We start from the raw sequence: 111,549 nt of genomic DNA on the forward strand, positions 1-111,549 counted from the left end.
CCGGATGAGTGCAAGATCATGTTCTTGATCGATCCGATTCTGGGGGACAGTGATGCTGCGGCTCGTCTGCGGTTGGAGGAAATGAACACCGCCGCGAAGTCACAGGCGGCGATCGAGGACCAGCTGTGGGCGATCACCTACTCGACCGGTGGCGAATACGACTTCTCCGAGGCCGATCTGGACGCTCCGGTCGCCGACATCGTCGGCAACGGCGAAACGAGCAGTTTGCGTTCCTTCGTCGAGCGAGCCAAGGGAAAGACGCTACGCGAAGCCATCACAGGAGGCTTCCGTTTGCACGGCGCGCTCGATTTCTGTGGCTCGCCGGACACGGTCGCGGCCAAGATGGGTGAAGTCATGGACGAGGTCGGTGGCGACGGATTCCTGCTCTCACCACCGGTCACCCGTCGGCACATCGCCGAGATCGCCGACGGGCTCGCCCCGGCACTGCGCAGGCGCGGACTCATTCGCGACGGCTACAACTATTCCACGTTCCGCGAGAACCTTCTCGAATTCTGAGCTGCCGGTCCGGGCCGCGGCACCATGGTGTCGCGGCCCGGACCGTGCGCGTGCTACGCCAGCACGCCGTCGGTGACCGCGATCCGGCCGCCGGCCACAACAGTCCGGCATTGAGGCACGCGGACCAGGACGTCGCCGAGGTTCTCCGCCTCGATCAGGACCAGGTCGGCACGAGCCCCTGGCACCAGATCATGCACCGGGCCGCCGACGAAAGGCGCCGCCTGCGTCGTCGCCAACTCGATCACCAGGGCCAGGTCCTCGTCGGTGCGCAGGTTGTGCAGATGCGCGAACGTCCACGCCGCCCGCAGCAGGTCGCCGTCCCCGAACGGAGACCACAGATCGCGCACCCCGTCGGTGCCGAATCCGAGTCCGATTCCCCGGCGCAGCATCGCGCGCCACGGCAGCAACGCTTTCGCGCTGGTGACCCACATCATCCCGGCATCGGCGCACCGATCGAGTAGGCGCTCCCGAGGGTCGGGGCCGATCTCGGCGATCGCGTAGCCGTGGGAGATCGTCACCTGGCCCTGCATACCGCAGGCGCGGGTCCGTTCGGCGATCAGTTCGAGCTGGAACGCTCCGAGCTCGCCCGCATCGTGCAGGTGGATGTCGATCCCCACGCCGCGGCGGTCAGCGATGTCGAAGATACCGTCGAGCTGGCCCACCGGATCACGATCCAGCGTCGCCGGATCGATCCCACCGATGCAATCGGCGCCGGCCGCCGCGGCGGCGTCCAGCAGGGCGAGGACGCCATCGCGACGAATCACACCGTCCTGAGGAAACGCAACCAGCTCGACGTCGACCAAGCCGTCGAGGGCGGCCACCGCCGCACGCACCGTGTGGATTCCGTCGAGCCCGACGCCGAGATCGACATCGACGTGACTGCGCACCCGAGTAGTACCGTGCCGCAAGAATTCTCGAAGGACACCGACAGTGGCGTCGACACTCGGAATCGGCACGGCCGAGCGCTGTGCGCGTTCGTAGGCGATCCGATCGATGGTGTCGTCCCCGCCGCCGGACGGGATCCACGGCAGACCCCACCACGACTTGTCCACGTGCGCATGGGCGTTGACGAATGTGGGCAGCGCCAGCCGTCCCTCGCCCTCCAGCACCACGTCGTCGGTGCCGAGCCCGGTTCGACTCGTACGTATCTCGGAGATCGTGTCGCCGCGCACCACGATGTCGACAGGTGAACGCCCCCACGGCCGGACATCGGTGATCAACAATCTAACTCCTTGTTTGTATACAAACGATGGTTGTGGATGGCGAATCAGCGCGCGGCGACGCCGTGGAAGCCGCTGCGGTGAAAGACCATCGGCTCGATATCGGGGCGCATGGCCAGCGCGACGATCCGCAGGATCACGATGGTGTGGTCACCGGCGGGCACCGCCGCGTACGGCGCACATTCGAGCCACAGAGTCGCCCCGTGGACGAAGACGGCGCCGCGTTCGGTGGCGATCCAGTCGATATCGCCGAACCGGTCGGACGAGCGCGCCGACAGTGCCCGCGCGACCGGGCCGTGGGCACTCGACAGCACACTCAGACCCAGGGTGTCGCGATTGGCCAGATGTGGCCACGTCGTCGACGATTCGCCGACACACACCGATACCAGCGCCGGGTCCAGGGAGACGCTCGTGAACGAACTCGCGGCCATGCCGATCGGCCTACCGTCGACCATCGCGCAGAACGCGGTGACCCCACTGGGGAAACACCCGAATGCCTCGCGCAGCACGCCCACGTCGAAGCCGTCCTTCTGGGCCGTGATCAATGTCGCGTCGGCGCTGGTCATGATCGTCCTCCGGACAGATGCGGGCGCGCGAGGGTGAGCCAGCGGGCCAGTTCCGGTGAGTCGACGTAGTCGGATTCGAGTAGGTAGAGCCCGGGTGCCGGACAACTCGCACCGATCTCGACGAGCACCGGCCGCAGCACCAATTCCGGGGCGAGCGCGTGTTCGGGGCCCGCGCCGAGCATGACCGCGAAGGTCGGCTTCTGGTCGAGTTCGCCGCGCCCGAACTGGTCGAGGAACATCTTGAGCAGTCCGGTGTACGCGCCCTTGTAGGTGGGTGAGGCGACGATCAGCGAGTTGGCCGCGCACACGATCGCTTTGGCGCGTGCGACGGCCTCGTCACCCCACCGCAACAGTCCGGGTCCGAGATCGATGACATCGATCACCGCCGTGGGCTCGGTGCCGGTGAGCCGGTGTGCGATCAGCTCGGCCGCGGCGCGGGTCCGCGACATCGGCTTGGGGTTTCCGACGACGACGACAGTCATGAAGCCTCCTGGGGATCGGTCAGGGTATCGCTACTCTGTATACAAAGTGCGCGGTATTACTGCGATCCCGTCGGCACGTAAATCCTTCATTACGCGCACCGAGAACCGCGATGCGGCCGGGCTACGGTGCTGCGGTGTCCGCCGACGGCGGAGACGTCGAGGAAGGATTCGGCACCGCGACATGACCACCGACGACCTGACCGTTGCCGCCACCGGCGCACCGCGGCGCCTCGGCCGTTGGGGTGCGCTCTACCGAACGCCCGGATTCGCCGCATTGCAGTGGCGATGCTGGCTCTGGCATGTCTTTCGCTGGGGCGGGTTCTTCGCGATGAACTACCTGATCCTCGCGAGGACCGGATCACCACTGGTCAACCAGCTCGCGGGCGCGGTGTTCTTTCTGCCGATGCTGGTCGGCGGCTTCCTTGCGGGTGCGGTCAGCGACAAGTTCGATCGCCGCAGGCTGCTGCTGATCACGTGGGCCTGCCTGATCCCGGCCACGATCGGGATGGCCGGCCTGGAATGGACTGTCGGCGTCGGCCTGTGGGCGTCGTTCGGCTATATGACGTTGCTCGGTGTGGGTGCGCTCATCGAAGGAGTGGCCCAGCGACCACTCATCTATGAACTGGTGGGGCCGGGATTGTCCGGCCCGGCGCTCGTCAGTGATTCGATCGCGCAGGCCGCGGCGGGCATTGTGGGTGGAGTGCTGGGTGGCGTGCTGATCGACACGATCGGAATCTCGGCCTTCTTCGCTTGTCTCGCCGTGATACTCAGCCTCGCCACGGTCGCCTGGTGGCGGGTGCCCGCCGACTACGGCCGGACCACGGCGGTACCGGACTCCGTGACGCTCGCCGAGCAGATCGGCGCCAGTTACGCTCTGCTGCGACATAATTCGCTGATCGTTGGGCTGCTTGCCGTCACCGTGGTGATGAACGTCTGTTACTTCACCTTCCTGCCGCTGATTCCCGCGATCGCGCACCGCTTCGGGTCAGGGGCGTTGATCGCGGGCCTACTCGGCGCGGCTGCCGGGATCGGTCAGGTCGGCGCCGGGATCGTACTCGGGGCGCGGCCGATCGGGCGAGCGCAGGTGTTCTTCACACTGGGGTCTGTGGTCGCGCTGCTCGGACTGGTGATCTCGGCCGCTGCCCCCTGGCTCGCCCTCGCCTTACTCGGCCTGCTGTTCGCCGGCGTCGGTCAGGCCGGATTCGGCGCGATGCAGAGTCTGCTCGCCATCGAAGCGGTTCCGGCCGCCGAACGGGGTATCGCGCTGGGCCTGGTCAGCATGGCAGTGGGTTCGATGCCGGTCGGACTGGTCCTCGTCGGTCTGGCCTCGGCGTCGCTGGGGCCGAACGCGGCGGTATTCTGTTCCGCTGCACTGGGTTTGGCTGCAGTAGCGGTTGTCGTGGGGTGCTGCCCGAGCTTGATCCGGGTGTCTGCCGCACGAACCGTGGACTAGTCGGTGGTCGTCGTGCGGCCGGCCTCGTCGAGTCGCGCGAGGAAAAGTGCTTCGTCCTTGGCGATGTGCTCGCCCATCAGGTAGCCCGCAGAGGCGGCGGATCCATGGATTATCGCGGCGGCGATCGCGCTGTGGTCGGCCCAGGACACGTCGTCGCCGTGATCGACGGCCATCGAAAACCCCCAGGAAATCCGCTGCAGCATCGTGTCGATCATCTGTTGCAGTGTCGCGTTGCCCGAAGCCTCGGCTACCAGCTGGTGGAACTCGATGGTGAGATCGGCGCTGTCGCCGAGGCGATGCTCACGCGTTGCCTGGTGGCCGAACCGGACCACCGTGGTGAGCCGGTCGCGTACGGAGCCACCGCGTGCGTCGGCGGCCAGCTGTGCCGCGAGTACTTCCAGCCCACGTCGCACCTGGATCAGTTCGAGGACGTCCTGCTTCGACGAATCGGATACCGCCGCGCCGCGGAACGGCGTGATCGTCACGAACCCCTCGGATTCGAGCCGGCTCAGGGCCTCCCGGATCGGCACCCGGGATACGCCGAACTGTTCGGCCAGGAGCTCTTCGCGCAGGCGATCGCCCGGCTTGAGCTCGCCGGACATGATGCTGGTGCGCAAGGCCTCTGCGACGGCATCGCGACGAGGATCCCGGTTGTTCTTCTTCACAGCTGACATGCCGCCTCACGATTGTCGAGCACCCGCCGGAGCTTCGCATACGCTCCGATCTCCAGCAACGGAACCTCTATTTGTATACAGAATGTTACTAGATCCCTCGGTTGCCACAAAATGGGGTGCACGAGTGTCGAGAAGTTATGATTTCTGTATACAATAAAGAGCCTTGAATACGGTCTCGTCCTCCTAGGGGTTTCCATGCCCGTTCATCCGATCGCCGCTCCGCCCCATCTGCGCGCTCGCGAATTCGAGAAGCTGCGGCCCCGGCCCGACACCAGCAACAATTCGGTGAGCCGCACCTACGATCTGGTGCTCTCCCAAGTCCTCTCCGGGCTGCCGCCGGGGTCTCGGCTGGTCGAAGCCGACCTGGTCCGGCAGCTGTCGGCGAGCCGGACCACTGTCCGGAAAGTGCTCGCGCGTATGACGATCGAAGGTCTGCTCGTACGCGCGCCCAGGTCCGGTACGTTCATCCGGCCACCGAAGATCCAGCTCGGCCCCGATCTTCGCGCGCTGTGGTGGCCTCGCCCACGTGGCGACAACGCGCACATCGACGCGGTGGTGGCCGAACTCATCCCGGCGCCGCCGATCATTCGCAGCAGGCTGTTCGCCGATGCCGATCGGGTACTCCTCCTCGAGGGCCGGTTGTGCGCAGGCCCGCGTCAGGTCGGGCTCGTCGTCGCCTATCTCGGCATCGCCCCGGGTCAGCCTCTGTCGACGGTCGACGCTGTCGGCCACAGTGGTGGTCTCAGTTCATGGTTGTCTCGCAGCGGGTTGGACATCGTCGATACCCGGGTGCGGATGACCATCTTGCCCGCCGCCGATGAGTCCGCCCGTGATCTGGGGCTCGACCACGCGGCCCCAGTCCTCTGGCTCGAGAACGACCTACTTGACGCCAGTGGTCGGTGTCGGGCGGTGATGACGGTTCGCTGTGATGGATCGCAGGTGACCGTCGGCCCCGTCGAGTTCGGGCTGGAGATGGATGCACGTTCGGTCGGTCGGCGTTCCGCTCTGGTGGAGGCATGACTATGAGCCGCACTGCGCCGGCCGGGTTTGCTCCTGTGCTGGAATTCGGGTCCGCGCCGACCACGCTCGCGGTGGAGCGCGCACTGCTCGACATAGCTCGTGGTCGGCCGGTCGTCGTCCTGGATGACGACAAGGGTCACCTCATGGCGGCGGCGGAGTTCATCACCACCGGAATCATGTCGTTCGTAGTCCGGCACACGTCGGGATTCGTCTGCGTGGCCAGGCCTGGGCGCGAGCTGGAGCGCCTTGCTATTCCGCCGGCGATCGGCGCACATCCGAATCAGCCCAGGTCGGCGTACGCGGTCAGTGTGGATGCCGCGGCAGGAATCACCACGGGCATCTCGGCAGCCGATCGAGCCACCACAGCGCGTGTGCTTGCGAACCCGCACAGCCAGGCAACCGATCTGACCCGTCCCGGTCACGTCGTGCCGGTACCGGCACGCACAGGCGGAGTATTGGAACTCGCCGCACCCGCCGAGGCCGGGATCGACCTGGCCAGGTTGGCGGGGCGCGCACCGGCGGCAGTGTTGGCGCACCTCGTCGACGACGACGGCCTACTTCGCTGCACGGATGCGAGCAGACGCTTCGCCGAACGGCACCAGTTGGCTGTCGTAACGGTGGGCGATCTAGTCGACTATCGCCACCGTACCGAGAACCCGATTCGACGTACCTTCGCGACTCGTATCGCCTCTTCCGACGATGTGGCGCTGGTCGGCTACGCGCAGAGCCACAGTGGCCGAACCTATCTCGCCATCACGTCCGGGTCGGCCGGTAGCGGCTTGGGCGATGCCCCGCACGACGTCTTTCTTGTGAGACAGCATGTGAGGGACTCCGGCGACGTGGGTGTCAGCCTCGACATCGACCCATCGCGGGATACCGGGCACGTCATCGTGATCAGTCTGGACTCGGGGCTGGTGGTTGACGAGTCCACGGACAGGGACGCCACCATGATCGAGCAAATTCTCGCGGACCTCGGCATCGATCGGTACCGGATCGCCTAGCACGTTGACCACCGGACCCGGCGCATCCACCGATGACCATTCCGGAGCGGAGCATCGGCTTGCCGGGGACCCCGAGGGGCCGTGGTGGTCTACCCCGCCTCATCGTCGGGCTCCTCTGTCTGGTCGGCCAGGTTCGTCAGGGCGGTGTCGAGTGCGTCGATGTCCCAACGGAATTCCTTTCCGACCCGGATGGGCTTGGGTAGCCACGGGTGGTTGCTTGGTTTGCGCGCCCAACGGCGCAGCACCTCGGGATGGACGCCGACGTGCGAGGCGGCGATCTTGGTGTTGACCCACCGGCGCAGCGGCGGCGTGGGGCCGGGTGGAGGTTCAGCAGACACGGCTGCCGCCGGGGTCGTCGGGCTGGATCCCGCGGGCGCGGTGGAGGAGGCACCGGGAAGGCCGGTTGATCCCGAGATTCGCCGCGTCTCGGCAATATTTCTGGGTTCGCCGGAGACTGGTCTTCAGCTGGGCTGCTGCGTTGGAACTGAATTCGGCAAGACTGAACCTGTTACACCGCGCTGGGAGCCGACGTGCTGTAGCGCTGTGGCGAGACAGCGGCGCGCGATCGGACCGAGAATTTTCGCGCGCCAGGTGTGTCGTGGTGTTGTCGTGAATTTGCATCGGGCACCGTGTTTCTGCCCGATCAATGGCTCTTCCTTATCCAGGAAACCTGAGATTTGCCGAGTTCGCCACCGGTATTTCGTGGGCGGTGTCGAATTCGAGGTTGTTCGCGTTCACGGTCAGCGGTTGATGCTGCTGTGAACGGTCATGGAAACACCTCCGGCGCAGTGGATGGACTCCACTGCGCCGGTCGGGATCGCTTCCTGACTAGGTGATTTCGGGTCCGGAGTATGGCTCGGGGGTGGCGGTGAAGAGCTGGATGTGGTGGGCCAGGATGCTCTCGGTCAGGGTGAGCTGGTAGGAGACCGGGACGCCGCCGGGGCTGTGGGCGTGGAGCAGGAACCGGGAGTCGCGCCCGAAGGAGATGTCGGAGCCGGCCGCCCAGAAGCGCTGAGCTTCTTCGTTCGGGGTCAGTGCGGTGACGAGTTCCCGGGCCTGCTCGGAGTCGCGGTACTTGCCCATGATGCCCTTGAGCATCGACACCGACCAGGCGCCTTCGGCCTCGGGATCGACCACGGCGGCCTTGCCTGTGTCGGTGAACATCCACACCGGCAACGACCGGCTTTCGCCGATCCCGGGCAGGACCTCGGCGAACAGATCGTTGTGTGCCAACACATTCCACAGCGGATCGACATATGCGGCCGGGATGTTCCGAGTCTGGAATCGGTCGAGGTTCGACAGCAGGGAAGGATCGCGTTGAACCCAGGTGCGAAGGTACGGGGCCGGCGACAGCTGAATCGCCGGGATGGCGAGGTCGCGCAGATGGGCGGCCATCGCCGGACCCAGCCGGTACCCGGAGATGATCAGTTCCATGAACTTGGCCGACGGCAGCGATTCACCGCGTTCGAATCGACCGAGGTGAACGGCACTGAACTCGAGGACTATCGCTGCTTCTTCCCGCGAGAGCCCGCGGCTCTCGCGTAGCCACCGGAGGGTGGTGCTGAACTCGGGAATCGAGATGGGTGGCGGATCGGGGTCAGGTCGGCGACGGCCGGGACTGCTGCGCGGAGACTTCTGCGTCATGTGGCTCCCCCCCAGGAGCTCGTGTTGGACATCACGGATTGTGAGGTTTGATCTGAGCATCACCACGCGGTGATGGCTTTGGTTGTACCAGAACACCTTTCGTGCGGCAAGGTTTGCCCTCGCGTCTCGCCATGGTGAACGTGGGCGTTCGCCGAAACCGTAGAATTTGTGTGGTCCGGGTCACTCCGGGGCGGTCCGCTGGGTGCCTCTTCGAAAACTTCTTTTCCGCCCAAATTTGGCGAATCACCTGCGCAGGAGGCAATTCTCGACTTGTCATTTTTGACGTATCAAAACTGATAAGCCAACGAGGTAGCGGCGCACCAGGTTTCGTGGATTGAATGGATATCGCAAGACGAAATCCATTCGAGAAAGGAAATCCTGTGGACCCCATCGTGATCGTCAGCTACCTCAACGCGGGGCTGTCGCTGGCGTCGAACGTGCTGGCTCTGGCCGGCAACGCGCTGAACCTGGTGCTGCACTTCCTCTGACCCGTCGAGAGGCACCGCCGAGCTCGGTGCATCACTGACCGGCGGTGCCCCGCAGGCTCCGTACAGAACATTCTCGCCGCGCACGACGTCCAATCCGGCTGCGGCACAACCCCTCAGCTTCACCTTTCGACGAGAGAGGTCTACCTGTCATGCCCGAAAACTCCCCGACCACCCACGAAAGCGCGGTGCGAGGTCGCCACAGAACTCCCGCCACCCGTCGAGCCAGCACGCTGCTCATCGCCGCAGCGATACCGGTCGCCATCGCCATCGGAGCAGCCGCACCCGCCCACGCCGCCCCGCCCCTGAGTGCAATCGCCGACCAGGGCGGCCTGGACGGCTCCGCGCAGCCTGGCACCGAAACCCCCACGCCACCAACGGCTCCCGAGCTGAAACCTCAGCCGGAACCGGCTCCGGTGCCGCAGTACTACGAGCAGCCCGCCGAGGTCCGCAAGGGGCCGTCGCGGCCCGCGCCGAGTGTGGAGGAACCGGTCGAGCCGGTGCGGATCGAGGAACTGCACCTGCCCGAACCGGTGGAGCCGGTCGCGCCGATCACCCCGCCGGAGAACACGATCCGGATCGGAGAGTTCCAGACCCCGAGCCCGGACTGGCTCCCGGTCGAGGTCCGCGACACGATCAACAACACCGCCGCCGGAGCCGAAGCTCAAGTCGCCACAGCCCTGGATTCGATCGGCATCCCGGCCGGACGCTCCGACCGTGTCTCCGGTGCGGTCCTGGGCGGCGCCGGACTCGGCGGCGCGGCCGGGGCGACCGTGCTCGGCGCCCCCGCCGCCGCGGCCGGGGCCACCGTCGGCGCGCTGATCGGCGGCACCGTCGGCGGGATCGCCGGGGCCGCGCTGGGCATCATGGTGCCGGTCCCGATCGTCGGCCAGGTCACCAGCGGCGTCGCCGGAACCGCCCTGGGCGGCGCGGCCGGTGCGGCGGCCGGTGCGGCGATCGCCGGAGTCCCGGTCGCCGTCGTCGGCGCGGTCGTCGGCGGCACTATCGGCGCCGGGTTCGGCGCCGGTGTCGGAGTCGGCCAATGACCGGTCGGGTCGTCGCGGCCGCGGTGGCCGCGGTGGTGGGCGCCGCAGCGGTGACCGCCACAACCTCGGTCGGTCCTGCGAGCGCGGTGCCGATCCACGGCTGCCCAGCCCTATACCTCCTCGGGGTGCAGGGCACCGGTCAGTCCTCACCGACCGCAGACCCGCTCGCCGATACCGGGGTGGTCGGGTCGCTGATCGGGCCGGTCGTGTCCACCGTCCCGGCGTTGGTGCAGCGCGCCTACATCGGCTACGAGGCCGGGTTCGGTGGCATCGTCCCGGGCGGCGGCGCCGACCCCTACGTGTCGTCGGTCTCGGGTGCGCGAGCCAACCTCGACGCCGCCGCAGCGCAGATCATCGAGGCCTGCCCGAACACGATGCTCGCCGGAGTCGGCTACTCCCAAGGCGCCCAAGCGATGGCGAGCTTCGCCCGCGACGTCGGCTCCGGCAACGGACCTGTCTCCGCGGATCGGGTGGCCGGGATCGCGCTGTATGCCAACCCCGACCGCGGTCAGCTCGAGCCGGTCTTCCCCGGACGGCCGGGCCAGACCGTGCCCGACGCGGCACCGGGCACGACCGGTGCGGCGGTGTCGACGGTGCAGGTGCTGGCCGCACCGGCCGGGGGAGCGGGGATCGCCACGACGGCCGACGGGTACGGCGAGCTGACCGGCCGGGTCGCCGACATCTGCAGCGACGGCGACCTCGCCTGCTCGGCACCCGGGCAAGCCGCGGTCCTTCGCCTCGGCGCGGAACTGTTCGCCCAAGCCGACCTGACCAACCCGATCGGCGCCGTCTCGACCCTGAGCTCGGCGTTGTCGAGCGCGCTCGGGGACGCCTGGAACACCGTTGTCCTCAACGACTTCCAGGTCGGTCCGGGCAACGTCGACTACACGCCGCAGGCCAGTCTCGGGGATCGGCTCGTCGATGCCGGTGACCCCCGCACGCCCAGCCCCGACGCTGCGGCAGCGGGCGCGCGGTGGAACGAGATCCTCGCGGCAGTTACGGCAAATCCGCTGGTCGTGGGGAAGTTGATCGCGCAGCTCGGTGCGGCGTGGGGACAGTTGGCGGCGGAGAACGCCGAGTTGGTCAACCCGGTCACGTGGTGGCGGTTCGCCGACACGGTCGGGCGCCACAACGGATACGCCCTGACCGGGCAGATGAATTCGGGTATCGCGTGGATGGTCGCGCTGGCCCACGACATCGCCGGAGCCCGGTGATGACCGGCACCGAACCCATCGACCCCTTCTACAACAACACCGCGCTGAGCGCTCGCGCCGAGCACGGCGTCGTCCTGCGCACTCGTAACGTCACCGTCCCGCACCTGGCGGGTGTGGGTCGGGCCTGGCAGGTGGTCTACACGACCCGCGCGGGTCGCGGGGTCCCGATGCCGGCCTCGGGCATCGTCCTGGAACCGAAGACCCGGACCGGGAACGGCACCGCGCGCCCTCCCGTGGTGGTCTACGTTCCGACCTTCCACGGTCTCGGCGGCCGGTGCGCCCCCTCGCAACTGCTCGTCGCCGGCACCGAACCCGACACCAGCAGCATCGCCGCGGCGCTGGCCCAGGAATGGACCGTCGCCGTCCCCGACGGCATCGGCCTGGGCATCACCGGCCTGGCACCGCACCACTTCCTCGCCGAAGAAGCGGGCGCGCACGCGGTCCTGGACCTGGCCATCGCCCTGACCAAACCCGCCGCCGCGGGCCGCCGTCCGCGGCCGGTCGCGTTCTGGGGCTACGCCGACGGCGGTAGGGCCGCTGTGGCGGCGGCCGAACGCCAGCCGGGCTACGCCCCCGATCTGGATCTGCGGGCGGTCGCGGCCGGTGCGGTGATCCGAGATCCACGCGCGTTGATCACCGCTCTCGACGGCGGCGCGTGGGCGGGGTTGGCGTTCGCGGGAATGGTCGGGCTGATGCGGGCCTACTCCTACCTGCCCGTGGACCACCTGCTCACCGACGACGGCCTGCGCGCGGTACACCACGCGTCCCAGCTCGACCAGTCGCGGCTGATGGTGGAGTACCTGCAACCCCTGTCGGTGTGGTGCGAACGCCCCGACCCGTGGAACGACCCGGTCTGGCGCTACGTGTTGACCAACGAGGTCATCGGCACCGATACCCCGCTGGTCCCGGTGCACCTCTACCACGGGCTGGCCGACGGCCTCGTTCCCGTGGAGTCCGGGCGGGAACTGTTCGCCGAGTACACCTCCCGCGAGGTGGCGGTGTCGTGGTCGGAATACGACACCGGCCACCTCGGCGCCGCCGACCTCGGCGTCCCCGACGTCTTCACCACCCTGCGCGCGGGATTCACCCGCCGGTCCTCCGGTCGCGAAGGACCCCTGCAAGCCACCTGACACGCCTGCCCGCGCCCGCCCCTGCACGGGCGCGGGCAGGCCGACCACCGACGAAACCGCGAGAGGAAGCCGAAGCCGATGAACCGCACCGTAACCCATCACGTGACACGAATCATCGCGACAGTCGCCCTGGCCGTGACAGTCACGATCAGCGGGTCGGCGATCACCGTCGCCGATCCCTCCAGCACCGCGCCGAGCACCTCGGGCACGGCGAAGTTGACTTGCCCGCTGCTCTACGTCCTCGGCGTCCAGAGCAGCGAGGAAGGCGCGGCCACGACCGTGGACACCGGCGACACCGGCGTCCTGGGACAGGCCTTCGGCCGGATCGCCAGCAACGCCGGTGCGGGAATCGAGCGCTCCTACATCGTGTTCGGCGCCGACATCGGGGGCGCGAACTACGCCACCGCGATGAGCACCGCGGCCGACCAGATCGAAGAACTCGCCGCCGGAGTGATCGAACGGTGCCCCTCGGCCCAGATCGCTGTCGCGGGGTACGCCGAAGGTGCCGCAGCGGCGGCAACTTTCGCAGAAGAGGCAGGTGCAGGACGGTCCCGTGTTCCAGCGGAGAAGGTTGCCGCGGTCGCGCTGCTGGCCAATCCCTCGCGGCGCGCCGCGACCGGGGTGCTGCCGGGCACCGACAACGCCAGCACCCCGACCGCGGCGCCGGGCACCGACGGCGCCACTGTCGCCGAGATCAGCCTGACCAACACCGGCCTGTCCGGCGCGGGGATCGACGCGGCGGCGGGCCCGGTCAGCTACGGCGCACTCGCCGGGCGGGTCGCTGACCTGTGCGTGGCCGGGGACGCGACCTGCGACGTCCAATCGGGCAGTCCGTTGCTGAGCGCGGTCGCCAACATCTCCGGCCAGACCGAAGGCAAAGACCCGGTCGCCGCGATCGCGACAGTCGCGCAAGCCCTGGTCAGCACGGCATTCACCACCGCGGTCGGAGTCGTCAACGACGACCTCAGCGGCACCAGCCTCGACCAGCTGACCTACTCGCCCTCGAAGACCCTCGGCCAACGCGTGGCCGAAGCCTCGTCACCGACAGCGAGCGTGCCGACCGAATCCGACGCGCTCTCGGCGTTGTTCAAGATCGGCACGATCGGCCTCAACGCGGTCGTGTCGGTCGCGCAGAAGGTGTTCACCGCGACCACGATCGCCGAACTCGCCGCCGTCGGGTTGTCGAACCCGGCCGCCGCCCTCGGGGTGCTGGGCACGAAAGTCGCTGACGCGGTCGTGGATCTGATCCCGCCGCAGTCGATCAGTACCTGGGTCAACGACGCGTTCGAAGCGATCACTTCCACGATCACCGACACCCAAGACCTGTACACGACCTCGGCGACCGCCCAGTACAGCGATTCCTCCGGTCGGCGCAGCAGTTACAGCACGGTCGCGGCGACCACCGCGGGCGACAGCCCGTTGGCCGCGACCGCGGCCTGGTTCACCGCCGTCGCCACCGACCTCGCCAGCGCTTTCCCGCCCTCGTCCTCGGCAACCGTGACCTCGACGACCAGTGTCCCCGTGGCCACGAGTCCGCCGTCGACGTCGCCGAATCCAACCACCACCACGCCGCCGATTCCACCGTCGACCACGACCGGTCCGGCGACATCGGTCGCGCGTCCCTAGACCCCTTCGGAGCACAAGGGCTGCCACTCGGTTCCCCCTCCGATCAGTGGTTCTTCCAGCGGTGTGCTCCGAAGGGCCCCAGCCACCCATCCCACCCCACCCAGTTCGAGGAGGTGAATCCCATGCCCCGCGACGACCTACTTCCCGGCCACGGCGCCGGATGGCTGAACGAGCCCCACGGCCATAGCGAACAGCCCGCCCACACCCAACTCGAAGACCTGCCGACAGAGCCGATCTCGTCGACCGCAGCACCAGACCCAGTGAGCAACCGAACCGGTGCGCCGGGCAACGGATTCAGAATCCGCACTCGGACAGCCCTGTTCGCGCTCGCCGCGGTGGGAATCCTCGCCGGCACGGTCGGGGCCTTCGGGGTCGCCATCATGCCGAACAGATCCCCATCGAGCGGTCCCACACTGGCGAGTGCTTCCACGACCGCACCGAGCTCGACGACACCGCACCGGGTGAGGGCCTGCACCGCGCTCAAGGCGGCGACAGTGACCGACGGCGCGGGCGACACCACGACCGTCGCCGGGGTGATCGCGAAGTTCCAGCACGCCTACTACGTGCAACGCAACGTCGACGCCGCACTGGCGTTGGTCGGGCCGCAGTCCGGCGTGACCCGGGAAGGCCTCACCCCCGTGATCGCGGCCTTGCCCGCTGGGGTCGCTCACTGCGTCGGGGTCGACGTGGTCGCCGAGAACACCGCCGAGGTGCACGTGGTCGAGCTCCGGACCGACGGGACTCGTTCGGACTACCTGCAGCTGGTCAACGTCGCTACCGGTCCCTCGGGCTTGGTCATCACCAACGTCCAGAGACGAGGCAATTGACATGGTCGCCCTGACCCCTCGTGATCACCGGCTCCACGCGATCGGCGGCGGACGGTTGGACCCGGCCACCGTGCACCCACCGGCCAGCCGCGCCCCACATCGCATCGAACCGTTGCCGATCACTGGTGCGCACCCGCCGCTGGTCGCGATCGTCGGCGCCCACGGTGGTGCCGGAACCTCGACGCTGGCCCGGTGGTGGGCGCCCGCCGCCGATTGCGGGCAACGCTGGCCTGCCTCGCCGGAGACCACGCAGCGGGTCGTGATCGCGGCACGGCTGTGCCTTCCCGGGCTGGTCGCATGCGCGGACCGGCTCCGCGAATGGATGGTCGGCGCGGCCCCCGACGGTGTCGAGGTCATCGGTGTCGTCCTCACCGCGGCCCGGCCGGGAGCAGTCCCGGCGGCGGTGCGCCGCTACCGCGCCAATATCGCCGAGCTGACCGAGCTGGTGTGGGAGATCGGCTGGCACAACGAACTCGTCGAACGCGAACTGGGCGAGCTCGCCCGGTTCACCCCCTTCACCCCGGCCCCGCCGCGCCGGTCCGGCCTGACCGAGGCCGTGCCCGCCGATGTCCACCGCGTCGGCAGCGAGCTCGTCGCCGTGCTCGCCGCCTCCTTGAAAACCGCTACAGAAGAACAGGATTCGGAGAGATGAGAATGTCCACGCTATCGATTGTGGGAGACAGCCTCTCGGTGCTGTCGCAGCAGATCACGGTCAACCCGACCCGGCCACCGGGCGGGGAGAAACTGACCAACCTCGTCGGCTACCTGAGCTGGTTGGTGATGCTGGCCGGGATCGCGGCCCTGATCTACGCCGGCGGGAAATTCGGGTGGGAACGCTGGCACGGCGGCGCCGTGGAGTCCCCCAAGATCGTGTTCGCGGCCCTGGTCGGCGGCATCATCGCCACCTCCGCCGGCGCGATCATGAACGCCGCCGTGGCGGGAGGCAACTGAGATGACCGAATCCCACACCACCGCAACACCGTTCACCCGCACCGGCGACCGCGCCCGCGACCGACGCAGGTTCACCGTCACCACCGACGACGACACCCCACTGGTCCTCACCCGCTACGGGCGCCGCGACGCCGCAGCGACCGTGATCTACCTGCACGGCCCACTCGCCGACGCCACCTCCATGGCGCCGTTGATCAGCGAAATCCACCAGCACTTCGGTGGCGAGATCGCCCAGCTGGTCTACGACCAGCGCGGACACCGTCACGGAGTCCCGTTCCACCCCGGCCTGCCCGGCATGGCGCAGCTGGTCGCCGACCTGGACACGGTGATCGCCCACGCCAGCGGCCGGGTGATCCTGGTCGCGGAGTCCTTCGCCGCGATCCTGTTGCAGGAGTGGCTGTTCCGTCACCGCCGCGGGGTTCTGCGCCTGGACGCGGTCGTCGCGATCTGCCCGGCGCCCGCGCTGCCCGGCGACCGACGGTCCGTCCGATCCGGACTCGCTGACCTGGTACGCCAGCCCGGCAACTGCCTGGAACGCGAACTCGGGATCGCCTTCGGCATTCTCGACTGCGACAACGATCTACCGATCCTCGAGTCCATCGGCGCGCTGATGGACGCGCTGCGGGCAGGGGTGTCGGATGTGGCGGTCGTCGAAGACATGCTGCGCGCCACCCCGACCTGGATCGTGGCAGGCAAACAGGACCGGCTCGTCGGCCACCGGCTGGTCGCGGAACTGGCCGACACCGTGTGGGCCGAATGGGTCCTCGTCGACGACGCCGGACACGACCTGATCGCCACCCACACCCGTATCGCCGCCGACGCGGTGGTCGCCGCGCTGGAAGCAGCGCACGACCAGACCCTGTTCCGGGGCGCTTGATGCTCGCCACACCCCTGCCCGCCCAAGTCCTTTCACCGCTGACGCAGTTGGTGAATTGGCTGGCCTGGTTCGTGCTGCTGGTCTGCATCGCCCGCGCAACCTGGGTCGGCGGCCAGCTCGCGATCCGGATCTACCGCGAGGAAGCCATCGAAGGCTTCCTCGGCTCCCTGGCCGCCGCCGCGCTACTCGGCTCGGCCAGCGTGCTGGCGATCGCCATCCTGCCCACCTGACCAAGGACACCCTGATGACCCAGAATCCACCGCAACCCGACAGTCACGGCGCGGTCGCTGTGATGATGCTGGCAGCACTGCTGTCCGTCGCTACCGGGTGCACCGGCACCGACACCGACCGCACGGCAACCGCCACGACGAGCTCGGTGCCACTGGTTCCGAGCGGCGTGAGCTGGCGGTCCTGGCAGGGCATCGAGCTGCCCGTGGCAGAGCAAGGCCCGCGCTTGATCGAGGGCGCGGTCGCGTCGGACTTCGACCGCACCCCGGCCGGGGCCGCACTGGCCGCGATCCACGCGACCGTGCGGATGTCGCTGGCCCCGGACGGGCAATGGCCGCAGGTCGGGCAGCGCATGCTCGCCCCCGGGCCCGGCCGCGACAAATGGGCGACCGCACGCGCCCAGATCTCGATCACCGGCCCCGCGTCGGACTCGCGGCCCACCCTCCTCGGCTACACGCTCGCGGCGTACACCCTCACCGAGGCGCGCGTCGACATCTACTGCTCGTATGCCGACCACTCGATGACCCGCAGCACCGCCAGGGTCGTCTGGGTGGTCGACGGATGGCGGCTGCACTTGGCCGACCCGGTGACCGAAAGCCCTGTCACCGCTGTCGATTCGGCGCCGGCCGACTTGATCCCCCTGACTCGCTCGTAAGGACCTCCTGATGCGTCCACTTCGTCTGCTCCTGACCCTGCTCACCATCATCGCCTCGATCGTCGTCGTCGCTTTCGTCGTGACCGTGGCCGACGACGACCCCGAGAACCCCCAGCCCCCACGCGCACACACCGAAACGACCACCGACCGCGGACCGTCGACGACGGCGTCGCAATCCCGGCCGCCGACGGTCGACATGTTCGGCAACCGACTCGAAGTCCCTGCCGACGACGCGGGGGTGCCACTGCCACAGACTCTCGACGGCCGCATCGACCCCGCGCGACCGGACTACCTGACCGCCGCACCGGCACGGTTGCAGTGGCAGCGGATCTGGGGCGGTGCCGCCGTGCCGGTCTCGGGCAGCGACGGCCCGGCCCGCATCGACAGCGGCGTGGCCGCGGAGTTCGCGCGGACTCCGCAGGGCGCGGCGCTGGCGGCGATGGACGCGATCGGACGGGCCTACGCCGCACCGGAGACGGTCTGGCAACAGGTAGTCCGTGACCGCTTCTACGGCGGTGACGACGCATTGGTCGATCGGTTCGCGCGTTCGAGAGCAGATACCCCGGGTGTGGCGCGCTACGTCACCGTTCCGGAAGGCGTGCGTGTCCAGCCTTGGTACCGCGAGGACTTGGCCGTGGTACAGCTCGCGGTCCGCTCCAAGACCGGCTATGCGATCGCGACCTGGCCGATGGTGTGGGTCGAGGGCGATTGGCGAGTCCGTGTGCCCGATGACCTCGACACTATGTGGGGCCCGTCGACACCTGCCGCTTCGACGGTCGGGTTCGGTGACTGGAAGGCTCGGTCATGAGCGGCCTGCTTCACGCTGCCGGAGCGCCGATGGGCGGGCCGGTTCGGACGCAGGTCCCCGAGATCGCGTGCAGTGTGGTGCCCGGCGTCCGTGATGCCTGCCTGCTCGCCGACGTGGCTTCCGAGGCCGGCAACTCGGTGATCGACGGTCTGGTCGCCACCTTGCTCTCAGGCCTGGCGACGCTTTTGCGGATGGGAATGACATGGTGGACTGCCTTCCCGTCGCCGCAACTGTCATCCTCGGCAGGGCAGCCTGTACCCGTCCTTACTCAAATCCGCGAGTACACCTCCGGGCTACAGGTTGTGCTGTTGACCGCTGGAATCATGTTCGCGGCAGCACGATTGGCCCTGGCCAAACGAAGTGGCGTAGCCGGGGAAGCCCAGGAAACCTTTCTCATGTTCGCCCGGGCGATTTTTGCCGCGATGACGTTTGCGACGCTGATCACGGTCGGCACTCACGCCGGCGATGAGTTCTCCAACTGGGTGATCTTCGATGCCACCCGAGGTGACCTCGAGAATTCTGTCGCACGTCTCCTCGACCCCGAGATCATGGCCAACCTCGGGCCCGGAATTCTTCTGGTCGTCGGTGTGTTCGGGGTGATCAGCATGATCATCCAACTGGTCATGTTGGTGGTGCGCCAGGCCCTGCTGGTGGTGGTTGTCGCGGTGATCCCGTTGGCCGCCTCGGCATCGGGGACTGCGCCGGGGTCGCAGGCATACAAGCGCTTGTTGGGCTGGTCGCTTGCATTCGTGTTGTGGAAACCGGTCGGGGCGCTGGTCTATGCGATCGCGTTCACTGTCGTAGGGTCCGAGGACCAGACCGATCCGCAGTTGATGCTGCTCGGGCTGATCTTGATGTTGATGAGCGTGATCGTGCTCCCGGCACTGATCCGCTTGATAGCTCCCGCCGTGGCAACCCTTGGTGGTGGCGGCGGTGCGACGTCGGTTCTGGCTGGCGCTGGTGTCGGTATCGGTATGTCGGCCGTGGGGAGCCGACCCACGGCACGGCGAATGACCGAAGGCGAAAACTCCGCGACGCCCGCTGGCTCAACACCAGGAGGCAATCGGCCACCAAGCGGCGGTGGCTCTACCGCACGGCCCATGGCACCCATTTCCGCGTCTGGAGGTTCAGCGTCGCCGCCGGGCAGTGCCGGACAAGCGTCGTCGACTCCGGTAGGCGCGGGTGCGGGAGGAGCATCCGCACCCGCTGGAACCGCAGGCAGAGCAAGTGCCCGAAAGGCAAGCGGTGCTATGGCGGCGGGACCGGCAGGCGCGGCGATGCTAGGTGCTCAGTTGGCAGTCGGAGCGCTGCAAGGCATCGTGTCCACCGCACAAACCGCTATCCCGGACTCATCCTCGGCCCAGATCGACCCGGATGCCCTGGGCCCCGGGGAGGTGCGGCGATGACCACACGCATGTACGGGCGGTGGGAACAGCCTCGCTCGGCTGGGTTCTTCGGATTGACGTGGGGTGTTTCCCTGCTGGGGCTCGGGTTGATCATCGCGGTGATGGTGTCGTTCATGATCACCCGCTCCCTCGAGTTCACCGGGATCATCCTGCTCGCCGCCGCAGTCGTGTTCGTCCCACTGGCGGTGACGCGGAACGGGCGTACCGGCTGGGAGCTGCTGCTGCTGCGCGTCCAGTTCGCGCGCTCGCGTTCCCAGGGCGAACTCACCTACCGGTCCGGTCGGTTCTCCAGGCTGCCCGGCATCGCGAAACTTCCCGGGTTGCTGGCGGATTCGCGGCTGACGGAGTACGAAACCCCGGGTGGGAAGCGGTTCGCGATGCTGCATATCCGGCGCAGCGACCACTACACGGTGATCGTGCGGGTGATCCCGCGCGGCAAGGAGCTCGTCGACCAACCCCAGATCGATTCCTGGGTCGACGGGTTCGGCCAGTTTCTGGCTGCGCAAAGCCGGGGTGGGGAGGTCGTCGCGGTCACCGCGGTCCTGGACAACACCGTCGAAACCAGGTTGAAGCAGACCCGCGAAGTCACCCGCCTCGTCCGCGCCAATGCCCCCGGTTTCGCGAAAGCGGTCATGCGGGAAGCGGCCGCCGACAGTGGCGGGGTCGGGGTGCGGATCGAAGCCCGCATCGCGATCACCTACCGGGCGATCGGCAAGGGCCGGATCCGCCGTGACCAGGCCGAGCAGGCCCGTGAGATCGGGCAGCGTCTGCAATCGGTGTTGTCCCAGCTTGCCCGCGCTGGCCTACCGGCCACGCCCTTGCATGCGTGGGAAGTGCTGGGGTTGGTGCGCAGCCGCTACGACCTCGCTTCCCAGCGTGATGTCGAGGCTGCGGGTGCGCAGATCGTCGAGTCGCAGTCCTGGGATTCGGTCGGTCCGCTCGCGCATCAGGATCGGTGGGATCATTACGTCCACGACGGTGCCCGGTCGGTCACCTGGGAGATGGACGGTGCTCCTCGCGGCGCGGTGATGGAAACCGTCCTGGAAGAACTGCTGCGGCCGCGTCCGGACGTGCCGCGTAAGCGGGTCGCGATCGTCTACCGCTTGCATTCGGCGGCTGAAGCGACCTCGCTGGTCGATTCCGATTTCCGCGACGCGGTCGCGGCCGAGCAGACCGAACGCGGGATCTCTTCGGCGTCGGCGCGGATCCGGGTCGGCAACACCCAAGCCGCCCGCGAGGAACAAGCCCGCGGCGCCGGGCTGACCCGGTTCGGGGTGTTGGTGACGGTGACCGACCACCTCGACGCCGATCTGCCCGGGATCGAAGCCTCGGTGAAGGGGATGGCGGCGGCATCGCGGTTGACGGTGCGCCGCTGCTACGGCTACCAAGCCGCCAGCTTCGCCGCATCCCTGGGTATCGGGCTGGTCCTGCCGGAACATACCTCGATTTCCAAGCGGGTCTCGGGATGAGCGCCGACCGCGAGCCACGTCGTGCACGAGGCCCGAAATCCGAAGTGGTCGAGGGCATCAGCGTACTCACCAGCAGCCGCCGCGCCCAGGTCGAGGCCATGGCCACCCGTGGCGGCGTCGTGGGCTGGCGGGCGCGGATGCTGCTCTCGAGCGACGACCATCGCCGCGCGACCGCGACCCGGCGCCGCGACGGCACCACTGGCGACGGGTTCGACCTGACCCCACCCGCGTTCACCGACCGCGGCTACGCGGGCCCCGGCGGCGGCCGAGCAGCGGTCGTGCCAAGGACACCGGAGTGGCGGGCCACGACCGTGCAGGTCGCTGGACTGTGGCCGTTCTGCGTCGGCGCGACCTCACCCACCGTCGGAGTCCCGGTCGGCAGCCACTACATCACCGGCGCCCCGGTGCATTTCGACCCGATGAGCTGGTTTCTGCGCGGGTTCATCACCGCGCCGATCGCGTTCGTGCTGGCGCTCAACGGGTTCGGCAAGTCCTCGCTGATCCGGCGCATCGTCGCCGGAGCGGTCGCGGCGGGAGAGACCGTGCTGTGCATGGGCGACACCAAGGGCGAATACCGCGACCTGGTCGAACGCCTCGGTGGGCAGGTCGTCGACATCGGCTATGGGCATGGGACTGTCAACCCTCTCGACGTCGGGGCGCTCGGCGCGATCATCGCCCAGCTGCCCGATCCTGATCAGCGTCGCCAGGTCGCCGCCCGGGTGGAAGCCGGCCAGATCAACATCGTCGCCGGCCTGATCGAGCTGGTGCGCGGGGCACGGGTCGCCGACTACGAAGAAGTCCTGCTCGCCGCCGGGTTGCGCGAGCTCTACAGTCCCGCAGGCGGATTCAGCCACCAGAACCCACCCCTGCTCGAGGACCTGCTCGCGGTGATCTCCGCTGGCGGTGACCGGCTGCGGGCGTTCGCCGAGGAAGACGACGAGCTCGCCTACCGGGCCGCGACGAAAACGCTGCGGCGGTCGATGCGGGCGCTGGTCGAGGGCCCGTTCGGAGCGATCTTCAACGGCCCCACTACCACCCGCATCGATCTGGCCAGCCCGGCGATCTGCGTCGACATCTCCCATATTCCCGAGGGCGACACCAAACTGCTCGCCGCGGTGCTGATGACGTGCTGGTCCGACGGTTTCGGTGCCGTCGCGGCCGCTCACGCGCTGTCTGATGCCGGGCTGGCGTCGGCGCGGACGTTCGAGGTCGTGATGGACGAGATCTGGCGGGTTCTGGGTGTCGGGGAGTTCATGGTCGACCGCGTCGACGCCCTGACCCGGCTCAACCGGCCGTTGGCGACCGGGTTGATCATGTGCTCGCACACCATCAAAGACCTCGCCGCGTTCGATTCACCCGCCGCCCAAGCCAAAGCGCTGGGGTTCTTCGAACGGGCACGGGCCAAGATCATCGGGCCGGTCGGCCCCGACGAGGCCACCCGGATCGGCGCGGTCGCGGGCATGACCGACACCGAGCGCCTGCTGGTCACCTCCTGGGCCGCACCACGACCACCCTCGGATGACGACCTCGATACCTCACGTCGTGAAACGCCGCCGGGGACTGGGTGTTTTCTGCTCAAGACCGGTGAGGCGAATGAGCCGGGGATCCCGTTCCGGATGGTGTTCACCCCGACCGAACGTACCTCGCAGGTGCACAACACCAACCGACGGTTCGACAACCTCGACACCGGCCCGGCGGCCAGGTGATCCGGGATGCGCGCAGTCGAGCTCCAGCCACCACGCCACCGTGAGGCGACCGCCCGCGCGGATCGTTCGGGGGTGAGACCGTGACCAGCACCGCGCGCGGAAGTGTCGCCGTTGCCTCGGTGGTGATGCTGCTGCTTACCCTCCTTCTGTTGGTGGCGGGGATCGACGACAACGCGTGCGCCGCGACGACCGGATCAGGGGCATCGGCCCGGTCCGCGCCCGGCGCCAGGACGATGCCCCTGGCAGCGGGGACCTACACGTTGACCTCGGGATTCGGCCCGCGGTGGGGCGAACAGCATCAGGGCCAGGACTTCGCCGCCGAACCCAAGACCCCGATCTATGCCGTGGCCGACGGTGTCGTGGTCCGGGCGGGTGAGGCCACCGGTTTCGGGTTCTGGGTGGTGATCGATCACAACATCGCCGGGCAGGTCGTGTCCTCGGTCTACGGGCACATGTTCCCCGCCGACGTCCTCGTCGATGAGGGCGACACCGTCGGCATCGGGCAACCGATCGCCGCCGTGGGCTACAACGGCCAGACCGTCCCCACCGGCCCTGAGGGCGCGCATCTGCACCTGGAGATCTGGACTGGCGGAGGCAAATTCGGCGGCACCGCCGTCGACCCGATGGCGTGGTTGCAGGCCAGCGATACCTCGCCCAGCACGACCGCCACACCGTCGACCACGCCAGGCCGCGCCGTGGCCGAGAGTACGGGCGAGGAGCTGCCCGCCCTGCCGGCCTCGATCGGCACCGAGGTCGGACTGCAGGTGGACACGATCCGGGTGGCCCGCAGCATCGCCGTCGAATTCCCGCAGATCCAGACGATGTACGGGCAGCGCGAGGACCCGTTGCCCGATCACCCGAGCGGTCGTGCGGTCGACATCATGATCCCGAACCCGACCTCCGGTGACGGGAAAGCCCTCGGTGACCGGATCGCCGACTACCTCATGACCAACGCCGCGCCGTTGCGGGTCGACTACATCATCTGGCGCCAGACCTACCGCTCCGCCAGCGGTGAATCCAATCTGATGGAGGACCGTGGTGGCGACACCGCCAACCACATGGATCACGTCCACGTCACCACCCTGGGCGGCGGCTACCCCGACGGTGCACCGATCGAATCCGCAGCCACCAACCCGACCTCGGCCGGCACCACCGGATGCGCAACCAGCGCAGGGGAATCGGACCTCGCGCCCGGCGCGGTCCCCGCGGATCTCGAGCCCTGGTATCGCCAAGGCGGCACGGTGTGCCCGCAGGTCAGTGCCTCGTTGTTGGCGGCGCAGGGTAAGCAGGAGAGCGGTTTCCAGCGCGGTCTGACTTCGCCGAGTGGTGCGCAGGGGTTGGCGCAGTTCCTGCCCGGCACCGCGTCCGCGCTCGCCGCCGATGGTCGCCCGTATGTGATCGATGCCGACGGCAACGGCACCGCATCGGTGTGGGATGACGGGGACTCGATCATCGGCCAAGCCCGCTACATGTGCGACATCGCCGCCAAGATCGAGGGCTGGATCGCCGACGGCACGGTCACCGGCGACCTGACCACGCTCACCTTGGCCGGATACAACGCCGGTGAGGGTGCGGTCCTGCGCTCGGGCGGATTCCCCACCGGCTCACCCGATTACGAAGTCCATACCCGGCCGTACGTCGCGAACATCCTCGCGATGGCCGCCCAGATGTCGACCTAGATGAGCTGAGGACACCCATGACGAAACGACTCCGAGATCGCCTAGCCGTCGCGGTGGTCCTGCTCGGGCTGCCGCTGGCCGGTTGCAGTGTCGACTCGCCCGCGACCGACACTCCTGCACCGACCGGATCACACAGCGAGGGGCCGACACCCGAGACCGCCGACGCGGCGACGGCGGCCCGAATGGCGCTTTCGGCGATGTTCTCCTGGCAGCCGAGCACCGACGCCGGTCCCGGCGCTGCCCTGGCGCGTGCCTTGCCGTGGCTGACCGGAGACCTCGCCGCCGCGGCGAGGACCGCCCCCGCGAGCGGGGTGCGGCCGTTGCCGGAGTGGGTGGGGTGGCGCGATAGCGGCGATATCGTTTCCGCCCTGGTCGAGGCACAACCACCCCGCACGGTCGGAGCTGAATCCTCGGTGGTGGCGGTGGTGACCCAGCTGGTGGTTCACCGCGACGGCTCGGCGACCCGCTATCAGCGCCTGCACGTCACCGCCACCGTCGTGAACACGGCGGCGGGATGGCGGATGACCGGCTACCGCGTCAACCCGGGGACCTGACATGCCTGACACCACCAGCACCGCCGCGACGCCGAGGACACCCACGGAGGAGCAGGTGCGCCTTCCCCGATCGGAGGGCGCGGGTGACCGGACGGGACCACCACCATGACCGAACCGACCCAAACCCACAGGACAACAGCCCATTCGGCCGTGCATCGGCGGTTGGCCGCCGCGATTCAGAACGTCGCCGCCGACCTGGCGATCCTGGCCGGTGAACCGCGTATCGAACCGCCGACACGGACGACGATCCGCGATCTGTCGGTCGCCAACCGTGTCTTGCGCGAGCAGGCCGCCGCGGTCGGCGTGCCATCGACCTGGATCCAGGCCGCCACCTCGGCGGGACGCCAGGGCCGACGAAGCACCGGCGAACACCTACTTCCCGCCGCGCACGCCGTACCGCGAGCGCTGCTGGTCGCCCAACTCCACCACCAGGTCGAGGCCCTCTACACCCTGCCCGCCCTGGCCGTCCTCCGCAGCGACCGCGGCCAGATCGAGCCCCGCAACGCCGCCCGTTTGAGCGAGCACTTGCGGTTGCAGTGGTTACGGGTCGCGATGACCGCAGTCGCCATCGACGCCACCGAAACCGAAACACACGGTTGGTTCGACATCGAACCGGCCGCGTGGCGACCGCGACTGGACGCGGTCGCGCAGCAGCTCGACCTCGAAGGCGGTCGGCCCTGGCGTGCGGTGACCCAACCCGCGATCGTGCGCGAAGCGCGATGCCGCGTCGCGGCGATGCGCCTGGTCGGTATCAGCCTCGATGAGAGCCGACCCCATCAGCTGCCACCGGCCCCGCACCTGCTCGAAGCCAGCGCCGAACACGCCTGGCAGACCCGCGAGGAGGTCGAACGACCCGCCGGGGAACTGATCGGCGCGGCCATCGACGCGACCGGCATCACCGCCACCGACCTCGATCACGCACAGGACGGTGCGCACGATTTGCCGCCCCCAGCGGTGCCGATGGCCCCTGCTTCAGAACTCGACCTGTGACCACAACGATTTGCGAAAGGAGCCCCGCTCATGACACCACCGCGTTCCCCGTTCGGTGCGTTCGCGCCGATCACTCCCGAGGACATGGTCCGTACCCGTGCCACCGAGTTGTTGACCTTCACCCGCACCGAGGAATTCGACCGGCTCGCCATCGAGTACGGGTTCATCACCCGCTACCTGGCCGACCGGTTCGTCACCGCGCTGCTCGATATCGGCGTCGACTACGACGGCTTGCTGCACATCGAGATCACCCACGCCACCACCGACGCCCCTCTCGTGCGCCAAGCCGCGACCGGCCCGAAGCTGCTCGTGTGGTCGGCAGCGACGGTGGAGGCATTCACGCTCTATGCGGCGACCGGCCGCCTGGTCTGGCACGAACCGTTCCCCGCACCCACCCTGCGCGACGGGGTCGTCGCGGCCACGACCTCGGCGGAGAAAGCGATCGAACTCGCCGGGCACGCCCTGCGGGATTGGGGTGCCCAAGCCGGAGTCCTGCGGTTGAACCTCGCGCGAAGCCGCGGCCTGGACCAGCCACGCCTGCATCGCCTCGCGAGCGCGACCGGGCTGGTGCTCGAGGTCGCGACCATCGGCGCCCACAACCCGGCCGCCGAGCAGTGCCTGCACCCGGAGCCCGTGCGGTGGCGTACCGCCGACCTGCTCGATCTGTGGCAGCGCGATCAGGCGATGTCATGAACCCGAGCCTGACCAGTCCATGGGTACTGCTCGCCGCCGTGGTCATCGCGGCCCTGGCGATCGGCTGCAGCACCAACCAGGCGCGGCCGGTCCTCGAACCCGCCTGCGGTGCAGCAGCATTCCCGCCACCGTACGACCGGATACGGCCCTGTTCGGCACCGGAGGTTCTCCAGGCCGCAGTGTCGACGCTGTTCGGACTGGACCCGCTCGCCGGGCGCGACGCCAGCGCGGGGCTGGCCGCCGCGCGGCCCCTGCTGCAGCCCGCGTTCGCAGCCGACGCTCGGCTGGAAATGACTGGGCGGGAGCCGATCTCGACAGAGCAGTGGCAGGACTGGGTCGCCCGCAAGATCGCAGTCAGCACCGAGGTGCGGGTGCTCGCTGATGACCTTCTCCCCGACACCGCGTCATCGACGAGTCGGGTCCTGTCGGTCACGATCACCCCGACCGCCCGGGCGCCGATCGTGTTCACCGTCTACGCTCGCGCGACCCGCCACCACTCCGAAAGTGCGTGGCTGCTGGCTGAATTGCGGGTGCTGTCGTGAGCGGGGATCCGGTCGAGGAAAGCGGCCAGGCTGTCCGGCAGGGGTTCGTGCAGGCCTTGCAGACCGCCCACACCACCACCGGCCTGATCCGGGGTTGGGGCGCGGACTCGCGATCGCGCACCGAGTCCGAGCAGCGCGTCGCCCTGGCCGGGGCGAAGGACCTCCGGTCTGCGGTCGAGCACGCGGCCCGCCTGGGCAACCTGGGCGCGGACTACACCTTGACCCAAGCACGCACCGATGAGGTCCGTACCCGTATCACCAACGCCGACAAGGTGACCGAGGTCGACGTCCGGCACAAGGAAGCTCAGATCACCCGCGCCGACACAGACCTGCAACGACGCGAAACCGACGGTGAGCTCGCGCGCACCCAGAGCACGGAAGTCCACGAGAAGCGGATCGCCAGCTACACCAACCGCGAAGAGCGTGAGATAGCGCTGCACGACCTCGACGTCGAATACAAGAAACTGCTCATCGAGATCCGGCGCCGCGCGGCCGGATTCACCGAAACCCTGTACCGATCCGACGAACCCACCGGCGCCGGTCAAGCGTCGGCGGCCCAGTTCGCTGCCGCCGACGCCACCCGTGACCTCTCCCCGGAGGCCGAGGCCGCCGCGCAGGCCTATCGGGAACGGCTGGTCGAGGACACCGGCCTCGATGTCGAGGACCTGTTCACCGGCAGCGACCGCGCCGAGATGGCCGATGGTTGGTCACACGGTCTCGAGGATGTGGCGGGGTTGGCTGAGGACCTCACGATCGCCGCGCACCTGCACCACGAATCCGGGCTCGGCGTCGACGACCTCGACCGCGGCCCGCAGCCCGATCTCGAGGTGATCGATGCCGAGGTTGTGGAGGCCGGTGAGTGGATCGAGTCCGCCGTCGCGGCGACCGCGGTCCACGACGTCGATCCCTCCGCGCCGGATCCCGGCCTGATCGACGGCGGCGGGCAGCCGTCGCCGCGTGCGCCGGGCACCGAGATCGAAGTGTGGCGTGGTGGTCCCGAGGTGGGACGGAGCCGGTGAGATGTTCGCCCCGACTCCGATCCAGGCCAAGCTGCTCATGGGCATCCAGAACCTGGCCGCCGACGACCAGCACCTGATCGCCACCTCCCAGACCCCGGGCGGGCCTGGGCTGTCACCGGTCGCGCTCGCGCACCTCGACGTCAGCCGTCGCACGCGTGCTGAGCTCGAGGTGGTGGCTGCGGCGGTGGGTGTGCCGGGGTCGGTGATCGCCTACACCCGTGCTGCCGGTGACCGCGGGCACCGGTGGCGGCCCGGGCAGCCGTTGCTGAGCAGCGAAGTCATCGACCGCGACACCCTGTTGGCCGGGCATCTCGGTTCGGTGTGGCAGTTGCAGCAGATGGCCGGTATCGGCGCCGCGATCGCGTTGCTAGGAACGGTGCCGCGCGACGGATTCGAGGCATTCCGGCAGGTGATGGGGGTGAGCTGGCAACGCGTCGGCGCCGTCGGCCACGCCCTGGACCTGGCACCGAGCGAACGCGAATACGTGTGGGAGCCTTCGGCGCGGCCGTGGACCGACCGTGTCGCTGAGACCGTCGGTGAACTCGAACCCGACGCGGTGACTCGGGCCTGGCGCGGAATCGTCGAGACCAACTTCGAGACGGTCGCGATCCCGGTCTCGGTCCTGACCGCCGCCGGAGTCACCGCCGAGGACATCAACGCGCAACTGCCGGTGCTGCCCGATCGGATGGTCGAGCTCGCCGCCGCGGCGATGCGGCCACGCCCCACACTCGACGCCGCTTTCGGCGCCGATATCAACGCCGCGATCGAAGCGACCGCGACCGCCGTCCACACCGAACCCGACCTCGACGACCACATCGGGCCGGTGCCGAAACGGCCGCGCACCCACGACTTGGGCCATGACCCATGACCGCGCGCGCCGCTCCCGCACCGCTGGCCCCGAAACATCCAGTCATTCACCTTGATCGGAGGAACCGATGAGCAGTCCGCTCTCGGGGGCCGAAGAGTTGCCGTCGTGGCAGCTTCGGCTACTCGAACGCATCCAGGCCACCAGCTACATCCACCACCGGACCCTGTTCCACGGCTACCCGCAGTACTCGCCCGCCGAGTCCGGCCCCAACATCGCTCTCGAACGGTGGCGCACCCACCTCGCGGCGCTGGAAGCCGAACGCGGCGAGATCGAACTACACGCCCACAGCCTCAACATCCCCCAACGCATGATCGACTACGCCATCGAGACCGGCAGCAGAGGAGTGCGGTGGGGCGAAACCCCCGACACCGCACGGCTCTCGCCGGCCCCCGAGGGCGAGAACTGGACGCGCCTGCATTTTCTGGAACAGATCTCCGGTGACGTGTGGAAGCTCGAGCACGCCGCGCTGGTGCGGGCGGAGTACCTGCATCGCGTGCACACCGGCGCGCTGCCGGACAACGAGGCCGGTGAGCGTCAGCTCCACGACAACATGGCCGCCCTGTGGCGGCGGATCAAAGGCACCGCCGCCTTGGCCGACCTCGACGCTGGGACTGCTCAGCAGTTGTGGGGTCGGGGGCCGGAGTCGTGGCAGCGGCTGGCCGAGCTGACCGCGGCCTCCTACACCGACGCCGAACTGCAGCAGCGCTTCGGGGAACTGTCGTGGAGGGGCATCGAAGCCGAGGTCTCGCGGGCGTTCGACAACCAAGCCGCCGGCAACGACACCGAACTCCGACCGCCGACACCGTGGCAGGTCGCCGAGAACGCGGAAAAGGCGTTGGAGGCGATCGGATTCGCCGACAGCGAGGCCGCACCGCAGCCCGGCCGCGACATCGGAACCGCGGTGGAGGCCACCGGCGCCGGGACCGAGACACAGTGGGAGCCCGACCCCGAACATCAACCCCGACCACCCGAGCGCGACGCCGGTGTGGGCCGGGATCAGGGGGTGTGGTCATGATCGGCGAATGGGATCCTGATGCCGCACCCGCGCGATGGACCTCCTGGTCGCATGCGGTGTCGGAGATGTTCGATGTCGCTCGGCAGGTGCGCGACGTCGGGCCCGAAAGCGAGAGTTCGCGCCAGCTGTGGATCGCGCGGGTGGCCGATTTCGACGCCCTCGCGGCAGAGATGCGAAGCGACGCGCTGGCCGATGGCGCCGATCCCGGCTTGGTCGAAGATGCCTGCTTGTTCGGTATTCAGGCGGCGCTCGACCCCGGTCCGCCGGATTGGCGCCCTCGGCCCGCACGCCAGCATCCGACCGAGGTGTCCTTCATCGACCTGCTGCATCTGGACCTGTGGCATCTCGAACGGGCCGCCGCGCTGCAACTGGCCTACGAGAAGCGAGTGAGGTGCCGGTCCGGCGATGCGCGGGCTGATCTGGACCGTGAACAAGCATTGTTCGACCGCATCGATCTGCGTCGGCGTCGCGTTTCGGGTGTGGTGGCTGGGGCCAGGATCACCGTCGGGGAGGGCGAGGAGCTGTGGGGCACAGGTGCTGAGTGGATGCGGTGTATGCACGCCGGCGCGGTGAACCGGATGAGCGAGGCCGAACTGGTCGAGATGTGGAATGCCTACGCTGATGCCCGCACGCCGCTGATCTGGCCGCCCTACCTGCTCACCGACCCCGACACCGGGAAACCACAGCGGCCCAACCTGACCGAGCCTCCCTCGACAGAGGAGATGCTCGCCCAGGCATCGGCGGCGTCGGCGGCCGTTGCGGCAGCCGCGGAGTCAGCGGCGGCTGGGGTGCGTGCTCGCCGTGGTGAGGACACCGATCAGCCCGGCGCCGATTCCACGATCGCCGCCGCGGTGCAGGCCACCAATCCCGGCTCGCACCGTGATCCCGAACGCCCGACCGGCCTCGACGGGAAGCCGGAGACCGAACCCGAGCCGGAACTGCCACGGGCCACCCCCGTACGCGATCTGGGTCTCGATCATCGAGGCCGTGATGAGTAGCGGACAGTGGGATGGCCATGACGAGGCCGCACGTTTGAGCACGCTGCTGCGCCGCGTGGAACACCTGGCCGGGCAAGCCCACCTGGCCGGCAAATCCGACACGGCGCAGGCCGGCGATACCGGAGCCCGACACGTGGTGTCGGCGGTGCCTCCGAGGTGGAGGATGCTCTCGGCCGAGGACCGGCTTGTCGTCGCCGAGCAAGCGGCGATTCGCGCCAACGCTGAGCGGGGCTGGGTCGAGGACGCCCGCACGGTCGGCAGGTTGCGGGCCGAGAACCCCAGCGATCGGGTGTTGCGGTATTGCCCGCCACGCAGTCTGGGACACGAAGTGTTCCTGGCGGACCTGCTCGAGCGAGACGTGTGGCTGATGGACCGGATGGCGGCATTGCACGTCGGCCGCACCGAACGCATCGCGGCCGGGAGTTGGCAGGCAGGCCACGACCCGGTCCGGGAGATGGCACTGATCGAGCACCTGCACGTCCGCTACTCCCGCGCGAGAAGGAATGTGCTGGGGGTGCAGATCACCCCGGCCGAGGGAGAGCTGTTGTGGGGCAGCGGCGCCGAAGAAGTCCGGCGAGACCATGCGCGTGTGGTCGCGGCGATGAGCGATCCGGAGCTGTCGGCCCAGTGGCGGGCCTTCGCCGATGATCCGGCTCGGCTGGCGTCGCGGGCGTACCTGCGCCTAGATCCCGTGACCGGACAACCGTTGCGGAGGGAGCTGACCGCGCCGCCGGACCCGGAGGCGCTGATCACCGCTGCCGTCGAAGCACACCACACCATCGGCACCACCGGTCAGCGGGTCGCCGGTGCCGAGAACCGGATCAGCGCGGCGATCCAGGCTACCGGCGCGGCCGCCGGTGGCGAGTGGCTCGAAGCCCCCACCTCGACATCGCCTGACCACCACCAGGGCCCAGCGGCCGGACGAGACCCAGGGGAGTGGTGATGACCAGTAGTGGAGAACCTGAATCCCTTGCCACACAGCAAGGTCGGTTGCTGCGCCGCATCCAAGCGTTGGCGGCCGAGCAACACCGCGTCGCCGAGGCCGGGCCGGCGATGTTCGCCGACAGTGGCGGCGTCGATCCGCCTGCGCTGGTGTGGCAGCAGCGCCTCGACCATCTCGGCAAGGACCGCGTTCAGGCTGAGCACGAGGCGCTGCTGGCCGGGGTCGACCGCGGCTGGATCGAGGACGCGCGCGAACTCGGCGCGCGGGCGACCGAGGCGCCGGAGCGGGCGGTGACCCGTCAGCATCCCGAGCGGGCGACCGGCGCGCAGGAGTTCTACCTCGGGATGCTCGAGATCGACCTGTGGCATCTGGAACGGATGGCCAGCCTCGATGCCGCCCGCACCGACCGGATCGCGACGGGGCGGTGGAGTTTCGACGCCCCACCCGAGGCCCAGCACCAGTTCTACGCGAACATGTTCACCTACCAGCAACGGGTCACCGTGCTGGCGGCAGCAGCCCAGCTCACCCGCGGGGAAGGCGAACTGATCTGGGGTGCGAGCGTGGAAGGCCTGCGCCGCGGCCACATCGCCGCGATCGGTCATCTCGACGAAACCGCGCTGGCTGCCGCGTGGAATGCCTACGCCGCACCGGATCCGATGCTGCGGGTGCCGCCGTATGTGCCCACCGTAGCGACCGGCACACCGTCGGCTGTTCCGCCGACGCCCCGGGAGATGCTGCTCAACGCCGACACCGCCTTGCGGTCGGAATTCGTCGCTGCCTCCCTCGCCGCAGCGGCGGCGGAGGAGGCCGAATCGTCCGGCACCGCGATCACCAGTGCGGTCGACGCTGCGCTGCGCGGTGACCACGAACTGGGCTGGGCCACCGACACCGACACACCACCACAGCGTGAGGCGGGCAGCGAGGTGAACCGGGCGCCAGAGATATAGCACGAGCCGAAAGTGTGTGTTCTGTCGGCGTATTCGGCTAGGGGGAACTGGACCGATACGACCGAACCTGACCCGCTGGGCCTCAACACACCCGCCTGAGGGTGTGGATGTTCTCTCGATTCGAGGAACCGCGATGCCCTTCCACAACCATCAGCCAATCCAGACCATCAGCGTGCTTGCGCTGCACGGCCGCGATCGCCTCGGCGGGGGATCGTGATGAGTTGGATCACCCAAGGAACCCGCTACACCGATCCCGCCTACTACCGCGACAGCGCCACCGCGCTCGAGGCGCAGCTGCGCGCCGACTTCGCCACCTATCACCAGCTCCGTGAGGTGGCCGCTTTCGGTGAAACCCCGTCCGTCATTGTCGAATACGCTGCCCGCGCCCACGATATCGCGCGTTCGTGGCAGCACGAATCTCCGCCGGAGCAGCGCGCGCTGTGGCAGCAACTCAGCGCTGCGGCCGAGTCTTGGAAGAACGATTCCGAAGCTGCGCGTATCGAGTTCTCGCGCCTGCAGCAGGCGTATATCGAGGGCAATTCCGGCATCGAGCCCGACACCATCCGGACTCAACGCCAAGCTGCGGAGATCACCGGTCACCTCGAGCCCGTCCACGATCACTCGGGCCAGGACGGTGCTCGGTGGCGACCTCCCCACCTCACCGTGGTCCGCGACCGCTCGACCGCCACCGGAGTCCTGCAGCCGGGCGCGGCGGACCGTGCACTCGGAGGCCGGGCTGCCGGGGAACTGAGTCTGGCCGAGATCGACGCGATCATCGACGCCACCGACGAACTACTCGGCGCCGAAGAAGCCGCCGGTGATCTCGATCGCGGCACCGACGAGCTCGACGCGTTGATCCCGCCCGGGCAGCGTTCGGCGCCCGTGCGCTACGACTACACCGCCGCACATGACCAGCACAAGGCTCACATCCAAGCCTTGCGCCGGGTCCAGGACCTCACCGCCGAACATCTGCGCCTGGCCGCCCAGTTCGACGGGACACCCGAAGGTGGGCAAGCGCTGATCGACCGCCTGGAAACACTGATCGACGCCACCCGCAGCGCCCGGCTGGAAGCCGTCGACGTCGGGGTCGACGAGCACGACATCACCGCGGCCTACCGCGCCGGCCTCGACGGGCACTACTGGTCACAACAACCCGGCGTCCCGCACTTGGGGCAGCTCGATCAGCTCCTCGGTGAGCGCGAGCCGGGCCTCGCCGAAATCAGCACGCTGCGTGCCGAACCCGGCGCCGAGGTCGGCCAGGCGCCTGAGCTCGCTCTGGCCGCTGGTGCCGAATTCGCGCACCCACCGAGCGCATCGACGTCGATCCATCGTGCCGGCGCGGTCATCTCGAGCGCGGTCGACGCCGCGCTGCCCGATGGCGGCGACACCGGATGGTCCAGCCCGGAGCTCACCGGGGTCATCGACGCGCCACACCGCGACCTCGGCGCCGACCCTCAACTCTGAAAGGACCAATCATGTTCTCTCCCCGAGAAACCCGACGCCGGGACAAGACCGGGATGGGTGAGGAAGCCGCCATGCTGGCGATCCTGCTCGCCGTGCTGATGTTCGTGCTCTTGGTCTGGGCGGCCCTGAAGATCGGCAGCTGGTGGACCGAACAGGCGATGTCGTGGAACCCGTTCACAGCGTTGCTGTCGGTGGCCTCCGGGCAGGCGCACTGGCCGTGGCAGTCCACCCCGATCGCGGTGCTGCTGCTGTGTACCGCCGGTGCGCTGGCCATCCGGGGGATGCAGGTCTTCGGCACCGACCGTGAGGTCGACGCTGCCGCGCGAACGATGCAGCGGCCCGGCAAGATCCGCATCGCCCGCGCCGCCGACAACCTCACCGACAACCAACGCCTGCTCAGCGACGCCCCCGAGCAGGTGCGAGCCAACCCTGGACCGCTGCTGGGGCGCACGGTGATCGGCGATGTCGCCCTGCACGTCCCCGCCGAGCTCGGTGTCACGATTGCGGCCGGACAGCGCACCGGCAAGACCGTCGCGTGGGCGATCCCGGCGGTGCTCTCAGCGTGGGGACCGTGCCTGGCGACGTCGAACAAGCCGGACCTGTACCGGCACACCGTCTACGGGCGCGAGCAGGTCGGCCGGGTGTGGGTGTGTGACCTGCAGGCGGTCACCGGCACGGCGGTGTGCGGGTTCTGGGTGAACCTGTTCACCCAGGTCACCAGCCTGCCCGCGGCACGCAAGCTCGCGGGGTTCTTCGTGTCCGGGTCGGCGGGGTCGGCCAGCGAGATCGCCAACGCGAAAACCGACGCCTACTTCGACGGCGGCGCCCAGGAACTGTTCGCGCTGTGCACCTTCGCCGCCGCCTGCGTCGACGGCGACCTGCACCACGTGGCCGAATGGCTCGGCCGCGACCAGGACCCGACCCCGGCATTGATCCTGCGCCACTACGGCCATGACCGGCCCGCCGCGCGGATCCTGGAATGTCAAAGTCTCTACGCGCGCCAGCGCGACGGCCTCTACGACATGGCCCGCCGTTTCCTCAACGTGCTCTCCGACGGCGGCTATGCCCAGATGGTCACACCCCCGGTTCGGAAGACGTTCCAGGTCAGCGAAACCACCGCTAAGGCGACGGATGGGCGGACGAGCAGTTCCGGCAAGAGCATCACGATCGCGAACGGGATCCGCGTCGAGGTCACCGAGCTACCTCGCACGCACGAGTTGCCGGAGTTCGTGCCGACGGAGTTCGTCACCTCGAACGACACCCTGTATCCGTTGTCGATGACCGGGCCAGACGGTGCGACCCCGCTGACCGCGGCCCTGGTCGGCCAAGTCCTGGAAGCCGCATTGACCACCGCCCGCGCTCGCGCGGACGGACGACTGCAGACCCCGCTGCTGTGCGTGCTCGACGAGGCCGCCAACTGCGCGCGCATCAGCGAACTGCCCAGCTACTACACCTATGCGGCGGGGTGCGGGATCATCTTGATGACGATCCTGCAGGTCCTCGAGCAAGCCGAGAACCTGTGGGGGGTCAACGGCTGGAAGACCATGCAAGCCCAGTCGATCGAGGTCTACGGCGGCTCCATCGCCGCGCGCGACTATCTCGAGCACTGGTCGGCGATGGCCGGACAACACGACGTGTCCGACCGCACCCGCACCTACACACCCCAAGGCATCCAACGCACCCTGGCCTGGCGGCCCGAACCCATCCTCGACGTCGCCATGCTCGCCGCGCTCCCGAAAGACCGCGCCCTGGTCCGGCTCCCCGGCCACGGCCCCGTCGTCGTCCGCAAAACCCCCTGGTGGGACAGCGACTACGCACCTCTGGTGAACGAGTCGATGCAACGCTTCGGCGGCGGACCGGTCTCGCTGCTCAAGACGACCTCGGCGGCAGGGGAGGCGCTGTCATGACCAGTCCGAACCCCGCACCGGCAGCACCGACGAACGCTCCGATCCCGCCGCAGTACCGCCATTTCACCGAGTTCGCGCACGAGTGGATGCTGCCCACGGTCAGCGTCCGGCTGGCCGAGGCGAACCGGGAGAACACCTACACCTGGTGCACCCACTGGTGGGCACACCGGCCGGTGGCGGTGCGGGTCGCGCACCTGCACACCGCATTCGAAGCGATGCGCCGCTCGAAGGCCGGATCCGCGGTGAGCACGTTCCTGCTCTCGCACTTCGACCCCCACGTCGCCCACATCCTCGATGCCGCCCACGGGCCACTGCACCGCTGCACCCGTACCCACCATCAATCAACACCGTCATTGCCGTTCGACCCGGTCCCACCCGGCTGGTTCGGCCCCCGACCCGAACCTCCGGAGGGCCAGCCGCCCAGAAAGTTTCGGCACTACAGCGAGTTCATCGAGCAGTGGCTGCTGCCGGTGATCTCGGTGAGGATCGCCGCGAACAACCGGGAAGGCCAGTACACGTGGTGTCGGCAGTGGTGGCGCCACCAATCGGTCGCGATCCGGTTCGCCGGCCTGCACGCCTGCTTCGAAGCCGCGGTCAAAGCCGAGGACAAGATGGCGATGAGCAGCCTGTTCGTCCGCCACATCGACCCCCAGATGCGCCATGTCCTCGACGCCGCCAACGGCCCCCTGCACCGCTGCACCCCCGAACACCACATCGACAGCCCCGGCCTGACCGGCGAAGCGATACCGGCGAACTGGTTCGGCCCACCCGGATCGACGATCCCGGTCGAGCACCGCGGGTTCGGCCCGGACTTCCGCGCCCTGACCAGCCTGGAAGGCGAGAACGAATGAACATGGCCAACGCCACGACCGTCCAGAAGCGAATCCTCAAGGCACTACAGAACTTCGCCGCAGACTCACACACACTGCTCCAACAGCAGCGAGCCGACGGTGCGGCCCCCACACCGGAGCAGGCGAGGAACTTCGAGGATCGAGCCAGACTGCAAGCCGACTTCGCCGATGCCGCTATCGCGGGCGGAGTCCCGATCGAGTGGGTGAACCAGGCCGGTGAGCGTGGCGCGAAAGGGATCGGCTGGAACACCAACCTGTTTCTGCGACCCGCTGCTCCGATCGACCGCGATGGCCTGTTGTCACGGCTGGGCGGTGACTGGGATCGACTGGCGCGGTTCTGCGGAATCCACGCCGCCCACACCCGATCCGCACCGGCCGAGGATCCGCGACAGCGCGACGCGGTGGAACACGTGATCTCGACACTGTGGCGCAGGTCGGCCCTGGTCGGCGCACTCCTAGGCGTCGACGCCGCCGACGCCGACCAGCACTGGCCGCTCCAAGACTGGATGGATACCGCAGCCTCGGCCGCAGCCGAGATAGGCCGCGATCAGCTCGCCCGCCAGTGGAGCGAGATCGCCGCCACCGACATCACCGGCTACGCGAACCAGTCGATCATGCTGGCACAAGCGGGAATCAGACCCGACCTGCAGCTCGCGCCACCGCAACCGCATACAGTGCTGTCGGAGCTGGAGCAACGGCCCACCTCGTCGGCGATGCAGCCACTGTTCTCCGACGGCACACGGATCGACGCGGCCGTGACCGCGACCGGAGCCGCCGACGCCCACACCGGTGACGACCCGCTGATGAACCCGCCCACCTTCAGCCACGGACCGACAGCTCCAGAGCCGGGGGTCGAGCCGTGACCCGCCGAACGAGCGGGACCGGTCCGTGACCAGCCCGCCACCGCATCCCCGACTCGTCGCCGACCTGCCCGCAGCCCAGGCTGAGGTCCTCGCCCAGATCCACGACCTCGCCCGCCGGGGCGCTGCGATGCGCCGCGAGCAGGACCACTCCCCAGAACTCGCACAGCTGGACTGGGACCGCAGCCTGGCCGAGGCCACCGCCTCTGCCCGCGGCGTTCCCGCCGTGTGGATCAACCAAGCCCGAGAAGCGGGAACCAGCAACCGGGCCTGGCGGCCCGGCACCATGTTGCGGGACCCGCCGAAGAACAACGTGGTCCGCCGGGGATACGGGCGCGTCGTCGACGACACCCGCAGGCTCGCCGACATGGCCGCGGTCGCGGTGGTCCGCGAGCACCACCTCCACAGCATCGGAGTCGACGCCGATCCCGAACCGGTAGTGGCACACCAGCTCCGGCGCAACATGGAGGGCCTGCGGACCAGGATCATCTACACCGCCGACGCGATCAACATGAGCCCGGCGCAACGGGCCCGCAGCTGGACGATCACCGACGCCGTCCTGGCCGAGCGAGTCCACGCCTACCGCCACCTCGCTGCCGAGGACCTGACGGCGTTGTGGCGTGACCTCGGCACACCCGCGGTCGCCGCGAGCGTGCGCTCGTCTCTGTCGAGTTTGCGGCGCACAGCCGCCGCAAGCAGTGAGTTGGACCTGGCACCAGCGACGACGCAGGATCTCGTTGCTCGCGCGCGCCAGCAACTTGGCACACAGGCGGCACCCCGAATGGCGTCCGAGGAAGGGGAAGCGATCGATGCCGCGGTCGATGCGGCCATGCCCATGTCGTCCTTCGAGCCGGGAGACCTTTACCACCAAGCACCCGGATCAACCGATGATCGACCAGGTCAATACCCCACACCCGAGTACGGAATCTGACAGGTATGCCAACCAGGATGGCTGCCGCAGCTCGTGGCCTCGGCGTGCACGTCGAATGCGCGAACGCGGCCGACCTGGGAATACGCACTGGCCAGCTGGTCGTCGAAGCTGAGTTCGCGTTGATCTGGCACAAGCTCGCATCCGGTCGGCAGCGCGTATTACTCGTACATTGCGAGATTGGACGTGTGATGGGACAGCGAACCTTCGGAAGGCGGTGTTCAGCAGGCCTTAATTGCGTACTACTCAATGCCATCTGGCTCGTCCTGACTGGAGACTCGATGCTGAACTGACGCGGTCGGAGCAAGGTGACCGACTAGAGACCGCCCGTGAGGCCATTGCGAAGCAATGGCGCGATCTGCGATACATACCGACACCACGAGTTCGTCGTTACCGAACGGGGCTGACGCGCCGTTGCCAGAATCGCTGTGTGACAAGGACCGTGATGTCATCCGGGACGTGGGAGCCCCTGATTCGCGGACAGGTCCAGCCGTCTAGACTGATTTCATGCAGCTACGGCGCCGCAGCGGCGTGCCTCTTTACCGGCAGATGGAGTCCGCCCTGCTCAAGCAGATTGACAGCGGGGACCTGGCACCCGGGGATCGACTGCCTACCGAGATCGAGCTCGCTCAACAGTGGCAGGTCAACCGGTTGACCGTGCGGCAGGCCATCGGCGAGCTGGTCCGTGCAGGCCGGGTCATCATCTTGCGGGGCAACGGCACCTACGTGGCAGACCCGCCCGTCCTCGTCGAGATCGATCTCCCGCCGTTGCCAACCACCGAGGCCGAGACCAGCAGCTCGGCCGCGTTGGCCAGGCAGGGTCATATGCTGCAGGAGAGGGTCACTTCCGTACAGGCGGACGACCTGCGCGCGGCAACTGAGGCGTTGAACAAGCCAGCCGAACTGCTGCGCATCGACTCCGTGCACACCGACCTGGGAACACCGTGCGTGGTCAGCAACTGCTGGGTCGATGGCGCACGGTTCCCCGGGATGGCCGAGATCGCTGTGGGTGAGACCCCTGTCTACCGCCTACTGCGCGACCACTACGGCGTCCGGCTGCGGTATGCGTGGCGGACCCTTGTCGCCACCTCGGCGTCGGCGGCCGACGCCGATGTCCTCGACATCCCCGCTGGCAGTCCGATGATGCTCCGAGAAGGACTCAACGTCGACGACGAAGGGGAGCCCACCCTCTATCTCTCTCGACGCGAGCGGGGCGACAGGGTCAAGTACGTTCTTCGCTACGACACCCGAAATGGCTGACATCGCTATCTGGAGTGCGCTGATCTCCCTCAGCGGTTGGCGATCCGGTCACTTGAGTCCCGACCGGACGAATGCGTCGATGACGTGACGCTGCAGGGCGATGTACAGCAGGAATATCGGGAGCGAGAGCGCACCGGCGGCGGCCATCAACGCGCCGTAGTCGTTGCCGGTCTCGCCGAGGAAACTCTGCAGACCGATCTGGACGACCGAGCTGGGTTCGGACAGCACCAGCAGCGGCCAGAAGTACTCGTTCCATGCGCTGACGAACAGCAGGATGGCCAGCGCCGCGAGGGGGGCGCGCATGTTCGGGACGACGACGATCCACAGGGTCGACCAGGAGTTGCGACCATCCATGCGGGCCGCGTCGAGCAGCTCACGGGGGAACGAGCGCATGTGCTGGCGTAGCAGCAGCACCGCGAAGGCGGCGGCCAGCTGGGGCACGATCACCCCGGTGAGCGTGTTCAGCCAGCCGAGATTGGACAGCAGGACGTAGTTGGGGATCATCGTGACCTGGAATGGCACCAGCCATGTCGCGATGAACAACAGAAACAGCACCTGGTCGCCCCGGAAGCGCCAGCAGCCGAAGGCGTAGGAAGCGAGCAGAGCGGTGAACAGCTGTCCGACCGCGACGCCGGTGGCCATCGCGGTGGTGTTGAGAGCGAGGGTGCCGATCGGTAGGTCCTCGGCGGCCTGTTGGAGGTTGTCCAGGCTGAGCGCACTGGGCAAGAGCGACTGGCTCAATGCCTCGTCACGGGGTCGCAGGGCAGTCAGGTACATCCACCCGATCGGGAGCAGGGCGAAGACGGCAACCATGCCCAGGCAGACGTGCCCGAGCACGGTGCCGAGCTCAATACGTCGGCGGTGCGATGCGGTGCGGTCAGTCATCGTGGAAGCTCCATCGGTCGAGCAGCCGTACGGCGCCGAGGGCGAAGATCCCGAAGGCGCAGAAGAACAGCACGCCAGCCGCGGATGCTCGTCCGACGTCGAAGCTCGTGAACGCGGTCTCGTATAGCAGGTAGTAGAGGTTGGTCGTTGCGTCTCCCGGCCCGCCCTGGGTCAGCGTGTTGATCAACGGGAAGACCAGCTGAGCCGTGGCAAGGACGGTGAGAAGCGTCATGAGCAGCAACGTCGGCGACAGCAGCGGCAGGGTGATCCGGCGGACGATCTGCCAACGGGTGGCGCCGTCGACCGCAGCGGTGTCGGCGTAATCGGCGCTGATGTTGGCCAGTCCCGCAGAGATGACGAGCACCGCGAAGCCGAGCAGCTGCCAGCCGACCATGACGATGATCGCGACGAGCGCCGGGACAGGTTCGCGCAGCCAATTCACCGACTCGATCCCTAACACCCCGAGGCTGCGGTTCACCAGCCCGCCCTGTGGTTCGAGCAGCCACCGCCACAGGACCGCGGTGGCCACCGGCGCCACCAGGAACGGCGCGAAGATCGCGGCCCGGTAGAACGCGCGGGCACGCCCGCCGATCTGCTGCGAGACCAGTGCGATCGCCAGTGGGAGCAGCAGGGTGAAGGGCAGCAATCCGACAATGTAGACAACGGTGTTCAGTGCTGCCTGCCCGAGCTCGGGCAGGGCGATCACCTCGCGGTAGTTCGACAGCCCAACGGGTCTCGCCGCTGTGGTGGGCAGTAGGTCCCAGTCGTAGAACGAAAGTTGGAAGGTCTGAACGAGTGGCCAGTAGATCCAAACGATCAGCCCGGTCAGCGCCGGCAGCACGTAGAGGTAGGGCGGAGCCGCGGCCGCGGCCCGCCTCAGCCAACTGCGCCGGACGGCAAGAGCGGCACCGGTGGACGGCGCGCTTGGTGGTGCGAGCTCGACGAAGCGTCCGGTGACGGCCTCGGGCGTGGTCTGCGAGTCCATCACCGCATCAGCTTCTCGGCGCGGTCCTGCGCAATCTGCAAAGTGACGGTGGGGTCGGCGCCGCGGAACACGACCTCGGACACCGCCGCCATGAGCAGCCTGCGAATCTGGTCGTAGTTGGGGCCCGAGAACGACGGCCACGGCTCCAGCCGATCGAGCTGGGCGACGTTGGGCTCGACCAGCCCGCCCTGCGCCTCGGTGAACGGCCGAAGATACTGCGGATCCTTGATCAGGGTGCTGCGCAATGGAACATAGCCGATGTTCTCGGTGAGGATCGTCTGTGCCTCGGGGCTGGTCAGGAACTTGATCAGTTCCCAGGATGCACGTTGCTTGGCTGGGTCCTTGGCCATGATGAACAGCGCGGCCCCCGAGTTGGTTGGCGACGAGGGCTTGTCGCCGAACCCGGGCATCCCGGTCAGGCCGAGCTCGAACGCGCCCTTGGATGCCTTCAGGAAGGTGAACTGCAGCGCGCTGCTGTTGAGCACCATTCCCAGGTTGCCGCGCGAGAACCGGTCCAAGGCGTCCTTGCTGGTGATGTTGGGGAAGACATCGGGCCCGGCCTGCACAAGCCCCTGCAGTGTGGCGACCGCCTCGACCGAGGACGGATCGGCCCAGGTGAGCTTGGTGCCGTCCTCGGAGAGCGCCTGCCCGCCGTTGGAGTTGAGGATTCCGTGGAGGCACCAGTCGTTGCCTACCTCCACGCAGCCGGCGTAGATCCCGCCGGCGTCTGTGGCCTTGCTGATCGCGACTGCGGCTTCGCGGACCTGCGCCCAGTTGGTCGGGGGATGCGCTGGATCGAGGCCCGCGGCGCGGAACAGATCAGCGTTGTAGAACAGCACCGGGGTGGACACCACATACGGGATGCCGTAAGTGATGCCGTCCAGGTCCCCGAGCACGGCGGCCCGGGGGTGATAGGGGTGCTCACCGCTGTTGAGGTGCTGCTTCACCGCGTCCTCGCCGAACAGCTCGGCAAGTGGCTGCGCCCCCAGGTCGCTGGCCACGAATCTCAGATCGCCGAAGACCAACTGTGCCACGTCGGGCGGATTTCCCGCGACGACCTGGCGGTGCACGCTCTGGGTGAACTCGGTGGGCCCGCCCCGCGGCGGCTGGACCGTGACGTCGATGTTCGGGTTCAGCTCCTCGAACCGTCGAACAAGCTTCTCGACAGTGGCGGAACCCTGGTCGGCGGCGTTGTAGGTCTCCCAGACGATTGAGACGTGCTGGTCGGGGGCGAGCTCTGGCACCGGGGCGCGCTTGCCGGCTCCGGACTCGGCGGGACCGCCGGGCAGCGCGCAACCGGCGGCGAAGGCGAGGAGCGCGACCAGTAGCAGCGGCCGCGACACGAGGCGTGACATGGGATTCTCCGTACGATGTTAGCGGCCCAAGAGAGCCGGACGTGGCTGATGGTTTGTTGCCTCCAGCGGCTTCCACGAAGCGGCCGGCCGACCTTCCGGGGTGCACTGGTTACTGATTGAGATAAGTGCGCGACATGCGGTCGCTGATCGCCGAGACGACTGGGGGCCCCTCGGACAACCTGCGTGGCGAGCGAGGAGTGCTGGGTGGCCACAACGCGGGTTCGAGTGTGCGCCGGTGTCGACGTTGGCAAAGCCCACCATGGGGCAGCAGTCGTCGAAGACACCGGAGCCACACTGTGGTCGCAGGAGGCCGACAACGACGAGACCACGATCCTGGCAGCGTCGAGCGAGATCCTTGTCCCGGCCAAGGAAGCCTTGTTCGAGGTCTACATCTCCGGCACGGTGTTCATCGCCGCTGCACTGGCCGCGCTCGCGGGGTGACAACTTCATCGAGACTTCTCGCAGGAAAAGGTCAGGTGTCACGGTCGGCACCGGCGAGGACCCGGTCGCGGTTCGCAGCGGCCGCGGACTCCGGTGCGGCCCAGACCAGTCGGCGGCCGGTCGTCCGGTCGAACAGGTGGAACCGTTCCGGTGCGGCCGAGACGGTGACCTCGGCGCCGGGGTGCAGGCCCAGCGGTCGGGAGCCGCGTACAGCCACCCGGCAATCGCCCACCAACAGGCCCGCGACCTCCTCGCTGCCCAGGTTCTCCACGAGGTCTACTCGGCCGTGCAGCACCGGCCCGTGATGGTCGGCGGCAACCGGACGCAGGTGCTCTGGCCGCACCCCGAGCACGACGTCCCGGGGCGGCTCACCACCGGGCCAGAGCGGCACCCGCACCCCATCGCCGTGCACGCTGAGAAGCCCGCCGTCGCTGCGCAGTTCGGCGTTGAGAAGGTTCATGGGCGGAGCGCCCATGAACCCGGCAACGAACACTGTGGCCGGCTCGTCGTAGATCTGCACCGGGGTACCGACCTGCTCGACGCGCCCGGCGTTCATCACCGCGACCCGGGTGGCCATCGTCATTGCGTCGATCTGATCGTGGGTGACATAGATGAACGTCGTGGCCAGCCGGGCGTGCAGCTTGATCAGCTCGGTACGGGTCGAGGCCCGCAGCTTGGCGTCGAGGTTGGACAGAGGTTCGTCCATGAGGAACGCCTTGGGCTCGCGCACAATCGCGCGCCCCAAGGCCACGCGCTGGCGCTGCCCACCCGATAGTTCCTTCGGCCGACGGTTCAGCAGCCCCTCCAGGTCGAGCAGGCCTGCCACCTCACGCACTCGGCGGCGGATATCGGCCCGCGGGATCCGACGAACGCTGAGCCCGAATCCGATGTTGCGCTCGACCGTGAGGTGCGGGTAGAGCGCGTAGCTCTGGAACACCATCGCCAGGTCGCGATCGCGTGGCGGGAGCAAGGTGATGTCGCGGTCGCCGACCATGATCTGTCCCTCGCTGGGCTCGACGAGTCCGGCGATCAGCCGCAGCAGGGTCGTCTTGCCACACCCGCTCGGCCCGAGCAGCACGAGAAAGTCGTCACCAGCGATGTCGAGGTCGACCCCGGAGACCGCAGCCACCTCGCCGAACCGCTTGGTGAGGTTGCGGAGTCGGATCATCGCCATCGGTACACCTCGAAAGGTCGGGTCGCGTTCATGCCGACTCCCGCTGAGTCCTGACGCGGGCGGGCACCCCGGCGCGGGCGTCGATCTCGGCCCTCGCATCGGCGAACTCGGGCACCTGCGCCAGCGTGACGTCGACCAGGCCGGGCAGGGCACGGAAGGCGACACGGACACCCTCGGCGTCACAGTCGTACTCGACGACGCCCAGTTGCTCCAGTGCGGCGGGCAGGTGCACACCGGCGGGTCCGGCGACGAAGGCCGTCGACGGCCCCCATACCTCCACGACCCCATCACGGTCCGTTCGGCGGTAACGGTGCAGGTGACCACTACCGACCCCCTTGAGCGTTACCCGCCCCAACAGGTCGAGCAGCCGCGCACGCGGAGCATCGCCGACGTCCAGCGCGTGGGCGGTGGGAACATCGACGGCGCTCCATATCGGCTTGTGCAGAAACACCAGCACCGGGCGTTCGTCGGCCACAGCGGCGACGGTCTCCTCCAACCACTGCCACTGCACAGACTCCCGCTCGAGCCCAGAGCCCAACAGCTCGCTGTTGAGCCCGAGCAAGGTCCAACCCTCCAAGTCGAGGCGCCAGTGGCCAGGTCCCCAGACCTTCTCGTACGCGGCCACCCGCTCGTCGGTGACGCCAATGCCCATCCCCGGGTTCTCGCCGGGTTCGCCCACGTCATGGTTACCGGGGACGACCCGAACGGGGGCGGTGAAGCGGCTCATCAGCTCGTGGGCTCGCTCGCGATCCGCGGCGGAATCGGGGTCCAGGATGACGATGTCGCCGGTGTGCACGACGAGATCGGGTCGCAGATGGTCGTTGACGAGCTCGACGATGTGGTCGAAGTTTTCGCGGATGATCCCATCGCGGTAGGTCAGGTGGGTGTCGGTGATCTGGACGATCTTCATGTTGGGCTCCTCAGAGCTGGTGCTGGTCGGACGAGTCGATGAGCGCGGCGCGCAGGGCGTCGAGCTCGGTGGTGGTCGCGCCGTGGCGCAGGAGGTAGTCGCGGACGGTGCCGTCCTGGTTGCGGACCTCGTCGAGCAGCCGGAGGATCGAAGCGGGCTCGCTACCGCGGAGGGCGGGCCGGTAGACCTCGCGTGGCCCGGCCGTGGTGCGGGCCTCTGCGGCGAAGAATTCGCTGGTGAGGTAGGTGGAGCTGAGCGCGAAGTCAGCGGCGATCTGCTCGTCGGGCACGCCGATGCTGCCCAGTGTCAGGGCGATGATGATCCCGGTGCGGTCCTTGCCGGCGGCGCAGTGCACCAGCGTGGGCAGGGCGCCGGGTCGGCCCAGCTCGGCAATCGCCGCAGCGATCTGCCGCCCCAGCTGCTGCGCTGCGGTGCAGAAGAGTGTGCCGAGTGGATCTGCGTCGTCGACGGGGAGGCCGTCAATCAGGGCGCGCAAACCCAGCGGGCGGCGCACCAGCTGTACCTCGACTCCACCGAACGATGAGGGCCGGGTGATGTACTCGTCATCATCGCGGAGGTCGAGCACCGTCCGCAGCCGCAACACCCGCAGGGCCTCTGCCTCCGAGGGAACCAGACGCGGCAGGTCGGAGCGGAACAACCGCCCCCACCTGGTCGTGCCTCCGCCGTCGACGGTGTAGCCGCCCACATCGCGCAGGTTGTAGGTGGTGCCGATCTCTAGCCGCCTGGTCGGCGTGCCTCTCGTCATGGTGTCGCCCTTTCGTCGTGCTTAGGTCTATTCATCTAGATGTCTGTTGCCGTCGACGATCGGAGAACCATCCGGCGAGTGAACGGCGAGCGAACTCATCACGATGGGGCTACGGCACGGCCAACTTGACTGGCTCGCGACTCCTGTCGGGTCTACGTCGCTAGCGACTCCACCGGCATGCCCAACATGAGGGCGACCTCGCAAAGGCTCGGCGATGCCGGCCAGGACGACTCGCTGTGCGCGGCAAAACCCGGGCGCGGAGGTGCTCCACCGTTGGCGACCCGGCGACCGTCACCCGGCATGGGCAATCATGTGCAATAGCAGGCTTCCGCCGCGCTTCGCGCTTCAACAGCGGGGACGCCGGGTGGCGTGCGCCAGCGATTTGTTCGAAGCGGCTATCGCGTCGACATCAGGTCTGACCGCGTTCTGCCCGACTTCTGCCCTCCCGCTGTTGCCGCGCCCGCCAGCGTTTGGCCAGGACACAGTGACACCAACGGGTTCGGGCCGGGGTAGGTGATCGATGCTCTCGTCGATGAGGCGTAGCCGCCCTCGATTGAGCCCGAGATCCGCGGCGACCATGGGCTCGGATCGTCGGCTGAGAAGCGAGGGCAACGTCTCTCGCTGGGTGGCTGCATCCGATCGGCTGTATGGCGGCTGCGGTCCGGTCGGTGCGGTACTGCGGCACCAACGTCGACCCGCGGCTCCGGTGGTCGCGGAGAACCCACCTGGTCGAGGAGCGTCGCGTTGAGCCAGCCCGAGCCGCCCGAAGTCGTTGAACTCGAAGCCGTCCTGATCCCGGAGACGACCACCTTCCACATCAGCGAGAGCCGACACATCGTGGTCGCGCTCGCACTGTTCGCCGAAACCGCCACCCTGCACACGGTCATCGTGATGGCCGATAACCTCACCGAGCCCTTGGCTGACTACGTCCTCTTCGGCCTTCGTGATGAACGCGGTATCGAGTACCGGCGGATGGGCGGCGGCCACGCTGGCGTCGGTATTTCCGTCGAAGCGCGTGCGGGATTCCGGCGGCCGGACCGACACAGGCCTCTCGCGTTGACCGTGTCCTGGAAGGGGAGTAAAGCCAACAGCGAGGGTGATCTGTTCACGGTCGCAGTGCCGTCACGCGCCTAGCCAACTTCTGATTCCCGGTTGATCGCAGGGGCCTGCGCCCGCGGCTAGGGCGTCGGTGTGCCGCCGAGTACTCGAGTGATCCTGTCTTCGACTGCGAGCGCGACGTAGCGGTTGATCGCCGCGTAGCGCCGGGAGAGGAACCGCCCGAACCGGTTGCTGGTCGAGAGCGCGGGGTCGTAGAGCCACAGGTACAAGAAGATGATCTCGAAGTTGAACGCCGACCCGGCCAGCAAGGACCCGCGCTCTGCCAGCAGCAGAACCGACACGGCGAACACGAGCGAGACGACAACCCCGCTGACTCGAATGAACTTGCGGATGACGGTGTGGCCTCCCGGCCAGGTTGACGCGCGGGACGAGATGATGCCGTAGCTGCGCAGGAAGGACCCGCCGATCAGGAGGACGGAGTTGATCACGAACAGGATGGTCAGCGTCACCAGATTCAGCCACACCAGTTGAAAGACGCCATCACCGATCGCTACACGGATCACTTTGATCAGCACGATCGTGGCAGCCGCCACCGCCAGCGCGTACAGCATGCTGGTGGTGACGATGCGCCACCGCAGAGTTCCCGAGCTGGTGGTGATCGGGTGTGTCACGCCGTGCTGCCTGCCGAGATCGCCGAGGAGGTCGTTCATCTTCTTCATGCCCGTTTGCTGGCGCAGTGTCGAGAAGTACCGCCCGGCGGACATGGACTGCACGCGCACGTTCGCGACACTGATGCTCGCGCACAGGTAGGCGAAGAACACCGAGATGGCCTTGGTCAGCACGTCCTCGTCGACGGGGATGACGAACCAGGTGACGATGCTCATGTACAGCGCGACGATGGACAAGCCACGCGAGACGGTATCGATGCGCAGCTGCCAGTATTCGAACACGGTTCCCGAGTCCGCGCGACGGCCCGCCCCGGCGGCGAGGACGACGGCGATGTTGATGGTGGCGTTCGTCGCGACGATCGCGATGACGGCGGCCAGGACGTCTTTGCTCGACAATCCGGAGCCGAAGAAGTTGCGTTTGTCGGCGGCGAACGTGTCGGGGCTTGCCCACCAGATGGCCCCGAACAGAGCCAGTGTCGCCACCGTCAACGCGGCCGTCGACACCGCGATGCGTATCGAGCGATCGGTGGTCTCGGTGTCGATCCAGTCGTTCATCTCGACGGAGCGATCGCGGTCCTGGCTCGACACCGGCGGGAGGTGCGGATCGTCATCAACGGCAGGGGCAGGTGGGAGCGGCGTGGCGTGCTGTTCTGCCCACCGGTGGGCACCGATGCCGACCAGAGCGGAAACTAGCGCCATCGCCCCGCCCAGGGCCAGGAGTTCGTTTCGCTGCCGGGAACGACTGGATTCGGTCGGGCTCGACTCCGCCGTGGCCTCGCCGTTGTCCGGGGTCATCAGAACGGTATCAAGTTGATCACCGGCAGCAGCGGCTTCAGTGGAACCAGATCGATAATGATTGATTCCACCTTTAGTCCACCGCCGTAATAGATGGCAACTGAGCCCTTCTCGATCCATTCCGCCAATCTGTGAAACATCTGGACCACCTCGCAAGATAGATGCCTGCATATTCAGGACAGGGATGTGCGATCGGAGCCCGCCGCTTCCACATGACCAGAGTTCGATTAGTTGTGCAAACGACCGAGAAATATTCTGGGACAGGAAGTTTCGGCTCCGGAGATCGACTTCGAGACTACGTCGCTGCCCGGTAGCCTGCCACCGTCCTGCCTGATTCTCAGGTGATTGCGAGGGTGCCCCTTTCGGAACGGCATACGGGCCGGAGCGGCACCGAGGAATGGCTATCCCACAACACATTCCAACCGGTCGGCTCGACTATTTCCGATGCAGTGCCCCGCAGCGCGACGGAGCTGAGACAGTGGGCGCCGACGCCCTGGTCACCGCCCTCGTTCCTGGCCTCGGCCGCGTTCTTGTCGTTCTGGTCCGGTCGTTCGGAATTGGGTGCCGCGCTCGCGTGCCTCGCGCTGCTTGTTCTCGACCTCGGCGCGGTCGCGTTCGAGTTTGTCGAGGGAGTCGGCGAGGTCGTGGCCGCGGCTGGACATCTTGAGCAGCTGGTTGGTTTCCACCACGCCCAGGTCTTGTCCGCGTTCGACTTCGCGGATCTGGTCGGCGTAGTAGGCCTCGAAGCTGTTAGGGCCGAAGTAGAGCTTCTCGTTGGGGCCGACTTCGAGGGTGTAAGCCTGGGTGCCACGATCCCATCGGGCCTGCCCCTGCAGCAGGCCCTGGATCGCGCGCGGGTCGACCTGCTTGGCCAGGGTCTGTTTGTCCAGGCTCAGCGCCGCCGCCGCGCGTTCGACCTGCCGGGTCGTTCGCGCCGCGGTGGCGGGGTCCTGGCTGCGCAGCTGCTGCGCTTGCTCGCGAGCGGCCTGTTCCACGCGTTTGTTGTGGTCGTCGACAATGCGGGTGAGTAGCTGGTCTTTCTGGAGGGCCTTGGCCTGGCGTGCCGCGCGGGCGCGTTCCTCGGCCCGGATTTGTTCGGGAGTCTTCGGCGGCGGCAGCGCGTTGGTGTGGTCGGCGGTGCGCGTCAGGTCCGCGACCAGATCGCGGTCGTGGGTGCTGCGTCGTTGTTCGAGGGCTTTGGTGGCGGCGTCACGGTATCGGGCGGGGACCAGCCGTGCGAGGGCTTGCTGCTCCTGCTCGCGTTCTTCCCGGTAGTGGGCACCCAGTTCCGCGGTGACCGTGACAAACTCGCGGATCCGGACGGCCAGGTTGCGCGAGCGGCCTTCACCGACGTCGCGGGCCCGGATCCACTGGAGTTGTTTTCGCAGGTTCCTGCGGTCGCGCAGGGGTACCTCGGCGGCGACCTTCCGGGTGGCGGTGCCGACGATTTCCTGGTCGACGCGCGAGAGCATTCTGGTCATCGCCTCGAGGCGCTGCTGGCGTTTGTGCGCTTGGGCGTGTTCGACGACGAGGCTGTCGCGTAACCCGAGTCCTGCTTGCTCGCGTGCGGTCTTGTCGATCTGCTGGGTTTGCTGCTGATCGAGCTCGATCAGGTTGGCCAGCTTGTCGCGGACACCGAGCAGCTTGTGCAGCCCGAGCGGCGTGCCTCGACGTTTGGCCTGGTCGATCGCGCGCCCGGCCCCGCGCAGCGCACGGAACGCGGCGGTGAGCTCAGGTGTGCGGCCGACCTGCTCGATGACCTTGCCGAGCCGTTCCACCGCCAGCGCCCGCACGATCGGCCGGCCGAGCTCGACGGCTTTGTCGAACTCCTTCTCCGACAACGCGATGATCTTGAACCTGGTCGGATAGGCCTGCGCCAGACGCTGGGCTTCACGCATCACGTCCGGGTGCGGCGGGCGGGCGGCGCGGATCACGTACTCGCTGACCTGCTGGGTTTGGCCCGTTCGGAGCAGGTGGTCTTCCTTGCGGAGTTGTTTGAGCCCGTCCTCGCGATTGACCGACCCTGCCTTGTATTCGGTGGTCGTGAGGACCCGCTGTTTGCCGAACACCTCGGCGATCAGGGCGACATCGTGGCGGCGGGTGCCGAACGGGGTCGGCCGGGCGTGCTCGGTGCGCCAGCCCTGCTCGGCGGTGCGGCCCATCATGATCTGGTGGCCGTACATCATCATGTCGTGCAGGGTCTTCTGGTCACCCCACTGCTCGACCTGACGCTGCCAGCTCTGCGGGTCGCGCACCGCGCCGATCGACGACGGAGAGGCGTTGTCGGGGATCTTGCCCAGCACGTAGTCGCGGTGAAAGGTGTCACCGGTCGGGGTCAGGCCCCGATCGGTACGCCCGACGACGTCATGTTCGTCGCCGCTGCCCCCGGGACCGGTCACCGGGCAGCCTCACCGGAGCCCGGCTCGCCACGGTGATCAGGTGCGGTCGAACCCCTGGCCGTCGTGGCGATGATCGGCGAGGGCTTGGTCGAGGCAGCCTGCCAGTGTGGTGCCGTCGCGCTGCGACAGCGCCAGAAGCAGAAGGGTTTCCGGCTCGATCCAGACAGGCTGGCGCGGGATTTCCAGCGCCGGGCCCGGTGGGTTCTCGAACAGCGTCTGCACCCACACCCACCTGCCCTCGCCGAAGGCTTCGAGGAAGACGTGGCCGATCCCGCGAGACATCCGATCCAACAGCGCCCGCTGCTCGGCGCTCGCCGATCCGGTGATGTCGGGGAACGCGACCAGCGCGGCCGCCTCGATGAAGAACAGCCCTTCGGCCGACCACGGGTCCTCGAGGTCGGCCAGTCCGGGTGTTTGGGTGACCAGTCGGGCCAGCTCGGCAGGTTCGTCGGCCAGCCAGCCCCGGAACTCCGGTGAGGACTGCCAGTCAGCGAGTTGCTGGTGCTGGGCGTCGGTATAGGGGACGGTGTCGTCGTCCAAGACAGGTGCCCTTCCAGTGCGGTCGCGACGGGTGGATGCCGGTGAACCATGCTGATCGTATCCAGTTCACCGGCGACGTAGCTGGCCCACCGCGGCGTAGCAGCACACCACCGGCTTCGGCCACACCTGCGAACCGTCCTCGACTCCAACGATGTCTAGGTCGGGGCGCCACAGATCCGCGGTCAACACTCCGGGCTCGAGCAGGCGTAGCGGCGCCAGCATCTGCTCGACCTGCTCACGCTCGCGTGGGCGGTAGCTGATCCCGGCCGACGCCCAGATCGCTACCGCCGAGTCGATCTCGTGTACCCGCAGGTCGGCGGCGGTCTGGGTGAACACCAGCCAGGTCCCGTCCGGGAGCAGACTGGTCAGCGACGCGACGATGGCAGGTGCGTCGGGGAGGAACTCGGCGGTCCCGGACAAGCACACCGCGGTCGGCAACCCCGGTTCCAGCACCGACCCGATCCGTTCCAGGACATCGGTGGGGTCGGTCAGGTCGGCGTCGACGAACACGGCGCCGGCTCCAGTCATCAGGGCGCGGGCGTGGCCGGCGACAATTGGGTCGTGGTCGACGTATACGGTGCGCGCGGTCGGGGTTTGGTTGCGGGCGACCTCGTGCACGGTGGGATCGTTCGGGTAGCCGCATCCGAGCTCGACGATCTGGGTGACGCCGTGGTCACCGACCAGGTGTTCGACCGCGCGCAACAGGAACAAGCGAGCCTCGACGATCGCGACCCGGAACGTGTTGATGGCGAGTAGTCGCTGCGCGATGATCTGGTCGCTGCTATAGGTGTCCTTCCCGCCCAACAGCGCGCTGAAGACCCGTGCCGGGTTCGGTCGCCCCTGATCCACGAAGACGCCGGGGTGCGCGCCGCGGTCGGTCGGCGCTGGGGTGTCGGCCATCTATGGGCCCTCGCTGATGGCGGTGATCTTGCTGGTGCCGTCGGGCTCGGTGGCAGTGTGGATGATCAAGGTCGCCAACAACTCCGGTAACTGCCCGGGGCGTTGTTCACGGACGTGGACCTGCCAGCGGGCCGGGGAGGTCGGCGCGATCGACACGCAATAGCGCGTCCCCACCGGCACGGTGTCGATCCCGCCTTGAATCTCCTCCGCCGGAGGAACTTTCGCGTCCGGGGTGACGAATTCGCGGGCCTTGGTCCCGGAGCGGTCGACGTAGTAGGCGTGCTGCAACGCGAAGATCACCGAGACCGCGCTGGTCGTGTCACCAGGGTCGGCGCCGGAGGCCAGCGCGGTGGTGCGTTTGTGTGGGCAGTCGGTGATCGCGTGTTCAGGCGCGGTGGTCGGCGCGAGGGCGGGCACGGTCAGCGGCGCAGGCAGCAGCAGCGTCGTCGTCGGCTCGGCGGAGGACTGGTCGGTGTCGGGCAACACGGTCAGGACCACGACCAGGCCGAGAAGGATGACGCCGAAGGCGGCGGCGAGTCCGGCGAGGACTCGCCCAGGGCCGCGCTCGGGGCGAGTATCGGGGAAGTTGCGGCCGACCTGCCGGAACCCTGGTGACGCGGCGGGCTGATCGTGGTCGCCGGTGCGGTCGCTGGGTTGGCTCCAGTCCGACCAATCCCCGACCCACCCAGCGTCATCGTCGGCGCCCCAGCGGTCGTCGGACGGCTGGCGGTCGTCGTCGAAGCGGTCGTCGTCATCGGTGGCCGGTGGGGTGTAGTGGCGCAGATCCAGCGGACTGTCGGTCATGACGGGACCGCCCCGATCACCGGAACGACCGCGCCCGCGGGGTCTGTGCCGGTCGAGGCCGTGCCCGTCATCCCCGCTTGTGCGCGCGGCTTGTGCTCCCCATCGGCCCCAGCGGCGGCCTGCCCGCCTGCCGGTGGGACCACCGCGGTCGTCGGCGCGCCCGCGGTGTTCGGCACGACCCCTGGCTGGGTGGTGCCGCCGGACCCGGCCGGAGCCGCCGGTTTCTGCTCGGCCGTGCCCGGGACCGCGGCGGTGTCGGGCTTGGGCGCGGTGGCCGGGGCGCCGCCGGTGTTCGTTCCGGTCCCGGTCGGCTTGTCGGAGGTGCCGAAGTTGATGACCGGCGTGCCGGTCGGCGTATTGCTGGGATTCGTGGGGCTGCCCGTGCTGGTGCCGGTGGCTGCCGGTGTGGTGGCCGCGCCGTCGCCGTTGGTGTTGCCGGTCAGGGCGGCGGTGAGGGTGTCTCCGGCCTCGGTCCCGAGGGTGTCGATGGCGTGGGTGGCGACCCCGGCACCTTCGGTGATCAGGGTGGTCAGGACCTCGGCGCCGGAGGTGATCAGCTGGGTGCCGACGGTGGCCGCGGCGTCGATCGCAGCGGTACCGAGGGCTTGTTGCATCGCGATCACCGGATCGGTCGACGTCGTCGTCGTATCGGTCGCGAAGGTGGTGTCCGAACCGGTCGTGGCAGGGTCGGAGCTGTCGTCGTCGGTGGTCAGCGACGGGTCGCCGGTGGAAGGGCCGCCGCCGGTGCCCAGGCTCGACTTCGGCGTCGTGTACTTCTCGCCGAGCTTGCTGCTGTAGGTGTCGTAGTCGGCCTGCGCGCCCTGCACGGTCGACAGGGCGTTGCTATACATTTCGCGGGCGAGGTCGATCACCTGCGTGACGCCCTTGTCGTTGGGCGAGACCTTCAGGACCTGGTGGGCCCGGGTCGCGAAGTCGTCGAGCTCGGCATCCAGCGCGGCCGCGGCGGCGGTGTTGGTGCCGACGGCGGCGTCGATCAGCGTCGCGAAGTCCCCGGAATCGGCACTGCTGTCGACGATCTGGGCTCGGGTGCCGCGGATCGCCGGGATCGCGGCATCCGCGGCCGCCGACGTCCAGGTCGCCTCGAGATCCGACGCGGTCACCGCGTACGGGGCTTCGGTGGAGTCGAGTTGGCTGATAGCGGTGGTGAGCAGTGTGACCGCGGCGGTGGATTCGCCGGTGCCGTCGAACGCGGCCCGCAGCTCGGTGATCGGTTTCGACAGGTAGGCGATGATCGCGTCCGGATCCGGTGCCGCCGTGGCGGTGGAGGGTTTGGTGCGGGTGACCATCACGCCTCCTGATCGACGGCGGAGAGGGTGGCGGCGAGCTGCTGGTCGTGCCCGATCAGCGTGGCGTGGCAGACCTCGACGTGCCCGGCCTGACTCTGGACCGTGATCGCGCACCCGTCCAAGTGGGTGGCGTGGTCGTTCATCGCCGCGATCAGCCGGGTGCGGAAGTCGGCGCCGATCAGCCCGAGCCCCGGAACCACCGCCGCTGCGGATGTCGTGGACTGGGCGGCGGCGGCGAGGTCACCGACGACCTGGGTTCGGGTCACCGTCACGAATTCCTGCGCGGTGGATGGATCGAAGTCGAGCAACATGATTGGCCCCCTGAAGATTCGGTGCGAATGGGTGTGGTTGGGATGTCACGGTGACGAAGGTCGCGCAAGCCTGGGCATGGCGGATCGCGGAGGTAGCCGTCGAATCGGTTGCGGCAGTGTGGCTCTGCTCGGATCGGTCGGGTCCAGCAGCGTGTCGATGTCCAGGACCGCCCAGGTCGCGAGGCCGAGGTGGCGGGCGCCGAGCGCGGCGGCGGCGATGGCTTCGACCAGTACGAGGCGATCGGTGCCGATCGTGCTGAGCTGTCGGGGGCGCAGGCCGTAGTGGGCGAGCAGCCCGACGAGTTCGCGGCGTGCTCCGGAGACGTCGACGGCCAGATCGAGCAACGCCAGCGCTGTGGGGCGTCGGGAGTGGCGGCGTGCCCAACGGGTCGTCAATGCCGCGACGGCCCGGGTCTGCTCGTAGCGGCGCAGGTGCGGGAGCGGGTCGAACGCGGCCACCGTGCGCGCGCGTCGCCGAATCTGGTTCAACCCGGTCACGAACTGCACCTGGACGCCATCACGGAAACCGTGATGGACGAACAGCTCCCAAACCAGCCTTGCGCCCCGCATTCGCGTTTCCGGGGCCATCGTTCGGTCGGTGGCCGGGAAACTGAGGTAGGCCAGCGCCGTCGCGGTGGGAGAGAACGCCAACCCGGCCACCGTCGAGTGCGCGATCCCGTCGGGGAATCGCGGGGTGGGCAGGCTGCGCAAGATCCGGGCCGGCTGGGGTGGGCGGGTCACGGTCAGTTGCCGATCATGGCGTTCATGATGGTTCCGGCGCTGGTGGCGACCGCGCCGCCGATCATGGCTCCGGCGATCATCTTCGGGGATTCCAGGCCGCCGCCGGTCCACTTCTCCCACGCGAACTTCCCACCGGCATAGGTGATGGCGATGACCCCGGAGAGCAGGATGAACCAGGTGAAGTAGCGCACCAGCTGGACGATCTTGTCCGACATCGGTGGTGCTTGCGGTGTCGGATTCGACAACTGCGCCACCAGATCGGCGCTGGCCTGCAGGAGGGAATGCATCGAAATCCTTCTCGTGTTCGTAGTGACGGGCCGGATGGATCAAGGACCGGTGTCGGTGGTGATGCCGGGCTGGCGCACGAGCGTCGACGGCGGCGTTGTCGCGTCGCCGCTGATGCCGGGTTGGCTCGGCCCCGCCGCTGTAACGGCGGAGGCCGGACCGGGAGACTGGTCGGCTGGTAGGGGGGGTGGCGCGACGAGTTGGGGTGCTCCCACCACCTCGACCGGCGAGGGGCTCAGCGAGGTGGTGGGAGCGGGCAAGTCCACGCTGCGGATCGTGGACGTGGTCGAAGACCCCGGCATCAGCGTGGTCGCTGGTGGCCGTGCCGTCTCGGTGGTGGCGCGGCCGGTGACCGGTGGTGAGGTAGCGGCGTCGTGGGCGGCGGCGGCCAGCCAGGCGCCGGCCCACGCGGCGGGGGAGGGGCCTTCACCGATTGTGTGGGAGTAGGCGTCGTGGCGCATCCCGGTTTCCCACAATCGCACCCACGTGGTGAGGTCGAGCAGCGCCTCGTTGTCGGCGACCTCGCGTCGTACGACGTCGAAGGCTGCCGTGACGAGCCGGTCGCTGGTGGTCGGCGGTATCAGGTCGTTGACGGTGGTGGTGAACTTCGCTCCCAGCATCGCGACCGCGGCCGCGGGGTTGCTCAACGCGACGGTGGCGAGCTGAGTGAGGTTGGCCGGGTTCAGGATCGACGCCGCGACGAGCTTGACGGCGTTGAGCCCGATCGTTCCGACCCGCATCGCCGCAGCGAGCGCGGTGTTCACATTCACCGGAGTTCGAGGGTCTGAGGCCTCGGCCAGGCGTTGGGAGATCGACTTGCTCGGCGACACCGACACATCAGCCAGCGACGTCCCGGAGACGTCCTCCTCGACCACGGCGGTCGCGGCTTTGATCGAGGTGAACGCCAAGGCTTGGCCGATCGAGACCAGCGAGGCGATCGGGTCACCGGTCGACAGCAGCGACTGCGACGCGACCCCGGCCGCGGCCCGCAGGATCGCCGAACCCTCAGGGGTATCGCAGGCCAGATCACCTGCGACGCACAGGTTCGCGACCCGGCCGGTCACCGCGCCGTAGTCGGCGGCGATATCGCGGGTCGGTCCGATCCCGCCGCCGGAGGCTACCGACCGGATCGGCGCGGCGGGCAGCCGCGCCAGGTGCGCGCCGGTGGTGCCCGGCGCCGGGGCGGGCGCGGTGGCTTCGATGCCGGGGAACAGGCCAGCGCCCGGAGTCCGGGTCGGGTCGGCCATCAACACGACCGCCGCGACGACCTCCGGGGCGACGACCCCGGTTCCGGCGCCGATGTCTTGGGCGGTGATCGAGGCGACGTGGGCGCCCTGGGAATAGCCGACGATCGCGAGCCTGGTCCGCGGGCACGCCGTATGGACCTGACGGATCATCGATTCCAGCCGCAGGACACCGGTGGCGACCGACTCGGTGTACGGGGTGACCGAGGCACCGACCGCGCCGCCGAAACCCGCCGGGTAGGGCACGTAGGCACGGTCGACCAGGCCACGCTCGGGTGCGGCGGCCATCATCGCCCGCATCACCAGCGACAGCATCCCGGTATCAGTGGTCGGCGCGGCATCCGGGGAGGACTCCCCGGTGCCCTGCAGCCCGAACGCGTACAGCGCTGGACAGGCCGTGATTGACAGCGCCGTCGACACCGCCGGAGCCGGGATCGGGCTGGTGGTCGGTGCGGCGCCGACGGGCGCGGCGACGGGCGCGGCGACGGCGATCAACGCCACGCTGCCGGCCAGCGCCATGGCCACACGGCGGGCCGTCATGGGTGCTCCGGCGCCGGGACGACGGCGCCGAACCCGGCCCACCAGATACTGAGCGGGACCCGTCGGCGGCCGGTGATGAGGTCGGTGATGACGCCGTCGAGAGCTCGCGCCAGCTCGTAAAGTGGACCCCACGTCATGATCAGGCTGGTCGGGGTGTGGTCTTGGTCGAGGCGGGCGGCGTAGTCGGCCATGCGTGCCACGGCCATCCCGATGGTTTCGGTGTGCGGCGGCGTCTGAGAGGACGGAACCGGTAGCGCCTCGGAGACCGCGGCGTCGATACGGCGCATCTGCTCGACGCGGGCCGCTCGGAGCGGCTCGCCGACCTGTGCCTGGGCGCGGGCGAGCTCGACCAGCTCGGCGGCGGCGGCCAGGATCGGGTCGCTGCGCTCGGCGTCGGTGCTCCAGCCCAGGACCGAGCCCAGGATCGCCGTACCCGTGGGCAGCGGTGAATCCTGCTCGAACACAGTGCAAGTCATGGCAGCTCCTAGCGGAAACGCCCCGCGCCCGAGATCAGGTGCGGGCCGATGGATCAACCATGTTCGGTCGGCGGGGGATGCGGCCGACCGAACACGGGTGGGTCAGTGGTCGGCGTGGGTGGCCAGTGCTCGGGTGAGCACGACGCGCGCGTCGTCGCCGTAGACGGCCTGGTTCTGCAGCAGGGCGAAGGTTCGTTCGGCGAGTGCGATGTCGTCGGGGCTGGCGGCGATGACTTCGCCGGTGACGGTCTCGATTTCGACCGCCGTGCTGTCGTGGATGACGAAAGCGCTCGCGGGCGAGCGGAATTCGGTGTTGAGGGGAACGATCCCGATGCGCAGGTTAGGGCGTGAGTCGAGGTCGTCGATCAGCGCTTTGATCTGCGCGATCATCACCTCGGCGGAGCCGACGGTGCGGTGCAGTGCCCACTCGCCGATGAGGAATTCGAAGGTGTGGGGTTCGCGGTCGAGGATCAGCTGACGCTGCATGCGCGCGGCGACGGTGTCCTCCACATCGTTGGGCACGCCTTGGACCTCGACGCAGGCCGAAAGGACCGCTCGCGCGTAGTCCTCGGTCTGGACCAGGCCGATGACCAGCTCCGGGTCCCAGGCCCGTTGGCGGGTCACGCCGGTCTCGATGTCGATCAGGCTGCGCTGCAACTGCGCCAGCCCGGTAGAGAAGTGGGAGTACCAGCTCATGTAGGCCATCGTGTTCTGTCCTTACTGTCATGGTCGGGCACCCGGATCGGTGCCCTCGAGCTGAATCGGTCGGCCGGTTCAGTGCGTTCGGGGACTGCTAGGCCGCTTTCTGGACGGCGCGAGCTGCGCCGAGAGTGATCCTGACCAGCAGTTCGAACTCCGCCAGGCGGCTGGGGCGAGGTTCGTCGCGCCATACCCGGGTGTCATCGCCGGGGGTGGGCAGCGGGATCGGGCACCCGGGTACCGTGCGAATCGCCTGCACCCTCGACTCTCGGGGGAACAAGGTGACCGTTCGAGTGTCGTCGGGCTTGGGCGCGGTGGTCAGAAAGGTGCGTGTGCCGGTCGCGACGTTGTCCACGATCGGCGTGACGACCCCGCGCTGGCGGAGCTGGTCGAGAATCACCTCCGCCAGGCCGGCGCTGACCTGGATTCCGTGGACCTGGTCGGCGGGCAGGACGATCTGGTCGTGGCCGTCGAGCACGACGTGCCAGCCCAGGCGTCGGTAGGCGTTGGCGCGCTCGGCAGGGGTTTCGATCATGGGTATAGCCACAGTTCCTCGCAAGGCATTCGGTCGATCGGGAGGAGTCCGTCCCTGATCTCGGCGACGGTGATGGACGGATGGGGATGGGAAAGCCAGTCACGCAAGAAGTTCCGCACTGCGGTGCGGCAGCCGCGGAAGTCGACCACCAGCCCGGCGCTGATCACCCGCAGATGGGTGTCGGGTTCGTCCGGGCGCGGTGATCGCGACTGCGGCATCGCGCACCTGCGCGGGTCCTACCGGCACCCCGAGATCGTGGCGAGCACGACCTCGGCGGAGGGCCGGTACGGATCCAGTGGTTCGTGCGGTAGCCAACGCCGGGCGGGATCTCGTGGCGAGGGCACCAGCACCTCGTCACCGTCGGGAACGAGCACCGCGCCGATCGCGGACAGTGCCGCGAAGCTCGCGCCGCTGCGCAGGTGGGTGGGTACGGGACCGGTCAGGATCGTCACCGTGGGCTGCTCGGTGTCGGTGTGCACGATGACCGGGCCCGGCCAGGCCAGCGCGTCGATGACCCGGTGCCCGACATCGCACGGCAGCTCGATGGCGCCGACCGTGCCGGTCCGCAGCACGATCTGGCCGGTGGATTCGCGGACGAAGACGTCGAGTCCGCAGGCGTTGCGGTAGATGCTGGCGCGGTGAATCACTTTGTCCACGGACAGAAATCGGGTAGTCGTCATCGGTGTTCACCACCCTTCACGCAGGCCCGGACCGCGTCGAGGACGGTCGTGGTCGTGGGCCGTTGCGGACTGGATGGGGGCGTCTGCCACTCCCGGCACGGTGCCGCGCCGATGGCGGTCGGTGTCGGGAGCCCGATCCGAATGCCGGAGGCGAGGACGACGACGTTGTTGACCCAGAGCAGCGTGGCGTCGGGGAGTTCGTCGATCTGGAGGTCGGCCGTGGTGATGAATGTCCACGACCTCGACTTGGGGTGGGACACGATCGGTCCGCTGTCGGCGTCGGTCCGGTCCAATTCGGTGCGCACGCGATGACCGAGGGCCGACGGCATCATCACCGCCTGGACCCGGCCCGCGCTGACGATGATCTGGCCGGAGTCCGGATCGAGGACCGCTGGCAGTTGGCACACCAGCTGGTAGTAGGCGCACCGGGCCGCCACCGAGACACCGACCAAGTCCAGGCCCGCCGACGCGGCCTCGGCTGTGACCGGAAGGTAGGGAGGGGGAGCGTCGATCAGCGCGGTTCGGCCAGAATTGGCATTCATTGGTTGCCTCCACGTACGAGGTGGGAGATCGCGATCCAGGCCGGAAATCTGAGGTCTGATCGAGGGTTGGTGACCGCGGCCAGGGCCTTGTCCACGGCTGCGGAACGGCGCCGTGAATTACGTCGACTCGGCCGGTCTGCTTCCTCGGCCTTGAGTTCTGCGACAACGGCTTCCAGAGGCTCTGGTCCGTGGCGGGCGAAACTGCGCAGGATCGCTATGAGCTCGTGGTGTGTTCGATTCCGCACCGCTGTCGACCCCCAATCTTGTGCGCGATTGACGTGTTCTTCTCAGGTAACCAGCGCCATCAGCCGCGGCCTACGGATTCGATGTCCACACCGCGTCCACAACCTGTTGTAGCTCCCGACTGCGCGCCAATTCGGCACTCAGTCGGTCGAACTCGAGTGGCCTTCGCGCTGCCGACGGCGCGCAGCGGTCGACTCGATCGGGGCGATGGTCGTGGCGCTGGCCAAGCGGACCTTGATCGCTTGCGGGCCCCGTTCGCCTTCGGCGATGTCGAAGTGAACCCGATCGTTGTCGGACAGGCTCCGGAATCCCTGCCCGAGGATGCCGGAGTAGTGGACGAAGATGTCGGGTCCGTCGCTGCGGGCGATGAATCCGAATCCCTTCTCGGCGCTGAACCACTTCACAGTTCCGGTGTTCGACATCTCGAATTGCCTTCCGTGATTGCTCTGGCCACCCATCCACGGAGATGCGTCGGGCATTCCGACACCCCCCGGCGAGGCAGCCGGCCAAGGCCGGACCGGTATCTCGCTCGAGTGCTGATTCCTATGGTGGACGGCAGATTCGATGCGCTGAAGGGCTCGAGTGAATAGGTTCAATTCACGGCGGGCCGATTCGGCGGATAGGGTGAGCCGATGGCGTCATCGCCCGGCCACCGTGACTGCGTACGGTGTCGAGGACCTGCGGTCGGTATCGGCAAAACCGTGTTGTGCGTCGAGTGCGCCCGCGCCGCGTACTCGACGCGGATACCGACTGCGCAGTGGTGGGTCGGCGCGCTCAGGGATGCCCTGCGTAGCGAGCAGATCGGTCAGGTTCTCGCGGCCTATCGGCATCACCCAGCCCACGGGCACCGGCCACTGCCTCAGACCGAATTGGCCGGCTGGCTGGGTCTGTCCCAAGCCCGGCTGTGCAGGCTCGAAAACCAGCGCGCCCACCTCGATCACCAGGCCTGGACCGACATCGCCCACATCCTGGGGATCCCCGAACCGCTTCTGTGGCCAGATCCGCACGGGCAGAAGCCAAGAGAAGTCGCCACAGACACCGGCATTGCGGCGGTACGCCTTCCCAACGGGAAAACCGTGCCCGCGATGAGCGCCAGAACGGAGGCGCCACTGGCACAGACACTGCTTGCGACACTGAACAACTACGCGGCACTGGACATGCTCGCCGGGCCCCACGATCTGCTCGACATCGTCGAAAACCAGCTGGCAGCTATCGATTCCGCCGTGCAACGCCGCATCGAAGGCCGATCACAGCTGCAATACGCATCCGGGCGATTCGCCGAATTCCTCGGCTGGCTCCACCAAGACGCCGGGAACCTGCACACAGCGATGAAATGGTCCGCCCAGGCGCTTGCGCGCGCGAATGAGTGCGGCGATCCCCAACTGCGGGCCTACGTGCTGATGCGCCAATCCAACATCGCCGGCGACGCCGGCAACACCGTCGTCGCGGTCGACCGGGTCGAGGCAGCGCTGGCCGACACCACACGCCTGTCCTCCCAGCAACGATCGGTGCTGCTACGACAGAAAGGCCACGCCTACGCCCAACGGACCTTGACGACAGGCAGCCGAGGAGACCGACGAACGTGCGTGGACGCGCTGGCCGAAGCAGCCGACTTCGCTACCGCGGGCAGTCCCGACGACAACGACCTGGCGCAGTACTGCACCGCCGGATACGTCGCCATGGAAGCTGCACATTGCTGGGTGCAGCTCGGGCGCCCCGAACGGGCGTTGACGACCCTCGAGACGGGATTGGCCGACTGGGCTCCGGGTAGCAACCGCGACCTCGGGATGGGATTTGCTCGCCTGGCCACCGCGTACGCTGGCAATGGCCAACCTGATGAAGCTCTTGACGTCGCGCAGCATGCGCTGAAGATCCACGCCGATACCGGGTCGCACAGGACCGTTCGGCAGCTCCAACAGGTTGGTGTCGCCCTGCATCAACGTCGACACCGCGGCCACACGCAAGCCTTCGCGGCTATGCTGCGCGAGCACATGGCGACCGCCCGTGTCGCCCCGGCAGCCCCTGATGAGGAGTTCGAGTGGAGCTGATCACGACCGCCACCTCGACCGACGTCGCTCGTGTCGGCGCAACGGTCGCTGTCCTGCCTGTCGGGAGCTTCGAACAACACGGTGACCATCTGCCGTTGATCACCGACACCGCCATCGCGTGCCTGATCGCCGAGCAGATCGCCGACCGCTACGACCTCATGCTGCTGCCACCGATCACGATCTCGGCCAGCCACGAACACGAAGCCTTCCCGGGGACCGTCAGCATCAGCGCGTCCACCCTGATCGCGCTGATCGCTGACATCCGCGCCTCTCTCACCAGGAGCGGGATCACCACCCTGGTCATCGTCAACGCGCACGGCGGGAACTACGTCCTGTCCAACATCGCCGCCCAAGCCAACGTTGACGGCCGCCACGTGGTCCTCTATCCCGGACGAGCGGACTGGGAAACAGCCCGGTTGGAGGCCGGGATGGTGAGCAGCATCCACGATGACATGCACGGCGGCGAGCTCGAAACCTCGATACTGCTGCACTCCCGACCGGAGCTGGTTGGCGACTCCTACCGCGACGCAGACCACCTCGCCTCGGATCGCCGCCACTTCCTCCTGAAGGGAATGGCCGCCTACACATCGACAGGCATCATCGGTCTTCCATCAGCAGCAACGGCGGATAAGGGCGAAGCCATCCTGGTGAGCCTTACCGACTCGTTCAAGAACTACTTCGATGAGATCAAGCGGTAGCTACTCAGGTCGGCTAGCAAGGCCTTACAGGCCTGGGCGGTGATCTCCGTGGCAGTCCACTGATAGCGCGGTGATGAATCCGGCGATGGCCTCCAGGCCGGGCTCCCGGGAGGCTAGGGCAATGCCCCGGCCCGGCCCTCAAGACGGGCCGGGGCACGCTACCGTCGGGCGTATGTTCGCACTCGTCGTGAAGTTCACGCTCATCGACCAGGCCGCCGCCGACGGCTTCGACCAGGTGGTCGCTGACCTCGTCGCCCAGATCACCGAGCACGAGCCCGGCACGCTGGTCTACGCCACGCACACCGTCGATGGCGAACCGCTGTCGCGGATCTTCTACGAGGTCTATGCCGACCGTGCCGCGTTCGAGGCTCACGAGCAGCAGCCGCACACGCGCGCGTTCCTCGACGGCCGCGGCGAGTACGTCGAGTCGGCGCGGGTCGAGTTCCTCGGCGATGCGCCGGCGAAGGGTCTTCCCGCTTAGAGCCGTTCGGCGATGCCGAGCCAGACGGCGTAGCCGTGCACGCTGTCGACCGCGCGCGCTTCGGCGCGGGCGATCGCGCGGGTTGTCTCGTGGACCATCGGGTTGTAGCGGGTCTGCGCTGGTGAGATCCGCTTGGCGCTGAGTAGCGCGTCGAACGCGCGTCGCCGGTCGCCGTGCAGGAGGTAGGCGCGCGAGAGGTCGATGTAGTGGTGCCCGACGCGCTCGCTGGGTGACCCGTCCGGGATGACGAGAGCGTTTGCGCGCGTGAGCGCCTCGGTGCCGTCCATCGCTTCGACCGCGAGCGCGACGGACCAGATGCCCACGTTGGTCGGGCCGAAGGACAGGATGCGGTCACGGTCGTCGCCGAGCCGGGCCGCTGTCTCCCGTGCTTCGGCGAGGTGGTCGTCGGCGAGCGCGCGGCGCCCGGACCGTGACGCGGCCAGACCGGACTGCAGGTGCAGGCCGCCCCACGCGATGAGGTCGTCACGGGCGCCGGCGCCGAGCCGCGGTTCGATCTGGCCGCGGCATCGGTCGAGGAACGACAGGGCCGCGTTCCAGTCGCCGCCCGAGGTGAGCAGCGCGCCGCGCTGGAACTGCGCGACGGCCCGCCACAGCGGGTTGTCTGCTTCGCCTGCTGCCCAACCGATCCGGTCGACCGCGAGCGCGGCGAGGTCGGGATAGCCGAGCTTGTAGGCGAGCGAGTGCGCCGAGTAGTACAGCTCGCACAGCATCACCAGCGCGCGGTCCCGGTCGGGCCCGGTCCACCGGTGGACTGCGGCGCGCACCTCGCCGAGGAGGCCGGGCAGCGCGTCGCCGAGCCGATGGAAGGACGCGGCACGGCGCCAGGTGCATACCTGGTCGACGTCCTTGGCGAGCACGGCGATCGGCCGTACCTGCGAGACGCGCTCGTCGTCGATGTCGTAGGCGGCCAGCTCGGTGCGCAGCACCGCCACCGCGCCGTGTACGGCGACGTCTGCGGACTCGACCGGCGCATACGGCTGCCCGGTCAGCGTGGTCGGCGAGATCCGCAGCGCTTTCGAGATGGCCGCGATGAATGCCGGTGTGGCGCTGGCTTTCTTCTGCTCGACCTTCTTGATCAGCGATTCCGAGACCTTCGCCGCTTCGGCGAGGCTGGCTTGCGTGTGGCCTGCCAGATGCCGCTGTTCGGCCACGCGAGCGGCGATGGCCGCGCGGTCCTGTCGATTCGCTACCACGGTTCCAGTGTCCACGAGGGGACAACTGTGCGCTGCCGACGGACAAATTTCTTGTCCCTTCACGGTTTCGGATTGCGGCACCGTTCTACGTAGCGCCGCCGTCGGATCGAGAAATCTCCGGCGGCGGCTGCAATCACCGACGAGGGGAGCCCACGGTGTGGAAACGAACGACGCGGCTGACGGTCGATGCGATACAGAAGCGGATCGCCCGCGAAGCGGCGCAGGCCGCCATCGCTGAGGACGACGAGCAGACCGGCCGGAGCACGGTGATCGCGCACTCGGCACCGGTGCAACGGTTTTCAATTGACCAGGCGCGCAAGACGGTTCAGGCTAATCGTGGCTGTGACCGCACGATCTGTCCGCGCAAGATGGCCGCGATCAATGTCCTGGTCGGTGCCGGTCTGATGAGGCTGGATCGTCGTGTCGGGTATTGAGCACGAGCCGGGCACGCTGCCCGCTGCGCGGTCGGCGGTCGTCGGCGCGATGCGCGATGTCATCGCGGCTGACCGGCCCCGGGTCGCGGGCTGGTTCAACACGTGGGCGCCGGTCGACGAGACCGGCCACGTCGGACCGGTGTTCGCGGTCGGCCCGCACCCGGACGACGACCTGTACGCCGATCTCGCGGGGGCACTCGCTGCGGTCGCCGAGTTGGATCCGGTGCGGGTCGACGTGATCGACGTCGAAGCCCTGTATTCGCCTGCGCTGCAGCGGCTGCTGGAGGTTGCGGAGCGGATTGCCCGCGACAGCGGCGCGGTGACGGTCGACGTCGACCACGTCGAGCTGGCGTTGCGCCGCCAGCTCGGGCAGAGCCACCCCGCAGGGGGGATGAGCGTGGCGGTCCGGGGGTGCACAACCGGGCTGTCACGGATAGAAGCCTGCGCGCGTCGGCTGCTGGACCCGGCCAGGGAGAAGGCAGTCGGCGCGCGCGGGTCCGCCACCGCGCGCAGTGCGCGCCACAGCTGTCGACGTCGCTCACGTCGGGATCGCACTCGACCGGCGTCGCATTGAAGGGATGTCAGATGTATTTCAAGACGCTCATTGCCGCCCAACCGATCGCGGTCGCGGTGATCGCCAGCCCGGCGAGCGGGACCGCGACAGCCGCGCCCGCGCCGTCGTGCGGCTTCGAGTTCCACACCGGGACCGTCTACACCCAGCACGGCGCAGTCATCGGCGGCGGACACACCGAGTGCACCATCATCCCGGCCGCGTTCTCGATCAGCCTGAAGACGGAGACAATCGATGTTCGTACCGTGGTCTGAGCAACGGCTACTGGTCGTTGCCCCGCACCCCGATGACGATGTTCTCGGCGCGGGTGGACTAATCGCCCGAGTGAAGCGTGAAGGCGGATCGGCTCACGTTCTCTTCGTCACCGCCGGTGATGTCGCTGACTTCTCCGAGGTCGGAACGTCGACTCTGGACCAGAAACAGCGAGAGATCGCCCAAGCCGCTGCCGTGCTGGGGCTGGACAGCTGGCATCTGGCGCTGCCCGGCGCCGCGCACAATCTTCGTCTGGATCGCCTGCCTCGCAGTGTGCTCGTCGATCTGATCGAACGCGGTTCACACCCACTGAGTTTCGAGCATCTGAAGCCGACGATCGTCGCTGTTCCGGAGCCCACCAGCTACAACCAGGACCATCAGGCCGTTGCCGCAGCGATCACCACCGCGCTTCGGCCGGGCCCGGACCGCTGGCGCCACCAGCCGAGTCTGGTTCTGGGTTATGAGGAAGTCCCCGATTCGTGGACAGGATCGGCGGTCGCCCCAGCCGCTCGTGACGTCTTCATCGAGCTGTCCGACCACGATCTCGGAACCAAGATTTCCGCGGTTCGCGCGCACGCCAGTCAATGCCGTGAGCATCCGCATACGCGCTCCGAGCCCGCGCTTCGCGCACTGGCCACTGTTCGTGGGGCACAGGCGGGATTCAGCGCTGCTGAAGCCTTTCGCTGCCTTCGCTGGAGGAGCTGATGTCACACCGTGGGCTTCACGTCGTTGTGCTCGGCTGCGGATTTGTCGGGCTGCCTGTTTGTCTGTTGGCCGTGGCGGCCGGTCACGTCGTGACCGCCTATGACACCAACTCCGAGCGAATCGCCCGGCTGCTCGCGTGCAACTCCTACATCGTCGACGTAACCGATGACGATCTGGTCGGTGTGACCGCTACAGGCCGATTCCTGCCCACGTCGAGCGCCGAGATGATCGCGGGATTCGATGTCGCACTGATTGCGGTGCCGACCCCCCTGGCCAGTGGGAGACCGGATCTGTCGTTTGTGGAGGACGCAGCACGGCTGCTGTCCCAGCATGTGCGCCCTGGATCGACAGTGATCCTCGAGTCCTCGACTTACCCGGGCACGACCGAAGATGTTGTCGCCCCGATCCTGTCGCAGAGCGGACTGGTGGCTGGGGTCGACTTCCACCTCGGGTATGCGCCCGAGCGCATCAACCCCGGAATGGGATTGGAAGCGCTCTCCAAGGTCCCCAAGATCGTGGCCGGTGTCAACGCGACGTCAGCCTCGGAGGTCAGGGATTTCTGGAGCGGACTGGTTCCAGAGGTAGTCGCAGCCAGCAACGTGAGGACCGCGGAACTGGCGAAGCTGATCGAGAATGCGTTTCGGTTGGTGAACGTCTCCTTTGTGAACGAACTTGCCCAGCACGCCCGTGCGTTGGGCGCCAGTATCGGCGAAGCGCTGGACCTCGCGGCGACCAAACCATACGGATTCATGCGGTTTCAGCCTGGCGTGGGAGCCGGAGGCCATTGCCTTCCTGTCGATACGCGCTACCTGGCTTGGCAGATCGCGCAGACCTCGCATGTCAAAGCTCGACTTCTGGACCAAGCCCTGCGAATCAACGAGCTGATGCCCCAATACGTCACCGATCGAGTAATAGCTGGGCTGGAACGGCGCGGCATCGACATCGCCGAGGCGCACATCCTGGTCGTCGGTATGACCTACAAGGCCGACGTTGCCGACCTGCGCAACTCATGCGCCCTCACCATCATCGAGGAACTTCGCGCCCGCGCGGCAGAGGTCACCGTCGTCGACCCCTACTGTGCCCAAACCAGTCTCGACGTCCACCCCCGGCTCTCCCCTGAACTGGTCGAGGCCGCCACGGTGGTCGTGGTGCTCGTCGCGCACACCCACCTCGACCTGGTGCCGCTTGTCGCCGCACGCTATGTCTTCGACGCCTGCGGCACCGGCGGCCTACGCGCGGACGACCTCGAAACTCTCTGACCAGAAACATATCTCGCTGCCCAGGAGGATCAATGATCAGCAGTCATGCCCACGTGGTGATCACCGGAGGGGCCGGATTCGTCGGCTCTCACCTGTGCCAGGAGCTACTCGATCGCGGCGCCGCGGTCACCGCGATCGACAACCTGTCAACCGGTCACGAAGCCAACCTCGCAGAGATCCGCGCACACCCTCGCTTCGTTTTCCGCGCCGACGACATCACCGACAAACGAGCCTTCGACGACCTGCACGACGTGACTCACCTCGTGCACCTCGCCTGTCCGGCCAGCCCGAAGGCCAACACTGCGATGCCGCTCGAGACCATCCGTGCGGCTACGATCGGCACCCTCAACGCGCTCGATCTCACCGCCGACACCGGTGCTCGGGCAGTGGTGGCCTCCAGCTCGGAGATCTACGGTGACCCGCAAGTGCATCCGCAGGTTGAGCACTACCGCGGCAACGCTGACCCAGTCGGGGTGTTCAGTGCCTATACCGAGGGCAAACGCGTCACCGAGGCGGCCGCCGCGGCACACGCACGCCTGGGAACGAACGTCGGAATCGTGCGGCCGTTCAACGTCTACGGACCGAAGATGTGGCCCGACGACGGTCGTGTCGTGTCCGCATTCTGCGCGGCGGCCCTCAGCGGGCAAACCCTCATTCTCGACAACGGCGGCACCCAGACCCGGTCATTGGTCTGGATCGGCGACTTCGTCGACGGCTTGATCGCGTTGCTCGACACCGACCATCGCGGGCCGGTGAACCTCGGATCCGAAGATGAAGTCACCATTCGCGACCTAGCCGAGCTCGTCGTCCGGCTCGCTGGTACGGGGTCGGTCGAGATCGGGCCTGGCCGATCCGATGTCGTCACGGTGCGGCGGCCCGACATCACCCTGGCCCGCACATTGTTGGGCTGGTCGCCCACCACCAGTCTCGAAGTGGGGGTGCAGCGGTGTTTGGACTGGATGTGTGAGGCACTTGATGGCAACAAGAACACGGCGGCCTGAGCCATGCCTGTTACCTTCGTGATCCCGCACAGCTGGCACAGCATCACCGCCATCACGGTGCTGCAGTGCGACGCAGCGTCTGTCAGCGAAGCTCTCACCTGGTTCGGCCAACAGTACCCAGTACTACGAGAACGGATCTTCACCGCCGACAACCGACTCGCGCCCTGGACTGTCGTCTGCTTGGAGGGCACCGATGTGCGCAGTCTGGGCGGCCTGGATACCGCCATCGAGAAGCCGACCGAGCTGCAAATCATCCCAGCGCTGATGGGCGGATGAACCATGCGAACTGACATGGCCGACATCCCGGCCGCGTGCGTGGAGATCGGCGCTCCCGCAGAACATCTCGATGCGGTCGGTGCAGCACACCCATATGGTCGCCGGTGGTTCGGAGACGAGGCACCACAACACACACAGACGGTGGCGGCATTCAGTATCGACCGCCACCTGGTCACCAACGCTGACTACGCCGAATTCGTCGACGCGACCGGCTACCTCACCCAGGCCGAACTCGACGGCTCGGGACTCGTCTATGGGCACAGTTACTGGGACACAGTGGCTGGCGTGTGCTGGCGACACCCCGCTCCTGGGATCGATGCAGTCACCGCTCGACCGCTACACCCGGTTGTCCACGTAACGCACTCCGATGCGACCGCGTTCGCGGAGTGGGCCGGCAAGCGACTCCCTACCGAAGCCGAGTGGGAGTACGCCGCGCACGGTCCGACCTGGCAAGCTTGGCCTTGGGGCCACGAATGGCTAACGGCTGCGGCCAATACGGCAGTGCGGTGGGCAGGCGGCGACATCGACCTTGCAGGGTGGCGGGCCTGGTGGGCGAGCCGCCACGCCGCGCGCGGGCCCGACCCCTGCACCACGCCAGTCGGACAGTTCACAGCCGGGAACTCCCCGTTCGGCGTGGCGGACATGGCCGGCAACGTGGCCGAGTGGACCGGGACCTTCTACAGTCTCTACGACCCGGCCGACCTGTACGACCCGGCCTACATCGCTGCCGCCGAGTTCGGGGACTATCGCGTCGTTCGCGGTGGCAGCTGGAAACACTTCCCGACCCAGACCCGCACGACCGAACGCATCGCCTGCCTGTCCCGATACTCCTCGTTCGAGATCGGCTTTCGTTGCGTCACATCGTCGGACCCCGACCAGAGATAGGGTTGCACCACATGCGCACGCTCATCACCGGCGGTGCCGGATTCATCGGCTCACACTTGTACGACCGCCTCGTCCAGGATGGCCACCACGTCACCGTGATCGACAACCTGTCCAGTGGGGACAAGGCCCGCATCCCCGACAGCGCACTGCGGATCGCCGACATCCGCGATCCGGAACAGATGACCGCGATAATCACCACCGAACGACCCGAGGTCATTTTCCACCTCGCTGCCCAGATCAGCGTCCGCCACTCCGTCACCGATCCCCGCACCGACGCCGAAACCAACATCCTGGGCACGATCAACTTGCTCACTCCGGCCCACGACATCGGCGCCACGATAGTCATGGCATCCACGGGCGGCGCGATGTACGGCGATGGTGTGCCCATGCCAACCCCGGAAGGCGAACTTCCCCAAACCGCAGCGCCTTATGGGATCAGCAAGTACGGAGCAGAGCAATACCTGCAGCTGTTCAACCGGCTGTATCGAACCAACCACGTCGCACTGCGGCTGGGCAACGTGTTCGGACCACGCCAAGATCCGCACGGCGAAGCTGGCGTCGTCGCCATCTTCTCCGGCCTCATCGCGGAGGGGAAGACCCCGACGATCTTCGGCGATGGACATCAGACACGTGACTATCTCTACGTCGACGACATCGTCGGTGCATTCCTCGCCGCCAGCAACTACACCGGCAACGACTCGGTGTTCAACATCGGCACCGGCACCGGCACCTCGGTGCTCCAACTGCTCGACGCAGTCAACCAAGCTGCGGGAACACAGATCACCCCACGGTTTGAGCCTCCCCGGGACGGTGAGTGGCGCCATGGGGCACTGGATTCCTCCCGCGCCGCGGCGGCACTCGGTTGGAAAGCCAGTATCAGCCTGCAAGACGGAATTACCCGGACCTACCAGGCGCTGACGATGCGACCGTAGAGACTGGACGACCAGGTCGAGGCCGTCCGCGCGTTCCTACCTAAACGCCGATCGGCCGGTCACGACCTGGCTTCCTAACGGCAGGTGGTGCGGAGCGTGGCACCGCCAGAGTGGTCGCGCAGCTGCCGCCAGCCTGTTGACGATTCGTCGGGGATCAGGCGGTTGCTTGGTGGTAGGCGGTGACGATGTCGGCGGCTATGCGTCCACGGGCCGAGACCGGGTGGCCGTTCGCGGCGGCCCAGGCGCGGATGGCGCCGCGCTCGTTGGCCGGCGCGGACTCGGTGGCCTTCCTTGGACGAGCGCTCGATGTGGCACCTCGGATCTTCCGTGCGTGCGGGATCCATTCCTCGAAGGTCTTGCGCAGGAGTGCGGCGTTGGACGCGCTCAGATCTATTTGGTAGTGAGCTCCGTCGATCCCGAACGAGATCGATTCGTCCGCGGGTGTGGTGCCGTCGAGGTCGTCGACGACGCTGACCGTTACTTTGCGTGCCATATTCCGGCCTTATTCGCTCGTTGGAAGGTTGTGAATTTCCAACGGTATCGGTGTTCGGTGGTCCACGAAAACTCGGTCTCGATGTACGTTGCGTCACACCAGTTTTCAGATGAAAGCAATCGGTGTCGCACCGTAGCGTCGAGGAATGACGAACAATTCGAGCAATGACTGGACCTGGACCTGCGACATATGTCGGATCGAGCTGACCGCCGAGTGGGATGACGAACTGGAACAAGACATCGGCCTGCCAGCCTTCACAGCCCCGTTGCCCGGCCGCGTGATCAACATCTGCGACGACTGCGCACAGAATCGGGGCTCACACGAGCTGGCCGAACTGGCCGATACCATCGCCGACAGCCAGGACATGTGAGAAGAACCGCGGTACCGACCGTGCAGGTGAACGTAGGCGTACCAGACTGAAATCGCTTACGTCTCTTGTGCGGGCATACGCAGCGCGGAGGATTGTCGTTGGTGGTCTATAGCCCGAATTCCGGTCGATGATCGACTTGATTGACCTCGGCTCCGTTGTATTCGTCGATGCCGAACTCGTCGTCGGTGGCTTCGTGGCGCCACCGTGCGCGTTCTTCGAGGCGCCGCTGGGAGCCGGTCAGATTCTCCCGCCGGGCGTGTTCGGCGCGGTGATTGGTGAGCTCGGCTTCGAGGGCCCGGCGTAGGGCCTCGATAGTCGCGTCCCGGGCGATCGCTTCCTCTGCACCCGCACGTGCTTGCGCCTCGGCGCGGCGTTGATCGTCGGCGGTGGCGGTGCGCTCGGCGCGCGCTGCCAGTTCGTTGGCGTGGCGGTTGGCGGCTCGGGCGGCGGTGCGGGCCTGATCGTGGGCTTCCTGGTGGTCGCGATGGTCACCGACGAGGGTGTTGATGCGGGCCTGCAGAGCGCTTCGTTGTCGGCGGCGCAGGATCGGCAGCGCGTCGAGCTCTTCCCGTGCGGTTTCGAGCTGGTGTTCGGTGGCGTGGAGTCGACGGATCGCGGTGTCGAGTTCGCGGGCACGAAGCAGAGCGGTGGTGCGGGCGTTGTCGGCGGCGCGTTGCTGTTCGGCCACTACCGGTTCGGGTGCGATCTCGATGTGGATTCGTCGGATCGGGGCGAAGAATTCCGCTTCGGTGGCGATGTTGCTCAGCCGCAGGGACAAGCCCTCGATGGCGTCGGCGAGTTCGTGGTCGGAGAGGCGTTGGATCGGATCGAGCACCACCGGCGGCTGTTCGGTGAGGGGATGGGCAGCCAGCCACTGCTCGATGACAGCCCGGCCCGCCGGGTTCAGTGCCCGCCAGTCGCGTCGCAGCATCGCCATCGCGGCAGGCGCTGGATGGGTGTCGGTGATGTGGGCGCAGCGTGCGGTGAGGTGGTGGGCGGGATCGTGGTCGGGGATCGCGGGTCGTTCGTCGTCGCGGCACGACTGGCACAGGCCGTCGTCGGAACGCCGTGGCGGCACCGGGATGGTGGCGTTGCGGGGGCGTTCGATGCTGCAGTCCACGCAGGGCAGGCCGACGGCGGAGGGGATCGCGGCCAGGTCGTAGTCGATCGGGGAACCGAAATCGGGCCTCAGAGGGCGTTCCTTGTCGTCCGGATCAAGGCCGTCGGACGGCTCGGCCTCGTCGAGATACGCGTCGAGGGCGTCGTCACCAGCTGCTCGGATCGGGTCGAACACTACTGGTGGGATGGTCGGATCGATGCGGTCTCGATGGTCGTAGACGGGGTGGGACCGCGTTTGGGCAGGTTCGGGTTCGGGGCGGTAGGTGTGTGGGTCGGCCGCCGGTGTACACGCCTGGATCAGGTCGTGGTGCTGCGGGAACTGTTCTGCTGCCCAGCGGAGTCGGGCTCGGGCGACGGGGAAGCTGTAGCGGTAGAGGGTTTCCGAGACCGCGGTGAGCACCGCTCGTTCGTCGTCGGTGAGCTCGCTGCTGAACGTGCGGAACGCCGAGACAGCGTCAGCGACGCGTCCGGTGGCGAACAGCCTGGTGATGCCGTCGATGTCGGAAACGAGGTGGTCCCTGGCCGGATCGCCGTCGATGGAAGACACGTTCGACGTCTCAGTCCTGGTCGGTTCGGGTTCGACGAAGCTGTCCGAGGGTTCCTCCTCAACGATCGGGGGTGCAGGTTCAGGCGGAGCAGGAGCCGCGGCCGGAGTCGGCGGTGGCGGTATCGGCGTGTGGTGGTGGAGCGCGTCGATGCGCCAGGCCAGGGCGGCGGCGAGCTGGTCGGCGCGCAAAGGGGGCGCGTCGTCGGGCTGCGCGCCTTGCAATAGTTCGTAAGCGGTGACGAGCAGATCGCGCGGGATCCAGGTACTGGTGGCACGTTCGACAGCGGCCACGACCCGGGGCCAGGCCGGTTCGGCGATGACTTGCTCGGTCATCTCCGCGCCCAGGACGGCTTCCAGGTCGGGCAGCCAGTCGGGTCGCAGCAGATCGGTGCCGGTGATGTCGAGTGCTGATGGTTCCAGTTCCAGACGCGCCCACAACGCGGCGGCGGGCATCTCATCCGGCAGCGGACGCAGTCCGGCGGCGTCGGTGAGCAGGGTGGTGATGTCGAGTCCGGCCCGGTCGGCGAGGTCGATCTTGTCGGCCACCACAGGCCAGTACGCGTCGGTGCGGATGCGGGGATCGATGCCGTCGACGACGTGTGCCCACCGATTCCGCGGCAGCGTCGGGTCCCCGTAGACCTCGACCACTCGTTGGTCGAGGCGTTTCTGGTGGAGTCGTTCGAGGTTGGTGTAGCGGTCCGGGCCGGTCGGACGGACGTCCGTATCGGGGACGTGGAGTCCGGCTCGCCACACCGCGAGCTCCGCGAGCAGCGCCGCGTCGGCGCCGAGGAGCGGGCGCGCCCAAACTGGTGCGGTGGTCGGGGTCCACCGGTCGGTGGCGCTTTGGATCTGTGTGGCGAGGTCGGCCACGATCCTCGCGCGAGCACGCACCGGTGCGGCGAGCTCGTCGTCGACACCGTGGTCGGGCAGACCTGGGGTCCAGGCGAGCGGTCCGCGGCCGGTGGAATGACTGCCGGTGGGGTCCAGCCGCCAGTCCAGGACCGCTGCCGGATCATCGGCGGTGTCGAGCTCGCGTGCGGCCGCAGCAGCACGCAGCGCAGCGACCGGGTCGGCGCCCGACAGCGCGATGAGCGCGAGGTGCTGGCGCAGAACCTGGTAGGCAGGAGCCTCGCTCAGGTCAGGGTGGATCGAGTCGGCGACGCGATCGAGTTCGTCGAGGCGGTCGGCACCGAGCGCATGTTCGGCGGCCAGGCCCAGGGTGTCGAGGTAAATATCGACCGCGGGCCCGATCCGCAAGGTCGGGTCGAGCGCGTCGCGGAGTTCGGTGTGCGCGGACTTCTGCGATCCATCGCGGCCCAAGATCCGCTGCAGATGCTCCACCGCTGTGTGCGGGTGGAGGGCGGGTTCGGTATAGATCGAGCCTTCCGCGCCGTCGAGGGCGGTGACGATGTAGGCATGGTTGGCCAGGATTCCGCGGGTCATCGCGACGTAGAACTGCTGTCGGGATTCACGCCCGGACAACGCGACATGACAGGCGTCGGCGGTGATTCCTTGCGCGGAATCGATCGTCGCGGCGTAGCCGAGGTGCACATGCGCACGCACATACTCCACCGGCATACACACCGAATGCTCGCTGTCGACACCGCCACGGCGGTGCGACACCGTCAGCGAACCGTCGTCGTGGACGTCGGTGACGGTCCAGGAGTAGCCGTTGCGAACCCAATCGGTATCCCCGAAACGCAACCGCGGATTGTTGCGACGCGTGCGCACGGTGTCACCGACGGAGGCGCAAAGACCGTCCGCGAGGACCACTTCGGCTGCCGGTGGTGTCGCGCTGCGGGTGAGTCTGTCGGTGCGGGCACGGGCGTTGAGCGCGGCCACGACGTCATGGGTGGGCGCCAGCATGACCGCGTCGCGACCGGTCCGGTGGTCGGCCGCCCACGCGGTATAGGTGTTGTCGTAGACCGATCCGGTGTGCCCGGAGTGGATCCGATCGTTGTCCAGGTACCACGCCAGCGCCGATGGTTCGCCGTCGCGAAGTCCGATCGACGCGGTCGCTTCACCCGTGGAAGCGAACCGAACGACATGCGAGAGCGTCACCGTCTGCTCGGGAGACGTGACCGCCATGTCGGTGTCGGCGCCGCCGGCTTCGATCGCCGGGAGCTGCCGGTCGTCACCGATGCACCGCACCGTGGCCCCTCGTGTGGACAGGAACTGCAGCAGGCGTAGCCGTTTGAGGTTGCCGAGCTTGACGTGTTCATCGACGATCACCAGCGTTCGGTCGTCGATGTCGAGCACCCATTGTGGCAATGAGGGCGTCCCCGAAGGTGCCTCTCCAGCGGTGATCTGGTCGGGGGAGTGGCGGTGGATGACATCGAGGAGCTTGTCGACGGTCTCGGCGCGGGTGCCGATCGAGGACCCGAGCACCGCGGCCGCCGCGGCGGTGGGTGCCATGCCGAGGACAGTTCCGCCGCCGGAATGCCAAGCCGTGGTGAGGACTTGCATCGCGGTCGTCTTCCCGGTACCGGCCGGTGCGTTGGCGGTGTGCACGCGGAGGCCGGTGGTGGCGAAGGAGGAGATGACACCAATCTGGCCGGCGTTGAGCGGCCGGTCCGGGTGGGCGGTGTTGAACTGGGCGACAGCGTCATTGAGATGTTGCGGGTCCAGGGAGCGGGCGCCGGGCTGGATGGAGAGTTCGATCAGCGCCGCTTCGACGGCGAGGGTGGTTTCGGTGGTGTAGATCTGGGAGTTCGGGGCGTGATGGATGGAGGTGCCGTCGCTGCGCTGCAACCACGCGGGCACAGCACGAAGACCGGGTTCCTCGGTCAGGTCGGGATCGCCACGCGCGACCGCCGACCGCGGTGACAGCGCGGCTGCGATGACTTTGTCGGGTACCCATTCCCAGTCGGCGGGGGTGATCTTGCCGCGGAGTTGGCGTTCGACTTCGGCGCGCAGGTTGAACGGCCGCCACGTCGATCTTCGTTCCGACACCGCCGCCAAGGCACGCTCGGCGGTCTCGGTGATGAACTTCGCGTCCGGGGTCGGGCGCGGTGCCGGCGGTACCGACAATGTGCGCAGCACGAACTCCTCGACCGCCTCCCGGCCACCGAGCAGGTCGGCGGCCTGGGCCGCCCACGTTTCGCGTTGCTGAGCATGTGAGCCCGGAAGATGTTTCGCCGGGCGGGTATTCAACGTCGCTTGTTCGGCGAGCCCGTAGACCTCTTTCGGGGTCGGTTCGCGCAGGTGACGTGCTTGGAACTCGGCTGCCAGTTCGTCCAAGCGAGCGTTGATCGCGGTGGCGCGCTGGGACCAGGCGTGGATCAGTTCGGTGGGGACGCCGATGATTTCGCGGATCTGGACCTGGTGGATATTGCGATCGGGCCGGGTTTCGAACTGCAACCCCAGCGCCAGTTCGAGGTAGTGCTCGAGGCGGGAGTCATAGATTTCCGAGACCGTGACGACTGCTTCGTGGAATAAGCGCGAGTCGATCGTGCGCCACTTGCCGTCGCGGGTGCGGACCTTGTTCGCGATCAGAACATGGGTATGCAGGTCCGGGTCGCCCGCGCGGCTGTCGCGATGAGCGAAGCACGCCGCGATCATCCCCTCGACCTCGACGTGGCGGACCCCGTTGCGTCCCAGGCGGGTGTAGAAGCCGTGGCGCTCCAACCACTTCAACGCATCCTTGATCGCGTGCCAGTGGGCGGCCTCGATCCGACGTGCCATGTCCGGCGGGGCGACCGCCAACAGCGCCGCAACACTCTTCACCGACGAGAAAGTGAGCTCGAGACCAGCCACCGCGGACTGGTTCACCCGCGAGTTCTTGGCCACCCACCCCGAGAGCTCGCGCGCGTTCAACGGGACGCGACCGTGGTCGACGATGAACATTTCCGTCGCCACCCGTGACCGGATACGCGAGCGAACGAAGTCGGGAATTGCGGTGGTGGGGTCGAGATCCCGCTCCAGATTGTGTTTCCGGTACGCCTGCGCACAGCGTTTCCGGTACTCCGAACGGATCGTGTAGGTGGGGAATTTGTTGCCGAGTTTCGTGGCCTTCTCGGCTGCGCGGGCGGCGTCGCGGGGCTTGGCGCCGAGGGAGATCTGGGTTTGGTAGACCTCGGCTTTGATCCGTTCGGCGTTCGGGTGGACACCGTGGCCGAACAGGGCTTTCATCTGTTCCTCGGTGACCTGCTCGCCCGGAGCGATACCGAGCGCGGCCAACCCGGCGCCGTGCCAGCGTCCCGGTGACTCCCCGTGATCGCTGTAGTACTGCGACAACGAGGCCCGCCCGCGCGCGGTGGCGTCGTTGGCGGCGGTCTTGCGCAAATAGTATTGGTAGCCGTTCCCCGCGGCGACCCGGTGAACGGTCGCGACCATGCCTCCATGAAGCGCCCGCGAATTCTATTGCGGCAAGAGGCAATTAAGGCGGTGAGACTACTTTGGACAACTTTAGACAACTCTGGACAACTGCGTTATCGAATCGTTATCCGGGATGCCAGATGTCTGCTCGTTGTAGGGACGTTGGGGAGGAAATGAGGGGGTATTTGCGTGGTGAAAGTGGGTGCGGGAGTTGCGGTGCGAGGCGTGGCGGAGGGCAGGGTACGTGGCTGTAGGCACGGTGCGGTGAGCATGGTGGGGCGGTGCGGAGCTGAGGCGTTGGATGCCGCGATGAGGTGGGGGTGGCCGCCGCGCCGAGAGGGAGCCAGCAGCGGCGGCCACGCACGCCCGAAGTGGCGGGAAGCGGGCGGGTCTAGCCGTAGGCCTCGCTGATCGTGGTCGGCCCGCCGGTGGTCGTGGAGGTGGTGCGGGCGAGGCGCGGTGGCGGGACGTGGCGCCAGCCGGTCGGTGCGCAGGCGTAGTGGCGGGACCCGAGGGCTAGGACGTCGCCGACGGACAGGGAACGGTGCCCGAGCCCGTACCAGTGGTCGGTCAGGGCATTGTCGCCGTGGTCGGGGTGGCCGTTGAGGGCGGCGAAGACCCGGTCGAGCACGACCTGGTCGTCGAAGGCGGCGTCGAAGATGCGTTGCAGGAGTTCGAGATCGGCCTCGCGCATCGCGGTGTCGAGAGCGAACCGGGCAGCGAAGGTGAGTGGCTTGTCGGGGGTGTAGCCGAAGAAGATGGTGTCGATGTCGCCGAGGTAGACGCGGACCCAGCGCGTGCGGTCACGGCGGGTCCGCGCGGCGACGAACCGGCGACGTGGACGTTGGTGGCGGGCACGGTGGTACACCGGCGAGACTCCTCGATAGTCGGGTCGAGCGGCTGGGGCATCCGATCGTGTGGATGCCCCAGCCGAAGACGGGATGCGAACGGGTCCGGGTCAGGCCGCGACGAGGCGACGCACACGAGGTGTCGGTACATGCAGGCCGAGGTAGACCCGGCAGGTCGTGCAGAACCCGTCGTCGTGCACGGGCATATACTTCGTGCAGCCCTCGCACTTGCCGGGCCGCTGTCCGGGTGGCAGGACTTGCTGGCGCCTGGGTCGCGTCGGCGTGGGGACCGGTACCTGTTCGTCGTCGACGTCGGGCAGCACCGGTGCGCCGGGAAGATCGGGGTGGTTGGCGAGGAACCGGTCGATCACCGCGGTCAGCCACTGCGGGGCGCGGCGGCAGACCTCGCCGAGCAGCGCGCATGCCGAGTCCCGGTAGTGCTGGGCGAAGTACGCGCAGTAGGTGGCGGCGAGATCGGCGCCGGTGAACCCGGGCGCGAGTTCGGGCAGCCCGGTGCGGCCGTCGGCGCGGCAGTAGTCACACAGTCCGTCGTCGCTGCGCAGCACACCACCGCGGGCGTGGACAGGGCGCTGATCGGCACTGGGGCGTTCGACGAAGCACGACACACACTGCCACCCGGCGACCGGGGTCATGGCGGTGCGGAAGTCGTCGAGCCCGTTGCCCTGGAACAGATACGCCTCGCGCCGGTCACCACGCGAGCGCAGTCCGGTACGTTCGGCCGCCCACGCATGCGAGTGCTCCGGCGACTTCACCGATTCACCCGCGAGCGCGCGTTCGTGGTCGCGTTGGTCGGCGACGTGGGCGCAGTACTGGTGATCCCAGATCGCCGCGGACAACTCGGCCGGCAGCGGCGGCCGTTCACCGGGCCGCCGCGGTGTCCACCCGCGCGGCGCCGGCGCGGTGGGAGTGATTCCCCGCGCGGCCAGCTCGGCCCAGCGCTGCCGCAGGCGGGCTTGGTCGGCGACTTCGGTGTCGACGAACAAGCTCTCCCGCACGTAGGTCGTCACAATCGACGGCTCGACCTCGGCGCGACGGCGTCGGCCGCGGGCGGCGACGCGGGCCCGGATCTGCTCGGGGCGAAGACGGGAAGCGTCGACGCGTTTGGTCGGTGCCAGCGACAGTCGCGGTAGCGGGTTGTACCAGGTGCGGATCGACTGACGCGGCATCTCCGCGGCGATGAGCTGGACTTCGAGCTTGGCCTGCTCGTCTTCGACGGTCGTGCCGTTGCGGCGGGCGCGGGTTTCCAGAAGGTGGTTCAGGTCGTGGTCGGAGCGGGAGTGCAGGCCGGGGTCGGTGTCGGGCACCAACGCCAGCATCCGCTCCTGCCCGAGGTCGTCGGCGTGGCGCCACAACGCATCCATGCGGCGCAGCGCGGCTTCGCGCGGGTGCAGGGTGAACTGTTCGACCATGAAGTCCAGCAGCCACCAGTCGGCGTCGGTCGCCAACGCGAGCGCGGCGGGAAACGCCTCGAGCGCCGCGCGCCGGTCGAGGTCGAGCTGGAGCTCGATCTCGAAGATCGCGTCGAGGAACGCCCGCGTGCCCGCGACCTGCTCGGCATCGGCGACGGAAGGCTCGACGACGGAGGGTTCGACGACAGCGGGTTCGACGGCCGGGGTTTCGAGGAACAGCGGGTAGGAGTGAGCGATAGCAGACACAGCTGATCTCCTGACATAGGGCGAGAGATACGGCGGCACCCGGGCGCGCTGGGACGCGACGCTTTTCCGACATAGGAGGGTGCCGGGCTGGGGTGGGCCCAGCCGAGGGCGACCGACCAGGACAGCGGGCGACACGGCGGAGGGAACGCGCCATTGCGTGCGGGGGCGAATTCCCCGCGCCCGTGCGTGCGAGTCGGGTGGGCGCGGCTGGTGGTGGCGTGGGGAATTCGTTTCCGCCGGGCGCGGGCCCGTAGCCGTGGCGTCCGATGGCCTGGTAGCCCTCGAGGGGCTGGGTCCACCCCAGACCGTCACCCGGGACCCACCACCCAGGAACCTGTGCTCCCGAGTGGGAGATCGACGACCCTAGCCGCTGCGTACTCGCCTGCGCCGGAGTCGCGGACACCGATCGATGCTTTCGCGCGTCAGTGTGTGGCGGTGCGTGCGCCGGTGAGCGCTGCGACGAAGCTGTCGCCGTCGGGCAGCTCGCTCAGCGGGTAAGTCCCGACGAGTCGAACGGGATAGCAGTCGCTGGGTGAGGGACGGTCGCAGAATCGGCCCTGTGTGTGAGGGGAGTCCTCATGGTCGCTGGCATAGACTTCCAGTACGTCCCGATCCAGATCGAGCAGGTAGCCCCATTCGCACCAGATCGAGTTACCCGGCCAGTCGGGATAGTGTTCGGTGTAACCGGATTTCAGGATCTCAGCGGGATCGGTTTGGATCTCACACAGCGGTCGGTAGGAGTCCGGCCAGCCCCAGTCGCGGCTCTCATCGGTGAGTGGGGTCGGTTCCGCGATCTGCGTTCCTGTCGGTCCCATCTCGTCACCGGCATGCACCAATGCCGCCGCAGCAGCACGAACGCGGGACCAATCCTGTACGGCCCGCGCGAATTCGAGAACGTTGCGGCCCAGGCAGGGCGGGTCGCTTTCCCAGCGGTTGAAGATGATCGTCTCGCGACCGGCGGCCACGAATCCGAGAAACCCTCTGGTGCTCAAGGTCGTCACTCTCCTTCACTCATAATCGGTGGCGTCCGGCCGACGTCGGCCTATCGCCGATCCGAGACGCGAAGCCGCCCAGGCGATCTGTGTGCTCACTGGATCGGTGGGGTCAGAACGGTGGCTCGCCGAAACCTGCACCGGCACCGGCCAAGACCGGCCTCTCCCACGGCGCCCGCTCGTCTGTGGCTGCGTCGGCGTCGCCGGCCCACGAATCGCTGCTCTGGTTCGCCGGGGTGGGGGTGCTGTTCGCGCGGGGGGTGCGGGTCGCGGTGGCGGACTGGGCGAACCCACTACCGCTGCGGCCGGTGCGGGTGACCTTGGCGGTGGCAAAGCGCAAGCTGGGCCCGAGCTCGTCGACCTCGACCTCATAAACGGTGCGCTTGTCGCCCTCGCGGGTTTCGTAGCTACGCTGTTTGAGCCTGCCCATCACCAGGATCCGCGCGCCCCTCGACAGCGACTCCGCCGCGTGCTCGGCGGCCTCACGCCAAATGTTGCAGCGCAGGAACAACGGGTCACCGTCACGCCATTGCCCGGTGCTGCGGTCGAAGACCCGCGGTGTGGAGGCGACGGTGAAATGCGCCACCGCAATACCGGCGGGGGTGAAGGTGAGCTCGATGTCGGAGGCCAGGTTGCCTACCAGGGGCAGTGTCGGTTCGCCGGGCATAGTCGGACCTTTCTGATTGTGAGGCCAGGTCGGGGGTGGGGTGTCGGCCGCGAGCTCGACGCGTCGTGAGCGCGGATTGCTGCCCGGCGGCTACGGCACAGGGCTGTCCTTGCCGATGAGGACATCGCTGTGGATTTCGTCGACGGTGGCCGGGGCATGAGGCAGGTGCGCGCGGACACCGACCGGTGTCCGGGCCGATCTGCCGGGGTCGTGTTCAGCCCGGTGGGGTGCGATCACGAGCTGGTTGCGGGGTCGGTGGATCCAGACCGGGACGAGGCTGTAGCTGAGGCGCTTTGCCGAGGACTGCGGTTGCTGGAGCAATTCGTCGGGGCCGGCCACTGGAACCAACAGGTCCCAGGACGTGATGACCAACGCCATCGGGGTGTGCTCGGGGCCGTACCAGGTGCGGAAACCGAGGTCGGGGAACACGGTGACCACCGCACCCGGCGAGGGTCCCCAGCCGCGAGTGAAGATGTAACCGACGATCAACAGATTGGGGCGCGGACTGTCGGTGGTCGCGGTGGCGAAGTACTCGAGGTCATGCGGCATCGGTGGCTCCTAGGTGTCGGTGGGCTGCGGGGCTGCCTCGGGCGCGGTGAGGTCGCAGGCGTCGGGGAGATGGCGCAAGAGTTCGGCGAGGGTCACCGAGATCGGTTCTCGCGTGCGGCACACGCGGTACCCGGCGACCGAGGCGGTGCCGTCGAGATCGATCGCTTGGGCGGCGAGCCAGTCGATGTCGCCGGTATCGGTGCGCGGCACCGTGACCGGTAGCCAGGCCTCGACCAGATCGGCGATGGACTGCCAGGTCCGCTGGGAGAGGATCCGCGCGAACTCGACATCGTCGAAGTGGCCCTCGACGCGCATGCAGAATCTGCGGACCGTCGGACGGTCGGGGCCGTCGACCCAGCGAATCGATACCGAACGCTCGTTGGCGGGCATGACGGTGAACGCGGCGGTGGGCCAGCGTCGCCGTAGTGCTGCGGCGAGCAGTTGGGCGTCGGCGTCGGCGTTGCTCGGGTCGACGGGGATGATCTGATAGATGGTGAAGGGGCCCGATCCCCGGAGTTGGGCTTCCTGCCAGAACCGCCCGATCCGGGTGTCGGGATGGGCGTCGGTGAACTCGGTGAGGATCTCCTCGAACCTCGTGTAGATCTCGTCGACGGGCACGTCGTCGGCGACGATGGTGCGCCGGTACTGGTTCAGGATGCGGAATCGGTCATCGATGCGTAGCCGGGGCATGGTTGTCCTTCCAGGATTGTGCGGGGACTCGTTGGGACCGCGCCAGCCGCCGCTGTCTCAGCTGTCCGGCAGTGAGCGCGAGGTCAGAGGTGGACGCCGCTGATCTCGATCCGGCTGCCGGGCACGGCCGGGTTCGCCACGGTGGGCCGCGGCGGAAACGTGCTGTAGTAGGTAACCGGTCGGCGGGTCAGGATGTAGTCGCCGGTGCCCGGCAGCGGGTCGACCGCGTGCAGCTCCCACCAGCGATCGACACGAGTGGGGATGTTGCCGGTGCCCGAGCCCGCGTGCCGGGAGGTGATGGTGCCGTCCTCGGCGACGTCGAGTACTTCATGGACGCCCTGCTCGATCACCGCGATCAGCCGACACCGGCCGTCGTCCTCGACGGGCCGGGGCAGGTCGAAGCCGGGCACGTAGGTTCCGGCGCAAGGAAACGCCTCGGCCTCCAGACGCAGGAACCCCACGACCAGGGCGGTACCGTCAGGACCGAGGTCTACCCGTAGCGACGCGGGATCGGTGATCTCGATCCGCGGCGCGCTGACCCGCGCCACGGTGTCGCTGCTGGTCCGGGACAGGTCGATCCGCTCGCCGAGCCGGACCAGGATCTCGGCGAGGTTCAGGGGCGGTTCCTCGTCGGTGTGGAAGGCCAATCCGGAGACGATGATCGGGGCCTGCTGATCGCCGTCGCTGAGTTGTTCGGGCGCGGGCCGGATCTTTTCGGCTGCGGCCCAGTCGATGTCACCGACCTCGGTGCGGGGCACAGTCACCGCCGGGTGGGTTTGGGCGAGCGCTGCGACGATCTCCCATCCGTGCGTGGAGTAGTGGCGGTCGGTGTGTATCCGGGAAGAGATGATGCGGTGGCGTGGGGTGATCAGCCTCTCGACATCGACGACCGCGGGTCCGTCGAACCAGCTGACCGCCACATCGGCGGATTCGTTCCACGGTCGGGTCGATCGGATGGTGAACGCGGCACCGGGCCACCGGCGTTGCAGACGCGCCCTGTACAGCGCGGCGTAGGCGGCCACGTCGGTCGGGTCGTGCGGGACCAGCACAGCGGTCGTGTCCCGATCGTCGGCCCGGGTGACGGTGATCGCATCCAGTCGGTGCTTGACGGTCAGGACCGGTGACGCGGTGCGGCGTTCATCGAGCCATAGATCGAGATGGTCGAGGCCCTCGTCGAGGGAGAGCTGACGACGGTGGACTCGGCCGTCGACGAACAGCGTGTACGTCGATGAAGAGGTGGACAACGAAAACTCCTCTGCGGTTCGGTTGGAGCACAGCAGCGCTGGCTGTCGCGTACGGGTCCGCCTCACCCGAGACGAAACCCGAAGTGGTCCACGGTTCACGGCCACCTGCGGACCGGGCTGTCTTTGTCGCGGCGGCCGGTGCGGGCTACGTGGGCCTGGGTAATGCGCGGTCTCGGCCCGAGCTTGTCGACTTCGAGGTCGATGACGGTTCGGCTCTCGTCCTCGGGGGTCTGATCGCGCTGCGACGGCGCGACGGTGCCCCAGCAACTGCGGGCTGACGGAGACGATTGCTCCGACGTAGCGTCGAAGTGCCCCGGCTCGTCCCCTTCGAGCCGGGGACCACCGAAACCGCCCCACTGCGTCACGGCCGGTCGCCGACAACCCCGATAACGGATGGCGCTCGGGCGCCCCGCGCGAATGCCGACACGCGGACTCGTTGTCGACTGCGACAGTCCGGATCCTCCGTAAAGTCCGAAGTCCGAAGTCCGAAGTCCGAAGTCCGAGTCCGAAGTCCGACGGAGGAGGCTGGATATGGCAAGCAAGCTGTTGGCCGGGATCGTCGTCGCGATCGGTGCCGTTGTTCTGGCAGCAGGGTTGGTGTCCACGGGCACTGGTTGTGACGGCGCCGAGTGCGGATCGGTGCCCGGCGAGGTGGGGCAGGCTCAGCCGCGGACGAAGACCATCACCGTCACCAAGACCGCCGCGCCGGATGGCAAATCGGGCACGCCGACCAATTTCCCGAAGTCGACGAAGACGAAGACGGTCACGCTCAGCAACACCAAGTAGGGCCTCGCCTCACCCGGCGAACAACTTCGCGGCAGGCATCGCCGATCACATTCACCTTGAATCCGGTGCCGATCACATACCGGCGACGCCGTGCTGGATGGTGTGCTGGGGCCGGTGCGCTGCCCGAACGTAGGTCTGACAGTGGCGGTGGGTGCGGAGTACCGTTGCTCGCGTCCAGGCTCGGAGTTTCGAGCCGGGGACCACGACGCCGTCGACTACCCGGGCAGCGAGCTACGCCTGCGGATCTCGGTCCGAGGCAGACAGCGGCGGCAGGGCGGTGGTGTCGAGCAGGCTGCGCAGGAACGCGATCCGCGCGGCGAGGTCGGTCCGCAGGTCGGTGGGCTCACCGCTGCGGGCGGTGACGGTCTCGGTGTCGAAGCCTGCGGCGGCGGCATCACGCAACAGCTGCCGGGTGGTGTCGTCGACGTCGAGTTCACGCACCGCAGGGGTGTGCGTGAGCGCGGCGGCCTCGGCAAGCAACTGCTCGATCTCGAGCAGCCCGCGACGGTATTCGGCCAGCTGTTCGATCAACTCGATCAGCGCGCCCCACGCCGCATCCACCGCGTCCCCGACCAACCCGGTATCGGTCGTGGTCGCGACCGTGACTTGGGTGCGGGCCTTGAGGATGCGGTAGGCGCGCAGGTCGATATCGGCGACGAGACGATCCAGGTCCAACCGCACCGTGTCGAGGGCTTCCGCGGAATAGGCAGGGCTGCGCCGGATCCGGTCGGCCAGGACCCGTGCGATACCGACCGCGCGGGCTTCCCGCCACACCTCGATCGCGTCGCGCCGAGGCCACACGTCCAGCTCCGAGATCAGCTGGTCGAGCTCGGCGCGGCGCAGGGGATCGGAGTGCAGGGGCGCCGACAGTCCCTCAGCGGTGCGTGGCCACAGCACCAGCGACTTCTCGACCAGCGCGACCTCACCGGCATCCAGGGTCAGCGGGTGCGTGCGGCGAGTGCGGCCGATCCTGCGGATCCGCACCCCTGCGATGACCATCGCGACCCCGACCATCCCCACGGCCCCGGCCGCGCCGGCGACGATCCACCCGTCGGGTGGGGTGTCGCCGATGAGGTTGTCGGCCAGACCGGCCCCGCTGACCAGCACCCCGAAAGCCGCCGCGATCGCGCCGAGTATTCCCAGCCACCCCGACAGCAGATCCCACGAGCGCGGCATGATCGGCATGGCGTAGGCATGGGGCGAGACCACCCGTGCCCGGCGGGTCAGCTTCTCGACCAGCTGTGGGTCGAGCACGGTGTTGTCGTAGCGCGGGAACTCGGCAGTCCGGAACGCCTGCCGCACCTCGATGACCGGGAACGGAGCCGCCAAGACTGCTAGCCGGTGCTCTACCGAGTCCGTCACTGGTGGTTCCCCCTGAAACAGCCAAACGTCAAGGGAGCCAGCCCGGAGCCGGACCGACGCCGTCGCCCGCCTGCGCAGTCGATGTTGGAGCCGATCCTATCCGGGCGATGGCGCCAGGTGCCTGGGTGCGCGGGTCGCAGTGCTCGCCGCGAGCAACGATGCCGAGGTGGAGCGGTAGCCGACACACGCATCGGGTTGTTGCGGACGCGCCGTCGTCTGGCCGGTCCGGCTGGTCGTCGCGAGTAGCGTTGCGGGCGTGCAGAACAGAGCCGAGCGTGCTGCTGCCCGCCGAAAGGTCGCCGACTACCACCAGGTGCACCTGGCCGAGCTCGTCGCCACTGTCGGTGAGGCGATCGACCGTTTCCGGGCCGGTGAGGCCGATGCGTTCGAGACCGACGCGGTGATCCACCGCTACAGCAAGGCCGCCCGCAAGTTGTGGTCGTTCTGCAACGACAGCGCCGAGTTCACCGCCCACCTCATCGACCGACTCGAGGCCGAGGGCCGGACCGTCGACTGGTGGAACCTGCCGCGGCGCTGACCGTTCGAGCTGAGACGGCGTCGATCGGCCAGCGTGAGGCCTACAAGCGCGGCTACCCTGGTGTCCTGGGCAGCCTGCCGGTTCGCTGCCGTCGATAGGGGCGCTGTGATGTTGAGTCCTGGGACCGTAGTGTCCGGCTACACGATCTCGCGGCATCTCGGCTCCGGCGGTATGGGGGCGGTGTATCTGGCACAGCATCCACGGCTCAACCGTGTGGTGGCGTTGAAGGTTCTCCACGACGGGTTCGGTGCCGATCGCACAGTTCGTGACGCGTTCGATCGAGAAGCCGACCTTGTCTCCCGGCTCGAGCATCCCAACATCGTCGCTGTCTACGACCGCAACGGCCCCGACGACGAGTATCTGTGGTTGTCGATGCGTCACATCGCCGGAGGCGACGTCGCCGACCTGCTCGCCAACAACCCCGGCGGGCTGGCCCTCGACCACGCGGTAGGGCTGATCGCCGATACCGCACGAGCCCTCGACTACGCCCACGGCCAGGGCGTGCTGCACCGCGACATCAAACCCTCCAACATGCTGATCGAGGACCACGGCGACGGCCAGCGGGCTGTGCTGACAGACTTCGGGATCGCTCGTGCACTCGAGGACACCGTGACCCTGTCCGGCTTCGCCGTGACATTTGCCTACGCAGCCCCCGAACGGCTCACCGGGTCACCTGATGCCGACCACCGCGCCGACATCTACTCGTTGGGCTGCACAGCATTTCAGCTCCTCACCGGCCGGACACCGTTCGCCGGGGACACTCCGGCCATGATCCACGCCCACATCTACGAACCGGCGCCGTCCCCACGCCAGCACCGACAGGATCTGCCGACCTACCTCGACGCGGTGATCGACACCGCACTGGCCAAGAACCCCGCCGACCGATATCTCACCTGCAGCGCGCTCGCCGCCGATGTCGCTCGCGCGCTGACAACGACTGTCCGCGCGTCAGCGCCGACAGAACCCGCAGCCCCACCCCCACCGCCGCCGTCGTCTCGGTACGAGCCACCGAAAGCGCCTCCGCCACCGCCGGACTCGGAAGAAGCCCGGCTGCGACGCGATTCCGATGGCGGCGACACCGCCGCGATGGTCGGCCTCGCGCTTGTTCTGCTCACGCGAGGTCAGCGGCTGCACACACTGGCATCGTCACGGCGCAACAAACGCGCCGTCGACTGGACCTACCGCGAGGCCGAAGCCTTCGAGGCTCTTGGGGAGGCCGAGGAGTGGACGCGCCGCGCCGCCGGCAGCCACGACGCGGTCGAACTGGACGCGGACGGGCTGTACAGCCTCGCTGAGCTGGTGGACGAGTTCTTCGACATCGGTGACAGCGAACTCTGGTATCGGCGCGCTGCCGAGGCAGGCCAGGTGCTCGCGATGCACACGCTCGCGCGGCGGCTGACGTCGCGCGGTGAGCTCGCTGAAGCCGAAAGCTGGCACCGGCGTGGCGCCGAAGCAGGCCACGTCATGGCCATGTTCAATCTCGCGGGCGATCTGAAGAGGCAGGGTGAGCTCGCCGAATCCGAAATCTGGTATCGGCGGGTCGCTGACGTCGTCTGTGAACGATCCCTCGGTCGCGTGGCCACCAAGCGGTTGGTGCTGACCCAGCTCGCGGAGCTCTTGGAGATCCGTGGTGAATACGTCGAAGCCGAGGGCTGGCGACGCCGCGCGGTCAGGTGACCTCGAGCAACCGACGGCTTCGTCGCTGTCTGATCGCGACCGCGACCCGCACCGCCGAGCCTGTCGTCACGCCGTCGCGGTGAGGTCGATGCCCATCCCGGCCGCGACGCCGCGTCCGGCGTGCGCGATCATCGCGATTCTGGCGGGTCGTTCGCCGTTGTCGAGCGCGGTGTTGAGCACGACCGCCATCGCATGTTCGGAGTCGGCGCGCAACGCTTCTTCCAGGCAGATTCTCGCGTAGACGGCGTCGCCGCGGTGATAGGCGTCGTAGCCACACAACATCGCGGCCTCGGCCCGATCCCGACCGGTGCTCGCCCGTGCCACCGACTGCCACAGGATCTGCGCGGACGGCGCCCAGCCGGTGCCCGTCAACCCGAGCATGACATCGCGGATCATCACGTCCCGCAGCGCCGCCACGGCCGTGGCTAGATCTTTTGGGGTGCAACCGGATTCACAGCCGACCGCGATCAGCTCCAGCACGGCTTTCGCGGTATCACTCTGGAAAGCAGTACCGCAGTCTGCCGCGACGGCAGCGGCCAGCTCGGCCCGGTAGCGCTGGACTGCCGGGTCGATGAGCGGGGTGAGCGCTGCGGCCGCGGTCGGGTCGACCGCGATCAGATCGGCCAATTCGTGGCGGCTGCTGTGGATCTGGACACCGTCGAGGGCCTGGACGCAGGCCAGCGGTGAAGTGGCGGGGTCGTTCACGATGCCGTCGGTGTCGCCATCGAGCAGGCTGCGGTAGGACGCTCCGGCGGCGATAGTGGGAACCAGCCAGGCACCGATCAGCTTGACCTCCGCCGACTGCAGCAGGTCCACGGCCAGGCGGGCGGTCAACGCGGCGCGGGGCCGGTCGTCGACGACGACCGCTACTGTCGCGGTGGCGTTCGCGCGATGACAGATCGCTTCCAGCTGCGCGACCGTCTCCTCGATCCCGGCCGGGTCGGTGATCGCGTCGAGGCCGAACCGGACCACCGCCGGAATTGCCCGCGCCGGTGTCGTGGAGTCGGCGGACGGGCAGATCAGCGCCACGACCAGCGACCGGGTGGGAACGAACCGGAAAATCGCCGGGAGCGCGGCGATCAACTGCCCGGCATCGTCGATGCGCACCTGTGCGGCATCGTCGGCCTCGGCGAGAGGAGCGAACCCGCTCGACTCGCACCGTTCGTCATCGGTATCCACTACAGAATCTCCTTCGGAATCGGATCGCCACAGGGCTCTTCCGCCGTGCTGAACCCGGTTGTGCGGGAGGGCTCGACAGCTGATGCCCTGCGCGTGGGGCCCGGTCGATCCAGTGGTGACCGGGCCGCCCTCTCGCAATGCGGGGTTCAGGCCGCGGCAGCGAGTCCTGCTGCCGCAGTGTCGATGTCGACCGGTCCCGCATCGTCGCCGAGCTCGCTCGGCAGGTCGTCGGAGACGGCGTGCGCGCCGGGGTCGATGTCGATGGTGTCGGGGTCGAGGTCGCCAGCGGTGGCGAGTTCGACATCGACCAACGCGAACCCCTTCGCTTCGCCGACCTGGGCGAGGTAGTGCAGGTAGTGACGTGCGTTGGCACCCAGCCACCGGTGCTGGCGCCAGGAGTCCTTGCCGAGGGCCGATTCGTGGGCGGCCAGCACCAACCCGAGCACGAACCGCCACCCGTCGGTGGTGGTGCCGCCGGTGGCCCGCTCGATCAGCTCGGCAGTGGTCTCGAGCCCGAGCCGTTGCATCGCGAACGTCCGCGCTCTCGTCCCCGACAACAGTCCGGAGTCGCGGGCGAGTGATTCGGCGACGAACTGCGCCGCACCGGCGGGCAAGGTCCGTCCCGACAGCAGCCGGGCCAGGAACTCGATCCGGCGGTCCTTGGCTGCGGCGCCGCGTTTGTTGAGCTCGATCACCTTGCGCCGCTCAGCGCGCCGGGCCGCCGCGTCGGCCTGCTCTGCTTCAGCTCGTGCGACAGCTTCCGCGGGGTCGACACCGTCGTCGGCGGTGGTGAGGTCCGTGGCGGTGGTGCGCGGCTGCAGACCGGCAGCCTCGAGCTGGCCGACGGCCAGGAAGTAGGACGCCAGCCAGACGTCCCGGTGGATCAGGCCGTGCGCCGAGCGTAGGCCCTCAGCGGGAGGGGTCTCGCCGTCGGCGTCGAAGTCGACGGTGTCGGGGTCGATCAGCTCCCCGGTCGCCTCGTCGACGAGTTCGGCGTCTTCGATCCGTTCGAGCGCGACCAGCCAGCGGGCCGGATCGGCCCAGATCGCGGACTCGGACACCGGGGTCTGGTCGGTGGTGACGAGGTCCTCGGCGGGAACAAGGCGGTCGTGGTCGAGGTAGGCCGGATCGGTGGTCGCGATGGCGAACCCGGCCGCGGCGTAGGGCAGTGCGGCGGTGAGGCGCTGGCGCTGTTCGGCGCGGTCGCTGGCGACGCGTCCGGCGCGCAGGTCGAAGTTGCGTGGACCGCCGTTGGTGAGCGTGTCGATCGCGTCGCGGTCGTCGAGGGCCTCGTAGTCGGCGATGACCTGGAGCTGATCGAGGCTGTACTGCTGCTCATCCAACAACGTCCGTGCCGTGGTCGAGCGGCCGATCTTGCCGGCCCGACGGATGCTGGCGGTGCTGGTTTGCAGGCCTTCGGCGATGCGCGCGGTGGTCGCGCCGAGGTCGAGCATGTAGGTGACCCCGGCCGCGCGGGCGGATTCGGTGAGCTCGATGCGCCGGTCGTTGAGGTTGATCTGGGTGATCGCTCGGTCGATCAACCGTTCCGGGTCGGTGAGCGCCCGGTCGGTGTCCTGGATGTAGACGGGGACCTCGCGAAGACCCAGGGTCCGGGCGATCAGGGCGCGGACCTGGCCGTCGACGACGACGATCTGTCCGTCGGGGCCGCGTTCGGCCAGGATCGGGTCACGAACCCCGAGCTGCCGGATGGAGTCGACCTGTTTGGGGTGGGCGTCGAGGTCGATCTGGTCCTCGGGGCGCACGTTGTGCCCGATCACCAACTCGGCCGGGTCCATGATCCGGGCCTCGACGTGAGGCGGTGCAGGCGCGACCTCGATCGCATCGTCGCCGGGCTCGGCCACGGCGACGGGAGCGGACGGTTCGGTGGTGGGCTGGTCGAGGTCGACGGTATCGACGCGGCCGATCGTGCTGGCGGGCAACGTAACTCCTCTTCGATGGGAACGGCGACGGCACGCACCGGCTCGCGAGCGCACTGTTGCCGGATTTCGGGGTGGGCAACCGTCAGCGGGTGCGGCGGTTGCGGGCGACGTTGAGCGGGAGCAGTCGCAGGGTGTCGGCGTCGTCGCCGCGGTAGGTCCAGTGCTTGCCGCGCCAGCCCGGGAACTGCTGGCGCCAGCGCGCGAGCGCCGGGTCCTCACCGAGCGCGGTGACGGGCCCTGCGGTGCCGAGGTGGACGCGGTTGGCGAGGTCGCTGGTGCTGATCGACTCGACCGGCGTGGTGGTCGGCGCCTCGGTCGGGGTGGTTGCGGACATGGGTCTCCTTCGATTGCTGGACGTCGATACAAGGCTCGGAGTGTTCGAATAGAGCTGGTCACGAATGCGCAGCGCTGGCTCGGATCGCCGCGAGCCGACTCGAACAGCGGTACGCTGACTATTTGCTGAACGGATTCGACGGGAGGGGAGTGTGGTGATGGCGAGGAGCGAGTGAGCGGGTTGCCGCGGTATGCGCCAATGCTGGCGACCGCGGGTGAACTACCAGTGGATGACGGCCGGTGGTCGTTCGAGGTGAAGTTCGACGGCCTGCGCGCGATCGCCTACGTCGAGCAGACGTTGCGGCTCGAGTCGCGCAACGGCAACGACATCACCGTCGCCTGGCCCGAACTCGCCGCACTCGCACCGGCGGAGCCCGGGTTCGTCGTCGACGGCGAGATCGTGATCCAAAAGAACGGGCGGTCGTCGTTTCAGGCGCTGGCGCCGCGGATGCACCAACGCAACCCGGCCACCATCCGGGCGCTGGCCGAATCCGATCCGGCGACCTACATGATCTTCGACCTGCTCCACATCGGAGACCGGTCCCTGATCGAGCTGCCCTACAGCCAGCGCCGCGAACTCCTCGAACACACCGGCCTGGCAGGCCCACACTGGCAGATCCCGCACCTGCTGCCCGGCCCCGCCGCCGACGCGCTGGCGGTCTCAAAGGAACTCGGGCTCGAGGGGATCATCTGCAAACGGCGCGAGAGCTGGTATCTGCCGGGTCAGCGCAGCCCGGCGTGGACGAAGGTCAAGAACGTAACCCACCAGGAAGTGGTGCTGATCGGGTGGAAGACGGGCTCGGGGCGCCGCGCAGGGCAGATCGGATCGCTGCTGGTCGCGGTCCCCGACGACCGCGGCACGCTCGAGTACGCGGGCAGCGTCGGGACCGGGTTCACCGCGGCGATGCTGTCGGATCTGCGGAAGCGCCTGGCACCGCTGCAGCGACCGGATCCCCCGATCGGCGGCGTCGGGCCGACACCGGTGGGGGTGTTCTGGGTGCAGCCCCGGCTGGTCGGGGAAGTCGCCTTCACCGAGTGGACCGGCGACGGGCGGCTACGGCACCCCAGCTGGCGGGGATTGCGACCGGACAAGGACCTCGACGAGGTCGAAACCCCGGTCGGCCGCCCATAACTCGGTATTCACCCAGGACCGGGGTCCCAGCAGTCGGCTCACCGGAGGTGACAGGTCAGGTTTCTGTGGAAGGATCGAGACACAGCCGCCCGATCGGTGGCAGGGAGGGAATCGACGGTGCGCGGGTATCGGCAAGCAACGACCGGCGACCTGGATCGGCGGGGGTGCCCGGCTTCGGTCGAATCGGAAGGGGCCTGCAGGGTTTCGGCGAGTCGAGTCGATCCATCACCCAGGCGGAGAAGGATCGCGCACGAGGCGAGCGAGCCGTCTGGCCGGGCAGCGCGACCCGCACGCCGTTCCACGATGGCCGTAGTCGCGGCGACCGGTGTTGTGATCGCCTCGGTGTCCTCGTGCGCGAGCGCGGGAACCGCGGTGGCCCAGCCACGGTTCGACCACGTCCCGGCAAGTTGCGCGGTCGCCCTCACGCCCGTCGCGGCCGAGATCGATCAGTTCGCCGGCAGCCTGCGCGCCGACGACGATCGGATCAGCACCGAGGCCGATCCTGGACTCGATGGCGGGTCGATCGGTGTGCGATGCGTCGGCATCTTCTCCGGTGACCCCGACACCCCGACCTCGCTGCAGGACACCGCGACCCGGCCAACCAGCCGACACCTGTTCCTCAGGTTCGTCGTCATCCCCGGCAGCGACACGGTCTCGGATCCGGTGGCACACACCCGGCAGCTCTTCGAGCAGCGGCGGCCACCGGGCGCGTCCGACGTGCCCGGTGTAGGCGAGGCTGCTTACGCTGTGACGACTCATTTGCGCTACCCCGGCGGGATCGCGGGCACGGTCACCGGTTCGGTCGAGATCTCCTTCCGCACGAGCAATCTCATCGTGGCCGCCGACGTCGGCGGTATCAACGTCCACGACAGCAGCGAACCCGCCCAGTTGCTGGCCGACCTCGAGCGTGACGCCGATGCGATCGTCAGAGCCCTGGCGGCCGATATCGACACGGCGATGGCCTGAGCGAGACCGGTTGATGCGAAGCTGTGCGCTGGCGCCGAATCCGGGCGAGGCTCCAGCGGTGGGAGTGTGGTGAGTTCGATGGAAGACGAGCACCTGATGTCTGCCGATCAGCAGCGGCTGGTCCTGGCCGTGGTCGAAGCGATCAACAACGGTGGCGACGTTGTGGCTCAGGTGCGTTCGGTGATCACCCCGCCGCCGGAGGTCGCCGACATCGACACTGTCGTGCGGATCGTTGCGCTGGACTGGGTCGGCTACACCATGGGGGACAAGCCCACGGTGATCCTCGCGCGCCTGCTGGACCGCATCGAAGAAGTCATCGATCCGCCGAGCTGACAGCCGCCGGTTCGACGCGGCTCTCGTGCTCAAGCTGGGCGGCCACGCTGAGGCTTGCCGGCTGGCCGACATAGCCGCTGGCGTGCACAGGGCTACGGTCCGGTCAGGCCGGGACCGCTCGCCTGGATGCGATCGTCGGTGAGTTCCAGGCGGTAGATCGCCGGCATCGGCATCGCGTGGCTGAATTCCCAATCCACGTCGGTGAATCCGAACCCAACCAGGGCACGCGCGATGAACGTACCGTGGCTGCCGATCACGACGGTGCTGTCGTAATGCCGGTCGGCCAGCGCGATCAGGGCCCCGGCCGCGCGCAAGGTGAGCTGGTCCAGGCTTTCCCCACCGGCGCGCGCCAGTCTCGGCATCATCCAGCTGACCGTGTGGTGGCGCGCGTAGTCCGGGCGGGGTGCGAGCCCGGAGTCCCATTCCCGCAACTCGTGATCGGTCCGCACCGGCAGATCCAGGGCCTGGGCCAGCGGCTGCACTGTCTGCACCGCTCGCAGGTAGGGGCTGGACACGATCGCCTGCGGCGCCAGCGGGGCGAGTTCGTCGATCACGCTGCGGGCCTGTCGGTGTCCCTGTGCGGTCAGCGGGCGGGTGTAGTCGTCCGGTCCGCCGGGTGTGGGAATGACGGGGGCGGCGTGGCGGAGCAGGATCAGCGTGGAGCGCACGGCGGCTGCGGTGTCCGAGGAGTCGGCGCCGTCGCGGGCACTGGCTTTGTCACGCAGGGGCTTTCGCGGTGGTGGCCGTGGCCGGGCTTGTCGTGCCAGCGGGCCCGTAGCAGGGCGAGTCCGCGTTCGACGGCGATCATGCGGGCCTGCACGCCGGGGTCGTTCGGGTCGTAGCCTGCCTCGAGCAACGCTGCACGATCTTCAGGTGTCATGCCAGATTGGACGCCGCCGCACCGATACAGGTTCCCGGCAAATCGGACGACTTCACCTGTGTCGGCGCGCGGCATCGAGACACTCCGCATCGACGACAAGCCACGAGCCGATGCCGGGTGCGCTTCGCTGGAAGCGTTGCCGTTGTCGCCTGCTGGCTAAGGGATTCCACGTCAACTCACCATGCTGGTCGCGACCTATCGCCGGGCTTGGACGCGATGCCGGCTCAGAGCACTATCGTCGTCACAGAACGGCCTGGCCCCCGACCCGTTCGACGGCCGCAGCTTGCGGGTCCGGCGCCGGGCCGCCATCGATGCGTGCACTACGACGATCTTGCGGGAGTGGAACCAATGAGTGATGAGGACTATCCGATCGACTTCGACGCACCCAGCACGGGCCACGACTATCAGGTGCTCCCTGATGGCCGGGTGCCGTTGTGGGTGATGCTCACCGTCGGCGATGATGCGCACTGCGTCACGCCGTGGCACTCCTACACGGCTCCGCTGGTGCTCTCGGCGGCCGTGATGGGCCGCGACTGCGACATTCCAGCGGGGGAAGTCATCGGCCGCGAGTTCACAGCGGCAGGCGGGCTGGATGAGGCGTTGCACGACTTCCGGCTCGTGCACGATCCGCGCTTGTAGCAGGCCGATGAAGAAAAGTCGGTAGGTGCCCTTGTGTGCAACGCACGAACGGGTGACACGAAGCACCGAAATCTACAACCGAATTGCCCTCACCACCGATACGGCCACCGCGATCACAGATACCCGGCAGTCCTGCACGGATCAGATCCGTCATGTACTGACCGGGTCTTGGTGTGCGGTGGCCAGATCCTGCTGGTATCAGCCAGTGACCAGGCAGAAAGGGTGACCGGCCGGGTCCAGCAGCACCCGCCACCGGTCGCCGCCCGGCTGGTGGTCCGGCCTGACCGCGCCGAATCCCAGCGCCGACTCCTCCGCCGCATCGAGGTCGGCGACCCTGAGGTCCAGGTGCAGCTGCTGCGGCACGTCCTGACCTGGCCACCGCGGGGCCCGGTATCCGTCGACTCGTTGGAAGCCCAGATCGCAACCCGAACCATCGGTCAGGGCGACGAACTCATCAGTGTCATAGCCGAGCTGCATGCCTGTCAGCTCTTGGTAGAACCGGGCAAGCGCCCGCGGATCGGCGCAATCCAGGGTCACGCCTCGCAGCGTCGCGATCGGCATCGTGCACTCCCTTGGTCATCCAGGTTCGCGGGCCGCGCGGCGCCCGCAGGTCGCTATCCAACCGCACTGTCGTGGCTCGGCTCCACTCCTTTTCGGGCGGCCGACAGCGCTCGTCCCAGGCGCAGCAACAGCGGCGCTGCGCACCCGCTTGTCTGTGCGGGCGAAGATCCTCCTGCCGCTGGCCACACCAGCTAGGAGGATGGGCGTTCGGGATCGCTGGACGTGTGGTCGATCCGCCAGGGGTGCACGGTCCGCACGGATCGCGGCCGCATCGGGCGCCGCAGCCGTGGATACCTGCGGGTGTCGGCTTCGGCGTAGCCGCGCAGCACCTCGGTCAGCCGCACCGCGATCTGGTCGAGCTGCTCGGGAGCGGCCGCGGTGCCGAACGCGGCGCAGGCGTCGAGCTGGCGGCGGACGGTGGCCAGCGCCGCTGCCGTCGGCGCGCGGGCAGGCATCTCGGACATGGCCAGCACTCTACCCGTTATCGAACATACATTCGAGACCTGTAAGTTCGGCGGCGTGTTCGAGAAGTGGCCGGTGCAGTTCAAACCAGAGCCGTGGCGGGTCGTCGACCCGCCACAGAAGGTGATCGTCGCCGCCCACCTGGCCATCACGACCAAACCGAAACACTTCCGCCAGGACCAGCTGGCGATGCGCGTGAAACTCGGCGGCCTGCGCCTGGCCGAGAACGTCCCCGGCTGGCTCCATGCCTGGGTGCTCCTCGATGACGGAACCTGGATGGGCCTGGTCACCTTCACTCTCGTCACCGGCAACGGGCACGGGCAACTCCAGCTCCACCAATGGTGCCCCGCGCACGCGCTCAGCCCGGCTGACCAGTAGCCGAGAAGGCGCGGCCGTCGGCGGCTCGACGCACCGGAAATTTCTGTACGGCCGTACCGGTATGGCAGCGTGGGTGGTGTGGACGGGATCGAAGTCGAGCAGCTCGACGGTGAGCACGCGGTGCTCCCGCAGCTACTCGCCTCGCTCGACCGGATCCACCACCTGCGTGACAGCGTCTTCGCCGCACCGGCGTGGTTGACCGGGATCGGTGACCCGGATGTGGTTCGGCTCCTCGCCCGCGGTGACGGCACGGCCGAAGGGTTCCTCGCCGGCAACCCGCAGACGGGACATCTCGCTGTGGTCGGCGTCCTGCGACCGCGATGCGGTGTCGGGTCTGCGCTGGTGCGCACGTTCATCCAACGAGCCCGCGCGGCAGGGGCCGGGGAGGTGACTGTGGTCCTCGACACCGACCCGCAAGGGCGGTGGGGCCGTCGGCAGTTCTTCGAAGTGCTCGGCTTCACTGCGGTGTCCGGAAGCGCGCTGCATTTCCACCGCACGGTGTGAGGTGAGTCCCGGTCGGCCGGGCCCTGACGGGGTGAGGGTTCGGCCGACCGGGACGGGTGCTGAGCATGTATCCCGCCAGAGACCTGCATCGCACCTGCTGTCGAATCCCACCCTCACCGGCTCTTCGGGATCCGACGAGACGGGAATCTACTCCGCGCCCGCCGGGTCGGCGGTCCGACAGGCGCCGAGTGTGGATATCGATTCGGCATCCGAACCAGGGGCGTTAGCGGGCGAATGGTGCAGCGGCTGAACTGAACTCGATGTCGTAGCGGCCGCCGGGATGCACGGTGATGATCATGATGCCGCCGCTGGCGGCGTGGTGGCGGATCATTTCGATCAGCGAGGTTCCGTCTTGTTCTGCGGTGAGGGAGAGGTGTTCGGCGAAGTCGTCGCCACCGACCGCGGTGTAGGAGAAGTCGAAGTACCGCTCGTAACCGACCGCGTACACGAGCTTCGAAGAGCCCTCGGGTATGGCGGGGTCGGCCAGCAGGCGGGGTACGCCGTTGGAGCGCAGGTAGGTGCCCTGGTTCTTGGTCCACACCAATGCCGGTGGGACCGGGTCGGGCTTGCCGGGGTCCCCGCTGGGCCAGGAATGCTCGGTGGCGGCCATCGCGTGCTCGGCGATCACGGCGACCTGCCTGAGCGGGAACCACAGTTCGAACTTGCCCATCCGTACGGTCATCGATGATTTCCTCTCTGTCGGTGAAGGATTCAGTCCGCGGCCGTGAGCGCGGCCAGCAGCTGCCCGGTGTCGGTGGCCAGGCGGGCGCGGCCGTCGTCGACCATGGCCGCGCATCCGGCCCACGCGGGCGCGGTCGGTGTCGGAGTGGGCAGGGCGTACACGGGCCGGTCGAGCCGGTTCGCCCAGTCGACGGCGTTGAGGGTGCCGCTGCGGATCCCGGCCTCGGGCACCACCATCCCGGCCTCGCCGAGCGCGGCGACGATCCGGTTTCGGTGCAGGAACCGGTCACGGGTGGGCCGCTCGGACGGCGGATACTCCGACACCACTAGTCCCCGCCGGGTGACCTGTTCGAACAGGTCACCGTTGGTGGCGGGGTAGGCGTGGCGCAGCCCGCCGGCGGTGACCACGACCGCCGACCCGCCCGCGGCGAGCGTGCCTTCGAGGGCTGCGGTGTCGATGCCGTAGGCGCCTCCGGTCACGATCGTCCACCCCTGCCCGGCGGCCGTCGCGGTGAAGTCGCGGGTGGTGGTGTATCCGTGCTCGGTGCATGCCCGTGCCCCGACCACGGCCACGCCGCGGTGGGCGAGGGTGTCGAGGTGTCCGGTACCGCGAGCCCACAACGCGACCGGACCGAACCGGTTGGTGCCGGGGTCGTCGAGCTCGGTGAGCTGGCGGGGCCACTCGGGGTCTTCGGGGGTGATCAGCCGGGCGCCGATGCGGTCGGCGTCGGCGAGGTCGGCTTCGGCGCGCACCGCCAGGCCGGGGTGGCGCGGGCGAGGATGTCGGCGGCCCCGTCGGGGCCCTGAGCGGCGAGCAGGATAGCGACCGCACCGCGACGGTAGAGGGCGGCGCGGGCCAGGATCGCCCATGCCAACTGCTGGGCGTGCTCGGCGGAAATGGTCAGGTCCACGGTCGATGAAGTCCTCTCGCAGGGGTGGGACCGCGCTGCGGCTGCGGCCGGGCGGGTCGGATGGTGGCTCCTGTTGTGGTTGTCCACAGGGGTATCCACAACATGTGGATATGGTGAGCGCCGGTCACTGCCCGGCCCGGAAGTCGCGTTCGGGGCTGGTGGCGAGGTAGCCCGCGCCGCCGGACGCCGGGTGACCGGCTATCGGGGCGCTTCGGGGTCCTCGGTGAGGTCGAGGGTTTCCCAGAGCTTGCGGGCGGCGATGACCGCGGCGAGCAAGTCCATCGGCTGGGAATCCTCAGTGTTCGGTGCCGGGTCGCGGACCTTACGCAACCGCCGGAACGGCACCCCACGTAGCGCGATACCGGTGACGGCGGGACCGGACTCGTCGGCCGGGACCGTGAAGACGTCGTAGTCGTCGAGCCGGATCCAGGCCTCGTACCAGGCCTCGGCCGGTTTGCCCTCCCGGCCCGGTGTGGTGGTCTCGGCGGGCGCCCAGTACCGGCAGCGACATAGCGGGTCCCCGCAGAGGTTGAGTGGGGTGTTGCCGACTGGGTTGTAGCGGTCGACGTGCCCGGCCAGCATCACGCAAGCTTGGCGGCTGTACCAGCCACATTCGGGATGCAAGCCAGGTTCGACTGCCACGCCGCGCAGGTAGTCGGAGGGGCGGATCATCAGTACGAGGGTGTCGTAGAGGTCTTCCCCGCAGATCTGGCATCGTTTGTGGTGCAGGACTTCTGCGAGGCGGTGGGGGTCGATGTTTCCCCACACCGGGCGGGTGCGGTCGCGGTGGGTGAGGGTGATGTAGGGGACTACGAGTCCGGCTGAGACCGGCGCGTGCGCCAGCCGCGCGAGGATCGGAACACGCTCAGCGGCGCGCGGCCGCGACGTCGGGGAATGTGCTGTGTTGGGCAATCGGGTCTCTAATCTGCCGGTCCGGCATCGGGTTCGGTGTCGTCGGCGGGAGTGGGGTGGGCGACCAGGACGACGGTGGTGGCCCGGTCCGGGGCGCAGTGGGTCTGCACGCGCAGGTGGACCAGCGCGACGAGCGAGGCAGCAGTGGGTGTTCCGGCGTTCCACGGCAGATACCGGGTCTCGTCGAGCGCGGGCATCTGGGCACGCAGCCACGAGTTGAGCTGTTTGGCGTCGCCGATCACGAGGTCGTGATCCACTCGCGGCCCGTGTGAGGGTTGTGCCCATAGACCCGCACCACCACCGGTGGGGACAGGGCGGCATCGATCACGGTGGCGGGCAGGACAGCGTCATGGCCGCTGTAAGCCCACGCGCCCCCGGCGATCACCCAGCTCTCGCCGTCGGGTTCGGCTGGCATCAACCGCCACGACACCGGGTCGAGCCCGTCGCGGATCGGGTCGGGCACCCACTGCGGGATCGCGACACCTTTGATCATCCGGTGGGTGAGGGCGGCGTGTTCGATACGCACCAACCCCATCACCGGCCGGCGCCCGAAGTCGATACCCATCGTGTCGGGGAAGACCGCGAGTTTCGTGCCCGCGGCCGGAGCTGCGGCGAAGGTGCTGTGCCAGCCCACGATCACGACCTCGGTCGCAGCCAACAGTGGGTGCACGCGGGCGGTGAATCGGTCGGGGTCGGGGCGGTCGTCGGCGGCGAGGCTGATCGGCATGGTCACCCTCGTCCCTCGCTTGCCGTGCGGGCGTGGCGCTCGACGGATTCGATGAACCGCAACGGCAGGATCACCCGTTCACCGGGTGCGGTGGTCAGCACGGTGTAGCGGGCGCTGACGGTGGTCGGTGTCGCAGTGGGCAGGGTGTGACCGCCACGGGTCCGCACGGTGATGGCGTCACCGCGACCGCGCGCGGCCTCCAGCTCGATACCGATCGCGGTCGAGTCCGACGACGGAGCAGTTGGTGCGGGTGTGCGGAGTTGCGTGATTGCGGCACGCAGCCGGTTCCGCAGTGGCGGGATGGTCAGGGGTTGGGTCATGCGCGGTGGATCCTCCGGAGAAGGTGCAGGAACGCGAACCGGCGGACCGGTCGCGGATGATGACGGGCGGCGAGTGCTGCGGCGAGCCGGTCGGCTTCGTGGCGGTCGAGATCGATGAGCTGGCATCGGGTTTCACCGGCGAGGGTGTCGTGCAGGTGCAGGCGAACCCAGTAGCCGTCGGTGCTGACGTGCACGCGGGCGCCGTCGCGGTCATGGACCCGAAGCAGCGGAACGGGAAGATGGGGCAGTGGTGGGTGATTCACGCCGACCCGCCTGCGTCAGCCGAACGCCGCGGTGTGGTGGTGCACGCGCGGTCTGCACTCGAGCGCCTCGCGAGCGGGGTGCAGACCGAGGTGATGAGGCCGACGCGGGCAAGGGCGACGTAGTGCATGTGGCTCCCATCGATGAAGGTGTTGAGGAACAGGCTGTTTCGAGCGCGGGGTCGAGGACGTCCACGTCCGGCTCGGCCTCGGGCACTCGGAGTTCTGGCTGTCTGAGGGTTGTGCCGGGTCCGTCGAGTGGTCGCGAGGGTGATTGCGCAGGTCGGGAGCACATCGGCCGCCCTTTCGCCAGGGGATCGGGCTGTGATCGGTGCCATCGACGTGGGGATGCCGCAGCGGCGTCGGGTGTGCATACCGTTGGTGGACAACATCATTGGTTGTTGTCCAGGAGGCGCAGATGCCGAAATCGCGAGCTCGACACTCGAAGAAGAAACCGACTGCCGCACACCGCGATCGCGGTCGGCCCGTGTCTGTGGACTTGGGCTACCTGTGGAGACAGGCCCTGCAAGGGCCGATCGAGGTTCGGCTCGCGCGGACCGAGGCGGAACTGTCGCGGTTCGCCGAGTGGGGGTCGATGCTGGGGTTGGACGGTCCGGGGATCGCCTCAGAGCTGATCCGCGCCCATCGGGATCGTGTGCTGGGCGCCGGTGTTGTCCGGGGCAATGTGTGGCGTGCGATGGCGCGTCGCCACGTCAGCTTCGAGTCACTGGTGATGGCGCGCACGGCCGCGTTGGTTGCGCTCGACGGCGACGGCACGGTGATCGGTGGGGTCCTGGCCGGACCCGACGTCGGCTTGCTGGATGCGATGTCGCAGGACTGGGACGCGCCTGCCGCGGTGACGGCGTTGGCGTTGGTGGCGATGTGGCGGGTGGATCTGGTCGCCGTCGACGAGCCGCATCGACGCCGTGGTGTCGGTAGCGCGCTGATGCGGGCATTGACCGCGACCGCGTTCTACAACGCGACGGGCGCGCTCTACGGCGCGTTCGCCCCGCGCGAGCCCGGCCTGAGCGCGTTCTTCGGCAGACCGGAACGGGAACTGTTCATCTACCCGACCGGCGCCGGCGTCGATGTGAGCGTGTGGCTCGGTGGCTTCCCGACCGTGGTGATGCCCGAGCCCGACAGGTGTCTGTTCTACCTCAATCTCCAACCACCTCCCACGCCGGAGAACCCGATAGCGCGAATCCCGATCTGATCCGGTCGCGTCGCAGGAATCGCATCCGGTCACTCGGTGGGCGTGAGGGTGGTGGTTGGACACCACGGGCGGTCATGCGGTTTCGAGCTCGGGGTCGCCGAGGTCGGCATAGCGCAGCGACTCGTCCGGGCAGGCACAACTACAGCGCGGGAAGGTCCGCAGACAGTGCACGCAATATCCGCAGTACAGACAATGCGGGCCGTCGGGGTTGTCGAAGTCGGCGCCGCAGTTGTCGCAGTAGCCGTCCTCGGAACCGAGCCCCTCGGCGAAGGCGGTGTAGCCACCGTGCGGGAACCGGCCCAGCTCATAGGTGTGATTTGAGTACCACGATCCGTCGCGCCAGTGCCCGGCCTGCTCGTTGAAGATGTAGACGGAGTGCTTGTAGGCGGGGTCGACGGTCAAGATGACGGCCTTGTCGTGGCCGAGCCAGCGCTCGAACCGCGAGCGTCCGATCCAGGAATCCAGTGACCCGAACGGGGCGCGGGGCAGGAAGTCCTCGGCCGCGATCCGGGTGTCGGAGCGGTCATCACCACGCGTTGGGTGGACGTGGTCGGGCAGGACTCCGTTGTGGGCCAGCACGCTGCGCTTGTCTCCGCCGATCGCGAAGGGGTGACAGTTGGCGGTGGTGTGCTTGCCGTGTGTGGCGTAGCGGGAATGAAATAGGGCGGGTCCGTCGGGGAATTCTGTTCGGGCGTGGGCGAAGTCGGTGATCGTCTCGCGCGGGTCCAGCCCGTGTCCGACGATGAGCCGGTCACCGGCGTGGATGGCCCAGCCGTGCCCGTGGGGGTTGGCGATCGCTCCGGCGGCGAGGGCGTCGTAGTCGGGGGTGATGGCGGGCCGGATGAAGGTCAGGATGCACACGGGTAGGCCTCCTCGATGGTGGTGAATGCACCGGTAGCGGTGAGCGCGGCCAGTTCCGCGGTCAGCGGCCCGTACGCGGGTCGCGCGGACACCCAGGTGGTGAAGGCCGGCCAGTCCCAGCCGCCGCGCGCGACATCGCGGGAACGGAGGCCGCGGGTGTATTCGACCGAGGCGTCGGCGAAGGCCAGCGCGGCTTTCACCTGCTGGGGTTTCAGTGAGCTGGCGAACACGCGCAGCTCGAAGGTGTCGGTGGGGTGGGCGTTGACGGCGTGGTAGCGGCCCCACCCGTGATCACCGTGCGCGAGCTCCTTGGCCATGTCGCGGACGTCGGGATCGAAACTGGCCCATTCGGAGTAGCGGCGCCGCGCCAGCGTGGTGACGGCGGGCTCGTTGCGGTAGATCAGCTTGAGCCACCGGTAGATGTGGGCGGGGGAGTCGAACCCGGCGCGCGAGAGGTGGATGTGGATGCCGACGTCGTCGTCGGTGTAGCAGCCCAGCAGCCGCAGCTGCGACAGCAGCGACCACGGGAACTGGTTCATCGCGTAGTGGAAACTCATCGGGTGGGTGACCAGCTCGAATCCGCAGCTGATCGACGCGTCGTCTTTGAGATAGCCCAACGAGTCGAGTCGATTGTTCGCGGTTTCGACCGAGTCGCCGTAGCCGTCGTAGCTGGTGCGGACTTCGAGCTCGAGACCCAGGAACAACGGGCCGAGCCCATGGAAGTCCGGGTCTGGCTTGTAGCAGGAGTCGTAGACCCGAGACGGGTTGGGCTGGGTGCAGCCTTCGCAGTAGTACTCGCACCCGCGAAACAGCATCTCGCACTCGTGGCATCGGGAGTAGTCGTCGCGGCAGTCCGGGCATACCCAGCAGTCGCCGTTGATCGAGACCGAATCGGCGGCGGGGCTGTTGCAGTCGTCGCAGGTCGAGTATTCGGCGGCGCAGTCGCCGCAGACGTCGCCGCCGGAGATGATCGCGGTGATCTCGCTGGTGTAGCGGGCGCAGTCGTCGCATTCGATGAATCCGCTGCGGCATTCGAAGCAACGGTCTTCGTCGTCGACGGTTCGCTCGACGTTGCGGGCGGGTCGGTCACAGGCCTGGCACAGGTCGAGCTCCCAGGCGCAATTCGCGCACAGCGCTTCGGCGTCGGCGGTGTGGATGAGAGCTTCGGGAGGGGTTCGGGTGGAACAGGACTCGCACTCGGCGAGGCCGAGTGGCTGATCGAGGACGGCGGTGGGCATCGGTTCCTTCCCTGGAAACGACGAAAGCCCGCACCATGCGGGTGCGGGCTCGATGAATAGGTGGTGACGGCGGGACAGCCGCTAGGTACTCGGCTGCGGCGGCGCGGGCAGGGCGAGCTGCCGTCCCGGTGCGCGAGGAGGTGTTCTGCGGGCGCGCGGTGGGCGGCATTCGCAGTGTGGGAACCGGATCTCGCAGGCGAAGCACCACCCGCACTGGCGGCAGTAGCGCCCTACCCGGTACAGGTCGACGTCGTCACAGCCGTCGCAGACATACCGCTCGCGCAGGGAGTAGCGATGTGACACGGGCAGGAAACTGCTGTTCGAGTACCAGATGCCGTTGTCCCACTGCCCTTTCGACTCCCCGAACAGATACACCTGCTGCTCATAGGCGGGATCGACGGTCAAGATCAGCAACTTCGACGAACCCAGCCATGTCTCCAGGCCACGCGACCCACGGACGGTGTCCAGCGACCCGAACGGCATCTCCGGCAGGTAGTCCTCGGCGGCGACGCGGGTGTCGGAGCGCCAGTCGTAGGCGCTGGGGTGGACGCGTTTGGGCAGGATCCCGTTGTGCGCGAGCACCGTCCGTTGGTCTCCGCCGAGCCGGAAGGGGTGGCAGTTGGCGACGGTGCGGATGCCGTGGGTGGCGTAGCGGGAGTGGAACAACGCGGGCCCGGCCGGGTGTGCGGCGCGGACGCGAGCGAAGGCGTCGATGACGTCCTGGGCGTTCATGCCGTGTCCGGTGACGATCCGGTCGCCGGCGATCAGGGCGAATCCGTGCCCGTGCGGGTTGGCGTCGGCGCCGCGCAGCAACGCCTGTGGGTCGGGGGCCACGGAAGCGGGGATGAAGGTCAGGAGGCACACAGCACGACCTCCTGCGGGTCGTCGGCCAGCGCGGTGAGTTCGTCGAGCAGCGGCCGATACTCGAGGCGCCGGCTCAGCCAGTCGGTGAACCGGTCCCACTCCCAGCCACCGGCACGGATGTCGGGAATGGTGAGGTCGGCGGTGTAGCGGATCGAGGCCTCGGTGAACGCCAGCGCGGCCTGGACCTGCCGGGTCTCGAGGGAACTGGCGAAGACCCGCAACTCCAAGGTGTCGCGCGGGTGAGGGTTGATCGCCTGATTACGCGGCAACCCGAGAGCGCGGTGGGCGCCCTTGGCGAGATCCTTGGCGCGGGCGCGGGTGCCGGACTCGAACGGGGCATAGCGGCTGGTACGCCGTGCCAGCGCGGTGACCTCGGCGTGGTTGCGGTAGACCAGCTTCATCCACCGGTAGACGTGCGCGGGCCCGGTGAACCCGGCGCGGGAAGCGTGCACATGCAGGCCGACGCTGCTGTTGGTCCGGCACCCCATCACCTGGAGGTCGTGCAGCAGCTGCCACGGGAATCCGGGCAGGGCGTACTGGTAGGTCATGGGGTGGCACACGATCTCGAACCCGGCCGGCTGGATGGAGGAGTCGCGTTTGAGGTAGCCGAGCGGCCCGAGCGCGTCGACCGCGATCGCGACCATGTCGTCGTAGCGGTCGGCGGGGACGACGACCTCGAGTTCCATCCCGAGGAACAAGGGCCCGTCGCCGTGGAAGATCGGGTCGGGTCGGTAGAAGTAGTTCCACACCCGGTACGGGTCCTCGCAACGTTCACACTGCCCCTGGCCGCGGAGCAAGGCGCCGCAGTCGGTGCATGCCCGCAGCTCGCCGGCGCACTCGACGCAGGCGCGCACGTTGCCGACGACGTAGCGGCTGTGGCGGGTGAAGCGCTCGCACTGGAAGCACTGGTCGAACAGGCGCGCGCACAGCTCGCACACCACGCCACCGGTGTCGACCCGCTGGCGAGCCGAGGTGACTTCCGAACACACCACACACGGACGGAGCCGGGACACGCAGCCCGTGCACAGCAGTCCCGCGCAGGTGGTGGGTGTGAGGGTGATCGCGCGGGCGCCGCACTGGTAGCACTGCGGGCACCGGTACACACAGTCCTCGCAGACGGGCCCGCCGTCGAGGGTGTAGCGGGTGCCGGGGTCGCGGGTGCGACAGACCCCGCACGTATCGGAAAGTTCCACATCAGGCATGACGGGTGAAATCCCTTCGCAGAAACGACGAACGCCGCCCCGAAGGCCGGGAGCGGCGTGAAATGACGAGAACGAGCAGCGGCGGTGTGGAAGTCGGTGTTCGGGTCAGGCGGCGCGTGCGCTCGCCAGGCGGCAGGCGACAGGTTGGCCGTGATGGCGGCCGTCGCAGGTCGTCAGGGCCAGCACCCGGTCCGGGACGGCGAGCTTGCGGCGCGCGACCGCTTCGAACTCGTCGATACCGCGGGCGGCGATGGCTTCGTAGTGGTCGTCGAATCCCTTGACCGGCTCACCGAGGTCGGGCAGGCCCGCTTGGCGCCACATCCGCAGGTACAGGCCGAACGCGCTGGTGTTCAACGGAGTTACGAGACTGACCTGCATCAACAACAACACGACCTCGACGGCAGTCCCTGGCTTGGTCGGCTGTCCGGCCGCGACTCGGTCGAGTAGCTCGCGGGCGTGGGCGCGGTAGACGAACTCGGTGCTCATCCGCTTGTGGGTGGCGGTCAACAGCGAAAACCCGTGAAAGAGAACGTCAGCGACGTCGGGGTGTCGCTGGTGCGCCAAGTGGATCTCGTCTTCGGCCCAGTCCGTCTGGGCCAGGGTGGACAGCAGCGTCGTCGTGAACTCCGTGCCGGTGAGACTGCGCAGGAGCGGCTCGATCGTGGCGTGCGTATCGGTCATGAGTGCGTCCTTCGGCAACGGTGATGTGGCAGGCGAATTCTGGAATGGCGCGCAGCTGTGGGCAGGCCAACGGCGCGATCCCCCGACCGCCAATTGCAGCGCGGCAGATCACGACGGCGTCGGGTAGCGCTGAGGGAAAAGGTGATCCGGCTCAGCTGAGCTGAATGTCGGCAGCGGGGCGTATCCTCGTGGGTGGAAGAGCCGCTGGTCGGGTCGATCTCAGGAGTTTGAGATGCCTGCTAGCAAGCCACGTCGTGCCAAGAAAGATCCCGAACTGGTTCGGCGGTTGGACGAGGTCCGCCAGGTGATGAAGGATCGGCGCACCGAGGCGGAACGCCGCGCGGCCGCGACGATGGACGCGGTCGAGACCTACCTGCACGCTGCGGGAGTCATCCGCCACGGCCTCGTTGTGCGTGATCAGCGTATCGGTGAACTGCGTCGACAGATCGAACAGATAGAACGCGAACACGAAGCCGAAGCTACTCAATGGCGTTCCCGCCAGGCGAGTGCGGTCGCGACGATGCGGGGGTTGGGGGAGTCCGACGACAGCATCGGGGCCCTGCTCGAAATGACTGGCAGGCAGCTGAGGCAACTCATGTCTGCTGCGGCTCGCACAGCCGAGCGGGCAACGCTCAACCGCGGTGGACCGGATCGGGGTACCGGCGCCACCGGTTTACTGGACGCTGCGGATACAGAGGTCCGGCTGAGTTCACAGGACGCCTGAACTTCGGATGAGGCGTTTGGTCAGAGTTTGGCGTAGCCGCCGGTGTTCCAGACATGCCATCGGAATTGGCTCGGAGCCAGGGCGACGCGATAGGGGATGCCGGGTGCGGTCGGATAGGGCCAGTAGGCGACGCCGCACCGGTGGCAGTAGTAGCCGTGGCTCCACACGCCTTGCGCACGGTTTCGCCCCGACTGGACCTTGCCGTTTCGACTGGAACGTTTGAAGGCCAAGATCGCGATGGCGACGACAGGAACTGACAGGGCAACTGGAACGATGAACAAGCCGACCAGAGATCCCGTGACCTGAGCAGGGTTGCCGCGCGGTGGATCAATTCGTAGCGACGCGATGCACATCGCGTATACGAACGCGAGGACGAGGAGGAGACCAGCGCTAACCACAGAGAGCGGACCCGCAGAAGGCAGGGATGGTTGCCAGGCCAAGCTTCTCGCCAGGGTGGAGCTGTGGCGGTATTCGTGGATCGAGGTTCCGACCACGGGGACGAGTCCACCCGGGCCGACACCGATTCCGGTGTGGACGCCAGCGCTGTAGCCGCTGTGGGTTCCGTCCGCCATGGTGGCGGGCACGCTCTGAACCCAGTCGATGCGTTCGCACTGCGGGCAGGAGAGATCGAGGTTCACTGGTCCCCCAAAGGACGTGGTTTCTCGCTGAAGTCGTGCACGAAGGTGATGCCTGGCAACGAACCGTGCGTCAATCCAACATGGGAAGCGCCCTCCTGTCGATGTGGCCTGAACCACACCAGCAGAGGTTCGGGTGGTCTGCCGATCGGCCGAAACATCGTCGGTCTCAACCGCTCGCGCCCGATTCGGTGCTCACGGGGCTGGGGTCGGCGTGCGCACGCTTGTCCTCGGTGTTCACGCGGTTGCCGTGCGGCTCGGCCGCCTCGTGCGCACGGTCGTCATCATCGTGCGCACGGTCGTCATCATCGTGCGCACGCTGAGGAGAGAGTTCCGGACCGGTGTGCGCACGGTCGATGGGTATGTGCGCACGCAGGCGTTCGGCGTCGCGCAGGATTCGGCTGACCGCTGAACGGCTGCACCCGAGTTCGCGCGCGACGCGGCTGGCGCTCCACCCGTCGACGTACCGGTGTGCGAGCACCGCGGTGACGGTCGCGGGGTCGCGTCGCCCGCCGGGATCCTGTTCGCAGATCAGCGTGGCCAGTGCCTCGAGATCGGCTCCGTCGCAAGAACTAT

Annotated in this window: 120 protein-coding genes and 2 pseudogenes (1 of these 122 running past the window's edge); 62 read left to right on the top strand and 60 right to left on the bottom strand. The window is 68.0% G+C overall.

Annotation, left to right across the window (positions count from 1 at the left end):
* Positions 1-516 (top strand): annotated as a pseudogene (locus ACFVW6_RS21740) (FMNH2-dependent monooxygenase); the annotation flags it as partial.
* 53 nt (positions 517-569) lie between these two features.
* Here the strand turns inward: ACFVW6_RS21740 and ACFVW6_RS21745 are convergent.
* The 3 genes from ACFVW6_RS21745 to ACFVW6_RS21755 are packed head-to-tail and all read right to left on the bottom strand — an operon-like array spanning position 570 to position 2,784.
* Positions 570-1,739 carry an amidohydrolase family protein gene (locus ACFVW6_RS21745; protein ID WP_378831012.1) on the bottom strand — a complete coding sequence of 390 codons (1,170 nt, stop codon included), beginning with the start codon at positions 1,737-1,739 and terminating at the stop codon, positions 570-572.
* Positions 1,740-1,783: 44 nt separating this feature from the next.
* Entirely contained in the window at positions 1,784-2,302 is a 519-nt protein-coding gene (locus tag ACFVW6_RS21750) for a flavin reductase family protein (protein WP_378831010.1), read from the bottom strand.
* Positions 2,299-2,784 (bottom strand): NADPH-dependent FMN reductase, encoded by a 486-nt coding sequence (locus ACFVW6_RS21755; RefSeq protein WP_378831008.1) that lies wholly within the window; start codon positions 2,782-2,784, stop codon positions 2,299-2,301. The genes ACFVW6_RS21750 and ACFVW6_RS21755 overlap by 4 nt, the downstream gene beginning before the upstream one ends.
* 181 nt (positions 2,785-2,965) lie before the next feature.
* Between ACFVW6_RS21755 and ACFVW6_RS21760 the strand changes: the two genes are divergently transcribed.
* Entirely contained in the window at positions 2,966-4,237 is a 1,272-nt protein-coding gene (locus ACFVW6_RS21760; protein ID WP_378831005.1) for an MFS transporter, read from the top strand.
* On the opposite strand, the gene ACFVW6_RS21765 is transcribed toward ACFVW6_RS21760, so the two are convergent.
* On the bottom strand, positions 4,234-4,902 hold the full coding sequence (locus tag ACFVW6_RS21765; protein WP_378831003.1) for a GntR family transcriptional regulator: 669 nt from the start codon (positions 4,900-4,902) through the stop codon (positions 4,234-4,236). The two genes, ACFVW6_RS21760 and ACFVW6_RS21765, sit on opposite strands and share 4 nt — an antisense overlap.
* 294 nt (positions 4,903-5,196) lie before the next feature.
* Here ACFVW6_RS21765 and ACFVW6_RS21770 point away from each other — a divergent pair, with 294 nt between their 5' ends.
* Both ACFVW6_RS21770 and ACFVW6_RS21775 read left to right on the top strand, forming a co-directional pair.
* Positions 5,197-5,931 (top strand): GntR family transcriptional regulator, encoded by a 735-nt coding sequence (locus ACFVW6_RS21770; RefSeq protein WP_378831001.1) that lies wholly within the window; start codon positions 5,197-5,199, stop codon positions 5,929-5,931.
* A gap of 2 nt (positions 5,932-5,933) precedes the next feature.
* Positions 5,934-6,932: a 3,4-dihydroxy-2-butanone-4-phosphate synthase gene (locus tag ACFVW6_RS21775; RefSeq protein ID WP_378830998.1), complete on the top strand. Its 999-nt coding sequence runs from the start codon at positions 5,934-5,936 to the stop codon at positions 6,930-6,932.
* 89 nt (positions 6,933-7,021) lie between these two features.
* Here ACFVW6_RS21775 and ACFVW6_RS21780 read toward each other — a convergent pair whose 3' ends face one another.
* Both ACFVW6_RS21780 and ACFVW6_RS21785 read right to left on the bottom strand, forming a co-directional pair.
* Positions 7,022-7,270 (bottom strand): hypothetical protein, encoded by a 249-nt coding sequence (locus ACFVW6_RS21780; protein WP_378830996.1) that lies wholly within the window; start codon positions 7,268-7,270, stop codon positions 7,022-7,024.
* Between the two features lie 490 nt (positions 7,271-7,760).
* Positions 7,761-8,672 (bottom strand): helix-turn-helix domain-containing protein, encoded by a 912-nt coding sequence (locus tag ACFVW6_RS21785; protein WP_378830993.1) that lies wholly within the window; start codon positions 8,670-8,672, stop codon positions 7,761-7,763.
* Between the two features lie 541 nt (positions 8,673-9,213).
* On the opposite strand from ACFVW6_RS21785, the gene ACFVW6_RS21790 reads away from it, so the two are divergent.
* The 31 genes from ACFVW6_RS21790 to ACFVW6_RS21940 all read left to right on the top strand — a co-directional run bounded on the left by ACFVW6_RS21790 (position 9,214) and on the right by ACFVW6_RS21940 (position 40,522).
* Positions 9,214-10,107, top strand: coding sequence for a hypothetical protein (locus ACFVW6_RS21790; protein WP_378830991.1), 894 nt, complete (start codon positions 9,214-9,216; stop codon positions 10,105-10,107).
* A complete protein-coding gene (locus ACFVW6_RS21795; RefSeq protein WP_378830989.1) occupies positions 10,104-11,321 on the top strand; it encodes a cutinase family protein in 1,218 nt (405 codons plus the stop codon). The genes ACFVW6_RS21790 and ACFVW6_RS21795 overlap by 4 nt, the downstream gene beginning before the upstream one ends.
* Positions 11,321-12,451, top strand: coding sequence for a lipase family protein (locus ACFVW6_RS21800; RefSeq protein ID WP_378830986.1), 1,131 nt, complete (start codon positions 11,321-11,323; stop codon positions 12,449-12,451). The genes ACFVW6_RS21795 and ACFVW6_RS21800 overlap by 1 nt, the downstream gene beginning before the upstream one ends.
* A 78-nt stretch (positions 12,452-12,529) precedes the next feature.
* Positions 12,530-14,077, top strand: a complete 1,548-nt coding sequence (locus ACFVW6_RS21805; RefSeq protein ID WP_378830984.1) for a cutinase family protein — start codon at positions 12,530-12,532, stop codon at positions 14,075-14,077.
* 122 nt (positions 14,078-14,199) lie between these two features.
* Complete coding sequence (locus tag ACFVW6_RS21810) at positions 14,200-14,904, top strand: hypothetical protein (protein ID WP_378830982.1); 705 nt, start codon at positions 14,200-14,202, stop codon at positions 14,902-14,904.
* A 112-nt stretch (positions 14,905-15,016) separates the two neighbouring features.
* On the top strand, positions 15,017-15,556 hold the full coding sequence (locus ACFVW6_RS21815; RefSeq protein ID WP_378830979.1) for a hypothetical protein: 540 nt from the start codon (positions 15,017-15,019) through the stop codon (positions 15,554-15,556).
* 20 nt (positions 15,557-15,576) lie between these two features.
* Positions 15,577-15,855: a hypothetical protein gene (locus ACFVW6_RS21820; protein WP_378830976.1), complete on the top strand. Its 279-nt coding sequence runs from the start codon at positions 15,577-15,579 to the stop codon at positions 15,853-15,855.
* A gap of 1 nt (position 15,856) precedes the next feature.
* Complete coding sequence (locus ACFVW6_RS21825) at positions 15,857-16,732, top strand: alpha/beta hydrolase (RefSeq protein ID WP_378830974.1); 876 nt, start codon at positions 15,857-15,859, stop codon at positions 16,730-16,732.
* Entirely contained in the window at positions 16,732-16,962 is a 231-nt protein-coding gene (locus tag ACFVW6_RS21830) for a hypothetical protein (protein WP_189022571.1), read from the top strand. Before ACFVW6_RS21825 ends, ACFVW6_RS21830 begins: the two co-directional genes overlap by 1 nt.
* A gap of 14 nt (positions 16,963-16,976) precedes the next feature.
* Positions 16,977-17,615: a hypothetical protein gene (locus ACFVW6_RS21835; RefSeq protein ID WP_378830970.1), complete on the top strand. Its 639-nt coding sequence runs from the start codon at positions 16,977-16,979 to the stop codon at positions 17,613-17,615.
* A 10-nt stretch (positions 17,616-17,625) separates the two neighbouring features.
* A complete protein-coding gene (locus ACFVW6_RS21840; protein WP_378830968.1) occupies positions 17,626-18,423 on the top strand; it encodes a hypothetical protein in 798 nt (265 codons plus the stop codon).
* The gene (locus ACFVW6_RS21845) at positions 18,420-19,829 is read left to right on the top strand and encodes a hypothetical protein (protein WP_378830965.1); all 1,410 of its coding nucleotides are present in this window, start codon (positions 18,420-18,422) and stop codon (positions 19,827-19,829) included. Before ACFVW6_RS21840 ends, ACFVW6_RS21845 begins: the two co-directional genes overlap by 4 nt.
* Positions 19,830-19,837: 8 nt before the next feature.
* Positions 19,838-21,298 carry an SCO6880 family protein gene (locus tag ACFVW6_RS21850; RefSeq protein ID WP_387792582.1) on the top strand — a complete coding sequence of 487 codons (1,461 nt, stop codon included), beginning with the start codon at positions 19,838-19,840 and terminating at the stop codon, positions 21,296-21,298.
* Complete coding sequence (locus tag ACFVW6_RS21855; protein WP_378830961.1) at positions 21,295-23,004, top strand: hypothetical protein; 1,710 nt, start codon at positions 21,295-21,297, stop codon at positions 23,002-23,004. Before ACFVW6_RS21850 ends, ACFVW6_RS21855 begins: the two co-directional genes overlap by 4 nt.
* 152 nt (positions 23,005-23,156) lie before the next feature.
* Positions 23,157-24,683 carry a peptidoglycan DD-metalloendopeptidase family protein gene (locus ACFVW6_RS21860; protein WP_378831312.1) on the top strand — a complete coding sequence of 509 codons (1,527 nt, stop codon included), beginning with the start codon at positions 23,157-23,159 and terminating at the stop codon, positions 24,681-24,683.
* 17 nt (positions 24,684-24,700) lie between these two features.
* Positions 24,701-25,237 (top strand): hypothetical protein, encoded by a 537-nt coding sequence (locus ACFVW6_RS21865; protein WP_378830959.1) that lies wholly within the window; start codon positions 24,701-24,703, stop codon positions 25,235-25,237.
* A gap of 105 nt (positions 25,238-25,342) precedes the next feature.
* The gene (locus ACFVW6_RS21870) at positions 25,343-26,227 is read left to right on the top strand and encodes a hypothetical protein (RefSeq protein ID WP_378830956.1); all 885 of its coding nucleotides are present in this window, start codon (positions 25,343-25,345) and stop codon (positions 26,225-26,227) included.
* A gap of 30 nt (positions 26,228-26,257) precedes the next feature.
* Positions 26,258-26,920, top strand: coding sequence for a hypothetical protein (locus ACFVW6_RS21875; protein ID WP_378830954.1), 663 nt, complete (start codon positions 26,258-26,260; stop codon positions 26,918-26,920).
* Entirely contained in the window at positions 26,917-27,462 is a 546-nt protein-coding gene (locus tag ACFVW6_RS21880) for a hypothetical protein (RefSeq protein WP_378830952.1), read from the top strand. The genes ACFVW6_RS21875 and ACFVW6_RS21880 overlap by 4 nt, the downstream gene beginning before the upstream one ends.
* The gene (locus ACFVW6_RS21885) at positions 27,459-28,481 is read left to right on the top strand and encodes a hypothetical protein (RefSeq protein ID WP_378830949.1); all 1,023 of its coding nucleotides are present in this window, start codon (positions 27,459-27,461) and stop codon (positions 28,479-28,481) included. Before ACFVW6_RS21880 ends, ACFVW6_RS21885 begins: the two co-directional genes overlap by 4 nt.
* Before the next feature lies 1 nt (position 28,482).
* On the top strand, positions 28,483-29,349 hold the full coding sequence (locus ACFVW6_RS21890) for a hypothetical protein (protein ID WP_378830947.1): 867 nt from the start codon (positions 28,483-28,485) through the stop codon (positions 29,347-29,349).
* A 67-nt stretch (positions 29,350-29,416) separates the two neighbouring features.
* The gene (locus ACFVW6_RS21895) at positions 29,417-30,364 is read left to right on the top strand and encodes a hypothetical protein (RefSeq protein WP_378830945.1); all 948 of its coding nucleotides are present in this window, start codon (positions 29,417-29,419) and stop codon (positions 30,362-30,364) included.
* Positions 30,361-31,362, top strand: coding sequence for a hypothetical protein (locus ACFVW6_RS21900; protein ID WP_378830942.1), 1,002 nt, complete (start codon positions 30,361-30,363; stop codon positions 31,360-31,362). Before ACFVW6_RS21895 ends, ACFVW6_RS21900 begins: the two co-directional genes overlap by 4 nt.
* Positions 31,355-32,305 carry a hypothetical protein gene (locus ACFVW6_RS21905; protein ID WP_378830940.1) on the top strand — a complete coding sequence of 317 codons (951 nt, stop codon included), beginning with the start codon at positions 31,355-31,357 and terminating at the stop codon, positions 32,303-32,305. The genes ACFVW6_RS21900 and ACFVW6_RS21905 overlap by 8 nt, the downstream gene beginning before the upstream one ends.
* Positions 32,305-33,252 (top strand): hypothetical protein, encoded by a 948-nt coding sequence (locus ACFVW6_RS21910; protein ID WP_378830938.1) that lies wholly within the window; start codon positions 32,305-32,307, stop codon positions 33,250-33,252. The genes ACFVW6_RS21905 and ACFVW6_RS21910 overlap by 1 nt, the downstream gene beginning before the upstream one ends.
* A gap of 216 nt (positions 33,253-33,468) precedes the next feature.
* Positions 33,469-34,716, top strand: coding sequence for a hypothetical protein (locus ACFVW6_RS21915; RefSeq protein WP_378830936.1), 1,248 nt, complete (start codon positions 33,469-33,471; stop codon positions 34,714-34,716).
* 11 nt (positions 34,717-34,727) lie between these two features.
* Positions 34,728-36,623, top strand: a complete 1,896-nt coding sequence (locus ACFVW6_RS21920) for a type IV secretory system conjugative DNA transfer family protein (protein ID WP_378830933.1) — start codon at positions 34,728-34,730, stop codon at positions 36,621-36,623.
* Positions 36,620-37,474, top strand: a complete 855-nt coding sequence (locus ACFVW6_RS21925; protein WP_378830931.1) for a DUF4913 domain-containing protein — start codon at positions 36,620-36,622, stop codon at positions 37,472-37,474. Before ACFVW6_RS21920 ends, ACFVW6_RS21925 begins: the two co-directional genes overlap by 4 nt.
* 2 nt (positions 37,475-37,476) lie before the next feature.
* The gene (locus ACFVW6_RS21930) at positions 37,477-38,337 is read left to right on the top strand and encodes a hypothetical protein (RefSeq protein WP_378830929.1); all 861 of its coding nucleotides are present in this window, start codon (positions 37,477-37,479) and stop codon (positions 38,335-38,337) included.
* 25 nt (positions 38,338-38,362) lie between these two features.
* Positions 38,363-39,265 carry a hypothetical protein gene (locus tag ACFVW6_RS21935; RefSeq protein ID WP_387792507.1) on the top strand — a complete coding sequence of 301 codons (903 nt, stop codon included), beginning with the start codon at positions 38,363-38,365 and terminating at the stop codon, positions 39,263-39,265.
* 504 nt (positions 39,266-39,769) lie between these two features.
* A complete protein-coding gene (locus tag ACFVW6_RS21940; RefSeq protein WP_378830925.1) occupies positions 39,770-40,522 on the top strand; it encodes a GntR family transcriptional regulator in 753 nt (250 codons plus the stop codon).
* A gap of 48 nt (positions 40,523-40,570) precedes the next feature.
* Here the strand turns inward: ACFVW6_RS21940 and ACFVW6_RS21945 are convergent, their stop codons facing one another.
* The 3 genes from ACFVW6_RS21945 to ACFVW6_RS21955 are packed head-to-tail and all read right to left on the bottom strand — an operon-like array spanning position 40,571 to position 43,747.
* Complete coding sequence (locus ACFVW6_RS21945) at positions 40,571-41,407, bottom strand: carbohydrate ABC transporter permease (protein ID WP_378830923.1); 837 nt, start codon at positions 41,405-41,407, stop codon at positions 40,571-40,573.
* Complete coding sequence (locus ACFVW6_RS21950; protein WP_378830921.1) at positions 41,400-42,392, bottom strand: carbohydrate ABC transporter permease; 993 nt, start codon at positions 42,390-42,392, stop codon at positions 41,400-41,402. Before ACFVW6_RS21950 ends, ACFVW6_RS21945 begins: the two co-directional genes overlap by 8 nt.
* A complete protein-coding gene (locus ACFVW6_RS21955) occupies positions 42,392-43,747 on the bottom strand; it encodes an ABC transporter substrate-binding protein (RefSeq protein ID WP_378830918.1) in 1,356 nt (451 codons plus the stop codon). The genes ACFVW6_RS21950 and ACFVW6_RS21955 overlap by 1 nt, the downstream gene beginning before the upstream one ends.
* Before the next feature lie 204 nt (positions 43,748-43,951).
* Here ACFVW6_RS21955 and ACFVW6_RS21960 point away from each other — a divergent pair, with 204 nt between their 5' ends.
* Positions 43,952-44,188: a hypothetical protein gene (locus ACFVW6_RS21960; protein ID WP_378830916.1), complete on the top strand. Its 237-nt coding sequence runs from the start codon at positions 43,952-43,954 to the stop codon at positions 44,186-44,188.
* 31 nt (positions 44,189-44,219) lie between these two features.
* On the opposite strand, the gene ACFVW6_RS21965 is transcribed toward ACFVW6_RS21960, so the two are convergent.
* The 3 genes from ACFVW6_RS21965 to ACFVW6_RS21975 are packed head-to-tail and all read right to left on the bottom strand — an operon-like array spanning position 44,220 to position 47,038.
* Entirely contained in the window at positions 44,220-45,362 is a 1,143-nt protein-coding gene (locus ACFVW6_RS21965; protein WP_378830913.1) for an ABC transporter ATP-binding protein, read from the bottom strand.
* 28 nt (positions 45,363-45,390) lie between these two features.
* Positions 45,391-46,272, bottom strand: a complete 882-nt coding sequence (locus ACFVW6_RS21970) for a metallophosphoesterase family protein (protein WP_378830911.1) — start codon at positions 46,270-46,272, stop codon at positions 45,391-45,393.
* A 10-nt stretch (positions 46,273-46,282) separates the two neighbouring features.
* Positions 46,283-47,038: a tyrosine-protein phosphatase gene (locus tag ACFVW6_RS21975; protein ID WP_378830908.1), complete on the bottom strand. Its 756-nt coding sequence runs from the start codon at positions 47,036-47,038 to the stop codon at positions 46,283-46,285.
* A 744-nt stretch (positions 47,039-47,782) separates the two neighbouring features.
* Here ACFVW6_RS21975 and ACFVW6_RS21980 point away from each other — a divergent pair.
* Positions 47,783-48,172 carry a hypothetical protein gene (locus ACFVW6_RS21980; RefSeq protein ID WP_378830906.1) on the top strand — a complete coding sequence of 130 codons (390 nt, stop codon included), beginning with the start codon at positions 47,783-47,785 and terminating at the stop codon, positions 48,170-48,172.
* Positions 48,173-48,216: 44 nt separating this feature from the next.
* Here ACFVW6_RS21980 and ACFVW6_RS21985 read toward each other — a convergent pair whose 3' ends face one another.
* The 17 genes and pseudogenes from ACFVW6_RS21985 to ACFVW6_RS22065 form a co-directional block, all read right to left on the bottom strand.
* Positions 48,217-49,560, bottom strand: a complete 1,344-nt coding sequence (locus ACFVW6_RS21985) for a hypothetical protein (protein WP_378830903.1) — start codon at positions 49,558-49,560, stop codon at positions 48,217-48,219.
* Positions 49,560-49,700, bottom strand: a complete 141-nt coding sequence (locus ACFVW6_RS21990) for a hypothetical protein (protein ID WP_378830901.1) — start codon at positions 49,698-49,700, stop codon at positions 49,560-49,562. The genes ACFVW6_RS21985 and ACFVW6_RS21990 overlap by 1 nt, the downstream gene beginning before the upstream one ends.
* Positions 49,701-50,057: 357 nt before the next feature.
* A complete protein-coding gene (locus tag ACFVW6_RS21995) occupies positions 50,058-51,959 on the bottom strand; it encodes a hypothetical protein (RefSeq protein ID WP_378830899.1) in 1,902 nt (633 codons plus the stop codon).
* Between the two features lie 36 nt (positions 51,960-51,995).
* Entirely contained in the window at positions 51,996-52,499 is a 504-nt protein-coding gene (locus ACFVW6_RS22000) for a hypothetical protein (RefSeq protein WP_378830896.1), read from the bottom strand.
* Positions 52,500-52,565: 66 nt separating this feature from the next.
* Positions 52,566-53,399: an SAM-dependent methyltransferase gene (locus tag ACFVW6_RS22005; RefSeq protein ID WP_378830894.1), complete on the bottom strand. Its 834-nt coding sequence runs from the start codon at positions 53,397-53,399 to the stop codon at positions 52,566-52,568.
* Positions 53,400-54,203: a hypothetical protein gene (locus tag ACFVW6_RS22010; RefSeq protein WP_378830892.1), complete on the bottom strand. Its 804-nt coding sequence runs from the start codon at positions 54,201-54,203 to the stop codon at positions 53,400-53,402. It abuts the gene before it with no gap.
* A complete protein-coding gene (locus ACFVW6_RS22015) occupies positions 54,200-55,510 on the bottom strand; it encodes a hypothetical protein (RefSeq protein ID WP_378830888.1) in 1,311 nt (436 codons plus the stop codon). Before ACFVW6_RS22015 ends, ACFVW6_RS22010 begins: the two co-directional genes overlap by 4 nt.
* Entirely contained in the window at positions 55,510-55,821 is a 312-nt protein-coding gene (locus ACFVW6_RS22020; RefSeq protein ID WP_378830886.1) for a hypothetical protein, read from the bottom strand. Before ACFVW6_RS22020 ends, ACFVW6_RS22015 begins: the two co-directional genes overlap by 1 nt.
* A 45-nt stretch (positions 55,822-55,866) precedes the next feature.
* Positions 55,867-56,562, bottom strand: a complete 696-nt coding sequence (locus ACFVW6_RS22025; RefSeq protein WP_378830884.1) for a hypothetical protein — start codon at positions 56,560-56,562, stop codon at positions 55,867-55,869.
* A gap of 2 nt (positions 56,563-56,564) precedes the next feature.
* Positions 56,565-56,849: a hypothetical protein gene (locus ACFVW6_RS22030; protein ID WP_378830882.1), complete on the bottom strand. Its 285-nt coding sequence runs from the start codon at positions 56,847-56,849 to the stop codon at positions 56,565-56,567.
* Between the two features lie 39 nt (positions 56,850-56,888).
* Positions 56,889-58,631, bottom strand: a complete 1,743-nt coding sequence (locus ACFVW6_RS22035; protein ID WP_378830879.1) for a cutinase family protein — start codon at positions 58,629-58,631, stop codon at positions 56,889-56,891.
* Positions 58,628-59,107 (bottom strand): hypothetical protein, encoded by a 480-nt coding sequence (locus ACFVW6_RS22040; RefSeq protein ID WP_378830877.1) that lies wholly within the window; start codon positions 59,105-59,107, stop codon positions 58,628-58,630. The genes ACFVW6_RS22035 and ACFVW6_RS22040 overlap by 4 nt, the downstream gene beginning before the upstream one ends.
* 102 nt (positions 59,108-59,209) lie before the next feature.
* Positions 59,210-59,803 (bottom strand): DUF5753 domain-containing protein, encoded by a 594-nt coding sequence (locus ACFVW6_RS22045; RefSeq protein ID WP_378830874.1) that lies wholly within the window; start codon positions 59,801-59,803, stop codon positions 59,210-59,212.
* Positions 59,804-59,900: 97 nt separating this feature from the next.
* Positions 59,901-60,341, bottom strand: coding sequence for a hypothetical protein (locus ACFVW6_RS22050; protein ID WP_378830872.1), 441 nt, complete (start codon positions 60,339-60,341; stop codon positions 59,901-59,903).
* Positions 60,342-60,577: 236 nt separating this feature from the next.
* Positions 60,578-60,997 carry a hypothetical protein gene (locus ACFVW6_RS22055; protein WP_378830870.1) on the bottom strand — a complete coding sequence of 140 codons (420 nt, stop codon included), beginning with the start codon at positions 60,995-60,997 and terminating at the stop codon, positions 60,578-60,580.
* A gap of 20 nt (positions 60,998-61,017) precedes the next feature.
* Positions 61,018-61,563 (bottom strand): DNA-directed RNA polymerase subunit beta, encoded by a 546-nt coding sequence (locus tag ACFVW6_RS22060; RefSeq protein ID WP_378830867.1) that lies wholly within the window; start codon positions 61,561-61,563, stop codon positions 61,018-61,020.
* Positions 61,564-62,033: 470 nt separating this feature from the next.
* A pseudogene (locus ACFVW6_RS22065) lies at positions 62,034-62,228 on the bottom strand (cold shock domain-containing protein); the annotation flags it as partial.
* Between the two features lie 279 nt (positions 62,229-62,507).
* Here ACFVW6_RS22065 and ACFVW6_RS22070 point away from each other — a divergent pair.
* The 3 genes from ACFVW6_RS22070 (at position 62,508) to ACFVW6_RS22080 (ending at position 65,033) form a co-directional block, all read left to right on the top strand.
* The gene (locus ACFVW6_RS22070) at positions 62,508-63,854 is read left to right on the top strand and encodes an XRE family transcriptional regulator (protein ID WP_378830865.1); all 1,347 of its coding nucleotides are present in this window, start codon (positions 62,508-62,510) and stop codon (positions 63,852-63,854) included.
* Positions 63,845-64,552 (top strand): creatininase family protein, encoded by a 708-nt coding sequence (locus tag ACFVW6_RS22075; protein WP_378830863.1) that lies wholly within the window; start codon positions 63,845-63,847, stop codon positions 64,550-64,552. The genes ACFVW6_RS22070 and ACFVW6_RS22075 overlap by 10 nt, the downstream gene beginning before the upstream one ends.
* Before the next feature lie 172 nt (positions 64,553-64,724).
* The gene (locus tag ACFVW6_RS22080) at positions 64,725-65,033 is read left to right on the top strand and encodes a putative quinol monooxygenase (RefSeq protein ID WP_378830861.1); all 309 of its coding nucleotides are present in this window, start codon (positions 64,725-64,727) and stop codon (positions 65,031-65,033) included.
* Here ACFVW6_RS22080 and ACFVW6_RS22085 read toward each other — a convergent pair.
* Positions 65,030-66,247 (bottom strand): helix-turn-helix domain-containing protein, encoded by a 1,218-nt coding sequence (locus ACFVW6_RS22085; protein ID WP_378830858.1) that lies wholly within the window; start codon positions 66,245-66,247, stop codon positions 65,030-65,032. The genes ACFVW6_RS22080 and ACFVW6_RS22085 overlap by 4 nt on opposite strands.
* Before the next feature lie 155 nt (positions 66,248-66,402).
* Here ACFVW6_RS22085 and ACFVW6_RS22090 point away from each other — a divergent pair, with 155 nt between their 5' ends.
* Genes ACFVW6_RS22090 through ACFVW6_RS22130 form a run of 9 tightly spaced genes read left to right on the top strand, consistent with a single transcriptional unit; the run spans position 66,403 to position 72,562 of the window.
* Positions 66,403-66,681: a hypothetical protein gene (locus ACFVW6_RS22090; protein WP_378830856.1), complete on the top strand. Its 279-nt coding sequence runs from the start codon at positions 66,403-66,405 to the stop codon at positions 66,679-66,681.
* A 49-nt stretch (positions 66,682-66,730) separates the two neighbouring features.
* A complete protein-coding gene (locus ACFVW6_RS22095) occupies positions 66,731-67,255 on the top strand; it encodes a hypothetical protein (protein ID WP_378830854.1) in 525 nt (174 codons plus the stop codon).
* An 11-nt stretch (positions 67,256-67,266) separates the two neighbouring features.
* Entirely contained in the window at positions 67,267-67,506 is a 240-nt protein-coding gene (locus ACFVW6_RS22100) for a hypothetical protein (RefSeq protein WP_378830851.1), read from the top strand.
* Positions 67,487-68,209 carry a PIG-L deacetylase family protein gene (locus ACFVW6_RS22105; RefSeq protein ID WP_378830849.1) on the top strand — a complete coding sequence of 241 codons (723 nt, stop codon included), beginning with the start codon at positions 67,487-67,489 and terminating at the stop codon, positions 68,207-68,209. The genes ACFVW6_RS22100 and ACFVW6_RS22105 overlap by 20 nt, the downstream gene beginning before the upstream one ends.
* Positions 68,209-69,468, top strand: a complete 1,260-nt coding sequence (locus ACFVW6_RS22110; RefSeq protein ID WP_378830847.1) for a nucleotide sugar dehydrogenase — start codon at positions 68,209-68,211, stop codon at positions 69,466-69,468. The genes ACFVW6_RS22105 and ACFVW6_RS22110 overlap by 1 nt, the downstream gene beginning before the upstream one ends.
* Before the next feature lie 32 nt (positions 69,469-69,500).
* The gene (locus ACFVW6_RS22115; protein WP_378830844.1) at positions 69,501-70,469 is read left to right on the top strand and encodes an NAD-dependent epimerase/dehydratase family protein; all 969 of its coding nucleotides are present in this window, start codon (positions 69,501-69,503) and stop codon (positions 70,467-70,469) included.
* 3 nt (positions 70,470-70,472) lie between these two features.
* Positions 70,473-70,745, top strand: a complete 273-nt coding sequence (locus tag ACFVW6_RS22120; RefSeq protein ID WP_378830842.1) for a MoaD/ThiS family protein — start codon at positions 70,473-70,475, stop codon at positions 70,743-70,745.
* A 15-nt stretch (positions 70,746-70,760) separates the two neighbouring features.
* Entirely contained in the window at positions 70,761-71,630 is an 870-nt protein-coding gene (locus tag ACFVW6_RS22125) for a formylglycine-generating enzyme family protein (protein ID WP_378830839.1), read from the top strand.
* An 11-nt stretch (positions 71,631-71,641) separates the two neighbouring features.
* The gene (locus tag ACFVW6_RS22130; RefSeq protein ID WP_378830836.1) at positions 71,642-72,562 is read left to right on the top strand and encodes an NAD-dependent epimerase/dehydratase family protein; all 921 of its coding nucleotides are present in this window, start codon (positions 71,642-71,644) and stop codon (positions 72,560-72,562) included.
* A gap of 154 nt (positions 72,563-72,716) precedes the next feature.
* On the opposite strand, the gene ACFVW6_RS22135 is transcribed toward ACFVW6_RS22130, so the two are convergent.
* Entirely contained in the window at positions 72,717-73,055 is a 339-nt protein-coding gene (locus tag ACFVW6_RS22135; protein ID WP_378830833.1) for an Lsr2 family protein, read from the bottom strand.
* A gap of 145 nt (positions 73,056-73,200) precedes the next feature.
* Between ACFVW6_RS22135 and ACFVW6_RS22140 the strand changes: the two genes are divergently transcribed.
* On the top strand, positions 73,201-73,425 hold the full coding sequence (locus ACFVW6_RS22140) for a hypothetical protein (RefSeq protein ID WP_378830831.1): 225 nt from the start codon (positions 73,201-73,203) through the stop codon (positions 73,423-73,425).
* 106 nt (positions 73,426-73,531) lie between these two features.
* Here the strand turns inward: ACFVW6_RS22140 and mobF are convergent, their stop codons facing one another.
* From mobF to ACFVW6_RS22180, 8 genes are all read right to left on the bottom strand, one after another.
* Positions 73,532-79,426, bottom strand: coding sequence for a MobF family relaxase (mobF, locus tag ACFVW6_RS22145; RefSeq protein WP_378830829.1), 5,895 nt, complete (start codon positions 79,424-79,426; stop codon positions 73,532-73,534).
* A gap of 373 nt (positions 79,427-79,799) precedes the next feature.
* A complete protein-coding gene (locus ACFVW6_RS22150) occupies positions 79,800-80,276 on the bottom strand; it encodes a hypothetical protein (RefSeq protein ID WP_378830826.1) in 477 nt (158 codons plus the stop codon).
* Between the two features lie 90 nt (positions 80,277-80,366).
* A complete protein-coding gene (locus ACFVW6_RS22155; RefSeq protein ID WP_378830824.1) occupies positions 80,367-81,932 on the bottom strand; it encodes a hypothetical protein in 1,566 nt (521 codons plus the stop codon).
* A gap of 422 nt (positions 81,933-82,354) precedes the next feature.
* Positions 82,355-82,924, bottom strand: coding sequence for a hypothetical protein (locus ACFVW6_RS22160; RefSeq protein ID WP_378830821.1), 570 nt, complete (start codon positions 82,922-82,924; stop codon positions 82,355-82,357).
* A gap of 112 nt (positions 82,925-83,036) precedes the next feature.
* Positions 83,037-83,591 (bottom strand): single-stranded DNA-binding protein, encoded by a 555-nt coding sequence (locus tag ACFVW6_RS22165; RefSeq protein ID WP_378830819.1) that lies wholly within the window; start codon positions 83,589-83,591, stop codon positions 83,037-83,039.
* A 90-nt stretch (positions 83,592-83,681) separates the two neighbouring features.
* Positions 83,682-84,140 carry a hypothetical protein gene (locus tag ACFVW6_RS22170; protein ID WP_378830816.1) on the bottom strand — a complete coding sequence of 153 codons (459 nt, stop codon included), beginning with the start codon at positions 84,138-84,140 and terminating at the stop codon, positions 83,682-83,684.
* A gap of 9 nt (positions 84,141-84,149) precedes the next feature.
* Positions 84,150-84,830, bottom strand: coding sequence for an LPD29 domain-containing protein (locus ACFVW6_RS22175; RefSeq protein WP_378830813.1), 681 nt, complete (start codon positions 84,828-84,830; stop codon positions 84,150-84,152).
* An 83-nt stretch (positions 84,831-84,913) separates the two neighbouring features.
* Positions 84,914-86,074 (bottom strand): hypothetical protein, encoded by a 1,161-nt coding sequence (locus tag ACFVW6_RS22180; RefSeq protein WP_378830811.1) that lies wholly within the window; start codon positions 86,072-86,074, stop codon positions 84,914-84,916.
* 531 nt (positions 86,075-86,605) lie between these two features.
* Between ACFVW6_RS22180 and ACFVW6_RS22185 the strand changes: the two genes are divergently transcribed.
* The gene (locus tag ACFVW6_RS22185; protein WP_378830809.1) at positions 86,606-86,860 is read left to right on the top strand and encodes a hypothetical protein; all 255 of its coding nucleotides are present in this window, start codon (positions 86,606-86,608) and stop codon (positions 86,858-86,860) included.
* 231 nt (positions 86,861-87,091) lie between these two features.
* On the opposite strand, the gene ACFVW6_RS22190 is transcribed toward ACFVW6_RS22185, so the two are convergent.
* Positions 87,092-88,189 (bottom strand): hypothetical protein, encoded by a 1,098-nt coding sequence (locus tag ACFVW6_RS22190; protein ID WP_378830807.1) that lies wholly within the window; start codon positions 88,187-88,189, stop codon positions 87,092-87,094.
* A gap of 289 nt (positions 88,190-88,478) precedes the next feature.
* Here ACFVW6_RS22190 and ACFVW6_RS22195 point away from each other — a divergent pair, with 289 nt between their 5' ends.
* A complete protein-coding gene (locus ACFVW6_RS22195) occupies positions 88,479-88,760 on the top strand; it encodes a hypothetical protein (protein WP_378830805.1) in 282 nt (93 codons plus the stop codon).
* A gap of 129 nt (positions 88,761-88,889) precedes the next feature.
* Positions 88,890-90,437: a serine/threonine-protein kinase gene (locus ACFVW6_RS22200; RefSeq protein WP_378830803.1), complete on the top strand. Its 1,548-nt coding sequence runs from the start codon at positions 88,890-88,892 to the stop codon at positions 90,435-90,437.
* Positions 90,438-90,503: 66 nt separating this feature from the next.
* Here the strand turns inward: ACFVW6_RS22200 and ACFVW6_RS22205 are convergent, their stop codons facing one another.
* The 3 genes from ACFVW6_RS22205 to ACFVW6_RS22215 all read right to left on the bottom strand — a co-directional run bounded on the left by ACFVW6_RS22205 (position 90,504) and on the right by ACFVW6_RS22215 (position 93,890).
* Positions 90,504-91,616, bottom strand: coding sequence for a DUF4192 domain-containing protein (locus ACFVW6_RS22205; protein ID WP_378830801.1), 1,113 nt, complete (start codon positions 91,614-91,616; stop codon positions 90,504-90,506).
* 146 nt (positions 91,617-91,762) lie between these two features.
* Positions 91,763-93,556, bottom strand: a complete 1,794-nt coding sequence (locus ACFVW6_RS22210; RefSeq protein WP_378830799.1) for a ParB N-terminal domain-containing protein — start codon at positions 93,554-93,556, stop codon at positions 91,763-91,765.
* A gap of 82 nt (positions 93,557-93,638) precedes the next feature.
* Positions 93,639-93,890 carry a hypothetical protein gene (locus tag ACFVW6_RS22215; RefSeq protein ID WP_378830797.1) on the bottom strand — a complete coding sequence of 84 codons (252 nt, stop codon included), beginning with the start codon at positions 93,888-93,890 and terminating at the stop codon, positions 93,639-93,641.
* A 225-nt stretch (positions 93,891-94,115) separates the two neighbouring features.
* Between ACFVW6_RS22215 and ligD the strand changes: the two genes are divergently transcribed.
* The 3 genes from ligD to ACFVW6_RS22230 all read left to right on the top strand — a co-directional run bounded on the left by ligD (position 94,116) and on the right by ACFVW6_RS22230 (position 96,320).
* A complete protein-coding gene (ligD, locus tag ACFVW6_RS22220) occupies positions 94,116-95,021 on the top strand; it encodes a non-homologous end-joining DNA ligase (RefSeq protein WP_378830793.1) in 906 nt (301 codons plus the stop codon).
* A 303-nt stretch (positions 95,022-95,324) separates the two neighbouring features.
* Positions 95,325-95,987, top strand: a complete 663-nt coding sequence (locus tag ACFVW6_RS22225; RefSeq protein ID WP_378830787.1) for a hypothetical protein — start codon at positions 95,325-95,327, stop codon at positions 95,985-95,987.
* A gap of 69 nt (positions 95,988-96,056) precedes the next feature.
* Positions 96,057-96,320, top strand: a complete 264-nt coding sequence (locus ACFVW6_RS22230; RefSeq protein WP_378830784.1) for a hypothetical protein — start codon at positions 96,057-96,059, stop codon at positions 96,318-96,320.
* A gap of 92 nt (positions 96,321-96,412) precedes the next feature.
* On the opposite strand, the gene ACFVW6_RS22235 is transcribed toward ACFVW6_RS22230, so the two are convergent.
* Positions 96,413-96,988 (bottom strand): histidine phosphatase family protein, encoded by a 576-nt coding sequence (locus ACFVW6_RS22235; protein WP_378830781.1) that lies wholly within the window; start codon positions 96,986-96,988, stop codon positions 96,413-96,415.
* Positions 96,989-97,548: 560 nt separating this feature from the next.
* Between ACFVW6_RS22235 and ACFVW6_RS22240 the strand changes: the two genes are divergently transcribed.
* Positions 97,549-97,839 carry a hypothetical protein gene (locus ACFVW6_RS22240; protein WP_378830778.1) on the top strand — a complete coding sequence of 97 codons (291 nt, stop codon included), beginning with the start codon at positions 97,549-97,551 and terminating at the stop codon, positions 97,837-97,839.
* A gap of 198 nt (positions 97,840-98,037) precedes the next feature.
* Here ACFVW6_RS22240 and ACFVW6_RS22245 read toward each other — a convergent pair whose 3' ends face one another.
* Both ACFVW6_RS22245 and ACFVW6_RS22250 read right to left on the bottom strand, forming a co-directional pair.
* Positions 98,038-98,400, bottom strand: a complete 363-nt coding sequence (locus tag ACFVW6_RS22245) for a VOC family protein (protein ID WP_378830776.1) — start codon at positions 98,398-98,400, stop codon at positions 98,038-98,040.
* Positions 98,401-98,591: 191 nt separating this feature from the next.
* Complete coding sequence (locus ACFVW6_RS22250) at positions 98,592-98,864, bottom strand: DUF6374 family protein (protein WP_378830774.1); 273 nt, start codon at positions 98,862-98,864, stop codon at positions 98,592-98,594.
* A 73-nt stretch (positions 98,865-98,937) separates the two neighbouring features.
* On the opposite strand from ACFVW6_RS22250, the gene ACFVW6_RS22255 reads away from it, so the two are divergent.
* The gene (locus ACFVW6_RS22255) at positions 98,938-99,240 is read left to right on the top strand and encodes a hypothetical protein (RefSeq protein WP_378830772.1); all 303 of its coding nucleotides are present in this window, start codon (positions 98,938-98,940) and stop codon (positions 99,238-99,240) included.
* A gap of 78 nt (positions 99,241-99,318) precedes the next feature.
* A complete protein-coding gene (locus ACFVW6_RS22260) occupies positions 99,319-99,744 on the top strand; it encodes a hypothetical protein (protein ID WP_378830769.1) in 426 nt (141 codons plus the stop codon).
* A 223-nt stretch (positions 99,745-99,967) separates the two neighbouring features.
* On the opposite strand, the gene ACFVW6_RS22265 is transcribed toward ACFVW6_RS22260, so the two are convergent.
* The 7 genes from ACFVW6_RS22265 to ACFVW6_RS22295 all read right to left on the bottom strand — a co-directional run bounded on the left by ACFVW6_RS22265 (position 99,968) and on the right by ACFVW6_RS22295 (position 103,295).
* Entirely contained in the window at positions 99,968-100,426 is a 459-nt protein-coding gene (locus ACFVW6_RS22265; RefSeq protein WP_378830767.1) for a hypothetical protein, read from the bottom strand.
* Between the two features lie 29 nt (positions 100,427-100,455).
* Positions 100,456-101,178, bottom strand: coding sequence for a DNA-processing protein DprA (locus tag ACFVW6_RS22270; RefSeq protein ID WP_378830765.1), 723 nt, complete (start codon positions 101,176-101,178; stop codon positions 100,456-100,458).
* The gene (locus ACFVW6_RS22275; RefSeq protein WP_378830763.1) at positions 101,127-101,336 is read right to left on the bottom strand and encodes a hypothetical protein; all 210 of its coding nucleotides are present in this window, start codon (positions 101,334-101,336) and stop codon (positions 101,127-101,129) included. Before ACFVW6_RS22275 ends, ACFVW6_RS22270 begins: the two co-directional genes overlap by 52 nt.
* A 198-nt stretch (positions 101,337-101,534) precedes the next feature.
* Positions 101,535-102,008, bottom strand: coding sequence for a hypothetical protein (locus tag ACFVW6_RS22280; protein WP_378830761.1), 474 nt, complete (start codon positions 102,006-102,008; stop codon positions 101,535-101,537).
* Between the two features lie 248 nt (positions 102,009-102,256).
* Complete coding sequence (locus ACFVW6_RS22285) at positions 102,257-102,505, bottom strand: hypothetical protein (RefSeq protein WP_378830759.1); 249 nt, start codon at positions 102,503-102,505, stop codon at positions 102,257-102,259.
* Positions 102,487-102,975 carry a hypothetical protein gene (locus tag ACFVW6_RS22290; RefSeq protein ID WP_378830757.1) on the bottom strand — a complete coding sequence of 163 codons (489 nt, stop codon included), beginning with the start codon at positions 102,973-102,975 and terminating at the stop codon, positions 102,487-102,489. The genes ACFVW6_RS22285 and ACFVW6_RS22290 overlap by 19 nt, the downstream gene beginning before the upstream one ends.
* Positions 102,976-102,977: 2 nt before the next feature.
* Positions 102,978-103,295 carry a hypothetical protein gene (locus tag ACFVW6_RS22295; RefSeq protein ID WP_378830755.1) on the bottom strand — a complete coding sequence of 106 codons (318 nt, stop codon included), beginning with the start codon at positions 103,293-103,295 and terminating at the stop codon, positions 102,978-102,980.
* A 5-nt stretch (positions 103,296-103,300) separates the two neighbouring features.
* Between ACFVW6_RS22295 and ACFVW6_RS22300 the strand changes: the two genes are divergently transcribed.
* Positions 103,301-103,681, top strand: coding sequence for a hypothetical protein (locus ACFVW6_RS22300; protein ID WP_378830753.1), 381 nt, complete (start codon positions 103,301-103,303; stop codon positions 103,679-103,681).
* Positions 103,682-103,949: 268 nt separating this feature from the next.
* Positions 103,950-104,768, top strand: a complete 819-nt coding sequence (locus tag ACFVW6_RS22305; protein WP_387792545.1) for a GNAT family N-acetyltransferase — start codon at positions 103,950-103,952, stop codon at positions 104,766-104,768.
* Between the two features lie 72 nt (positions 104,769-104,840).
* On the opposite strand, the gene ACFVW6_RS22310 is transcribed toward ACFVW6_RS22305, so the two are convergent.
* The 5 genes from ACFVW6_RS22310 to ACFVW6_RS22330 form a co-directional block, all read right to left on the bottom strand.
* Positions 104,841-105,629, bottom strand: coding sequence for a class II glutamine amidotransferase (locus ACFVW6_RS22310; protein ID WP_378830749.1), 789 nt, complete (start codon positions 105,627-105,629; stop codon positions 104,841-104,843).
* On the bottom strand, positions 105,617-106,867 hold the full coding sequence (locus tag ACFVW6_RS22315; RefSeq protein ID WP_378830747.1) for a hypothetical protein: 1,251 nt from the start codon (positions 106,865-106,867) through the stop codon (positions 105,617-105,619). Before ACFVW6_RS22315 ends, ACFVW6_RS22310 begins: the two co-directional genes overlap by 13 nt.
* Before the next feature lie 81 nt (positions 106,868-106,948).
* A complete protein-coding gene (locus ACFVW6_RS22320) occupies positions 106,949-107,731 on the bottom strand; it encodes a hypothetical protein (protein WP_378830745.1) in 783 nt (260 codons plus the stop codon).
* Complete coding sequence (locus tag ACFVW6_RS22325; RefSeq protein WP_378830742.1) at positions 107,719-108,933, bottom strand: hypothetical protein; 1,215 nt, start codon at positions 108,931-108,933, stop codon at positions 107,719-107,721. The genes ACFVW6_RS22320 and ACFVW6_RS22325 overlap by 13 nt, the downstream gene beginning before the upstream one ends.
* A gap of 105 nt (positions 108,934-109,038) precedes the next feature.
* Complete coding sequence (locus ACFVW6_RS22330; RefSeq protein ID WP_378830740.1) at positions 109,039-109,614, bottom strand: hypothetical protein; 576 nt, start codon at positions 109,612-109,614, stop codon at positions 109,039-109,041.
* Positions 109,615-109,846: 232 nt separating this feature from the next.
* Between ACFVW6_RS22330 and ACFVW6_RS22335 the strand changes: the two genes are divergently transcribed.
* Entirely contained in the window at positions 109,847-110,338 is a 492-nt protein-coding gene (locus ACFVW6_RS22335; RefSeq protein WP_378830738.1) for a hypothetical protein, read from the top strand.
* A gap of 20 nt (positions 110,339-110,358) precedes the next feature.
* Here the strand turns inward: ACFVW6_RS22335 and ACFVW6_RS22340 are convergent, their stop codons facing one another.
* Positions 110,359-110,976 (bottom strand): hypothetical protein, encoded by a 618-nt coding sequence (locus ACFVW6_RS22340; RefSeq protein ID WP_378830737.1) that lies wholly within the window; start codon positions 110,974-110,976, stop codon positions 110,359-110,361.
* Between the two features lie 166 nt (positions 110,977-111,142).
* On the bottom strand, positions 111,143-111,549 hold the final stretch of the coding sequence (locus ACFVW6_RS22345; protein ID WP_387792551.1) for a DUF2637 domain-containing protein. Its footprint extends 571 nt past the window's final position; only the last 407 of its 978 coding nucleotides appear in the window; its start codon lies beyond the right edge, outside the window — the gene reads right to left on this strand; its stop codon occupies positions 111,143-111,145.

It is taken from the genome of Nocardia sp. NPDC058244, assembly GCF_042882065.1.
Lineage (GTDB): Bacteria > Actinomycetota > Actinomycetes > Mycobacteriales > Mycobacteriaceae > Nocardia.

What these genes read in the sequence shown, in the direction of transcription:
- ACFVW6_RS22325 (WP_378830742.1), bottom strand. Translation starts at nt 108,933, where the DNA reads ATGCCTGATGTGGAACTTTCCGATACGTGCGGGGTCTGTCGCACCCGC.
- ACFVW6_RS21925 (WP_378830931.1), top strand. Translation starts at nt 36,620, where the DNA reads ATGACCAGTCCGAACCCCGCACCGGCAGCACCGACGAACGCTCCGATC.
- ACFVW6_RS22035 (WP_378830879.1), bottom strand. Translation starts at nt 58,631, where the DNA reads ATGACGGCCCGCCGTGTGGCCATGGCGCTGGCCGGCAGCGTGGCGTTG.
- ACFVW6_RS21940 (WP_378830925.1), top strand. Translation starts at nt 39,770, where the DNA reads ATGCAGCTACGGCGCCGCAGCGGCGTGCCTCTTTACCGGCAGATGGAG.
- ACFVW6_RS22265 (WP_378830767.1), bottom strand. Translation starts at nt 100,426, where the DNA reads ATGACCGTACGGATGGGCAAGTTCGAACTGTGGTTCCCGCTCAGGCAG.
- ACFVW6_RS22080 (WP_378830861.1), top strand. Translation starts at nt 64,725, where the DNA reads ATGTTCGCACTCGTCGTGAAGTTCACGCTCATCGACCAGGCCGCCGCC.
- ACFVW6_RS21805 (WP_378830984.1), top strand. Translation starts at nt 12,530, where the DNA reads ATGAACCGCACCGTAACCCATCACGTGACACGAATCATCGCGACAGTC.
- ACFVW6_RS21975 (WP_378830908.1), bottom strand. Translation starts at nt 47,038, where the DNA reads ATGACGAGAGGCACGCCGACCAGGCGGCTAGAGATCGGCACCACCTAC.
- ACFVW6_RS22050 (WP_378830872.1), bottom strand. Translation starts at nt 60,341, where the DNA reads ATGATCGAAACCCCTGCCGAGCGCGCCAACGCCTACCGACGCCTGGGC.
- ACFVW6_RS21945 (WP_378830923.1), bottom strand. Translation starts at nt 41,407, where the DNA reads ATGACTGACCGCACCGCATCGCACCGCCGACGTATTGAGCTCGGCACC.
- ACFVW6_RS22130 (WP_378830836.1), top strand. Translation starts at nt 71,642, where the DNA reads ATGCGCACGCTCATCACCGGCGGTGCCGGATTCATCGGCTCACACTTG.
- ACFVW6_RS22185 (WP_378830809.1), top strand. Translation starts at nt 86,606, where the DNA reads ATGGCAAGCAAGCTGTTGGCCGGGATCGTCGTCGCGATCGGTGCCGTT.
- ACFVW6_RS21985 (WP_378830903.1), bottom strand. Translation starts at nt 49,560, where the DNA reads ATGACCCCGGACAACGGCGAGGCCACGGCGGAGTCGAGCCCGACCGAA.
- ACFVW6_RS22005 (WP_378830894.1), bottom strand. Translation starts at nt 53,399, where the DNA reads ATGGCCGACACCCCAGCGCCGACCGACCGCGGCGCGCACCCCGGCGTC.
- ACFVW6_RS22125 (WP_378830839.1), top strand. Translation starts at nt 70,761, where the DNA reads ATGGCCGACATCCCGGCCGCGTGCGTGGAGATCGGCGCTCCCGCAGAA.
- ACFVW6_RS22040 (WP_378830877.1), bottom strand. Translation starts at nt 59,107, where the DNA reads ATGACTTGCACTGTGTTCGAGCAGGATTCACCGCTGCCCACGGGTACG.
- ACFVW6_RS22225 (WP_378830787.1), top strand. Translation starts at nt 95,325, where the DNA reads ATGGCCGTAGTCGCGGCGACCGGTGTTGTGATCGCCTCGGTGTCCTCG.
- ACFVW6_RS22030 (WP_378830882.1), bottom strand. Translation starts at nt 56,849, where the DNA reads ATGCATTCCCTCCTGCAGGCCAGCGCCGATCTGGTGGCGCAGTTGTCG.
- ACFVW6_RS21905 (WP_378830940.1), top strand. Translation starts at nt 31,355, where the DNA reads ATGAGTAGCGGACAGTGGGATGGCCATGACGAGGCCGCACGTTTGAGC.
- ACFVW6_RS21800 (WP_378830986.1), top strand. Translation starts at nt 11,321, where the DNA reads ATGACCGGCACCGAACCCATCGACCCCTTCTACAACAACACCGCGCTG.
- ACFVW6_RS21755 (WP_378831008.1), bottom strand. Translation starts at nt 2,784, where the DNA reads ATGACTGTCGTCGTCGTCGGAAACCCCAAGCCGATGTCGCGGACCCGC.
- ACFVW6_RS22105 (WP_378830849.1), top strand. Translation starts at nt 67,487, where the DNA reads ATGTTCGTACCGTGGTCTGAGCAACGGCTACTGGTCGTTGCCCCGCAC.
- ACFVW6_RS22250 (WP_378830774.1), bottom strand. Translation starts at nt 98,864, where the DNA reads ATGTCCGAGATGCCTGCCCGCGCGCCGACGGCAGCGGCGCTGGCCACC.
- ACFVW6_RS21900 (WP_378830942.1), top strand. Translation starts at nt 30,361, where the DNA reads ATGATCGGCGAATGGGATCCTGATGCCGCACCCGCGCGATGGACCTCC.
- ACFVW6_RS21895 (WP_378830945.1), top strand. Translation starts at nt 29,417, where the DNA reads ATGAGCAGTCCGCTCTCGGGGGCCGAAGAGTTGCCGTCGTGGCAGCTT.
- ACFVW6_RS22015 (WP_378830888.1), bottom strand. Translation starts at nt 55,510, where the DNA reads ATGGTCACCCGCACCAAACCCTCCACCGCCACGGCGGCACCGGATCCG.
- ACFVW6_RS22290 (WP_378830757.1), bottom strand. Translation starts at nt 102,975, where the DNA reads ATGCCGATCAGCCTCGCCGCCGACGACCGCCCCGACCCCGACCGATTC.
- ACFVW6_RS22170 (WP_378830816.1), bottom strand. Translation starts at nt 84,140, where the DNA reads ATGCCGCATGACCTCGAGTACTTCGCCACCGCGACCACCGACAGTCCG.
- ACFVW6_RS22120 (WP_378830842.1), top strand. Translation starts at nt 70,473, where the DNA reads ATGCCTGTTACCTTCGTGATCCCGCACAGCTGGCACAGCATCACCGCC.
- ACFVW6_RS21970 (WP_378830911.1), bottom strand. Translation starts at nt 46,272, where the DNA reads ATGAAGATCGTCCAGATCACCGACACCCACCTGACCTACCGCGATGGG.
- ACFVW6_RS22045 (WP_378830874.1), bottom strand. Translation starts at nt 59,803, where the DNA reads ATGAGCTGGTACTCCCACTTCTCTACCGGGCTGGCGCAGTTGCAGCGC.
- ACFVW6_RS21875 (WP_378830954.1), top strand. Translation starts at nt 26,258, where the DNA reads ATGACACCACCGCGTTCCCCGTTCGGTGCGTTCGCGCCGATCACTCCC.
- ACFVW6_RS22165 (WP_378830819.1), bottom strand. Translation starts at nt 83,591, where the DNA reads ATGCCCGGCGAACCGACACTGCCCCTGGTAGGCAACCTGGCCTCCGAC.
- ACFVW6_RS22280 (WP_378830761.1), bottom strand. Translation starts at nt 102,008, where the DNA reads ATGATCCGCCCCTCCGACTACCTGCGCGGCGTGGCAGTCGAACCTGGC.
- ACFVW6_RS21775 (WP_378830998.1), top strand. Translation starts at nt 5,934, where the DNA reads ATGAGCCGCACTGCGCCGGCCGGGTTTGCTCCTGTGCTGGAATTCGGG.
- ACFVW6_RS21910 (WP_378830938.1), top strand. Translation starts at nt 32,305, where the DNA reads ATGACCAGTAGTGGAGAACCTGAATCCCTTGCCACACAGCAAGGTCGG.
- ACFVW6_RS21825 (WP_378830974.1), top strand. Translation starts at nt 15,857, where the DNA reads ATGACCGAATCCCACACCACCGCAACACCGTTCACCCGCACCGGCGAC.
- ACFVW6_RS21845 (WP_378830965.1), top strand. Translation starts at nt 18,420, where the DNA reads ATGAGCGGCCTGCTTCACGCTGCCGGAGCGCCGATGGGCGGGCCGGTT.
- ACFVW6_RS21965 (WP_378830913.1), bottom strand. Translation starts at nt 45,362, where the DNA reads ATGGCGATGATCCGACTCCGCAACCTCACCAAGCGGTTCGGCGAGGTG.
- ACFVW6_RS22240 (WP_378830778.1), top strand. Translation starts at nt 97,549, where the DNA reads ATGAGTGATGAGGACTATCCGATCGACTTCGACGCACCCAGCACGGGC.
- ACFVW6_RS22175 (WP_378830813.1), bottom strand. Translation starts at nt 84,830, where the DNA reads ATGCCCCGGCTACGCATCGATGACCGATTCCGCATCCTGAACCAGTAC.
- mobF (WP_378830829.1), bottom strand. Translation starts at nt 79,426, where the DNA reads ATGGTCGCGACCGTTCACCGGGTCGCCGCGGGGAACGGCTACCAATAC.
- ACFVW6_RS21915 (WP_378830936.1), top strand. Translation starts at nt 33,469, where the DNA reads ATGAGTTGGATCACCCAAGGAACCCGCTACACCGATCCCGCCTACTAC.
- ACFVW6_RS21790 (WP_378830991.1), top strand. Translation starts at nt 9,214, where the DNA reads ATGCCCGAAAACTCCCCGACCACCCACGAAAGCGCGGTGCGAGGTCGC.
- ACFVW6_RS21920 (WP_378830933.1), top strand. Translation starts at nt 34,728, where the DNA reads ATGTTCTCTCCCCGAGAAACCCGACGCCGGGACAAGACCGGGATGGGT.
- ACFVW6_RS22020 (WP_378830886.1), bottom strand. Translation starts at nt 55,821, where the DNA reads ATGTTGCTCGACTTCGATCCATCCACCGCGCAGGAATTCGTGACGGTG.
- ACFVW6_RS21830 (WP_189022571.1), top strand. Translation starts at nt 16,732, where the DNA reads ATGCTCGCCACACCCCTGCCCGCCCAAGTCCTTTCACCGCTGACGCAG.
- ACFVW6_RS21760 (WP_378831005.1), top strand. Translation starts at nt 2,966, where the DNA reads ATGACCACCGACGACCTGACCGTTGCCGCCACCGGCGCACCGCGGCGC.
- ACFVW6_RS22330 (WP_378830740.1), bottom strand. Translation starts at nt 109,614, where the DNA reads ATGACCGATACGCACGCCACGATCGAGCCGCTCCTGCGCAGTCTCACC.
- ACFVW6_RS22010 (WP_378830892.1), bottom strand. Translation starts at nt 54,203, where the DNA reads ATGACCGACAGTCCGCTGGATCTGCGCCACTACACCCCACCGGCCACC.
- ACFVW6_RS22335 (WP_378830738.1), top strand. Translation starts at nt 109,847, where the DNA reads ATGCCTGCTAGCAAGCCACGTCGTGCCAAGAAAGATCCCGAACTGGTT.
- ACFVW6_RS22215 (WP_378830797.1), bottom strand. Translation starts at nt 93,890, where the DNA reads ATGTCCGCAACCACCCCGACCGAGGCGCCGACCACCACGCCGGTCGAG.
- ACFVW6_RS21890 (WP_378830947.1), top strand. Translation starts at nt 28,483, where the DNA reads ATGTTCGCCCCGACTCCGATCCAGGCCAAGCTGCTCATGGGCATCCAG.
- ACFVW6_RS21955 (WP_378830918.1), bottom strand. Translation starts at nt 43,747, where the DNA reads ATGTCACGCCTCGTGTCGCGGCCGCTGCTACTGGTCGCGCTCCTCGCC.
- ACFVW6_RS21810 (WP_378830982.1), top strand. Translation starts at nt 14,200, where the DNA reads ATGCCCCGCGACGACCTACTTCCCGGCCACGGCGCCGGATGGCTGAAC.
- ACFVW6_RS22315 (WP_378830747.1), bottom strand. Translation starts at nt 106,867, where the DNA reads ATGCCCACCGCCGTCCTCGATCAGCCACTCGGCCTCGCCGAGTGCGAG.
- ACFVW6_RS21850 (WP_387792582.1), top strand. Translation starts at nt 19,838, where the DNA reads ATGTACGGGCGGTGGGAACAGCCTCGCTCGGCTGGGTTCTTCGGATTG.
- ACFVW6_RS21990 (WP_378830901.1), bottom strand. Translation starts at nt 49,700, where the DNA reads ATGTTTCACAGATTGGCGGAATGGATCGAGAAGGGCTCAGTTGCCATC.
- ACFVW6_RS22100 (WP_378830851.1), top strand. Translation starts at nt 67,267, where the DNA reads ATGTATTTCAAGACGCTCATTGCCGCCCAACCGATCGCGGTCGCGGTG.
- ACFVW6_RS21930 (WP_378830929.1), top strand. Translation starts at nt 37,477, where the DNA reads ATGGCCAACGCCACGACCGTCCAGAAGCGAATCCTCAAGGCACTACAG.
- ACFVW6_RS21835 (WP_378830970.1), top strand. Translation starts at nt 16,977, where the DNA reads ATGACCCAGAATCCACCGCAACCCGACAGTCACGGCGCGGTCGCTGTG.
- ACFVW6_RS22295 (WP_378830755.1), bottom strand. Translation starts at nt 103,295, where the DNA reads ATGACCCAACCCCTGACCATCCCGCCACTGCGGAACCGGCTGCGTGCC.
- ACFVW6_RS22115 (WP_378830844.1), top strand. Translation starts at nt 69,501, where the DNA reads ATGATCAGCAGTCATGCCCACGTGGTGATCACCGGAGGGGCCGGATTC.
- ACFVW6_RS22110 (WP_378830847.1), top strand. Translation starts at nt 68,209, where the DNA reads ATGTCACACCGTGGGCTTCACGTCGTTGTGCTCGGCTGCGGATTTGTC.
- ACFVW6_RS21840 (WP_378830968.1), top strand. Translation starts at nt 17,626, where the DNA reads ATGCGTCCACTTCGTCTGCTCCTGACCCTGCTCACCATCATCGCCTCG.
- ACFVW6_RS21855 (WP_378830961.1), top strand. Translation starts at nt 21,295, where the DNA reads ATGAGCGCCGACCGCGAGCCACGTCGTGCACGAGGCCCGAAATCCGAA.
- ACFVW6_RS21950 (WP_378830921.1), bottom strand. Translation starts at nt 42,392, where the DNA reads ATGGACTCGCAGACCACGCCCGAGGCCGTCACCGGACGCTTCGTCGAG.
- ACFVW6_RS22135 (WP_378830833.1), bottom strand. Translation starts at nt 73,055, where the DNA reads ATGGCACGCAAAGTAACGGTCAGCGTCGTCGACGACCTCGACGGCACC.
- ACFVW6_RS21880 (WP_378830952.1), top strand. Translation starts at nt 26,917, where the DNA reads ATGAACCCGAGCCTGACCAGTCCATGGGTACTGCTCGCCGCCGTGGTC.
- ACFVW6_RS21750 (WP_378831010.1), bottom strand. Translation starts at nt 2,302, where the DNA reads ATGACCAGCGCCGACGCGACATTGATCACGGCCCAGAAGGACGGCTTC.
- ACFVW6_RS21795 (WP_378830989.1), top strand. Translation starts at nt 10,104, where the DNA reads ATGACCGGTCGGGTCGTCGCGGCCGCGGTGGCCGCGGTGGTGGGCGCC.
- ACFVW6_RS22095 (WP_378830854.1), top strand. Translation starts at nt 66,731, where the DNA reads ATGCGCGATGTCATCGCGGCTGACCGGCCCCGGGTCGCGGGCTGGTTC.
- ACFVW6_RS21870 (WP_378830956.1), top strand. Translation starts at nt 25,343, where the DNA reads ATGACCGAACCGACCCAAACCCACAGGACAACAGCCCATTCGGCCGTG.
- ACFVW6_RS21865 (WP_378830959.1), top strand. Translation starts at nt 24,701, where the DNA reads ATGACGAAACGACTCCGAGATCGCCTAGCCGTCGCGGTGGTCCTGCTC.
- ACFVW6_RS22245 (WP_378830776.1), bottom strand. Translation starts at nt 98,400, where the DNA reads ATGCCGATCGCGACGCTGCGAGGCGTGACCCTGGATTGCGCCGATCCG.
- ACFVW6_RS22140 (WP_378830831.1), top strand. Translation starts at nt 73,201, where the DNA reads ATGACGAACAATTCGAGCAATGACTGGACCTGGACCTGCGACATATGT.
- ACFVW6_RS22060 (WP_378830867.1), bottom strand. Translation starts at nt 61,563, where the DNA reads ATGAATGCCAATTCTGGCCGAACCGCGCTGATCGACGCTCCCCCTCCC.